Annotated in this window: 66 protein-coding genes and 2 pseudogenes; 46 read left to right on the top strand and 22 right to left on the bottom strand. The window is 61.7% G+C overall.

What is annotated here, in order from left to right; genetic code table 11:
• Nucleotides 1-1093, bottom strand: a 1093-nt coding sequence (locus PMI40_RS16690) for an acetate--CoA ligase family protein (protein ID WP_008117670.1), incomplete at its 3' end; no start/stop codon positions are given.
• 453 nt (nucleotides 1094-1546) lie between these two features.
• Between PMI40_RS16690 and PMI40_RS16685 the strand changes: the two genes are divergently transcribed.
• Complete coding sequence (locus PMI40_RS16685; RefSeq protein ID WP_008117667.1) at nucleotides 1547-3835, top strand: ABC transporter ATP-binding protein; 2289 nt, start codon at nucleotides 1547-1549, stop codon at nucleotides 3833-3835.
• A gap of 2 nt (nucleotides 3836-3837) precedes the next feature.
• A complete protein-coding gene (locus tag PMI40_RS16680; protein ID WP_008117665.1) occupies nucleotides 3838-4326 on the top strand; it encodes a DUF1854 domain-containing protein in 489 nt (162 codons plus the stop codon).
• A 42-nt stretch (nucleotides 4327-4368) separates the two neighbouring features.
• Here PMI40_RS16680 and PMI40_RS16675 read toward each other — a convergent pair whose 3' ends face one another.
• The 3 genes from PMI40_RS16675 to map all read right to left on the bottom strand — a co-directional run bounded on the left by PMI40_RS16675 (nucleotide 4369) and on the right by map (nucleotide 8687).
• Nucleotides 4369-5115, bottom strand: a complete 747-nt coding sequence (locus tag PMI40_RS16675; RefSeq protein ID WP_008117662.1) for a pseudouridine synthase — start codon at nucleotides 5113-5115, stop codon at nucleotides 4369-4371.
• An 85-nt stretch (nucleotides 5116-5200) separates the two neighbouring features.
• The gene (locus PMI40_RS16670) at nucleotides 5201-7753 is read right to left on the bottom strand and encodes a [protein-PII] uridylyltransferase (RefSeq protein ID WP_008117659.1); all 2553 of its coding nucleotides are present in this window, start codon (nucleotides 7751-7753) and stop codon (nucleotides 5201-5203) included.
• A 109-nt stretch (nucleotides 7754-7862) separates the two neighbouring features.
• Complete coding sequence (gene map, locus PMI40_RS16665) at nucleotides 7863-8687, bottom strand: type I methionyl aminopeptidase (protein ID WP_008117656.1); 825 nt, start codon at nucleotides 8685-8687, stop codon at nucleotides 7863-7865.
• A gap of 373 nt (nucleotides 8688-9060) precedes the next feature.
• Between map and rpsB the strand changes: the two genes are divergently transcribed.
• The 17 genes from rpsB (at nucleotide 9061) to PMI40_RS16580 (ending at nucleotide 25858) form a co-directional block, all read left to right on the top strand.
• A complete protein-coding gene (rpsB, locus tag PMI40_RS16660) occupies nucleotides 9061-9804 on the top strand; it encodes a 30S ribosomal protein S2 (protein ID WP_008117655.1) in 744 nt (247 codons plus the stop codon).
• Nucleotides 9805-9933: 129 nt separating this feature from the next.
• Nucleotides 9934-10821 (top strand): translation elongation factor Ts, encoded by an 888-nt coding sequence (tsf, locus tag PMI40_RS16655; protein ID WP_008117653.1) that lies wholly within the window; start codon nucleotides 9934-9936, stop codon nucleotides 10819-10821.
• Nucleotides 10822-11085: 264 nt separating this feature from the next.
• Nucleotides 11086-11802: a UMP kinase gene (gene pyrH, locus PMI40_RS16650; protein WP_008117651.1), complete on the top strand. Its 717-nt coding sequence runs from the start codon at nucleotides 11086-11088 to the stop codon at nucleotides 11800-11802.
• 151 nt (nucleotides 11803-11953) lie between these two features.
• Entirely contained in the window at nucleotides 11954-12514 is a 561-nt protein-coding gene (frr, locus tag PMI40_RS16645) for a ribosome recycling factor (RefSeq protein ID WP_008117648.1), read from the top strand.
• A 190-nt stretch (nucleotides 12515-12704) separates the two neighbouring features.
• Nucleotides 12705-13463 carry a polyprenyl diphosphate synthase gene (gene uppS, locus PMI40_RS16640; protein ID WP_081496479.1) on the top strand — a complete coding sequence of 253 codons (759 nt, stop codon included), beginning with the start codon at nucleotides 12705-12707 and terminating at the stop codon, nucleotides 13461-13463.
• The gene (locus PMI40_RS16635) at nucleotides 13463-14290 is read left to right on the top strand and encodes a phosphatidate cytidylyltransferase (protein ID WP_008117644.1); all 828 of its coding nucleotides are present in this window, start codon (nucleotides 13463-13465) and stop codon (nucleotides 14288-14290) included. The genes uppS and PMI40_RS16635 overlap by 1 nt, the downstream gene beginning before the upstream one ends.
• A gap of 29 nt (nucleotides 14291-14319) precedes the next feature.
• Entirely contained in the window at nucleotides 14320-15492 is a 1173-nt protein-coding gene (gene ispC / locus PMI40_RS16630; protein WP_008117642.1) for a 1-deoxy-D-xylulose-5-phosphate reductoisomerase, read from the top strand.
• Complete coding sequence (gene rseP, locus PMI40_RS16625) at nucleotides 15489-16880, top strand: RIP metalloprotease RseP (RefSeq protein WP_008117640.1); 1392 nt, start codon at nucleotides 15489-15491, stop codon at nucleotides 16878-16880. Before ispC ends, rseP begins: the two co-directional genes overlap by 4 nt.
• Before the next feature lie 238 nt (nucleotides 16881-17118).
• Nucleotides 17119-19494, top strand: a complete 2376-nt coding sequence (gene bamA / locus PMI40_RS16620) for an outer membrane protein assembly factor BamA (RefSeq protein ID WP_008117638.1) — start codon at nucleotides 17119-17121, stop codon at nucleotides 19492-19494.
• Nucleotides 19495-19635: 141 nt separating this feature from the next.
• Nucleotides 19636-20109, top strand: a complete 474-nt coding sequence (locus PMI40_RS16615) for an OmpH family outer membrane protein (protein WP_238540970.1) — start codon at nucleotides 19636-19638, stop codon at nucleotides 20107-20109.
• Between the two features lie 155 nt (nucleotides 20110-20264).
• A complete protein-coding gene (gene lpxD / locus PMI40_RS16610) occupies nucleotides 20265-21365 on the top strand; it encodes a UDP-3-O-(3-hydroxymyristoyl)glucosamine N-acyltransferase (RefSeq protein ID WP_008117635.1) in 1101 nt (366 codons plus the stop codon).
• On the top strand, nucleotides 21362-21826 hold the full coding sequence (gene fabZ, locus PMI40_RS16605; RefSeq protein WP_008117633.1) for a 3-hydroxyacyl-ACP dehydratase FabZ: 465 nt from the start codon (nucleotides 21362-21364) through the stop codon (nucleotides 21824-21826). The genes lpxD and fabZ overlap by 4 nt, the downstream gene beginning before the upstream one ends.
• A gap of 109 nt (nucleotides 21827-21935) precedes the next feature.
• Nucleotides 21936-22724, top strand: coding sequence for an acyl-ACP--UDP-N-acetylglucosamine O-acyltransferase (gene lpxA, locus PMI40_RS16600; RefSeq protein WP_008117631.1), 789 nt, complete (start codon nucleotides 21936-21938; stop codon nucleotides 22722-22724).
• Nucleotides 22708-23883, top strand: coding sequence for a lipid-A-disaccharide synthase (lpxB, locus tag PMI40_RS16595; RefSeq protein WP_008117629.1), 1176 nt, complete (start codon nucleotides 22708-22710; stop codon nucleotides 23881-23883). Before lpxA ends, lpxB begins: the two co-directional genes overlap by 17 nt.
• A gap of 19 nt (nucleotides 23884-23902) precedes the next feature.
• Entirely contained in the window at nucleotides 23903-24589 is a 687-nt protein-coding gene (gene rnhB, locus PMI40_RS16590; protein WP_008117627.1) for a ribonuclease HII, read from the top strand.
• Nucleotides 24586-25395 carry an RNA methyltransferase gene (locus PMI40_RS16585; protein WP_008117625.1) on the top strand — a complete coding sequence of 270 codons (810 nt, stop codon included), beginning with the start codon at nucleotides 24586-24588 and terminating at the stop codon, nucleotides 25393-25395. The genes rnhB and PMI40_RS16585 overlap by 4 nt, the downstream gene beginning before the upstream one ends.
• A gap of 1 nt (nucleotide 25396) precedes the next feature.
• Complete coding sequence (locus tag PMI40_RS16580) at nucleotides 25397-25858, top strand: DUF6314 family protein (protein ID WP_008117623.1); 462 nt, start codon at nucleotides 25397-25399, stop codon at nucleotides 25856-25858.
• On the opposite strand, the gene PMI40_RS16575 is transcribed toward PMI40_RS16580, so the two are convergent.
• Entirely contained in the window at nucleotides 25855-26709 is an 855-nt protein-coding gene (locus PMI40_RS16575; RefSeq protein WP_040502230.1) for a pyruvate, water dikinase regulatory protein, read from the bottom strand. The two genes, PMI40_RS16580 and PMI40_RS16575, sit on opposite strands and share 4 nt — an antisense overlap.
• A gap of 361 nt (nucleotides 26710-27070) precedes the next feature.
• Here PMI40_RS16575 and ppsA point away from each other — a divergent pair, with 361 nt between their 5' ends.
• The 3 genes from ppsA (at nucleotide 27071) to PMI40_RS16555 (ending at nucleotide 31132) form a co-directional block, all read left to right on the top strand.
• Nucleotides 27071-29428, top strand: a complete 2358-nt coding sequence (gene ppsA / locus PMI40_RS16565) for a phosphoenolpyruvate synthase (protein WP_040502226.1) — start codon at nucleotides 27071-27073, stop codon at nucleotides 29426-29428.
• A 185-nt stretch (nucleotides 29429-29613) separates the two neighbouring features.
• On the top strand, nucleotides 29614-30048 hold the full coding sequence (locus PMI40_RS16560) for an NfeD family protein (RefSeq protein ID WP_008117617.1): 435 nt from the start codon (nucleotides 29614-29616) through the stop codon (nucleotides 30046-30048).
• 169 nt (nucleotides 30049-30217) lie between these two features.
• Nucleotides 30218-31132 carry an SPFH domain-containing protein gene (locus tag PMI40_RS16555; protein WP_008117615.1) on the top strand — a complete coding sequence of 305 codons (915 nt, stop codon included), beginning with the start codon at nucleotides 30218-30220 and terminating at the stop codon, nucleotides 31130-31132.
• A gap of 6 nt (nucleotides 31133-31138) precedes the next feature.
• On the opposite strand, the gene PMI40_RS16550 is transcribed toward PMI40_RS16555, so the two are convergent.
• Together PMI40_RS16550 and PMI40_RS16545 are read right to left on the bottom strand one after the other, a co-directional pair.
• Nucleotides 31139-32548: an ATP-binding protein gene (locus PMI40_RS16550; protein WP_008117613.1), complete on the bottom strand. Its 1410-nt coding sequence runs from the start codon at nucleotides 32546-32548 to the stop codon at nucleotides 31139-31141.
• Nucleotide 32549: 1 nt separating this feature from the next.
• Nucleotides 32550-33239 carry a response regulator transcription factor gene (locus PMI40_RS16545; protein ID WP_008117603.1) on the bottom strand — a complete coding sequence of 230 codons (690 nt, stop codon included), beginning with the start codon at nucleotides 33237-33239 and terminating at the stop codon, nucleotides 32550-32552.
• A gap of 375 nt (nucleotides 33240-33614) precedes the next feature.
• Here PMI40_RS16545 and PMI40_RS16540 point away from each other — a divergent pair, with 375 nt between their 5' ends.
• Nucleotides 33615-34349, top strand: coding sequence for a hypothetical protein (locus PMI40_RS16540; protein ID WP_008117601.1), 735 nt, complete (start codon nucleotides 33615-33617; stop codon nucleotides 34347-34349).
• Between the two features lie 51 nt (nucleotides 34350-34400).
• Complete coding sequence (locus PMI40_RS16535) at nucleotides 34401-35984, top strand: tetratricopeptide repeat protein (RefSeq protein ID WP_040502225.1); 1584 nt, start codon at nucleotides 34401-34403, stop codon at nucleotides 35982-35984.
• 49 nt (nucleotides 35985-36033) lie between these two features.
• On the opposite strand, the gene smpB is transcribed toward PMI40_RS16535, so the two are convergent.
• A complete protein-coding gene (gene smpB / locus PMI40_RS16530) occupies nucleotides 36034-36483 on the bottom strand; it encodes an SsrA-binding protein SmpB (RefSeq protein WP_008117597.1) in 450 nt (149 codons plus the stop codon).
• Between the two features lie 67 nt (nucleotides 36484-36550).
• Between smpB and PMI40_RS16525 the strand changes: the two genes are divergently transcribed.
• From PMI40_RS16525 to guaA, 4 genes are all read left to right on the top strand, one after another.
• Nucleotides 36551-36982: a type II toxin-antitoxin system RatA family toxin gene (locus PMI40_RS16525; protein WP_008117595.1), complete on the top strand. Its 432-nt coding sequence runs from the start codon at nucleotides 36551-36553 to the stop codon at nucleotides 36980-36982.
• Nucleotides 36975-37280 carry an RnfH family protein gene (locus PMI40_RS16520; protein ID WP_008117593.1) on the top strand — a complete coding sequence of 102 codons (306 nt, stop codon included), beginning with the start codon at nucleotides 36975-36977 and terminating at the stop codon, nucleotides 37278-37280. The genes PMI40_RS16525 and PMI40_RS16520 overlap by 8 nt, the downstream gene beginning before the upstream one ends.
• Nucleotides 37281-37374: 94 nt before the next feature.
• Complete coding sequence (guaB, locus tag PMI40_RS16515) at nucleotides 37375-38835, top strand: IMP dehydrogenase (protein WP_008117591.1); 1461 nt, start codon at nucleotides 37375-37377, stop codon at nucleotides 38833-38835.
• 110 nt (nucleotides 38836-38945) lie between these two features.
• Nucleotides 38946-40538 carry a glutamine-hydrolyzing GMP synthase gene (guaA, locus tag PMI40_RS16510; RefSeq protein WP_008117575.1) on the top strand — a complete coding sequence of 531 codons (1593 nt, stop codon included), beginning with the start codon at nucleotides 38946-38948 and terminating at the stop codon, nucleotides 40536-40538.
• A gap of 271 nt (nucleotides 40539-40809) precedes the next feature.
• Here guaA and PMI40_RS16505 read toward each other — a convergent pair whose 3' ends face one another.
• From PMI40_RS16505 to tssJ, 6 genes are read right to left on the bottom strand one after another with little or no spacing between them, the layout of a single operon-like run.
• On the bottom strand, nucleotides 40810-41685 hold the full coding sequence (locus PMI40_RS16505; protein ID WP_238540969.1) for a hypothetical protein: 876 nt from the start codon (nucleotides 41683-41685) through the stop codon (nucleotides 40810-40812).
• Between the two features lie 15 nt (nucleotides 41686-41700).
• Nucleotides 41701-42702 (bottom strand): hypothetical protein, encoded by a 1002-nt coding sequence (locus PMI40_RS16500; RefSeq protein ID WP_008117570.1) that lies wholly within the window; start codon nucleotides 42700-42702, stop codon nucleotides 41701-41703.
• Between the two features lie 27 nt (nucleotides 42703-42729).
• Complete coding sequence (locus tag PMI40_RS16495) at nucleotides 42730-45606, bottom strand: type VI secretion system Vgr family protein (RefSeq protein WP_008117568.1); 2877 nt, start codon at nucleotides 45604-45606, stop codon at nucleotides 42730-42732.
• Between the two features lie 31 nt (nucleotides 45607-45637).
• Nucleotides 45638-46411 carry a type IVB secretion system protein IcmH/DotU gene (gene icmH, locus PMI40_RS16490; protein WP_369770849.1) on the bottom strand — a complete coding sequence of 258 codons (774 nt, stop codon included), beginning with the start codon at nucleotides 46409-46411 and terminating at the stop codon, nucleotides 45638-45640.
• A 2-nt stretch (nucleotides 46412-46413) separates the two neighbouring features.
• Nucleotides 46414-47760 (bottom strand): type VI secretion system baseplate subunit TssK, encoded by a 1347-nt coding sequence (tssK, locus tag PMI40_RS16485; protein ID WP_008117564.1) that lies wholly within the window; start codon nucleotides 47758-47760, stop codon nucleotides 46414-46416.
• Between the two features lie 55 nt (nucleotides 47761-47815).
• Entirely contained in the window at nucleotides 47816-48445 is a 630-nt protein-coding gene (gene tssJ / locus PMI40_RS16480) for a type VI secretion system lipoprotein TssJ (protein WP_040502224.1), read from the bottom strand.
• Between the two features lie 355 nt (nucleotides 48446-48800).
• On the opposite strand from tssJ, the gene PMI40_RS16475 reads away from it, so the two are divergent.
• The 16 genes and pseudogenes from PMI40_RS16475 (at nucleotide 48801) to PMI40_RS24420 (ending at nucleotide 70233) form a co-directional block, all read left to right on the top strand.
• Nucleotides 48801-49427, top strand: coding sequence for a hypothetical protein (locus PMI40_RS16475; RefSeq protein WP_008117560.1), 627 nt, complete (start codon nucleotides 48801-48803; stop codon nucleotides 49425-49427).
• An 86-nt stretch (nucleotides 49428-49513) separates the two neighbouring features.
• The gene (gene tssB, locus PMI40_RS16470) at nucleotides 49514-50014 is read left to right on the top strand and encodes a type VI secretion system contractile sheath small subunit (RefSeq protein WP_008117558.1); all 501 of its coding nucleotides are present in this window, start codon (nucleotides 49514-49516) and stop codon (nucleotides 50012-50014) included.
• 11 nt (nucleotides 50015-50025) lie between these two features.
• Nucleotides 50026-51519, top strand: a complete 1494-nt coding sequence (gene tssC / locus PMI40_RS16465) for a type VI secretion system contractile sheath large subunit (RefSeq protein WP_008117556.1) — start codon at nucleotides 50026-50028, stop codon at nucleotides 51517-51519.
• Nucleotides 51520-51551: 32 nt separating this feature from the next.
• On the top strand, nucleotides 51552-52043 hold the full coding sequence (locus PMI40_RS16460; protein ID WP_008117554.1) for a type VI secretion system tube protein Hcp: 492 nt from the start codon (nucleotides 51552-51554) through the stop codon (nucleotides 52041-52043).
• A 122-nt stretch (nucleotides 52044-52165) separates the two neighbouring features.
• Nucleotides 52166-52654: a type VI secretion system baseplate subunit TssE gene (tssE, locus tag PMI40_RS16455; RefSeq protein WP_008117553.1), complete on the top strand. Its 489-nt coding sequence runs from the start codon at nucleotides 52166-52168 to the stop codon at nucleotides 52652-52654.
• A complete protein-coding gene (gene tssF, locus PMI40_RS16450) occupies nucleotides 52655-54499 on the top strand; it encodes a type VI secretion system baseplate subunit TssF (RefSeq protein WP_008117544.1) in 1845 nt (614 codons plus the stop codon).
• Nucleotides 54463-55545: a type VI secretion system baseplate subunit TssG gene (gene tssG, locus PMI40_RS16445; protein ID WP_008117542.1), complete on the top strand. Its 1083-nt coding sequence runs from the start codon at nucleotides 54463-54465 to the stop codon at nucleotides 55543-55545. Before tssF ends, tssG begins: the two co-directional genes overlap by 37 nt.
• 63 nt (nucleotides 55546-55608) lie before the next feature.
• Nucleotides 55609-58278, top strand: a complete 2670-nt coding sequence (gene tssH, locus PMI40_RS16440) for a type VI secretion system ATPase TssH (protein ID WP_008117539.1) — start codon at nucleotides 55609-55611, stop codon at nucleotides 58276-58278.
• A gap of 73 nt (nucleotides 58279-58351) precedes the next feature.
• Complete coding sequence (locus PMI40_RS16435) at nucleotides 58352-61174, top strand: type VI secretion system Vgr family protein (RefSeq protein WP_008117537.1); 2823 nt, start codon at nucleotides 58352-58354, stop codon at nucleotides 61172-61174.
• A 42-nt stretch (nucleotides 61175-61216) separates the two neighbouring features.
• Nucleotides 61217-62155, top strand: coding sequence for a hypothetical protein (locus PMI40_RS16430; protein ID WP_008117535.1), 939 nt, complete (start codon nucleotides 61217-61219; stop codon nucleotides 62153-62155).
• A 41-nt stretch (nucleotides 62156-62196) separates the two neighbouring features.
• Nucleotides 62197-65427, top strand: a complete 3231-nt coding sequence (locus PMI40_RS16425) for a T6SS effector BTH_I2691 family protein (RefSeq protein ID WP_008117533.1) — start codon at nucleotides 62197-62199, stop codon at nucleotides 65425-65427.
• Nucleotides 65428-66345: a DUF6708 domain-containing protein gene (locus PMI40_RS16420; protein WP_008117531.1), complete on the top strand. Its 918-nt coding sequence runs from the start codon at nucleotides 65428-65430 to the stop codon at nucleotides 66343-66345.
• A 140-nt stretch (nucleotides 66346-66485) separates the two neighbouring features.
• Complete coding sequence (locus PMI40_RS24435) at nucleotides 66486-66641, top strand: hypothetical protein (RefSeq protein WP_008117529.1); 156 nt, start codon at nucleotides 66486-66488, stop codon at nucleotides 66639-66641.
• 551 nt (nucleotides 66642-67192) lie between these two features.
• Entirely contained in the window at nucleotides 67193-67786 is a 594-nt protein-coding gene (locus PMI40_RS24045; protein WP_238540968.1) for a DUF6708 domain-containing protein, read from the top strand.
• A gap of 446 nt (nucleotides 67787-68232) precedes the next feature.
• A pseudogene (locus tag PMI40_RS24615) lies at nucleotides 68233-69149 on the top strand (DUF6708 domain-containing protein).
• Nucleotides 69150-69399: 250 nt separating this feature from the next.
• Nucleotides 69400-70233, top strand: coding sequence for a DUF6708 domain-containing protein (locus PMI40_RS24420; RefSeq protein ID WP_238540966.1), 834 nt, complete (start codon nucleotides 69400-69402; stop codon nucleotides 70231-70233).
• Nucleotides 70234-70528: 295 nt separating this feature from the next.
• Here PMI40_RS24420 and PMI40_RS16400 read toward each other — a convergent pair whose 3' ends face one another.
• Nucleotides 70529-70768 carry a hypothetical protein gene (locus PMI40_RS16400; protein ID WP_008117520.1) on the bottom strand — a complete coding sequence of 80 codons (240 nt, stop codon included), beginning with the start codon at nucleotides 70766-70768 and terminating at the stop codon, nucleotides 70529-70531.
• A gap of 73 nt (nucleotides 70769-70841) precedes the next feature.
• Nucleotides 70842-71096 (bottom strand): hypothetical protein, encoded by a 255-nt coding sequence (locus PMI40_RS16395; RefSeq protein ID WP_040502223.1) that lies wholly within the window; start codon nucleotides 71094-71096, stop codon nucleotides 70842-70844.
• A gap of 298 nt (nucleotides 71097-71394) precedes the next feature.
• Here PMI40_RS16395 and tssA point away from each other — a divergent pair, with 298 nt between their 5' ends.
• Nucleotides 71395-72474, top strand: coding sequence for a type VI secretion system protein TssA (gene tssA / locus PMI40_RS16390; RefSeq protein ID WP_008117518.1), 1080 nt, complete (start codon nucleotides 71395-71397; stop codon nucleotides 72472-72474).
• An 89-nt stretch (nucleotides 72475-72563) separates the two neighbouring features.
• Here the strand turns inward: tssA and PMI40_RS16385 are convergent, their stop codons facing one another.
• The 6 genes from PMI40_RS16385 to PMI40_RS16360 form a co-directional block, all read right to left on the bottom strand.
• Nucleotides 72564-73346: an OmpA family protein gene (locus PMI40_RS16385; RefSeq protein ID WP_085944264.1), complete on the bottom strand. Its 783-nt coding sequence runs from the start codon at nucleotides 73344-73346 to the stop codon at nucleotides 72564-72566.
• A 24-nt stretch (nucleotides 73347-73370) separates the two neighbouring features.
• A complete protein-coding gene (gene tagF / locus PMI40_RS16380; RefSeq protein WP_008117516.1) occupies nucleotides 73371-74357 on the bottom strand; it encodes a type VI secretion system-associated protein TagF in 987 nt (328 codons plus the stop codon).
• Nucleotides 74354-78229, bottom strand: coding sequence for a type VI secretion system membrane subunit TssM (gene tssM / locus PMI40_RS16375; RefSeq protein WP_008117514.1), 3876 nt, complete (start codon nucleotides 78227-78229; stop codon nucleotides 74354-74356). Before tssM ends, tagF begins: the two co-directional genes overlap by 4 nt.
• A gap of 30 nt (nucleotides 78230-78259) precedes the next feature.
• The gene (locus PMI40_RS16370) at nucleotides 78260-79663 is read right to left on the bottom strand and encodes a hypothetical protein (protein ID WP_157221586.1); all 1404 of its coding nucleotides are present in this window, start codon (nucleotides 79661-79663) and stop codon (nucleotides 78260-78262) included.
• A 150-nt stretch (nucleotides 79664-79813) separates the two neighbouring features.
• Nucleotides 79814-80071: a PAAR domain-containing protein gene (locus PMI40_RS16365; protein ID WP_008117505.1), complete on the bottom strand. Its 258-nt coding sequence runs from the start codon at nucleotides 80069-80071 to the stop codon at nucleotides 79814-79816.
• Nucleotides 80072-80149: 78 nt separating this feature from the next.
• Nucleotides 80150-80989: a M15 family metallopeptidase gene (locus tag PMI40_RS16360; RefSeq protein ID WP_040502220.1), complete on the bottom strand. Its 840-nt coding sequence runs from the start codon at nucleotides 80987-80989 to the stop codon at nucleotides 80150-80152.
• A gap of 149 nt (nucleotides 80990-81138) precedes the next feature.
• Here PMI40_RS16360 and PMI40_RS24415 point away from each other — a divergent pair.
• Nucleotides 81139-81448 (top strand): annotated as a pseudogene (locus tag PMI40_RS24415) (hypothetical protein); the annotation flags it as partial.

Genomic DNA, 81448 nt, shown 5'->3' with positions numbered 1-81448 from the left:
GCACGGCAGCCGGTTCGCGTTCCAGCAGCACCGGATCCAGCAGGTGTTCCTCGAGCAGGCCGCGACGCGGGTCGCGGTTGAGCTCATCGAGCAGTTGCTGCACCGTCGACTGGCCGTCGCCGACGATGAAGATCGGCTCGCCACGGGCGGCCGCGGCGAGCTTGCCGCCGACGATCAGCAGCCGGTGCTCGAGTCCGCTGACATAGCGCTCGACCAGGACCCCGCTGCCTTCGTCGAGCGCGACCTTGTAGGCGGTCTCGATTTCCTCGCGGGTGTTGAGGTCGATGAACACCCCGCGGCCGTGGTTGGCGTCGCAGGGCTTGACCACCACCGGCAGGCCGATGTCCTCGGCGGCGTCCCAGGCGTCTTCTGGGCTGTCGACCAGGCGCCCTTCGGGCACCCGCAGGCCGCAGTTCTCGAGCAGGGTCTTGGTCAGGTCCTTGTCGCGCGAGATGCTCTCGGCGATGGCGCCGGTCTGGTCCGACTCGGCGGTCCAGATACGGCGCTGGCGGCAGCCATGGCCGAGCTGCACCAGATTGCCTTCGGACAGGCGGATGGTCGGGATGCGGCGTTCCTCGGCGGCATCGACGATGCAGGCGGTGCTGGGCCCCAGGCACAGCTTGTCGACCATGCCGCGCAGCTTCTCGAGCGCTGCCTCGACGTTGTAGGGGCGGTCCTCGATGGCGGCCATGACCAGGTCGCGGGCGGCGTACAGAGCCGCACGGGTGACCGTTTCATGGCGCGCGCGTACCACCACCTTGTATACCCCGCGCACATTGGTCTCGCGCGCCTTGCCGAAACCGCCCGGCAGGCCGGCCAGGTTCTGCAGCTCGAGCGTGACGTGTTCGAGGATGTGACCGGGCCAGGTGCCTTCGCGCAGGCGTTGCACGAAACCGCCGCGCACCTCGTAGCTGCAGCGATGCTCGATCAGCGTGGGCAGCCAGGTGGTCAGGCGGTCGGTGAAGCCGGGAATGGTGTTGGACGGGAAATCTTCCAGTTCGCCAATGTCGATCCACACCTCGAGCGCCGAACGGTAGGTCCAGATGTTGGGACCTTGCAAAGGCAGGAAACGCAGGAATTCAATGTTTTTCATAGCTTGAGGTGTGCCGATTGTTGCGTGTCGATTGGTCTTGTTGCCGCTAAGCCGGCGTTTCTATTATTGGTCGGACAGAATTATTCGGTCAGGATTCCGTCAGAATAACGCATGCTCCAGTAACGTGCCGGGCCGCATTTGGTTTACTGCAGTGAGCAAAAAGGCAAGTCAGCCCGCTTTGATGAAAAACGGCAACATTGTGGCAGAGCACCGGCTCCGCGTGCGCGGCCTGCCACAAAAAAAGTGGTGGTACACCAATTGCCTGTCTGTCGCGTTAAGTCCTCTGCGCTGTCCGCACTGACCGCTCTTGAACGGGGCATCCGGACGGCGCCGGCGCTGCGCTATAATCGCGCGCTGCTCGCAGTCGGTTGTCGGGGGGACGCCAGGCAGACCTGGCGCATCGACCATCTGTAGAAGTAATACCGCTCGCAACGGGCGCAACTCTGCCTTTAAATGACTACTGACACTATCTATTCCGCACAGTCCAGCCTGCCCGAACGCTGGAAGACGGAAACCCAGGCCCGCCTGGCCGCCGGCGAGAACATCGTCGCCTGGCTGGAGCTGGACCTCGATACCCAGCTGCACTTCAGGCCATCGCTGCTGGTGGCGACCGAAACGCGCCTGCTGGCCAACCGTCCGGGGGGAGCCGACGGCCAGCTCTGGCAGGAGTGGGACTACCGCGCCGACCTGTCGCTCAAGCACATCGACCATGCCGGGGTGGGCACGCTCGAATTGTGCGATACGCACGGCCGCCTGGCGCTCTGGCGCTATACCCTGGCACACAATCCGCAGTCGCTGCGCCTGATCAAGCTGTTCGAGCAGCAGCGCGACCTGGCTGCCTCCGGCATTACGCCCGACGACGAGGGCGGCGATCTCTGCCCGCAATGCAAGGCGCCGATTCCCGAGGGCCAGGAAAGCTGTGCCATTTGCCCGGAAGCCAAGGAAGCGCCGCCGTCGACCTGGGCGCTGTTTCGCCTGTCGCGCTTCGCCAAGCCCTACAAGGGCTCGCTGCTGCTGGGCTTCGTGCTGACGCTGGCCTCCACCGCCGCCACGCTGGTGCCGCCCTACATGACGATGCCGCTGATGGACAACGTGCTGATCCCGTTCCAGAACGGCGCGCCGATCAACGTCGGGCTGGCCACCAAGTACCTCAGCGGACTGCTGGCCGCCGCGCTGCTGGCCTGGGCGCTGGGCTGGGCGCGCACCTACATCCTGGCGCTGGTGTCGGAGCGCATCGGTGCCGACCTGCGCACCAGCACCTACGAGCACTTGCTGCGGCTGTCGCAGGAATACTTCGGCGGCAAGCGTACCGGCGACCTGATGGCCCGCATCGGCTCCGAAACCGACCGCATCTGCGTGTTCCTGTCGCTGCACCTGCTCGACTTCGCCATCGATGTGCTGATGATCATCATGACGGCGGCGATCCTGATCTCGATCAATCCCTGGCTGGCACTGGTGACGCTGCTGCCGCTGCCGTTCATCGCCTGGATGATCCACGTGGTGCGCGACCGCCTGCGGCATGGCTTCGAGAAGATCGACCGCATCTGGTCCGAGGTGACCAACGTGCTGGCCGACACCATCCCCGGCATCCGCGTGGTCAAGGCCTTCGCCCAGGAAAAGCGCGAAGTGGACCGCTTCCGCGAAGCCAATCGCCACAACCTGCTGGTCAACGACCGGGTCAACAAGATCTGGTCCTTGTTTACCCCGACGGTGACGCTGCTGACCGAGATCGGGCTGCTGGTGGTGTGGGTGTTCGGTATCTGGCAGGTCTCCGGCAACCAGATCACGGTCGGTGTGCTGACCGCCTTCCTGGCCTATATCAGCCGTTTCTACACCCGCCTGGATTCGATGAGTCGCATCGTGTCCGTGACGCAGAAGGCCGCTGCCGGTGCCAAGCGTATCTTCGACATCCTCGACCATGTATCGAGCGTGCCGGAGCCGGCCAACCCGGTGCATATCGAGAAAGTGCAGGGCGCCATCGAAGTGCGCAATATCGGCTTTCGCTACGGCAACCGGGCGGTGATCCGCAACATGAGCTTGAACATCGCGCCGGGCGAGATGATCGGCCTGGTCGGTCACAGCGGCTCCGGCAAGAGCACCATGGTCAACCTGATCTGCCGTTTCTACGATGTGTCCGAAGGCGCGATCCGGGTCGATGGCGTCGATATTCGTTCGCTGCCGATTTCGCAATATCGTCGCAACATCGGGCTGGTGCTGCAGGAGCCTTTCCTGTTCTTCGGCACGATCGCCGAGAACATCGCCTACGGCAAGCCGGAAGCGACCCGCGAGGAAATCGTCGCCGCCGCCCGTGCCGCGCATGCCCACGAATTCATCCTGCGCCTGCCGCAGGGCTACGATTCGCTGGTCGGCGAGCGCGGCCAGGCGCTGTCGGGCGGCGAGCGCCAGCGCATCTCGATTGCGCGCGCGCTGCTGATCGACCCGCGCATCCTGATCCTGGATGAAGCCACGTCATCGGTCGACACCACCACCGAGAAGGAAATCCAGAAGGCGCTGGACAACCTGGTCAAGGGCCGCACCACGATTGCCATCGCCCACCGCCTGTCGACGCTGCGCAAGGCCGATCGCCTGGTGGTGCTGGACCGCGGCCAGGTGGTGGAAGTGGGTAACCACGAAGAACTGATGGCGCGCGAAGGTCACTACTACAAGCTGTACCAGGCGCAGGCGCGCAATCCGGATGGCGAAGCCGAGGTCTCGGTCAGCCAGGCCGAGGGAGGGGTTTGAACATGAGCACTGATATCGGACAGGCGCTGCTGGCGCTGCGCCTGCGGCGTAACAACTTCGGGCGCCTGGTGCTGGTCGACGCCGACGGCGTGAGCCACGAGAACGTAATCCCGGTGCGGGCCTTCCCGATCGGGGCGCCCGATCATGGCATTTCCATCGTCAGCAGCGACGGCCATGAACTGGCCTGGATCGACCGTTTGCAGCAGGTCGGCGGGGAAGTGCGCAGCCTGATCGAGGAAGAACTGGCCAGCCGTGAATTCATGCCCGAGATCGTGCGCATCGACAGCGTCTCGACCTACGCCACGCCCAGCGACTGGACAGTGCAGACCAGCCGCGGTCGCACCACCTTCACGTTGCGGGGCGAGGAAGACATCCGGCGCCTGCCGCAATCGGCCTTGCTGGTGGCCGACAGCCACGGCATCCAGTTCCTGGTGCGCGACCTCAAGGCGCTGGACAAGCATAGCCGCAAGATACTGGACCGCTTCCTGTGATCCGCGATACGCCCTGGGTATCCCCGGGGCGAACGGCACCCCTCAAAAGGTTTCGTCGGGGCGCAGGTAGCGCCATTGCCCGGTCGGCAACTCGCCCAGCTTGACGCCGCCGATGCGCACCCGCTTCAGTCCCACCACCTTCAGGCCCACCATGTCGCACATGCGGCGGATCTGGCGTTTCTTGCCTTCGCGCAGCGTAAAGCTCAACTGGTCTTCGTTCTGCCACACCACCTTGGCCTGGCGCAGCGGCTTGCCATCCATGACCAGGCCGTGGTTGAGGCGCTTGAGATCATGCTCGGGCAGGCGGCCAGGCCGGGTGTACTGCACCCGCACCAGGTATTCCTTGTCGACCGACGAGTCCTCGCCGATCAGGTGCTTGGCGATGCGGCCGTCCTGGGTCAGCACCAGCAAGCCGACCGAGTCGATATCCAGGCGGCCGGCCGGCACCAGGCTGCGCAACTGGCGCGGGTGATATTGCATGTCGCAATCGTCCTCGCTCCAGCGCGACTCGGCGTTGACCAGGGTCACCGCCGGCTTGTAGCCGTCCTCGGCCTGGCCGCTGACGAAGCCCATCGGCTTATTGATCAGGATCGTCACGCGCTGCGCCTGTTCGGCGCTGGCCTGGCGCTCGACCGTCACCTTCTGGTGCGGCAATACCTTGCTGCCCAGCACCGAGACCACCACGCCATCGACGCGCACCCAGCCTTTTTCTATCCATTCGTCGGCTTCGCGGCGCGAGCAAAGGCCGAGTTCGGACATGCGTTTGGAGAGGCGGACGGGTTCGGTCATGGCTTGCCTTGCGTGAAACGGGTGTGAATGGGGATGGAAAAGGCCGGCTGCGACGCCGGCGCCCGGGATTGTAAATGTTAACGGCTCAGATGCGCAGTGTCTGCAGCAGATCGGTTTCGAGCATGATCTGGATGCGTGCCTGGGACAGGCCCGGCCCGTCGATCAGGAACACGTCCTCGACCCGCTCGCCCAGCGTCATCACCTTGGCGGTATGCAGGTTGATGCGGTACTTGGCCAGCACATTGGAAATCGAATAGAGCAGTCCGGCGCGGTCGTTGGCCGACACCGACAGCAGGTAGTACTGGCCGCGCTCGTCGGGCCGCAGGTCGACCGACGGATTGACCGGGAAGGTGCGCGACAGGCGCGACAATCGCGCCTTCGACGGCGGCGGCAGCCCGGTGCTCGACTGCAGCAGTTGCGCCAGTTCGTGCTCGATGAGGTTGATGATGTCGCGGTAGTTCTTGGCGAACACGGGCGCGTTGATCAGGAACGCGTCGAGCGCGTAGTTCTTCTGCGTGGTGTGGATCTTGGCATCGAAGATGCTGAAGTTCTTCTGGTCGAAATAGCTGCAGATGCGGGCAAACAGGTCTGGCTGGTCGGGCGTGTAGACGGCTACCTGCACGCCTTCGCCGATGGGGGCCAGGCGGCATCGCACCAGCGGCACGGCGCTGTCGATCTTGTCGTGGAAGCAGCGCGTCTGCCAGGCGATATCGGAGGCGTCGTGACGCAGGAAGTAGGCCACGTCGAGCTGCTTCCAGAACTGCACATGGGCGTCGGCCGGCAAGCCATACAGGCGCAAGGTCTTGATCGCTTCCTGCTGGGTGTTCTTCAGTTCGCGGTCGGCCGACGGCGCCTCGCCGCCCAGCGCCCGCAGGGTCATGCGATAGAGGTCTTCCAGCAGCTTGCCCTTCCAGGCGTTCCATACCTTGGGGCTGGTGCCGCGGATGTCGGCCACGGTCAGCAGGTAGAGCGCCGTCAGGTGGCGTTCGTCGCCGACCAGCCGGGCAAACTGGGCGATCACCTCGGGGTCCGACAGGTCCTGCTTCTGCGCCACGTGCGACATGGCCAAGTGGCGTTCGACCAGGAACACGATGAGCTCGGTGTTTTCTTCCGAGATGCCGTGCTGCTGGCAGAACTGGCGGGCATCGACCATGCCCAGGGTCGAGTGGTCGCCGCCGCGTCCCTTGGCGATGTCGTGGAACAGCGCAGCCACGTACAGGACCCACGGCTGGCCGAAGTTGGCCATCAACTGGCTGCAGAACGGATATTCGTGGGCATGCTCGCTCATGGTGAAGCGGCGCACGTTGCGCACCACCATCAGGATGTGCTGGTCGACCGTATAGACGTGGAACAGGTCATGCTGCATCTGGCCCACGATATGCCGGAAATTGGGCAGGTAGCGCCCCAGCACGCTGGAGGCGTTCATGCCGCGCAGGGCATGGATGATGCCGCGCTTGCCCTGCATGATCTGCATGAACAGGCGATGGTTCTCGGGGTTGTTGCGAAACGCGTTGTCGATCTTGAAGCGGGCATGCCACAGGGCGCGCATGGTGCGCGCCGAGAGGTCCTTGAGCTCGGGGTGCTGCGAGCGCACCAGGAACACCTCCAGCATGGCCGACGGCGTCTGCTCGAACACGTCGTCATGGGCGATGTCGACGAAGCCGTTGACTTCGTTGAAGCGGTCGTTGATGCGCTTGGGCACGATCTGCTGCGGAAACAGGTGGCCCTCGATGTTCTGCAGCAGGATGGTGTTGAGCTGCACCACCGCCTTGGCCGCCCAGTAATAGCGTTGCATCAGGTATTCGCTGGCGCGGCGGGTGTCGGTGGTCTTGAAGCCGAAGGTCTCGGCGATCGGGGTCTGGATATCGAACACCAGCCGGTCTTCGCGGCGCCCGGTATAGATGTGCAGGCGGATCCGGATGTCCTTGAAGGCGCGTTCCTTCTGGCGCAGCTGGCGCGCTTCGGTGGCGGTGAGCATGCCGTGCTCGGCCAGCCTGGTCCACGAATCGCCCAGTCCGGCCGCACGCGCCACCCACAGGATCACCTGCAGGTCGCGCAGGCCGCCCGGGCTTTCCTTGCAATTGGGTTCCAGGCTGTACGGGGTGTCTTCGTACTTGATGTGGCGCTGGCGCATTTCCAGGGTCTTGGCCTGGAAGAAGGCCAGCGGGTCGAGGGCCGCGTGGTAGCGCTCCTGCAATTGCTTGAACAGCACGCGGTTGCCGCAGACCAGCCGCGCTTCCAGCAGGCTGGTCTGGACCGTGATGTCGGCCGCCGATTCATCGATGCATTCGTCGATGGTGCGGATGCTGTGGCCGATCTCGAGCCCGATATCCCAGAACAGTTGCACCAGGGTCTCGAGTCTTTCCTTTTCCGCGGCATCGGGCGCGTGCGCCAGCAGCACCAGCACATCGACGTCGGAATGCGGAAACAGCTCGCCCCGTCCGTAGCCGCCCACCGCCACCAGCGCGGCGTCGGCCGGCATGTCCAGCGCCCGCCAGGCTTCGCCCAGCGCCTCGTCGACATTGCGCCGCAACTGGCTCAGCAGTTGCTCCGGCTTGTGGTTGGACTGGAACGTGTCGATGACCTGCTGGCGAGCCAGCTTGAGTCGTTTCTTGAGCGTGACGGCGAGGTTGGGCATCGGCGTGTAGAGGAGTGAAGGCAGCGGAGAGGGCGCGGCCGTATTAGCAGGTTTCATGCCCAGGCCCAGGCCCAGGTCGCGTGCCCCCGCACGACGGCCTGGGCCCGACTCAGGCGGCGATGCTCGCCGGCTGCGCAATGAAGGCCGGCGGCGCCGGCATGCCGGGCGACACCGTCAGGATCTCGTAGCCGGTCTCGGTGACCAGCACGGTATGTTCCCATTGCGCCGACAGGCTGCGGTCCTTGGTCTTGATGGTCCAGCCGTCGGGCATTTCCTTGATCTCGCGGCGACCGGCGTTGATCATCGGCTCGACCGTGAAGATCATGCCTGGCTGCAATACATCGAGGGTGCCGGGGCGGCCATAGTGCAAGACCTGCGGCTCCTCGTGGAACACCTGGCCGATGCCATGGCCGCAGAACTCGCGCACCACGCTGTAGCCGGCCTTCTCGGCATGCTGCTGGATGACGTGGCCGATGTCGCCCAGGTGGGCGCCCGGCCTGATCTTGCTGATGCCCAGCCACATGCATTCGTAGGTGATCTCGGTCAGGCGGCGCGCCAGGATCGACGGCGGGCCGACGAAGAACATGCGGCTGGTGTCGCCGTGGTAGCCGTTCTTGATGATGGTGACGTCGATATTGAGGGCGTCGCCGCTCTTGAGTACCTTGTCGCTGGGAATGCCATGGCAGATCACGTCGTTGATCGAGGTGCACACGGCCTTGGGGTAGGGCGTGTAGCCCGGCGGGCAGTAGTTGAGCGGAGCCGGGATGCTGTCCTGGACGTTGGTCATGTACTCGTGGCACAGGCGGTCGAGCTCGGCGGTGGTGACGCCCGGCTTGACAAACAGCGTGATGTAGTCGAGTACCTCCGCGGCCAGGCGACCGGCGATGCGCATGCCCTCGATGTCGGCCGCAGTCTTGATGATGATGTTACTCATGATTCAGTCGCAATTCGTTGTAGAACGTCAAAGCCGAATTATAGTCGAGACGCCCGCTGCGTGTCGGGCGCCATGCCGCACGCAGGCGGCGGATGCGCGACGACGGGCGTCGCCGCCGGATCGTTTCCGTCTTGTCATACCCCTTGAACAAAATGGTGCACTTGAGTACAATGCCGGGCTAACCTGAAATCGGGTTGGCGAGGTCAAGGCCGGATGCGGGTTGTTGCGCAAGCAACGGCGCGTGCAGGCAGGGCTCGGGAAGTACGCAGTATCCATAGAGCAACATCACTTGAAACGCGAATCCGTTCGCCAAAGGGTGTCCGGCCCATGCCGGATGACCGAGCGGATTCCAGACCAAACCCTGGAGAAATTCATGTCTGTCACAATGCGCGAAATGCTGGAAGCCGGTGTCCACTTCGGTCACCAAACCCGTTTCTGGAACCCAAAGATGGCACCGTTCATCTTCGGTCACCGCAACAAGATCCACATCGTCAACCTGGAAAAGACCCTGGGCCTGTTCCAGGAGGCGACCAAGTACGTTCGTCAACTGTCGTCCAACCGCGGCACCATCCTGTTCGTCGGCACCAAGCGCCAGGCACGTGAAATCCTGGCTGGCGAAGCCCAGCGCGCAGGCGTGCCTTTCGTCGACCAGCGCTGGCTGGGTGGCATGCTGACCAACTTCAAGACCATCAAGACCTCGATCAAGCGCCTGAAGGACATGGAAGCGTCGATCGAAGACGGTTCGGTCGAGAAGCTGTCGAAGAAGGAAGGCCTGCTGTTCCGTCGCGAACTGGAAAAGCTGCAGAAGTCCATCGGCGGCATCAAGGACATGGGCGGCATTCCTGACGCCATCTTCGTCATCGACGTCGGCTACCACAAGGGCGCCATCACCGAAGCCGCCAAGCTGGGCATCCCGGTCATCGGCGTGGTCGATACCAACCACTCGCCAGAAGGCGTGAACTACATCATCCCGGGTAACGACGACTCGGCCAAGGCCATCGCACTGTACGCACGCGGCATCGCCGATGCGGTCCTGGAAGGCCGTGCCAACGCCGTCAACGACGTGGTTGAAGCAGTCAAGGGCGACGAATTCGTCGAGGTCAGCGAGCAGGCATAATCTGCTTTTTCGCTGAGGCAGCACAAAAAGGGGTGACAGCGGAACACGCGGTGGCCCCTTTTTTTTGAGTCAATTTTCTAGTTTCACTCGCGTCGCCCGTGGCGGCGCGTCCCAGTCAGGAGAACGAATATGGCGGCAATTACTGCAGCAATGGTAGGCGAACTGCGCGCAAAGACCGATGCGCCGATGATGGAATGCAAGAAGGCACTGACCGAAGCCGACGGCGACATGGTCAAGGCCGAAGAGCTGCTGCGCGTCAAGCTGGGCAGCAAGGCCTCCAAGGCCTCCTCGCGCATCACCGCCGAAGGCGTGGTGGCAACCTACATCGCCGGCAACGTCGGCGCGCTGGTCGAAGTCAACTGTGAAACCGACTTCGTGACCAAGAACGATGAATTCATCGCGCTGGTCGACGCCGCCGCCAAGCTGGTGGTCGAGGCCAACCCGGCCGACCTGGCCGCGCTGGCAGCAGCCAAGCTGCCCGATGGTCGTACCCTGGAAGAAGTGCGTACCGAACTGATCGGCCGTATCGGCGAAAACATGTCGATCCGTCGCTTCCAGCGCTTCGAGACCTCGGCCAAGCTGGCGTCGTACCTGCACGGCACCCGCATCGGCGTGGTGGTCGAATTCGATGGTGCCGACGACCAGGTCGGCAAGGATGTGGCCATGCACATCGCCGCCATGAAGCCGGTGGCATTGTCGTCCGAGCAAGTTCCGGCCGACCTGATCGCCAAGGAGCGTTCGGTGGCAACCCTGAAGGCGGCCGAATCCGGCAAGCCAGCCGATATCGCCGCCAAGATGGTCGAAGGTTCGGTGCAGAAGTACCTCAAGGAAGTGTCCTTGTTCAACCAGGCTTTCGTGAAGAACGACAAGCAAAGCGTCGAACAGATGCTCAAGGCGACCAACTCGAACGTGAAGGCATTTGTCATGTACGTGGTCGGCGAAGGCATCGAGAAGAAGCAGGATGACTTTGCTGCCGAAGTGGCAGCGCAGGTGGCTGCGGCAAAGCAGGCACAGTAAGCGTGACAAGAAAGCGGGCCGAGAGGCCCGTTTTTTTAAGCCCGTCTCCGGAACTTTCGAGCTGGGCCGCATCTATCGTCAGGGCTTGTCCGATCCACTCGGTCAGGCAATGACTGACGATGCGAACGAAGTCGTTTGGCGCAGCAGTACAATCAAGCAAGTGTCCGCTGGTTTTTCGCGGCGAACCGCGCCGTTCGCCATCGCGAGCTATCCCAAGCGGGCCATTCAAAGCATTTCAAATCGGATAGAACACGGAGCCCTGCAATGACAACACCTGCCTATAAGCGCGTACTCCTCAAACTCTCCGGCGAAGCACTGATGGGCGACGACGCCTACGGTATCAATCGCGCGACCATCGAACGCATGGTCGCGGATGTGGCAGAAATCAGTAATCTGGGTATCGAGCTGGCCATCGTCATCGGTGGCGGCAACATCTTCCGTGGCGTTGCCCCTGGCGCCCAGGGCATGGATCGCGCCACGGCCGACTACATGGGCATGCTGGCCACTGTCATGAATTCGCTGGCACTGGCCGACGCCATGCGCCAGGCCGGCCTGACCGCTCGCGTGATGTCGGCCATCGGCATCGAACAGGTGGTCGAGCCCTACGTCCGCCCCAAGGCGCTGCAATACCTCGAAGAAGGCAAGGTCGTGGTGTTTGCCGCCGGTACCGGCAACCCTTTCTTCACCACCGATACCGCAGCGGCATTGCGCGGTTCGGAGATCGGTGCCCAGATCGTGCTCAAGGCCACCAAGGTCGACGGCGTCTATACCGCCGATCCCAAGAAGGATCCGACCGCCACCCGTTATTCGTCGATCTCGTTCGACGAGGCCATTTCCAAGCACCTGCAAGTGATGGATGCGACCGCCTTTGCGCTGTGTCGCGATCAGAAGCTGCCGATCAAGGTGTTTTCGATCGTCAAGCCCGGTGCCTTGAAGCGCGTCGTGATGGGCGAGGACGAAGGGACCCTGGTCCACGTCTGAGCCTGATCGGGATTGGCAGGTGACGCCGGCCCCGTGATCGGGGCGTCAGGCGTTACAATGCGCCGGCCATGTCGGCATTTTTCGTTTGCATCTGCGTTCCGGTCGCCGGAATCGAAGATGAGTTTCTACCGCATCAAGTTAGGAGAGCAGCATGAGTGTCGCTGACGTCAAGAAAAATAGTGAACAGAAAATGAGCAAGTCGATCGACCAGCTCAAGGCCAACCTGGCCAAGGTGCGCACCGGTCGCGCCCACACCGGCCTGCTGGACCAGGTCACGGTCGATTACTACGGTAGCAGCACCGGGCTGTCGCAGGTGGCCAACCTGACCCTGATCGACGCTCGTACCATCGGCGTGCAGCCGTACGAGAAGAAAATGGTGGCGGTCATCGAGAAGGCCATTCGCGAGGCCGACCTGGGCCTGAACCCGGCCACCCATGGCGAGCTGATTCGCGTGCCGATGCCGGCGCTGACCGAAGAACGTCGCAAGGAAATGGTCAAGCTGGTCAAGAACGAGGCCGAAGACGCCAAGATCGCGGTGCGCAACATCCGTCGCGACGGCAACGAGGCCTTGAAGAAGCTGGTCAAGGACAAGGTCGCATCGGAAGACGACGAGCGTCGCGGCCAGGACGACATCCAGAAGCTGACCGACAGGTTCGTCGCCGAGATCGACAAGCTGGTCGGCGAAAAGGAAAAGGAAGTGATGACGGTGTGACGTCGTCGCAGGTTCCGGGCCGGCAAGGGTGGGGCGCTCATGCCCGCGGCCTGCCGTCCCATCCGCAGGGCGCGCGTCTGCCGGTGGTTTGCCGTTTGTGCAGATGGTTTGTCAAAGCGTCCGCGGCCCGCTACCATGGCGTGACATATGCCATCCTGGCACCAGGGCAATAAGGCACTAAATAATATTCATGAAGCATCAAAGCTCAACTCTTGCGGTTCCGGACATATCCGCGGTTCCGCGTCATGTTGCCATCATCATGGACGGCAACGGACGTTGGGCAACCAAGCGTTTCCTGCCGCGCGTGGCCGGCCATGCCAAGGGCGTGGACGCCGTGCGCGAGATCGTCGAGGCCTGCGCCGTGCGCGGCGTGGAGTTCCTGACCCTGTTTGCGTTCAGTTCCGAGAACTGGCGCCGCCCGGCCGATGAAGTGTCGGTGCTGATGCGGCTGTTCATGACGGTACTCGAGCGCGAGGTGGGCAAGATGGCAGTCAACGGGATTCGCCTGAGGATCGTCGGCGACATGAGCCGTTTCGATCCCAAGCTGCAGGAGATGGCCGTGCGGGCCGAGGCGCAAACGGCCGGCAACTCGCGCCTGACCCTGACGGTCTGCGCCAACTACGGCGGCCGCTGGGACGTCATGCAGGCGGTCGGCAAGATGATCCGTGCCAACCCGGGCGCCAGCGACTTCTCCGAGGCAGAGCTGGCTCCTTACCTGGCCATGGCCTATGCGCCCGAGCCGGACCTGTTCATCCGCACCGGCGGCGAGCAGCGAATCTCCAACTTCCTGTTGTGGCAACTGGCGTACAGCGAACTGTACTTCACCGACACCTTCTGGCCCGACTTCGACGCGCGCGCGCTGGACCTGGCCATTGCCTCCTATCAACAACGCGAGCGCCGCTTCGGGCGCACCAGTGCCCAGGTACTGGACCAGAAAAAGGCTTCCTGATGCTCAAGACGCGTGTCATCACGGCGTTGATCCTGCTGGCGATCCTGTTGCCTATCCTGTATTTCGATTTCTTCCCGGCATTCGCCATGGCGGTGCTGGTGTTCTTCGCCGCCAGCGCCTGGGAGTGCTTCAGGCTGTTCAAGAGCCCGCGCCCGGCGGTGTGGGCGGTGTTATGGACGCTGGTGTTCGCGGTGATCCTGTTCTACAGCGGCATGCCCAGCGTGCGCTCGCTCTACATGCTGTGCGTGGCACTGTGGGTGATCCGTTTCGTGCCCGGCCTGCGGTTCGGGTTGCCGCCGTTCGAGGCTTTTTCGAACCGCCTGCTCAACGGCAGCTACATGGTGGCGATCCTGGGTTGCTTCGTGGCCATCGTCGATCTGTTCCACCGTGCGCCGCTGTACCTGCTGTCGGTCATGGCGGTGGTCTGGGTGGCCGATATCGGTGCCTATTTCGCCGGCAAGGGCTTCGGCCGCCACAAGCTGGCGCCCAGCATTTCGCCTGGCAAGTCCTGGGAAGGCGCCGTCGGCGGCTGGCTTGCGGTGCTGGTCATCTCGGCTGCGGTGGCGATGTCGATCGGGCTGGGCGAGACCTTCCAGTATCGGCTGTTCGAGCGCTGGGGCTGGCTGGGCTTCGTGGCCGCGCTCACCGTGATGGCCGCCGCCAGCGTGGTGGGCGACCTGTTCGAATCGCAACTCAAGCGTCGTGCCGGCATGAAGGACAGCAGCAACCTGCTGCCTGGCCACGGCGGCGTGCTCGATCGCATCGATGCGCTCATCCCGGTGCTGCCGCTGGCGGCGCTGATCGACCTGTGGCTGGCGGCGCCTTGAGCGACGCCGGCCGGCCAACCGGAATTTCCATGCAGTCCATCAGTATTCTCGGATCCACCGGGTCCATCGGTGTTTCCACGCTGGACGTGATTGCACGTCATCCCGAGCGTTATCGCGTTCATGCACTGAGTGCCCATACGCGGGTGGCCGAGCTGGCCGCCCAGTGCGAGCGTTTCCGACCCGAGGTCGCGGTGGTCGGCGGTGCCGCCGCCGCCGTCGAGCTGTCGCGGTTGCTGGCGGGCAAGGGCCTGCGCACCGAGGTCGCCCATGGTGCCCAGGCGCTGTGTGCCATTGCCGCCGCCGACGGCTGCGACATGGTGATGGCGGCCATCGTCGGCGCTGCCGGCCTGGCCTCGACCCTGGCGGCGGCACGCGCCGGCAAGAAGATCCTGCTGGCCAACAAGGAAGCGTTGGTCATCTCGGGCCAGTTGCTGATGGACGCGGTGGCCGCGCATGGCGCCACGCTGCTGCCGATCGACAGCGAGCATAACGCCATCTTCCAGTGCCTGCCGGCAACCTATTCGCGCGCCCTGGCGCCACATGGGGTCGAGAAGATCATGTTGACCGCCTCCGGCGGTCCCTTCCTGCTGCGCGATGTCGATACGCTGCATGCGGTCACGGTGGAAGAGGCCGTCGCCCATCCGAAGTGGGTCATGGGCCGCAAGATATCGGTCGACTCCGCGACCATGATGAACAAGGGCCTGGAAGTGATCGAGGCGCACTGGCTGTTCGGCGCCCCGGCCGATCGCATCGAGGTAGTGATCCACCCGCAAAGCGTGATCCATTCGATGGTCTCGTACGCCGACGGCTCGGTGCTGGCGCAAATGGGCAACCCCGACATGCGCACGCCGATCGCCCATGCGCTGGCCTGGCCCGAGCGGATCGCCTCGGGCGTGGCGCCGCTGGACCTGGCGCAGGTGGCGCAACTGTGCTTCACGCGGCCCGACATGCGCCGCTTCCCGTGCCTGGAACTGGCGTATGATGCCTTGCGCGCCGGCGGTACCCAGGCCGCGGTGCTCAATGCCGCCAACGAAGTGGCGGTGCAGGCCTTCCTCGACCGCAGGATCGGGTTCAGGATGATCGATCAATTGAATCAACGGGTCATGGATGCGCTGCCCAACCAGGCCGCGACCGACATCGACACGCTGCTCGGGCAGGATGCGGCAGCGCGCGCCCGTGCCGAAGCCTTCATCACCCAATGACATTGCTGCATACCCTGTTGGCCTTCTTCGTCGCGCTCGGCACACTGGTGGTGGTGCACGAGCTGGGCCATTACCTCGTGGCGCGGTGGTGCGGCGTGAAGGTATTGCGTTTCTCGGTCGGCATGGGACGGGTCGTCTGGTCGCGCCGGTTCGGCCGCGACCAGACCGAATGGGCGCTGTCGATCCTGCCGCTGGGCGGCTACGTCAAGATGCTCGATGCGCGCGAGCAAGACCTGGGCGAGCTGCCCGAGGCCGATCTCAAGCGCGAATTCACCCGGCAATCGGTCTGGCGCCGTATCGCCATCGTGGCCGCCGGCCCGATCGCCAATTTCCTGCTGGCCATCCTGCTGTTCGCCGGGCTCTACATACATGGCGTGCCGGAGCCGGTGCCCACGCTGCGCGCGGCGCCCAGCCAGAGCGTGGCGGCCCAGGCCGGGCTGCGCTCGGGCGACCGCATCGTCGCCATCAACGGCGAACCGGTCCAGGTCTGGTCCGAGGTGCGCTGGAAGCTGATGCAGCTGGTGCTGGAAAACGGCGGTGGAGGCAATGGCGTCCAGCGTGCGGCGCGGCTCGATGTCGCGCGCGCCGAGCCCGGCCGCGCCGACAAGTCGGTCGCATCGGTGAGCCTGCCGTTGTCGACCGTCTCGAGCAACGACCTGGAGGGCGACTTCCTGACGCAGCTGGGCCTGGCGCTGGCGCGTCCGCCCGCGGTCTTGGGCAAGATCATGGACGGTCCCGCCAAGCAGGCCGGCCTGCGTACCGGCGACCTTGTGCAGCGTATCGATGGCGTGGCGGTGCAGGACGGCCTGGCGTTCGTCGAGAAGGTGCGCGAATCGGCGGGCAGGTCGCTGGCGTTGCAGGGCCTGCGCGATGGACAGCCGTTCGCGCTGGTGGTCACACCCGAGAGCGTCGACGACAGTGCCAGCGGCAAGCAAATCGGACGCATCAAGGTCGAGGTGCCGCTGGCGCCCGAGATGGCCGTGGTGGGCGATGGCCCGCTGGATGCGCTGGCCAAGGGCGCGCGGCGCACCTGGGATACCAGCGTCATGACCATCAAGATGATCGGCAAGATGATCGTCGGCCAGGTCTCGTTGAAGAACATCACCGGACCCATCACGATTGCCGACTATGCCGGCCAGACTGCACGCGTGGGACTGGTCAGCTACCTCAGCTTCCTGGCCTTCATCAGCATCAGCCTGGGCGTGATGAATCTCTTGCCGATCCCGGTTCTAGATGGCGGTCATTTGCTGTATTATGCGCTGGAGATTTTGACAGGGCGGCCCGTTTCCGAGCGGTTTGGGGAAATCGCTCAGCGCGCCGGCCTGGGAATATTGATGGCGTTGATGTTGGTGGCAGCTTTCAACGACATCGTGCGCCTGATGCTTTGAAGGCGCTGTAAAGGCATGTTGGAACCCGTTTTGGGTGAAACAGATTTTCAGGATAGATCCGGCCTGATGGCACGTTGCACCCACCCCGGTGGAGCGCGCCAAACCGGATTTTTTACCATTTGCCGGCCGACCCCGATGGCAGTTGTTAAGCAATTGGCAATGGATTGCGATCCGTTTTCAATTGCTTACCAGTATCTTGTCAGGCAGTGCCAGCGAACACACTGTTGATGAACGATAGATGAAATTACACCCTGCGCAATACCCCATCCCGACCATCTCGCGCCGCCTGATCGCCGCTGCCGCCTTTGCCCTGTGCTCCAGCCAGGCGATGGCGGTGCAGCCGTTCGTGGTCAAGGACATCCGCGTCGAAGGCATCCAGCGTACCGAAGCCGGCACCGTGTTCAGCTACCTGCCAGTGCGCGTGGGCGACACCTTCACCGATGAAAAGGGCACCGCCGCCATCAAGGCGCTGTACGCCACCGGGTTCTTCCGTGACGTGCGCATCGAGTCCGAAGGCGAGGTGCTGGTGGTGCAGGTGGTCGAACGCCCGGCCATCGCCAGCGTCGACTTCTCCGGCATCAAGGAATTCGACAAGGAACAACTGGGCAAGGCGCTCAAGGAAATCGGCGTGGCCGAGTCGCGCATCTTCGACCGTTCCCAGGTCGACCGCGCCGAGCAGGAACTGAAGCGCCAGTACCTGTCGCGCGGCCTGTATGGCGCCAAGGTGGCCACCACCGTCACGCCGATCGAACGCAATCGCGTGGCCATTACCTTCAACGTCGACGAAGGCGAGGTCTCGCGCATCAAGCAGATCAACTTCGTGGGCAACAAGGTGTTCTCCGACAGCACCCTGCGCGACCAGATCAAGCTGACCACGCCGGGCTGGTTTACCTGGTACACCAAGGCCGACCAGTACTCGAAGGAAAAACTGCAGGGCGACATCGAGACGCTGCGCTCGTACTACCTGGACCGCGGCTACCTCGAGATGCAGGTGGAGTCGACCCAGGTGTCGATCACGCCCGACAAGAAAGACATCTACATCACGGTCAACATCAAGGAAGGCGAGAAGTACACCGTCTCCGGCATCAAGCTCGAGGGTGAGATGTTCGGCCTCGACCAGGAGCTGGCCGGCCTGCTGCAGTTGAAGCAGGGCGATACCTATTCGGGTTCCAAGCTTACCGAAAGCACCAAGAAGATCGGCGAGCGCCTGGGCAATTTCGGCTACGCCTTCGCCAACGTCAACGCCAACCCCAATGTCGATCGCGACAAGAAGGAAGTCGCCTTCACCATCATGATCGACCCGGGCAAGCGGGTCTACGTGCGTCACGTCAACATCGCCGGCAACACCAAGACGCGCGACGAAGTGATCCGCCGCGAGTTCCGCCAGTTCGAGGATTCGTGGTACGACGGCGAGAAGATCAAGCTCTCGCGCGACCGCGTCGACCGCCTGGGTTACTTCAAGGAAGTCAACATCGACACGCCCGAAGTGCCCGGTTCGACCGACCAGGTCGACGTCAACATGCGGGTCGAGGAAAAACCGACCGGCAACATCATGCTGGGCGCCGGCTTCTCGCAGTCCGACAAGTTGAGCCTGACCGGTTCGATCTCGCAGGAAAACGCCTTCGGCAGCGGCAACACGGTCGGTATCGACGTCAACACCAGTTCGCGTTATCGCACGGTGTCGGTGTCGACCACCAACCCGTACTTCACCGATGACGGCATCAGCCGCACCTACGAAGTTTACCTGCGTACCATCCGTCCCTCGACCTACGCCACTGGTGACTACCGGGTCAAGACCCTGGGCGGCAGCGTCAAGTTCGGCGTGCCGTTCTCGGAACTGGATCGTGTGTTCTTCGGTATCGGCATCGAAAGCACCGACGTCAGCACCGACACCACCAGCCCGACGCTGTATCGCCAATACGTGCGCGACTTCGGCAGCAAGGGCGCCGCGGGGTGCGACGTCACATCGCTGACCAACGATTGCGGCATCGGCAGCGCCCGCACCACCAGCATCCCGCTGACGGTGGCGTGGCAGCGTGACGGTCGTGACAGCGCCCTGGTGCCCACCAGCGGCCAGTTCATGCGCGCCAACCTCGAATTGTCGACCCTGGGCACGTTGAAGTATTACCGTGCCAGCTACCAGCACCAATACTTCAAGCCCATGTTCAGCAAGGCCGTGACGCTGGCATTGAATGGCGAACTGGATTATGGTCGTGGTTTCGGCGGCAAGCCTTACCCGGTCTTCAAGAACTACTATGCCGGTGGTATCGGTACCGTGCGCGGCTACGAAGCCTCGTCGCTGGGTAGCCTCAAGGACCAGTACGGCGACTCAATGGGCGGCGCCTCGCGCCTGTATGCCAACGCCGAGTTACAATTCCCGTTCCCGGGTTCGGGTCAGGACCGTACCTTGCGCTGGTTCACCTTCGTCGACGGCGGCAACGTCTTCGCCGATCGTGAAAACATCAAGTTCAACGACCTGCGCTATTCGACCGGTATCGGTATCAGCTGGGTATCGCCGATCGGCCCGCTCAAGCTGAGCTACGGCAAGCCGTTGAACCTGAAGACCGGCGACAAGTCACAGAGCTTCCAGTTCCAGTTGGGTACCGGTTTCTGATCGTACCCGGAGATGGTCCGGCGCCGTGCGCCGGATGTCACGTGTGATGCACCACCCGCATTGGCGGGCAACATTGAATTTTGTTCGGAGACTACCTTGAAGTTCATTTCCAAATCGTTCCTGTCCCTGCAGACCGTCGTGATGGCAGCCTGCCTGTTGAGTTTCTCGCCTGCGCACGCGCAGCAATCGACCAAGATCGCGTTCGTCAGCACCGAGCGTATCTTCCGCGAAGCAGTGCCGGCCAAGGCGGCCCAGACCAAGCTCGAGCAGGAATTCGCCAAGCGCGACCGCGACCTGCAAGACCTGGCCGCACGCCTGAAGGCGCAGTCCGACAAGCTCGACAAGGATTCGTCGGTGCTGTCCGATTCGGATCGCGCCAAGCGCCAGCGCGACCTGTCCGACCTCGACAAGGAATTCCAGCGCAAGCAGCGCGAGTTCCGTGAAGACCTGAACCAGCGTCGCAACGAAGAGCTGGCCGTGGTGCTGGAACGCACCAACAAGGTCATCCGCCAGATCGCCGAAGCCGAGAAATACGACATCGTGTTCCAGGAAGCGGTGTACGCCAGCAAGAATATCGACATCACCGACAAGGTGCTCAAGGAACTGGCGAAGTAATCGCAGTTGACGATGCGGGCGCGAGGACTTGAACGTCCCGCGCCCGCATCGTCGCTTTCGGGGCCGTCATCGCGGGCTTGTCCGCCATGGCGGCACATGCATATCTGGCGCGGTCGAAGCGGCCGCGCCAGGCTTTTGAACATGGAAAGGCCGAGATGAGTATTCGACTGGCACAATTGGTCGAGCGCCTGGGCGGGCAACTGAAGGGTGACGGGCAGGTCGCCGTGCGCGGCATCGCGCCCCTGGATGCTGCCGGCAGCACCGAGATCACCTTTCTTTCCAATCCCCGGTTCCGGGCCCAGGCCGAGCAGACGCAGGCCGCCGCGCTGATCCTGTCCGAGGCCGACGACGCGCAAGTGCAGGGCTATGCCGGCGCGCGCATCGTGACGGCGAACCCGTACGCCTATTTTGCCCGCGCCGCGCAATGGTTCGAGCAGCTCGCCGCGCCCGAAGTCGCGCCCGGCATCCATCCCAGCGCCTGGGTCGACCCGCTGGCGCAGGTTGCGGCCAGTGCCGTGATCGGTCCGCACGTGGTGATCGAGGCGGGCGCGGTCATCGGCGAGCGGGCCCGCATCGATGCCGGCAGTTTCGTGGGACGCGGGGCGCGGGTTGGCGACGACACCCATTTCCACGCACGCGCCACCTTGCACCATGGCTGCGAGATCGGCGCCGGCGGCATCGTCCATTCGGGCGCCGTGATCGGCGCCGATGGTTTCGGTTTTGCCAACGAGGCCGGCCAATGGATCAAGATTCCACAGGTCGGCCGGGTGATGATCGGCGCCGACGTCGAGATCGGCGCCAATACCACCATTGATCGCGGGGCACTGGCCGATACCGTGATCGAAGAGGGCGTCAAGCTCGATAACCAGATCCAGATCGCCCATAACTGCCATATCGGCGCCCACACCGCCATCGCCGCATGTGCCGGCATCGCCGGCAGCGCCAGGATCGGCAAGTATTGCTCCATCGGCGGCGCGGCCATGATCCACGGCCACATCACCATTGCCGACCGGGTCCATGTCTCGGCCGGCACGCTGGCATTGCGGTCGATCCTGGAGCCGGGCCAGTACACCGGTTTCTATCCCATCGCCGAGCATCGCGAATGGGAAAAATCTGCCGCCCTGGTGCGCAATCTGGGCTCAATGCGTGAGAAAATCCGGGCGTTGGAAAAAACGCTCAAGACGTTAAACAAGGCCGACCAGGCCGCGCCGCATGACGTGGCGTCGGCGGCGCCACAGAATCAAGAAGATAAATGAACACCCTCGACATCAACCAAATCAAAGAGTACCTGCCACACCGCTATCCACTGCTGCTGGTCGATCGCGTGCTGGACTGGGAAAGCGGCAAGTCGATCACCGCGCTCAAGAACGTGACCGTCAATGAAGAATTCTTCAATGGCCACTTCCCGCACAAGCCGGTGATGCCGGGCGTGCTGATGATCGAGGCGCTGGCGCAGACGGCTGCGCTGCTGTCGTTCCTTACCGAAGGTCGCAAGCCGGACGAAAACACCGTGGTCTACTTCCTGGGTATCGACAACGCACGCTTCAAGCGTCCGGTCGAGCCGGGCGACCAGCTGAAGATGAAGGTCGAGATCACCCGTTGCAAGCGCGGCATCTGGCAGTATCGCGCCGAAGCCAGCGTGGACGGGCAACTGGCCGTCGAAGGCGACCTGATGTGCACCATGCGCAGCGCCGCCGACGCCAGCCAGAAGGCCTGAGCGCGGGACCCGACATCGCATTGACCAGGCCCGGCCAGGGATCGACACCGATCCGGCCGGGCCTTGTACCTTCAACTCCCACTTTCGAACTCCCAGCCAGGCCAAGGATATGACCAGGATCCATCCCACCGCAGTGATCGCCCCCGGCGCGCAGCTCGATTCGTCCGTCGAGGTCGGCCCCTATGCCGTGATCGGTGCCGATGTGCGCATCGACGCCGGCACCCGCATCGGGCCGCACGTGGTCATCGAAGGCCACACCACCATCGGTCGCGACAACCAGATCTTCCAGTTCGGTTCCATCGGCGCCGCGCCGCAGGACAAGAAGTACGCCGACGAGCCCACCCGGCTCGAGATCGGCGACCGCAACAGCATCCGCGAATTCGTTACGTTCAATCGCGGCACCGTGCAGGATGGCGGCGTCACCCGCATCGGCAACGGCAACTGGATCATGGCCTACGTCCATGTGGCCCACGACTGCCAGTTGGGCAATGACATCATCCTGGCCAACAATGCCACCCTGGCCGGCCATGTGCACCTGGGCGACCATGTGTTCCTGGGCGGCTTCACCACGGTGCACCAGTTCTGCCGCATCGGCGCGCATGCGATGACCGCTTTCACCGCCGCCGTCAGCCAGGATGTGCCACCGTTCGTGACCGCCGCCGGCAACCGCGCGGTGCCGGCCGGCATCAACAGCGAAGGCCTCAAGCGGCGCGGCTTCAGCAGCGAGCAGATCATGGAGATCAAGCGCGCCTACAAGGTGATCTATCGCTCCAGCCTGCCGCTGGAGCAAGCGCGACAGGAACTCGAACGCATGGAGCAGCAGTCGACTACGGGCGCCATGCACCTGCGCGTGCTGCGCGAATTCGTCGCATCGTCGTCCCGTGGCATCATCCGCTGACGACGCCCGCCAGCTGTCCATCGCACTGGTGGCCGGCGAGAGCTCGGGCGATGTGCTCGGCGAGCGGCTTCTGGCAGGCTTGCGCCAGCGCGTGCCTGATGCGCGCCTGCACGGCATCGGCGGGCCGCAGATGAGTACCCATGGTTTCGTCAGCGACGAGCCGATGGACCGGCTGACGGTGCGAGGGTTGTTCGAGGTCATTCCCAAGTACCGCGAGCTCAAGGGGATCCAGGACGCGCTGCGCGACCGCCTGTTGCGGCAGCGCCCGGACGTCTTCGTCGGGATCGACTATCCCGGCTTCAACCTGGGCCTGGAAGAGCAGCTGCGGCGTGCCGGGATTCCGACGGTACATTACATCGGTCCGCAGATCTGGGCCTGGCGCGGCGGTCGCATCAAGAAGATCAAGCGCGCCGTGTCGCACATGCTGGTGATCTTCCCCTTCGAAGAGGCGATCTACCGCCAGGCCGGCGTGCCGGTCACCTATGTCGGCCACCCGCTGGCCGAAGTGATCCCGATGACGCCCGATGTGGCGGGCGCACGCGCGCGCCTGGGGGTGGATGGGCCGGGGCGGGTGGTGGCGATCCTGCCCGGCAGCCGCATGAGCGAGCTCAAGCTCAACGGCGACGGTTTCCTGGCGGCAGCCCGATTGCTGCGCCAGCGTGATCCGCAACTGCAGTTCGTCGCCCCGATGGCCGGCGAGCGCCAGCTGCAGGCGTTCGCCCAGCAGATCGCCCAGGGCCGCTACGACGACCTCGCCATCAAGCTCATCGCCGGCCAGTCGCACAGCGCCATGGAAGCGGCCGACGCGGTGCTGGTGGCCTCCGGCACGGCCTCGCTGGAGGTGGCGTTGTACAAGAAACCGATGGTAATCTCGTACAAGGTCATGTGGGCCTCGTACCAGATCATGCGGCACATGGCCTACCAGCCATGGGTAGGCTTGCCCAATATCCTGGCACGGGAATTCCTGGTGCCGGAACTGCTGCAGCACGATGCGACGCCGCAGGCATTGGCCGACGCCATGTGGCACCAGCTCGAAGACCATGGCCACCAGCAATTGCTGGTGCGTCGTTTTACCGAAATGCACCATGCGCTGCTGCGCGACAGCAGCCGCGCCGCCGCCGCCGCCGTGGCCGACGTCATCGGCCGCCGCGCGCGCTAGCATCAACGAAGGAAGATCCATGCCCCGCATCAAGACCGGCCAGCCGCCACCACCCCAGACCCTGTCGCTGTTCGATTACGCCGGAGAAGTCATCTGCGGCGTGGACGAGGCCGGGCGCGGGCCGCTGGCCGGCCCGGTGTTCGCGGCGGCGGTGATCCTCGACCCGCAGCGTCCGATTGACGGCCTGCGCGACTCCAAGAAGCTGTCCGAGGCGTCCCGCGACAGCCTGGCATTGCACATCAAGCGCCATTCGCTGGCCTGGGCGATCGCCTCCTGCACCGAGCAGGAGATCGACCAGCTCAACATCCTGCAGGCCAGCATGCTGGCCATGCGCCGCGCCGTGGAAAGCCTGGCCACCATGCCCACGCTGGCGTTGATCGACGGCAACCGGTGCCCCGTGATGACGATACGCTCCGAGGCCATCGTCAAGGGCGACGACAAGGTACCGGCCATCTCGGCCGCATCGATCCTGGCCAAGACCGCGCGCGATGCGGCACTGATGGTGCTGCACGACAGCTACCCGCACTACGGTTTTGACCGCCACAAGGGTTACCCGACACCGCTGCACCTGGAGCGTCTCAAGCTGCACGGCGTGTCGCCGGTGCATCGCCGCTCGTATGCACCGGTCAAGGCGCTGCTGGGCCAGCCCGGGATGATGCTGGGCCAGCCCGAGGTGATGCTGGGCCAGCCCGGGGTGCCGCGATGAGCGAGCCTGCTTCGTCCCGGCTGCTGACGTCCAAGGACAATCCGCGCTTCAAGCAACTGCGGCAACTCGCCGACAGTGCCCAGGCGCGGCGCCGCGCCGGGCTGGCGCTGCTCGATGGCGTGCACCTGGCGCAAGCCTGGTTGCAGCATCGTGGCGCGGCCCAGCTGTGCGTGGTGGACCAGGCGGCCCAGGCGCATCCCGAACTGGCGCCTATCCTGGCGCGCTGCGAGGCGCTGCGCACACCCTGCCTGGTATTGGCCAGCGCCCTGTATCGCGCGCTGAGCCAGGTCGAGAACGGGGTCGGCCTGTTGCTGGTGGTGCCCACGCCGGTATTGCCGGCGCCGGCGCTGCTGCAAGGCTCGGCGGTGCTGCTCGATGGTTTGCAGGACCCGGGCAATTTCGGTTCGGTCCTGCGCAGCGCCGCGGCGGCCGGCATCGGCCAGGTATTCTGCGCCGCGGGCACCACCGCAGCCTGGTCGCCCAAGGTCTTGCGCGCCGGCATGGGTGCCCATTTCGTGCTCGATATCCACGAGAACGTGGACCTGGCCGCGCTGTGCGCCGCCAGCGCGGTGCCGGTGCTGGCCACCAGTTCGCATGCCGCGCAGACGATCTACCAGTGCGACCTGTCGCAACCGGTGGCCTGGCTGTTCGGGCATGAAGGGCAGGGCGTGTCGGCCCCGCTCATGGCCTTGGCCACGCAAGAGGTGGTGATCCCGCACCTGGGCCAGATCGAGTCGCTCAATGTAGCGGCCGCCGCCGCCGTTTGCTTCTTCGAGCAGGTGCGCCAGCGCACCGTCGAGTACTGACATGGGCATCCCCGGCGACAATCTCGCGCTGCAAGACTTCTTCAGCGGTGCCTGGATCTTCGACAGGTCGATATGGGGTGCCGACGAGACGGTGCAGGCGCAGGCGTCCGGGGCATGCGAATTCAGCCGGCTCGCGCCCGACCTGCTGCGCTATCGCGAGCATGGCACGCTGCACATGGCGCAGGGGCGGCCGATCGCCTTCACCCGCCTGTTCGATTATCGTTTCGATGCCCACGGCGTGATGGTGTCGTTCGCCGATGGCGAGCGCGCCGGCCAGCCTTACCAGCATTACGTGCTGGACGGCAACCGGCTGGCGCCGGCGGCACAGCACCTGTGCGGCGCCGATTGCTATACCGCCAGTTATCTGCTGGAGGCGGCCGGCCAGTTCCAGCAGCAGACCTGGATCCGCGGGCCGCACAAGCATACGCGCCTGCTCACCACCTACCGGCGCGCCGGGAGCTAGCGCGTCTCGGGTTTGAGTTCCTGCAGGATGGTGGCGGCGATCTCCTCGATCGACTTGGCCGTCGACGACATCCAGCGTATCCCTTCGCGACGCATCATGTTCTCGGCTTCATTGATCTCGTAGCGGCAGTTCTCGAGCGCGGCATACTTGCTGCCCGGGCGCCGTTCGTTGCGCACCTCGGCCAGGCGTTCGGGGGCGATGGTCAAGCCGAAGATCTTCTTCTTGTACATGGCCAGGCCACCGGGCAGCTTGTCGCGTTCGAAGTCGTCCGGGATCAGCGGATAGTTGGCCGCCTTGATGCCGAACTGCATCGCCAGGTACAGGCTGGTGGGGGTCTTGCCCGAGCGCGACACGCCCACCAGGATGACATCGGCTTCCGACAGGTTCTTGTTGGACTGGCCATCGTCATGCGCCAGCGAAAAATTGATCGCCTCGATGCGGGTGCGGTATTCCTCCGAATCGGCGGTGTTGTGGCTGCGGCCGATGGTGTGGGTCGACTTGATCTCCAATTCCTGCTCGAGCGGCTCGACGAAGGTCTGGAACAGGTCCATGTGCATCGCCTTGGCCTGGCGGATGACCGACGACAACTCGGACTTGACCAGGGTCGAGAACACGATCGGCAGCTTGCCGTCGACCTGGAACGCATCGTTGATCTTGCGCGTGGCTTCATGCGCCTTGTCGATGGTGTCGATGAACGGCAGGCGCACCTGCTTGAAACGCAGCTCGAACTGGCTCAGCACCGAATGCCCGAGGGTCTCGGCAGTGATGCCGGTACCGTCGGAGACGAAGAAGACCGTGCGGTTGGCCGCCAGCATGGGGGCTGTGCGCGGAAGAGGCATGGGGTCGAGCATGATGTTGTCGCCAGTCAATATAAAAAAAGGAAGGTGCAATAACCAAAAATGATTTCACGCGGTACAATGCCCAGCAACTGATCGAGCAGCCCAACCACGATGACCCTGAACCGCTTGCGCAATCTGGCCGACCTTGTAGTGATGTTTGCATTGGCAAACGTCCTCGGCGGCTGCGCGCGTGTTGCGGACCTGGTGATGTCGCTGGGCTCGGCTCCGATGCCGGCACCGTCGCAGAATAACAAAAATCAACAGACGCATGCTGCGCCCGCGAAGATTTCTTATCATCAAGTTAGGGGTAGTCATGTCCAACGCAGTCCATACCCAGGGGGCAGTATACGTAGCTCCCTTTGAATCCCTTCGCATGACGGACGTCGAGTCCGTCGGTGGCAAAAACGCTTCGCTGGGTGAGATGATCAGCCAGCTGGCCAGCGCCGGTGTGCGCGTGCCGGGCGGTTTTGCCACGACTGCGCAAGCTTTCCGTGATTTCCTCGAGCATAGCGCCGACGGTGGCCCGACCCTGGCCCAGCGTATCGCCACGCGCCTGGAAAAACTGGATATCGATGATGTGCGCGCACTGGCCCAGGCCGGCGCCGAGATCCGTCAATGGATCATCGACACGCCGTTCCAGCCGCGCCTGAACGACGAGATTCACGCCTTCTACGAAAAACTGGTGGCAGACTCCACCAGCGAGATGTCGTTCGCCGTGCGTTCGTCGGCCACCGCCGAAGACTTGCCCGACGCCTCCTTCGCCGGCCAGCAGGAAACCTTCCTCAACGTGGTCGGCATCGACAACGTGCTCGAAGCGATGAAGCACGTGTTCGCCTCGCTGTACAACGACCGCGCGATCTCCTATCGCGTGCACAAGGGCTTCACGCACGCCGAAGTGGCCTTGTCGGCAGGCGTGCAGCGCATGGTGCGTTCCGACGTCGGCGCCGCCGGTGTGATGTTTACGATCGACACCGAATCCGGTTTCAAGGACGTGGTGTTCATCACGTCCAGCTATGGCCTGGGCGAAACCGTGGTGCAGGGCGCCGTCAACCCGGACGAATACTACGTGCACAAGCCCATGCTGGAACTGGGCAAGCAGCCGGTGATCCGTCGCAACCTGGGTTCCAAGCTGCTGAAGATGGAATTCACCGGTGAAGCCAAGGCCGGCCGCTCGGTCAAGACCGTGGACGTGCCGGTCGAGCTGCGCAACCGGTATTCGCTGGACGACGCCGAAGTGGTCGAGCTGGCCAAGTACGCCACCATCATCGAGAAGCACTACGGTCGTCCGATGGACATCGAGTGGGGCAAGGACGGCCGCGACGGCAAGCTGTATATCCTGCAGGCGCGTCCCGAAACGGTGAAGTCGCAACAGAAGGCGACCGACGCCCAGCAGCGCTTCAAGCTCAAGGGCTCGGGCACGGTGCTGGCCACCGGCCGCGCCATCGGCCAGAAGATCGGTGCCGGCCCGGTGCGCGTCATCAGCGACCCGGCCGAGATGGAACGGGTGCAACCGGGCGACGTGCTGGTGGCCGACATGACCGATCCCAACTGGGAACCGGTGATGAAACGCGCCTCGGCCATCGTCACCAACCGTGGCGGCCGTACCTGTCACGCGGCCATCATCGCCCGTGAACTGGGCGTGCCGGCCGTGGTCGGTTGCGGCGATGCCACCGACGTGCTCAAGGATGGCACCCTGGTGACCGTGTCCTGCGCCGAGGGCGACGAAGGCAAGATCTATGACGGCCTGCTCGAGACCGAGGTGACCGAAGTGGCGCGTGGCGAACTGCCGCCGATCCCGTTGAAGGTGATGATGAACGTGGGCAACCCGCAACTGGCCTTCGACTTCCAGTCGATTCCCAATGGCGGTGTTGGCCTGGCGCGCCTGGAATTCATCATCAACAACAATATCGGCGTGCACCCGCGCGCGATCCTGGAATATCCGAACATCGACAACGACCTGAAGAAGGCGGTCGAGTCGGTGGCCCGGGGTCACGCCTCGCCCAAGGCGTTCTACGTCGACAAGCTGGCCGAAGGCATCGCCACCATCGCCGCCGCGTTCTGGCCCAAGCCGGTCATCGTGCGCCTGTCCGACTTCAAGTCCAATGAGTACAAGAAGCTCATCGGTGGTTCGCGCTACGAGCCGGACGAAGAAAACCCGATGCTGGGCTTCCGTGGCGCGGCGCGTTACCTGGCCGATGACTTCGCCGAAGCATTCCAGATGGAATGCCTGGCCTTGAAGCGCGTGCGCGAGGAAATGGGCCTGACCAATGTCGAGATCATGGTGCCGTTCGTGCGCACGCTGGGCCAGGCCGAGAAGGTCATCGGCCTGCTGGGCAAGTATGGCTTGAAGCGCGGCGAGAACGGCCTGCGCGTGATCATGATGTGCGAAGTGCCATCCAACGCGATCCTGGCCGAGCAGTTCCTGGAGCACTTCGACGGCTTCTCGATCGGCTCCAACGACCTGACCCAGCTGACGCTGGGCCTGGACCGCGATTCCGGCATGGAACTGCTGGCCGCCGATTTCGACGAGCGCGACCCGGCGATCCAGGCCTTGCTGACCAAGGTGATCAATACCTGCCGCGAAAAGGGCAAGTACGTGGGCATCTGCGGACAGGGTCCTTCGGACCATCCGGACTTCGCCGTGTGGCTCATGGAGCAGGGTATCGAGTCGATCTCGCTCAACCCCGACACCGTGATCGATACCTGGCAGAACCTGGCCAAGCAGAAGTGATGGAGCATCGACGCGGCCGGCGGTAAAGGCCGGCTGGCGATACACCGGGAAGGCGCGCACGGAAATGTGCGCGCCTTTTTTCTTGGCGACGCCGGTTGTGCGTTAGACTACGCGCAGCTTGCCGGCAAGAAAGGCGCCTGTTGGCTACTGTTCGATCCTTTTCTACGTCTTTAACGGGTTCTTCCATGAGCGACTGGTCCATCTGGTTCGTGCTGGCCGGGGTGCTGATTGCCGCCGAACTGTTCTCGGGTACCTTCTACCTGCTGATGATTGCGCTCGGGCTGGTCGCGGGCGGCGGACTGGCGCTGGGTGGCGCGCTGCTCGAATGGCAGTTGCTGGCCGCCGCTGCAGTGGGCGTGGCCGCCGTGCTGGGGTTGCGTCGCAGTCGATTCGGCCGCCTGCGACGGGGGCGCGCCAATGACGATCCGAACCAATTGCTCGACATCGGCCAGACGCTCGAGGTGCCGGCCTGGCGGCAGCACGGCAGCACGCATGTGGCGCGCGTACCGTACCGGGGCGCGTTGTGGGATGTCGAACTCGAAGCCGGGCATGCGCCTGTGCCCGGCGCCTGCATCATCCGCGAAATACGCGGCAGTCGCCTCATCGTCGCCCCGCGCTGAACGCATCGAGCGAGCCGGTGCGGCGGGCCGCACCTGGCGTATTCGACGTATTCGACACATTCGATGCATTCGATGCATTGAGCGTAGCAAGCACATCAAGTACATCAAGTACATCAAGCGCTGGCGGTGCCGGCGCTACCGGTTCATCACCCAACCCGAGGAGATCCCCATGCTGGGAAGCGTAACCCTGGTCATTTTCTTCATTGCCATCGTGTTCGTCGTGCAGACGGTCAAGGTGGTCCCGCAACAGCACGCCTGGGTGGTCGAACGCCTGGGCAAGTACCATGCGACGCTAGGGCCCGGCCTCAATATCGTGGTGCCGTTCATCGATCGCGTGGCCTACAAGCACATCCTCAAGGAGATCCCGCTCGACGTGCCGCCCCAGGTCTGCATCACCCGCGACAACACGCAGTTGCAGGTCGATGGCATCCTGTATTTCCAGATCACCGACCCGATGCGCGCATCCTACGGTTCGTCGAACTATATCGCCGCCATCACGCAACTGGCGCAGACCACGCTGCGTTCGGTGATCGGCAAGATGGAACTGGACAAGACCTTCGAGGAGCGTGACCACATCAATACCGCCATCGTCAGCGCCATCGACGAATCGGCCGAGAATTGGGGCGTCAAGGTGTTGCGCTACGAGATCAAGGACCTGACCCCGCCCAAGGAAATCCTGCACGCGATGCAGGCACAGATCACCGCCGAGCGCGAAAAGCGGGCATTGATCGCCGCCTCCGAGGGCCGCAAGCAAGAGCAGATCAATATCGCCACCGGCCAGCGCGAGGCCGCCATCGCCAAGTCCGAAGGCGAGAAGCAGGCCTCGATCAACCGTGCCCAGGGCGAGGCGGCGGCGATCCTGTCGATTGCCGAGGCCAGCGCCGAGGCGATCCGCAAGACGGCCGCGGCGATCCAGGCGCCGGGCGGCACCGACGCCGTCAACCTCAAGGTGGCCGAGCAATACGTCAACGCCTTCGGTGAGCTGGCAAAGACCAATAATACCTTGATCGTGCCGGCCAACCTGTCCGACATGAGCGGCCTGATCGCCACCGCGCTGCAAGTGGTCAAGACGCAGTCCAGATAGCCGGCGTCAGGCGTCCAGCGCCTGGCCCGGCGCTGGCTTCTCGGGCATGAAGGGCAGGGTGATGTCGACCTGCAGGCCGCCGTCCTGGCGGTTGGTAGCCCGGATCGCGCCGTGGTGCGCCTCGATGATGCGACGCGCGATCGACAGCCCCAGCCCATGGCCGGCGCTGTTGCTGCGGGTGCGGCTGCTGCGGAAGAACAGTTCGAAGATCTGGTCCAGTTCGTCCTCTGGCACGCCCGGGCCGCGGTCCAGGATCGACAGGTGCAGCAGGTGCTCGGCGTAGTCGACCTGGGCGGTGATCTGCACGGTGGTGTCGGCGGCGGTGTGCTTGATGGCATTGCGCAGCACGTTCTCGATGGCGCGATAGAGCAGCTCCGGATTGCCCTTGATCTCCACCGGGCATTCGACCCGGCCATCGATGTGGCGGCCATTGGCTTGCGCTTCGAATTCGGCGTCGGCGACCATGTCGGCCAGCAAGGCCTCGATCGGGATGTCTTCTTCCATCGAGCCCGGCACATTGGCTTCCAGCCGCGACAGCGTCAGCAATTCACCCACCAGGCTGTCCATGCGCATGCTCTCGCGCTCGATGCGTTCCAGCGTCAGTTCCAGTTTGTCGCGGTCCTGCACCCGCGCCAGGCCGATGGCCACCTGCAGCCGTGCAATCGGCGAGCGCAGCTCGTGCGAGACATCGTGCAGCAGCCGGCGCTGGCTTTCCATCAAGACCCGCAGCTTGGCCGTCATGGCGTCGAAATCGCGGCCAAGGTCGGCCAGCTCGTCGCTGCGCGAGCTCATCACCGGTTCCAGTTCGAGGTCGAGGTTGCCCGATGCGGCCTGGGCAAAGGCATTCTTGAGATGGCGGATGGGGTGCGAGAAATACCAGGCCAGCAGCAGTGCGAAGACCAGGCTGGCCACCAGCGCCACCGCGATCGGCATGCTGGGGAAGAACATCGGCGGCGGCGGACCGCGATCGCGCATGCGCGGGTCGCGCCCGCCGCGATTGCCGAATTCGTCCGGGGGCGCCGGAATGAACAGCAGGTAGCTATGACCGTTGGCTGCCTTGACCAATTCCACCACATGCCGCTGGCGTGTCGACGACAGCAGGGCGCGCGCCTCTTCGACCAGCTTGGTCGGCACCTCGCGCCCCATCAGGTCGACCATGTTCTCGTCGACCGCATACAGCTTGAGGCGATGTTCATGGCCTTCGTTGATCAGGCTGCGCAGGGCTTCGGTGCCGCCGAACTGCAGCGTGGCGGCAGCCGAGCGGATCATGAAGCTGGCCGGAGGGCTCAGGTCGATCTCGGACGAGCGATTGTTGCGTTCCAGGTTCTCGATCCAGAACAGCACGCCCACGCCGACGGTGGCGGTGATCTGGGCGATCGCGATGAAGAAGAAGAACTTCCAGAATAACCGACCCACGTCACTCCTTGATGAACTGGTAGCCCAGGCGATAGACGGTCTGGATGCAGCTCTTGTCGCTGCCCAGGGCGGCGATCTTCTGGCGGATGCTCGACAGGTGGACGTCGATGTTGCGGTCGAAGCGCGCCAGCGGACGCCCCAGGCCCTGTTCCGACAGGTGCTGCTTGCTGACCGGCTTGCCGGCGTTGCGCGCCAGCACCTCGAGCAGGTTGAATTCGCTGCTGGTCAGTTCCAGCGGGCGGCCCCCCCAGGTGGCGCGACGTTGCTCGGGCCACATCGACAGCGCACCCACGGCCAGTGGCGAATAGGGCGATTGTTCGGTGTTCTCGGCCGAGGCGCGACGCAGGATGGCGCGGATGCGCGCGGCGATCTCGCGCGGCGTGCACGGCTTGGGCACGTAGTCGTCGGCGCCCAGTTCCAGGCCGATGATGCGGTCGGTATCGTCGCCCTTGGCGGTCAGCATCACCACCGGCATGGTGCTCTTGGCGCGGATGCGACGCAGGGTGTCGACGCCGTTCAGGCGCGGCATCATGACGTCCAGCACGGCGATGGCATATTGGCCGGTGAGTGCTTCGGCGGCGCCGGCTTCGCCATCGTAGGCGACCTTGACTTCGAATTTTTCCTGCTCGAGGTATTCCTTGAGCATGTCGACCAGTTCCACATCGTCGTCGATCAATAATACTTTTGACATTGCTGCATTCCATTTGGGTTGTCCTGCATGAACGCCGCAGGGCCGGGCAGCCGCTAATATGCCGTAAAAGGTTTTGCAGAGGTGTTTCAGAGCGTCTTTACAATTGCATCTTTACATTCATTTACCCGCGCCGGGGAAACAATTCCTGATCGTGTTGCTCGCTTCTTGCGATCTTGTCTGGAAGTAATTGCCTGGCCGTATGCGAGCCAGCGCATCGTGAACGCAGTCGCTTTTCACCGATTGACAAAACTTTACCTGCTTTTGCTCGATAGGGGGCAGTCGCGTGCGCGAGCCTGAACGATACTGCGTTCCGGGAGCGCGCGCATTGCCTGCAATGCCGCCTGTAGGGATCAAGACCAAGGGGAATAACACATCATGTCCATCGGCAGCCTGTCCGGCAGTACCAGCAATGTCACCCTGGCCAGCTTGATGAGCCTGGGCAGCACGTCCAGTGCCTCCAGCGCCAGTCTGCGCGCCGACGCGCCGCCACCGCCGCCACCGCCGCCACCCCATGGCGGCGGGCTGCTGGGCGCGCTCAAGGACCTGCTGGGGGCGCTGGGCATCGACATCGACGACAACAGCATCAGCGCCGTCAGCTCGGCCGACGCCGCCAGCGCCAGCACGGTGGCCAGTAGTGCCTCGAACGCCGGTACCACGGTCTCGGTGGCGGTCAATGTCACCGATTCCAGGCTCGACAGCTTCTTGCAACAACTGCTGGCTGCATTGCATGCCCAGGGGGGTGGCGGGCAGGGCAGCGATGCGAGCGACGAGGATGCCGACGACAGCGGCACGGCCAGCACGACCACCGGCGTCGGTATCGCGACCGCCACTTCGTACGCCCCGTCCGGGCTGCCGCCGCCACATGGCGGCCTGGGAGGCGACCTCGACAGTCTCATCGCATCGTTGTCGGGTGCCGGCCAGGACGATAGCGACGACAGCGACGGCACCGACGACAGCGACTCGACCCTGGATTCGCTCAAGAGCAGCTTTTCCAGGCTGACCGGTGGCACCGGCGACGGTAGTTCTTCGCTGGGCAGCTTCCTGCAGGCGCTCAAGGACAAGCTGGCCGCTGGTCGACCCAGTGGCAACCTGATCGATACCACCGCCTAGCCGGTGCCGGCGCCCGGCCCGGCGCGCGGTAGCTATGCTAACCTGCGCGCCATGATCGACCACGACCCCGCCACGCTTGGCCAATTGATGGAATTCATGTGCAGCGCCATTGCCATCAATGGCGCCGGCCAGCCTGCGCAGGCCATTGCGTTGCTGGACCAGGCACTGGCGCTGGCGCCCGCGTTCCTGCCGATACACATGCAACGGGCCGATCTATTGCTGCAGGCCGGCAATGCCGCCGCTGCGGTGCATGCGTACCGGCACTGCCTGGCCATTGCGCCCACCTTCGACGAGGCGCGCCAACCCTACCGACAGGCACTGCTGGCGTTGGTCGCGCAATGCGAGGCAGCGCTGGCCACGGGCGTGTTCACTGCCAGTACCACCATGCAATTGGCATCGGCCCACCTGGCGCTGGACCAGCCACTGCCGGCGCTGGCCAGCATCGACCTGCTGCTGGCGGCGCAACCGGACGACTTTTCGGCGCGGGCGTTGCGCGCCGACATCCTGCTGCGCCTGAACCGGCACGAAGAAGCGCTGGCCTGCTACCAGGGTTTCGTGGGTGGCGACGCCAGCGACGAACAGCAGGTATTGCTGGCCTATAACAGCGCCACCATCCTGCGCCAGATGGGTCGCTTCGACCACGCCCTGGCGCAGTTCGAGCACGCACTGCAACGGCGCCCGTCGTTTGCGCAGGCGCGCGTCGGACGTGCCCACCTGCACCTGTTGCAGGGTGACTTCGTGGCGGGCTGGGAAGGGCACGAAGCCCGCCACGAGATCGAGGAATTGGCCCGCGCCCGGCCCCACAGCACCCAGCCGCCGTGGCGGCCTGGCCAGGATGTGCGCGGACTTGACGTGCTCTTGTGGGCCGAGCAAGGGCAGGGCGACACCTTGCAGTTCGCGCGTTACATCGGCGTGGTGGCAGCGAGGGCGGCCCGCACCACCATCTGCTGCCCACCCGCCATGGCATCGTTGCTGGCCATGTCGTTTCCAACCTGCGAGTTCGTGAGCGACGACAAGCGCCTGCCGCCGCATGACCTCATGGCATCGCTGCTGTCGCTGCCGCAGCTGTTGGGCCTGCCCGACCCGGCGGCCGCGCCACCGCCGCCCTACCTGGTCGCCGACCCGGCGCGCAGGTGCCATTGGCGCTCGTCCGGCGCACAGCGGATGCGGATCGGCATCACCTGGGCCGGCCGTCAATACGCCACCATCCACCACACCCGCGATATCCCGCTGTCGGCGCTGTTGCCGCTGTTCGACTTGGCGATCGATTTTGTCGCCCTGCAGCCGGATATCCCCGCCACCGACACCGAGGCGCTGGCCACCCTCGAACAGGGCCGCCAGCCAGGGCGCCTGCAGCGGGTGCCGCTGGCAGACTGGGCCGATACCGCGGCGCTGGTGGCCGAACTCGATGCCGTCATCAGCGTCGACAGCGCGGTGGCGCACCTGGCGGGTGCCCTGGCGCGACCGGGGTGGCTGCTGCTGCGGTTGGAAGGGGAATGGCGCTGGGGCCTGGCGCCTCGGGCCACGGCCTGGTATCCCTCACTGCAATTGGTGCGTCAACAAGTGCGCGGGCAGTGGGACGAGCCGGTCAAGCAGGTGCGCCACGCTTGCGCGGCGCTGTTGGCCGCGCAATGAAAAACGGCTGCCGGTAGGGCAGCCGCGGGTCAAGCGTGGCGGGTACGGCTCAACGGCGGTGCTGCTTCATGGCCGCCTGGATTTCACGCTGGCCGTCACGGGCTCGCTCGGTTTCGCGCTTGTCGTGTTGCTTCTTGCCCTTGGCCAGGCCGATATCGCACTTCACGCGCCCCTTCGAGTAGTGCAGGTTCAGCGGCACCAGCGTGTAACCGGAGCGTTCCACCTTGCCGATCAGCTTGCTGATCTCGCCGGCGTTGAGCAGCAGCTTGCGGGTGCGGGTGGTCTCGGGGTGGACGTGGGTCGAGGTGCTGGTGAGGGCGCTGATGTGAGCGCCGAACAGGAACACCTCGCCGCTGCGCACGATCACATAGGCTTCCTTGAGCTGCACGCGCCCGGCGCGGATCGATTTGACCTCCCAACCTTGCAAGACGATGCCGGCTTCGAATCGCTCCTCGATGAAGTAATCGAAAAAGGCTTTTTTGTTGTCAACTATGCTCATCTAAGTAAAACTCGTCTCGTCGGTTTAAAATTGCTGCTTTGCGATTTTATCAAACGGACCACCCTAGATGGCAGTCGTACATAAAACCGTCCTCATCGGCTACAGCGCGCAACAGATGTTCAATCTGGTGGACCGGGTCGAGGATTATCCCGAATTCCTGCCCTGGTGTGGTGGGATCGAAGTCAGCGAGCGCAGCGAAAACACGTTGACCGCCAAGCTCAAGATCAATTATCACGGCCTGAAGCAATCGTTCAGCACCCAGAATACCAATGAACCGCCCAATCGCATGACCATGCGCCTGGTCGAGGGGCCCTTCAAGCATTTCGAAGGGCGTTGGCATTTCAAGGAGCTGCGCCCCGACGCCTGCAAGATCGAGTTCGACATGGAATACGAATTTTCCAATCGCCTGCTCGAAGGTGTCATCGGCCCGGTCTTCAGCATGATCGCCAACAGCTTCGTCGATTCGTTCTGCAAGCGCGCCGAGCAGATATATGGCTGACCTGTCGCTTTTGCAAGTGCAGCTCTGCTATGCCGCGCCCGACCTGCAGCTGCTGCAGCCGTTGCAGGTGGCGCCCGGTTGCACCATCGGCCAGGCCATCGTCGACAGCGGCCTGCTGCGCCAGCATCCTGGCATCGACCTGACTGCCTGCAAGGTCGGCATCTACGGCAAGCTCAAGTCGCTCGACACGGTACTGCGCGCGCAAGACCGCATCGAGATCTACCGTCCGTTGATTGCCGACCCGATGGAATCGCGTCGGCGACGGGTAGTGCGCAAGGAGCGCGGCCAGCCCGGCTGATGCGTTTGCCACAGTGCGCAGATGAAACGCGACAGTCGCGAGACGCGGATACAAGTTTTCTGTATAATTCGCTTTTGCGCCTATAGGAAACACTATGCGTCTTCTCCAAAAAGCACTCACATTCGATGACGTGCTGCTCGTCCCGGCCTTCTCGGACATCCTCCCCAAAGACACCACCCTGACCACGCGCCTGACGCGCAAGATCACGTTGAACATTCCGCTCGTCTCGGCGGCCATGGATACCGTGACCGAGGCGCGGCTGGCCATTGCCATGGCGCAAGAGGGCGGTATCGGCATCATCCACAAGAACCTGACACCGCGGGAACAGGCGCGCGAAGTGGCCAAGGTCAAGCGTTTCGAATCCGGCGTGGTGCGTGACCCGATCACCATTCCTCCCACCATGAAGATCCGCGACGTCATCGCGCTGTCCAAGCAGCATGGCATCAGCGGCTTTCCGGTGGTCGAGGGCAAGAGCCTGGTCGGCATCATCACCAACCGCGACCTGCGCTTCGAAGAAGAGCTCGACGCCGAAGTGCGCGCCAAGATGACCCCGCGCGACAAGCTGGTCTATGTCAAGGAAGGCGCCGATCCCGAGGAAGCCAAGCGCCTGATGAACAAGCATCGCCTGGAACGCGTGATGGTGGTCGACGACGCCTTCGAGCTGCGCGGCCTGATCACCGTCAAGGATATCCAGAAGTCGACCGAACACCCGTTTGCCTGCAAGGACGAACACGGCAAGCTGCGCGTAGGCGCCGCCGTCGGTGTCGGCCCGGACAACGACGAGCGCATCGAACTGCTGGTGGCCGCTGGCGTCGACGTGCTGGTGGTCGATACCGCCCACGGCCATTCGTCGGGCGTGCTCAATCGCGTCAAGTGGGTCAAGACCCGTTACCCGCATGTCGAAGTGATCGGCGGCAACATCGCTACCGCAGCCGCGGCCCGGGCGCTGGTCGAGCACGGCGCCGACGCGGTCAAGGTCGGCATCGGTCCTGGCTCGATCTGCACCACCCGTATCGTCGCCGGCGTCGGCGTGCCGCAGATCTCGGCCATCGCCAACGTGGCCGAAGCCCTCAAGGGCAGCGGCGTGCCGGTGATCGCCGATGGCGGCATCCGATTCTCGGGCGACGTTGCCAAGGCGCTGGCCGCCGGTGCCTCGAGCGTGATGATGGGCAGCATGTTTGCCGGCACCGAAGAAGCGCCGGGCGAGGTCGTGCTGTACCAGGGGCGCAGCTACAAGTCGTATCGCGGCATGGGTTCGCTGGGTGCGATGGCCGACGGCTCGGCCGACCGTTACTTCCAGGATGGCGAGAACACCACCGACAAGTTCGTGCCGGAAGGCATCGAAGGGCGGGTTGCCTACAAGGGCAGCGTGGTGGCGATCCTGTATCAGCTGGTCGGTGGCGTGCGCTCCTCGATGGGTTACTGCGGTTGCGGTTCCATCGACGACTTCCGCGATCGTGCCGAGTTTGTCGAGATCACCTCGGCCGGCATGCGCGAGTCGCACGTGCATGATGTGCAGATCACCAAGGAAGCACCGAACTACCGCGCCGAGTAAGCCTCGGCACGGCCGCAGCCCGACCCGCCGCAGGTGTTGCACGCGGTGGTCGGGCTGTTGATTTTTTTACAGTAGAGCCACTTCTTCATCAACGCAGCCATCCAGACGCCATGTCCACGCATTCGCACTCGAAAATCCTGATCCTCGACTTCGGTTCCCAGGTCACCCAGCTCATCGCCCGTCGCGTGCGCGACGCCGGCGTGTTTTCCGAGGTTTTCCCGTATGACGTGAACGACGACTTCGTGCGCGCCTATGGTGCGTCCGGCATCATCCTGTCGGGCGGCCCCAACAGTGTCACCGAAGGCGACACGCCACGCGTGCCGCAGGCCGTCTTCGAGCTGGGCGTGCCAGTGCTGGGCATCTGCTACGGCATGCAGGCCATGGCGCTGCAACTGGGCGGCAAGGTCGAGATCGGCCACCTGCGCGAGTTCGGCTACGCCGAGGTGCGCGCCCATGGCCACACGGCGCTGCTGGAAAACATCAGCGACTTCACCAACGCCCATGGTCACGGCATGCTGAAGGTCTGGATGAGCCATGGCGACAAGGTCGACGAGATGCCGGCCGGCTTCAAGCTGATGGCATCCACCGGCAATTGCCCGATCGCCGGCATGGCCGACGAAGACCGTCGTTTCTACGGTGTGCAGTTCCACCCCGAGGTAACGCATACGGTGCAGGGCAAGGCCTTGCTGTCGCGCTTCGTGCACGAGATCTGCGGTTGCAAGTCCGATTGGAACATGCCCGACTACATCACCGAGGCGGTCGAATCCATTCGCCAGCAGGTCGGTAGCGACGAAGTCATCCTGGGCCTGTCGGGCGGTGTCGACAGCAGCGTGGCGGCAGCCTTGATCCATCGCGCCATCGGCGACCAGCTGACCTGCGTGTTCGTCGACCACGGCCTGTTGCGCCTGGACGAAGGCAAGATGGTCATGGAGATGTTCGGCAAGAACCTGGGCGTGAAGGTGATCCACATCGACGCCACGGCGCAGTTCATGGGCCACCTGGCCGGCGTGACCGACCCCGAGGCCAAGCGCAAGATCATCGGCCGCGAGTTTGTCGAAGTGTTCCAGGTCGAGGCGGGCAAGTTGAAGGGCGCCAAGTGGCTGGCGCAGGGCACGATCTATCCCGACGTGATCGAAAGCGCCGGCAAGGGCAAGAAGGGCGCCCACACCATCAAGAGCCACCACAATGTCGGTGGCTTGCCCGAGACGCTCAACCTGAAGCTGCTGGAGCCGCTGCGCGAACTGTTCAAGGACGAAGTGCGCGAATTGGGCGTGGCCCTGGGCCTGCCACCGGAGATGGTGTATCGCCACCCATTCCCGGGCCCGGGCCTGGGCGTGCGCATCCTGGGTGAAGTCAAGAAGGAATACGCCGACTTGCTGCGTCGCGCCGACGCCATCTTCATCGAAGAGCTGCGCAACACCAAGGACGAAGACGGCCAGAGCTGGTACGAAAAGACCAGCCAGGCGTTTGCCGTGTTCCTGCCGGTGAAGTCGGTGGGCGTGATGGGCGACGGCCGCACCTACGAATACGTGGTGGCCTTGCGCGCGGTGCAGACGCAGGACTTCATGACGGCGCACTGGGCGCACCTGCCGCACGAGTTGCTGGGCCGGGTGTCGAACCGCATCATCAACGAAGTGCGCGGCCTGAACCGGGTGGTCTATGACATCTCGGGCAAGCCACCGGCGACGATCGAGTGGGAGTGACCGGATAAGTCGATATGCAAAGGGCGCCGATGGCGCCCTTTTTCCAATGGTGCTTCAGTGCCGGAAATCATAAGTTTTTTCATCCACGAAGCAATCCGGTCCTCGGCCTGCCCAGGCGCAACCATGTCCTGCCGGAGCGCTCGGCCATGCTTATCCGCTACTTAGTCGATCACTTGCGTGTCTTTTCCGGGCACGGCGCACCGGTCATTACAGTTCGGTCATTCTTGGGATTCAACGAGAACACCGTGCAGCGGATCTTCCAGTTTTCGTATCAGGGCATCGGCGTATCTTGGTAGCTTTCATCGATCGAGATACGGCTGATCTTCAGCTGTTCTTCTTTTTTCAGGCGAGCCGCGTGCATCTTTGCCAGTTGTTGTGGCAATTCGGCTTTCCAGGCAGCTCTTTTCTCGGGGCCGACCATCGCGCGCAACCGCTCGTTTTCTGACACAAGGGTGTATTCGACAAAATAGGCGCCGGGTTGCTTGGGATCGGACCGACTCAGGTCGCGGGTAAGACTGATATCCAGATACGCCTTATCTGCATGGAGTCGCCAGGTTGTCCGGCTCGGCAAGCCCATCCACTGTTCCAGGCTGAGCTCATAGTCCGGATCAAGGCCGTACACAGCCAGGCCATTGCGCATGTAGTTGATTGCATCTATTGCCTTGAGCCTCGGCTCACTGGGGGATATCCATCTAGACCATCCAGCGTTTCGAAGACCGCGCAGGATATTGAAGAATTTTCGACGCGCCTCATCATGGCCGATGAGATCGTCATCGCTCACGCCTGCGTTGATCTTCCAATCTAAAATATGTTCATCCGGGAAATTCGGATCATCACTACCCGTTACGCTAAGTGCGGAGCCGATAGCAAAAGAATGCGATCCTTGTTCAACCTTGACGGTGCCCGGGGCGTCGGTTTTCCATTCGACAGAATAAAAATTGACGCCGGGAGGGCGTGGCGTGTGCTTGAATTCTCCAGGGTTGCTCTTTTTTAGTTCATCTGCCGATTCATTGATTTTTATTGAGATACTTTTGGTCATTTCAGAAATGGCTCCAGATTCGCTCTTGCTGCATGCGGCGAGGACTAGCAGCACCGACATGCAAAATGAAAGCGTAATAAAAATATTTATTCGTAAGCGTTTAAACATATAGGCTGCGCGCCATCAGAATGGTGGGATGCCCATCGGGGCCGGGATATTTTCTGACTGGTCCATCTCTACCCACCCAGCCATGGCGTTAATTTGTTCTTCCATATACGGAGCCTGCCGCTGCATCAGGTCGTGAAATATATTTGCTGCTTTCGTGATCCACTCCATACGGCTCTTGAAATTTTCGAGGATGGTTGTGCTCGGAGCGACGGACTTCTTCTGCTCATCCTTTGCATCACATGCGCTGGAGAACGCCAGGCGGAGTTCGGGTGATGCCATATTGATCAGTGGTAGTCGTTGCACTTTGACCCATCGTGAGAAGGATGGGTCATCGTAAATCAGGGGCTGAAGGATAACGCCTTGTTCATGGTTTGCAATAGCCAACAAGTGCTGTAGCTGTAGTGCTCGTTTTGTAGTGGGGTCATCATTTTCCTCAATTTGCTTGACCAGAGAAAACCCCTCGACAATATACCCATGCTCATGCATGTTCTTGATCTTCCCCAGTGCCTCATCCTTCCAAGGATAGCTGGCGACCTGGTCCTTGACCGGCTTGATATAGGCCGAGGCATCCCGGCATGAAACGCACTGGTCGAAACTGCTGCGAAACCGTGTGTAATACCAATGCCACCCGCTGATGTCGTAGAACAGCCAGAGGTTGCCCTTGGCCAGCCCCTTGAACACCGGGTCGATAATGGGAACCCGCAGGTCGTCCAGTGAGCACGCCACCGTCTTGCTGGCAAATGCGCCCAGGGCCATCCAGTAGAATCGCCCCTTCTTGGACGCGTCGCCGTACTGTTCCGTCTCCAGATAGAAGCGGGCATAGGTTGCCGATATACGGCGCGCGCGATCGCTGTAGACCGGGATGATGGAGCCCTCGTTGCGCCCGTGCAGCTTGCACAGCCGCTTGGTGCTCATCTGCTGGATCATCGACCACATCAGGTTGCAGTCGCAATGCAATTCCTTGCTCGATCGGTCCACCGTATTGGTCTGCGACTGGATCTTGTCGGGAGCACCCATTTATTATTTCCTTTTAATTGCCGGACCTCAGCCCTGGGGCGGCACGACCTTGAACCATTCCATGGCGAACTCCACACCCTCGCTGGCTTCGGTGGACACCCGCTCGGAGAAGCCGTCCTTGGCGGTCGATGCCAATACATCGCCGGCCGAACTCTTGATCTTGTAGGGGATATCGGGCAGGGCGACGCCGTTGGGGTCCTTCACCACGAATGCCTCGTCGTAGAGCTTGTACTTGGTGTCGGGCAGCGCCAGCAAATCCGGCGACGCGCTGGCACCCCCGGAAAACGCATGCGTCCCGCCCTTGACCGAAAACGTGCCAGGGCAAGCGAACGTGATGTTGCCGCCCTCCAGCGTCACCGATGATTGCCCGGCCTGCAGCACGATCTTCTGGCTGGCCTTGATCTCGATGCTGTCGTTGACGCTCTTGACCAGCACATCCTGGTCGGCCAGGATTTCAAGCGTGTCGGTGTGCGCCTGCAACGAGACCGGGCCGTTGCCTGCGAACGCCTGTATCCCGCCCTCATGCGCGTACAGGCTGGCGGCCTTGCCGGCCACCGCGCTTACCGTGTCGCCCGCACTCCAATGCACGTCGCCCTGGCTGGTCCAGTGGAGGTGCTCGCCCGCATAGAGCAGCGTGGAGGCCGCGCTGGCCCAGTTGATATTGGCAGGGGACTCCATCAATACCGTAGCCTTGGCGAATTTTTCGACCGGCTGGCTGGCGTCGGGATCACGCGAGCCATCGGCGGTCTTCATCGCGTCCTGGCCATTGACGCTGGCGGGATGCTTGCCTTGGTCATCGGGATCGATCGCAGAGATGAACGATTTCTTGGCATCGAATGCGTCGGCGCTATGCAGCGCCTGCTGCTGCGCCGCCGATTCTCCGACCGTGTGCGCCAGTTGGCGTGCGCCCTTGAGTTGAGCGATCGCTTCGGCGCTGTCCATCTGGGTGCTGGTGACGCTGGGGCCATTGGCCGGGCGCGCAGTCGACGAGATCAGCAAGCCTTCGGCGCCGCGCACCACGCCCCAGGCGTCGCTGCGCAACTCGAAGCCTTGTCCTCGATAGCCGCCCCGTTCGGCGCTGGCTTCGGCCTGGTCGACCAGGTGACCGAGGTTCAACTGCGACTTGCCGGTGCTGGATGCCAGCCGCATGCGCAGTTGCGATTGGGTGTCGTCGACTACCCATTGGTTATAGCCATCGCCGTCGTGGGCCTTGCTATGCCAGCCGGAAATGGTTCCCGCATGGTTCACGCCCGAATCGGCACCTGCCGAAAATGGCGGCGTGTCGGTGCCGTTATAGAGCTGGCCTACCACCACGGGACGGTCGATGTCGCCCTCGATGAAGTCGACCAGTACTTCGCTGCCTACCCGTGGCGTGAATTGGGTGCCCCAGTTGGCGCCGGACTGCGCCTCGGCCACTCGAACCCACGTGCCGGAAGAGTCCGAGCCAGGGGCGTTGCCCTCGCTGTCATCGAGATTGCCGGTGTCGCGCAAGCCCCCCGGGTTCGGATTCTTGCCGCGCTGCCAGTGAAATTGCAGCTTCACGCGATGATTGCGATCGGTGGTGACCGTGGCATCTTGCAACCCGGTGACCAGCGCCGTCTGGGTGCCGCGTGCGGTCGGCTTGACGCGATGCGTGATGGCGACCGGTACGATCGGAACGCTGTCGCGCACGACCACGAACCGGTTGCGATAAGTCCCCGGTTGCAACTCGTCACCGGCCTGCGCGCCGTCCGGCTTGTTGCCGAAGAGGGAAGCAGTGGCAGCGGCAAGGGAGCTGATGATGCCGGCAATGTTGGCACCAAGGTTATTACGTGCTTCATGGCTCACACGCAATACCTTGAACGTGTTATTGCCCTCGCGATAGCGCTCGTGCTGGGTCAGCGCGAATTGCGAACCAGCGCTCAGTTGACGTACCGAGCCGCCGCCTTCGAATCGCTTGTTCTCCATTTCCAGCGCCTGCAGCATCAATTGCGCATGGCGGGCAGCCGCCTCCTGGTCCGTGAAATCCTGCTGGCCGGTGCCGTCAAAGATGGGCAGGGAGGGCAGCTCGCCGGCGTCGAGAGCGGAAGCCTCTTCCGAGGACGGCGCCGACAATTTTTCCGGATGCCAGCTGGCCAATGCCACCCCGTTGGGGCGCACCGCGCGCGCAGCGCTGAAGTCGGTGATCCCATCGGTGGCTTCCATTGCCGACACACGATGAAAGCGGATGCTTTCGTAGCCGCCTGGCATGGCCGGCGCCTTGGCATCGCGATCGAAGATGACCATCTTGTGCCGTGCGTGCGACTGGCCCTGGCCCGGTTCGCTGCCAGCGTCGTCCTGCTCGTGTTCGAACCTGAAACTCAATCCCTCGCTGGCCAGGATGCGTTGCAGAAAATCCAGGTTTGTTTCGCGATATTGGGTGCAGATATCGCGCTTGGTCAGTTGCTGGGTTACCTCAAGCGCGAAATTGGCCTGGGGGTATTCCTTGAGTAAGGCGCCGGCGATGTCAGTGACAGTCATGTCCTGGAACAGGTAACTGTCCCGGCGCAGTGCAAGAAATGCCAGGAACGACTCCATGCGCAGCCGGTAGCGGGCTACGCCACCATCGGCGCCCAGCCAGGAGGCCTGCGTGCAATAGCCATGCCAGCTGCGATTCGAACCATCAGCCTGGAGCAGGCGCAGCGTGATCTCGGCGCCGATGAATTGCTTCAGGTCGAGGTCTGTCGAAACGGACAGCGCATCGATATCGAAGGCAAAATTGTCGTTGATACCCTCGTCGCCGTGAAACCGCTCCACGACCAGCGAATCCGGCAGGCCGGACTGCTGTGCGGTCGATAGCGTGACCAGGCGTGCGTTTTGTGAAAGACCGGTACCGAATAACTCGGACATTGCGGCCGTGGCGGAGGCGGGTAGCGACAGGTTCATCAGGGTTTCACCTTCGACGGGGCAGCCATCATCACGGCAAGGTGATGGTCAGGTTGGCGGTGCGCGGGGCCAGCTTGACGATGTCGGTGTAGCCGGCCAGGCCGTTCTCGGTGGCGCCGGTGAGCATCCAGTTCAGTCCCAGGTAGGCGAACAGCGCAATCAATGCAAACAAGGAAGCCACTGCCCACAACGGAACATCGTTGCGCAGCTTGTTGATGATGGCATCGGGACGCGCCCAGTGCGGCGCGAAGCCGGCGCTCTTGCCCTTCAGATGGGCGATCTCGTCACCCAGTCGGGCGGTGAGGTAATTGAGCTTCTCCGGGCCTTCCAACGCATATTTGCCCTGGAACCCAAGCAAGAGACACATGTGGAATACCTCCAGCGCCTGCACGTGTGCGTTGCCCTTGACCCGCAGGTCCTCGAGCTGCTTGAAGAAATTTTCTCCGGCCAATTGGTCACCGAACATGGTCAGTTGCAGCGGTCGCCTTTCCCAGGCGTCCCGAATGCCGAAGGTGGAGCGCAGGATGATTTCGTCGACCGATGCGCAGAAGGCATATTTGGCGGCATAGACATCTTCGGGCGAGACATCGAGCTTCTTTGCATTACGCTCCACATCGCCAAGGAATTTCTGCATCTTGACCGAGAACGAAGCCTCGTCCAGCGGAGCGCTACCGCTCTTGAGCATGAACAGGGCATAGAAACCGTCGTACATCAGATCGAGCAGCGAGTGCGCATTGATCGGGGCGCTGGCGACATACGATGGCGGGGGTTGGTCCTGGTCGAGCAGGGAAGGGGCAGAAGTCATGTTCATTGTGTCACCGCCAGAAGTTCGAGCTTGAGATCGCGAATGCCGGATGGAGCATAGATGCAGATCGACTGCGCCTGCAACATGCGCTCGTACATCGCGCCCTTGTTCTCAAGCGCGAAGTAATACGTATCGGGACGAACCGGCAATGCGGCAGGCACCTGCGGCGAGTGCACCAGTTTCACGCCCGGCAGCGCCGCCAGCACGAATTTCTCGACGTCCTCCGGCGCGCCGATCTTCAGCCGCAGGGGCACCACCTCGACCAGTTCGATGGCGGGCAGGTCGGCATTGACGGCCAGGTAGAAATTGGTCTTGTCGTCGATCTTCCCCGAGTCGAGCATGCCGAGGTGATAGGACGGCTTGGTTTCGGTCAGGGCAATGGCAAAGTAGCGCGACGAGATGACCGTATCGAGCAGCTCGCGGATGATGCCATCGAGCTTGGCAAATGACGGGCCCGGGTCACGATGGTCATAGGCAGGCAGGTCCGCCAGCGAAAAGTTCTTGGAAAAAGTCATCAGCGATCCACCCAGGTTGAGCAACTGTTCATACAGTCGCTCCGGATGCAGCAGCGGATTGTTTAGATAGTGGGAAAGGTTGGCGTAGGCGGTGCTGGAGGTATGCAATAGCCAGAACGAAGTGATATCGCCAGAGCGGAACTCGACCACATTCTTGCTCGGCTCCCGGTGATGGCCGTACAAGGCGCTGACCTTTGCCTGCAAAGCGTCCATCAACCTGCGAAGGCGTAAGAACAGCAGTGGCGAAGCGTTGATCGAAAGGCTCGGTGCCACGAACGCGGGATCCAGCTCGAAGCCCGCCGAAGAGGCGCGACGCAGCCGAGCCACGGGGATGCAGACCAGAGAATCGCGTGGTTCGTTTTCGGAGACGATACGCACCGCTTTTTTCAGGTACGCCATTTCGGCTTTTGCGGCATCGGTAAACAGGTCCGCAGTCTCGATGTTGTCTTGCAGGTAACGCGTGGAGTGATTGCCGCCGGCAGCGGGGGCGAAGTTGCCGCCAAAGCTCTTGAGGGCCGGCAGGGCGGCATAGAAAGTGACCGTTTGCTGGGCCAGCGGAATATCGGCAAGCTCAACAGGGTCGGGCAGGTCGTCGCTGTCGGGCGCCTTGTAGATCTCACCGTCCTGGAAGATTGCCGACAATTCAAGGATGCGCAACGTATTATTGTTAAGTGCATCGACATCGATCTGGAGCGAGCCCACGCCCCAGCCATACGGATTCAGGGCAGATGCAGTCTGGTGCAGGCGGGTCTCGTGGTAGTGGTCCTGTCTCTGGAAATGTTGCGGGCGCAGGAACAGGCCTTCGCCCCAGAGGACTTTATTAGAGTGTTTCAATTGTCTTGCCCCGTTTTGTTAGTTGATATAGCTGCATCTAATTGTTGTTTGATTTTCAACGACACTGCACTGGTGCCAACATCAGGTTCTTTTCCAGCGGCTTGCCTTGCGTATCCACCGCAGCGGCACCCGCGCCGATCGTCAGGGAACATGACTGCAAGCCGACGAGAATACCGTTCTTCTCGGAATCGTCGGCCTTGAAGGTCGCCCTCCAGCGCTGCGGGTCAGGGCTCACAAATAGCGCCACAACGCCGATATACCCGGCTTCGTACGTAACTTTTTCGGAGATTTCGTAGCGTTGGCCCGGAACCAGGGTGACTTCCTTTACCTCGAGAAGATCTGCTCCGAGGGCCTCTTTTTCCTTCTGGGCGTTCAGGAATGTGTCATATGACGCTTGCTGGAAACTAATGTTCTGCCGGAGCTTATATATTTTAACCACCAGAGCCAGTGCACGTCGCTGGCTATCCTGGTTCAATGCCTTGCTTGCATGCAACTTTATGGGCACCGTGCGTGGCTGCTTCATCGCATCGGGCACCTCTGGCGTATCCGGTTTCTTCAGTCCTAGCGCCTCCAGCGTGGACTTTCCGACGGAAGCTACCGCGGATGCGGCACCGACCGCTGCACAACCTGAAATCATGACAACTACAATTGATGTTAATAGAAAGCCAATTAAATTATTTTTCACCTCAACCCCAGCTGTATCTACCTTGTTTTAGCCCTGGATCAGGACTCGAATTTTTTTAATAAGTTTTTACACTTCAAGGAACTGCACCTACGGATGCTGGTCTATGCGATACGTTTGGGCAACATAAAGTTCAAGTTACAAAAATTATTAACTCGGGGAGAACCCTGACAGTCGCGATTGGAGCACATCGCCGCCAAAAAGTGCGCTCGGGTACGTATTTTTCCTGGCTAATACATTTAGTTTTCTCATTGTTAAAAAGATAAGTCAGTCTGCGGTAGAGGCTGTCTTTAACCTATGCATGCACGTCCCTCACGTGTGTGTGGATTTAATACATGCAAAAAAGGAGCAACTCGGTATGCGCGTCAGCAAAATAAAAACAGGCTTGATCATTCCAGCGTTGATGTTGGCGGTACTCAGTGGGTGCGCAAGTCAGGCGCCGCAGCCCAAGCCGGAAGAAGAGGCCAAGAACACGCTGGAAAGCGGGGTTGCCCAAGCCAACACCGCCCAGGCGGAAGGCAAGTCGGATGAGGCAGTCACGGTGCTCAAGGCAGTGGCAACCCGTTATCCTGCTGACAAGACTCCATGGTTGCGCATTGCGCAGATCCGCTTCGATGCCGGTGACTACAGCGATGCGATCGTCAATGCACAGGAGGCGCTCAAGCGCGATCCCGCCGACAAGGTGGCCACCAGCATCATTACCGTCAGCGGTCTGCGCCTGGCGACCAAGTCCCTGAACGATCTGCGCACCCAGAATGCGCTGAACGGATCGGTCAAGACAGAAGCCCAGGACCTGACCAAGATGCTGCGTGAAAACCTTGGCGAGACCACACTGGTGCCCCCTCCCAAGCCTGCACCGGTAGCGAAGACGCGTTCGCGCAATCAGCGCAAGGCTGCGCCCGCCGCGACGACTTCGGGCGACGCCGCAGGCGGCGCGACCAGCACTGGTGGCAGTGGCCCCAATCCCTTTGGCAATCTCAAATAAGCCAGGGAGTGGGCTTTCGAGCCTGCTTTTATCCGGCCTCTTCCTAACGGAAGTGGCCGCGTAACTTAAACCGAAGCGGAGTAGTCATGGCAAAAAGAGAAAGCATCCAGAAGAAACTTCAGAAGGTCCGGCCACCTCGGGTCCAGATGACCTATGACGTCGAGATTGGCGATGCAATCGAGAAGAAAGAGCTGGCCTTCGTCACCGGCGTGGTCGGTGACTTTGGCGGCAATTCGGAAGTGCCTCAGCCGCGGCTGAAAGAACGCAAGTTCGTCAATATCGACCCCGACAACTTTGATGAAGTCATGAAGGGGATCGAGCCACGCGCTGTCTATCGGGTGGCCAACGAGCTGTCCGACAAGGGTGGAGAATTCGCGGTCGAGCTCAAATTCCGGTCGATGGATGATTTTCGTCCAGAATCGGTCGTGCAGCAGGTCGAGCCGTTGCGCAAGCTGCTCGAGGCGCGCACCAAGCTGGCTGACCTGCGTAACAAGATCGCGGGCAACGACAAGCTCGAAGACATCCTCAGCGACGTACTCAACAGTACCGAGAAACTGCAGGAACTCAGCAAGCAAACCTCCAAATAACAGAGATCGCCATGTCCGCTCAACTCAATCCAGAAGCTGTAGGCGCGGTTGCTGCCGATGCGCCCGGCGCTAGCCTGCTCGACGATATCGTCGAGCAGAGCAAGGTCGCCAAGTCCACTTCCGAGCATGCACGTGCCAAGGACCTGATTTCCGAATTGGTCAATCAGGTCATGGATGGCACGGTGGTCGTCTCCGACAACCTGTCTGCCACCATCGATGCCCGCATTGCCGAACTGGATCGCCTGGTGTCGGCGCAGGTGAGCGCCATCATGCATGCGCCCGAGTTCCAGAAACTGGAAGGCAGCTGGACCGGCCTGAATTATCTGGTCAGGAACACCACCGTTGGAGAGAATCAGAAAATCAAGATTCTCAATGCCACCAAGAAGGAACTGGTCAAGGATTTCAACTCCGCGCTCGAGTTCGACCAGAGCGCCATGTTCAAGAAGGTCTACGAAGAGGAATTCGGCACCTTCGGCGGCGCGCCTTTCGGCGCTCTGCTGGGCGACTTCGAAATTACCCGCCAGCCGGAAGACATGTATTTCATCGAGCAGATGTCGCGCATCGCCGCAGCATCGCATGCGCCATTCATCTCGGCCGCATCGCCGGAGCTGTTCGGCCTGGAAACGTATTCCGATCTCGGCAAGCCGCGCGACCTCTCCAAGGTGTTCGACACGGTCGAATACGCCAAGTGGAAGTCGTTCCGCGAATCCGAGGATTCGCGCTATGTCGGCCTGACCTTGCCGCGGTTCCTGGGGCGCCTGCCTTACAACCCGAAGGATGGCACCACCGTCGAAGGCTTCAACTTCGTCGAGGATGTCGATGGCAGCGACCACTCTAAATATCTCTGGTGCAATGCCGCGTACGCTTTCGGTACCAAGCTGACGAAGGCCTTCGAGGATTTCGGATGGTGCGCTGCCATCCGGGGCGTCGAAGGCGGAGGACTGGTCGAAGACTTGCCCACGCATACCTTCAAGACCGACGAAGGCGAAGTGGCGCTCAAGTGCCCGACCGAAATCGCCATCACCGATCGCCGCGAAAAAGAGCTCTCCGATCTCGGCTTCATTTCGCTGGTCCACTGCAAGAACACGGACTATGCCGCGTTCTTCGGCGCCCAGTCGGCCCAAAAGCCCAAGAAATACAACACCGATGCCGCCAATGCCAATGCAGTGCTGTCTTCCCAGCTGCAATACATCTTCGCTGTATCGCGTATCGCGCATTACATGAAGTCCATGATGCGCGACAAGATCGGCAGCTTTGCCGCCGCATCGAATGTGGAAGATTTTCTCAATCGCTGGATCGCCCAATACGTGCTGTTGGATGACAACGCCACGCAGGAAGCCAAGGCGCAGTTTCCGCTGCGGGAGGCCTCCGTACAAGTGTCGGAAGTGCCGGGACGGCCAGGCGTTTATCGCGCCGTGTCGTTCCTGCGTCCGCATTTTCAGCTGGATGAGTTGTCTGTGTCGCTGCGCCTGGTGGCGGAGTTGCCGCAGGCAAGCAAGTCCTGACTTTCACTCCCTCACTCTTCACAGGATAAGTTATGGCAATTGACGTCTATCTGCAAATTGACGGTATCAAAGGCGAATCGACCGATGACCTTCACAAGGACTGGATCGAATGCAAGACCGTCGACTGGGAAGTCCTGCAGCCAAAATCTGCGACGGCTTCCACCGCCGGCGGCCATACCGCCGAGCGTTGCGAGCACACCGATATTCTGATCACCAAGGTGGCCGACCTCTCGTCGCCGCTGCTGCTGCAGAATTCGTCCTCGGGCAAGACCATTCCCAAGGCCAAGCTGGAGTTCATGCGAGCCGACGGCAAGGGCGAGCGCGTTCGCTATTTCGAGATCGAATTGACCAATGTGCTCATCAGCAGCGTGTCGCCATCGATCAAGGCCGGCGAGATCCTGGGCGAGACCGTTGGCCTGAAGTATTCCACGGTCAAGTGGAAGTACACACAGCAGAAGAAGGACGGCGGTACCGCGGGTAACACCTCGGGTGGCTGGGACCTGTCGACCAACAAGGTCATCTAAGGCATTCGACTGGCATGGACATTAGTCGTGTACGTGCCAGTCGCGTCCATCTGCGCCCGAACGCCGGCGCACGATGAAGAACCGCATCAAACGCGCAAATCAATAACAATCGGATAAGGCATATGAAAGGCTTCGCCCCCAGCCTGTTTGATCGCCTGATGAACGATAGCGCAAGGTCAGCCGCCAATCCCGTCATCAGTCGCCTGTCGATAGAAGAACTTAAGGATACCGTAGCACGCGACCTGGAGGCGATGCTCAACACGCGCGCGGTCATCCCCGAGGATCTGCTCAAGAATTTCCCCGAATGCGGAAAATCCATTGTGGCCTACGGGTTGAACGATTTCGCCGGCATGAGCCTGGCCAGCATCGATGATCGCAATGCCATCTGCCGTTCGCTGGAAGGGGCCATCGCCCGCCACGAGCCTCGTCTGCGTAATGTGCGCGCTACGCTCGAGATACGCGAAGGCGCCATCAACCGGCTTAATTTTGCCATCAGCGCCTTGCTGGTGGTCAATGCTGCGCGCGAGGCAGTCAGCTTCGACGCCGTGTTGCAGCCGTCGACGTTGCAGTACTCGATCAGCAAGACGCGTCCGACGCGCATAGGAATCTAAATGCAAGAGCTGCTGCCCTATTACGAGCGCGAGTTGAGTTTCCTGCGTCGCTATTCGCGGGAGTTTTCCGAGCGCTACCCGAAGATCGCAGGCGGCCTGCTGATGTCGGGCGAGGTCTGTGAAGACCCGCACATCGAGCGCATGATCCAGTCGTATGCATTGCTCAACGCGCGGGTGTCGAAGCGTCTCGACGACGACTATCCCGAGTTCACGGAAGCGCTGTTCGAAGTGCTCTATCCGCATTACCTGCGTCCGTTCCCGTCCTGCTCGATCGCCCGCATGGATTACTCGGCGTCGGCTTCGCAGCTCACCACTGCCGGCAAGATCGCGCGTGGTACGCCATTGTCGACGCGCCAGGTCAAGGGCGTGACCTGCAAATTCCAGACTGTCTACGACGTGACCGTGGCGCCGATCCGCATGGCCAGCGCCAGTTTTTCGCCCATCATTGCGGCGCCCGAGGCGGTGGTGCTGCCGACGTCGGTCACCTCGTCCTTGTCGCTCACCATCGAGGTCGCGTCGGACCAGGTGACGCTGGCCCAATTGGGCTTGGGCGCGTTGCGTGTCTTCATCGATGGCGAAGCGTCGTTTTGCGCCGCATTACGCGACAGCCTGTTCATGCGCACCGTTTCGGCCTGGGTCGAGATCCCTCGCAGTGGACGCTGGACCGCACTGCGCCAGCCGCCGCTGTCGGAAGTGGGCTTCGCCGAGGAAGACGCGTTGATCGAATTCCCTGCGCGTTCGCATCCGGCCTACCGCTTGTTGACCGAGTATTTTTCGTTTCCCGAGAAATTCAATTTCTTTGATGTCGACATAGCGTCGATACTGGCAGCGCTGCCTGCCGGCGCCAAGAGTTTTACCTTGCACCTGGGCATGTCCGGTCTCAGGGCCGATTCGCACATCGCGCGTCAACTTGGTGCAACCACCGCCGATAACCTGCTGCTGGGTTGCACGCCGGTCATCAACCTTTTTCGCCAGCGTGGCGATCCGATCCGGATCACGCATGCCGGCGCTTACTATCCGGTCGTCGCGGATTCCCGTCGCGCATTCGGTTACGAAGTCTATTCGATCGATTCCGTGCAATTGGTAAGGCAGACGCCTCAGGGCGAGTCGGTGACCGAATTCCGGCCGTTCTACTCATTGCGCCATGGCCAGTCGCCGCAGCGCGAAGGCCATTACTGGGCCTATCGTCGCGATGAACTGGTGGCCTTGAAGAGCCCCGGTTACGAGACCGAGATATCGATCGTCGACATCGATTTCGATCCGGCGCATGTCGAGACCGATACCTTGAGTATCGAATTGACGTGCACCAATCGCGACTTGCCGGCCCTGTTGACCTATGGTTTGCAGGGCGGCGACCTGCAGCTCGAAGGCGGCGGCGTGGTGCGCTCGGTGGCGTTGCTGCGCAAGCCGACATTGCCGGCCCGGTTCGAGCGGGGACGTGGCGCCCACTGGCGACTCATTTCACATCTTTCGCTCAATCACCTGTCGCTGGTGCGTGCCGGATTGGCGGCATTCCAGGAAATGCTGACCCTGTACGACCTGTCGAATTCGCCGATTTCGCAACGCCAGATCGGCGCCATTGCCGCACTCGATCACAAGGCGGCCACTGCCTGGTTGCCCGGCAAGCCCTTTGCCAGCCTGGTGCGCGGTATCGAAGTCAAGCTGACGCTGGATGAAGAAGGCTTTGTCGGCAGCGGGTTGCACGCGTTTGCCGGCGTGATCGATCGTTTCATGGGGCTGTACGTGCAGGCCAACAGCTTTACGCAGTTGAGCGTGTACTCGAAAAGAACAGGGGAGGAGTTGTTGAAATGCAAGCCACGCAGCGGAGATTTGAGCCTAGCGTAATCGAGCGCCTGTTCGCTGCGCCGCACCGCTTCCAGTTCTTCCAGGCGGTGCGCATGATCGAGCTTTGGTTCAAGCGTAATGGCGTCCCGCCCGAGCGTGCGGTAAGCGATTTCCTGCGCTTTGCCAATCGTACCGTGCTCGGCTTCCCGGCCAGTGAAATCGAGCATATCGACACCTGGCCGCCGCAAGCCCAGGGCTCGGTGGCCGACATGGGACGCGCCTTGCGTAGCGGCGAACTGAAATATGTGAGGTTGACGCCGACGTTCATGGGTTTCCTGGGCGGCAGCGGGTCGATGCCGGCGCATTACACCGAACGCATTGCCCGCCATCAGGCCGAACAGCGCGACGAAGGGCCGAGGGCCTTTCTCGACGCGTTTTCAACCCGTTCGCTGGGCCTGTTCTACCAGGCATGGAGCAAGTACCGTCTGGCCTTCCAATACGAAGCAGGACGCCGCGACAAGTTCTTGCCATTGCTGATGTCGCTGGCGGGACTGGGTTTTCCATCGTTGCGCGAGCGCTTGCTGCAAGCCGATGGTCGTGGCATACACGACGAGTCGCTGGGGCATTTTGCGGGTGCCTTGCGCCAGCGCCCGGCGTCGGCCTTCTACATGCAGCGCGTGCTGGGCGACTATTTTTCCGTGCCATTGCAGGTCGAGCAATTCGTCGGCAGCTGGTATGACGTGCCGCGCGAACACCAGACCGCATTGGGCGCAACCAATTCGTCGCTGGGCAGCGCCATGGCCGGTGCCCGTGTCTGGCAACGCGACCTGCGCATGCGGTTGCGCATCGGACCGCTGCCCATGGCCGATTTCGAGCAGTTTCTGCCCGGCGCGGCGGGATCGCAAGCGCTCTCGCGCATGCTGGGCATGTTCACCGGCTCGGCGCTCGAATACGAGATCCAGTTGGTGCTTCGCGCCGAAGACGTGCGCGGCGTCGATCTGAGCGCACAGCGCAGCGGGGGCCGGCTGGGATGGGACAGTTTCGTCGCCACGCGCGCCCAGACGCAGGACCGGGCCGATATCTGCTACGAGATAAAGCTGCATTGAGTTACCAGGTGGGGTGGCCTCGGCCACCACGACATTCGACATCATCAAGGAAAACAACAAGATATGGGCATCAATCTGAAATCGCTGATCAGCAAGCTCAATGACACGTCGCGCATCGCCACCGAGCGCGCCGCCAGCTTGTGCATGTCGCGCGGCCAATACGAGGTCGACCTGGAACACCTGTTCCTGGCGTTGCTGGAGACGCCGCAATCGGACTTCAGCCTGATCGCTCGCCGTAGCGGCATCAGCATCGACAGCCTGCAAGCCGATCTGGAAAACGAAATAAGCCGTTTCAAGAATGGCAATACGCGCACCCCTGTGTTGTCGCCGCACCTGCAGACATTGTTCGAGCATGGCTGGCTGATCGCCTCGCTGGATGGCCAAAACCCAAGCGTGCGCAGCGGTCATCTGTTGTTGGCGTTGCTGACCCAGCCCGATCTGGCGCAACTGGCCTATCGCGGCTCCAAGCTGTTCACCAAGTTCAAGCTGGATGAACTCAAGCATGACCTGGCCAAGCTCAGCGAGGGATCGGTCGAGGCGACTGGCGCTTCTCACCAGCAGGACGCGGACGCAGCCGGCGACGGCGGCGACCCCGTAGGCGAGCTGCGCCCGGGCGGCGCGGGCAAGACACCTGCGCTGGACCAATACACCACCAACCTGACCCAGCGCGCACGCGATGGCAAGATCGATCCGGTGATCGGTCGCGATGCCGAGATCCGTCAGGCGATCGATATCCTGCTGCGCCGTCGCCAGAATAACCCGATCCTCACCGGCGAGGCCGGCGTGGGCAAGACGGCCGTGGTGGAAGGCCTGGCGTTGCGCATTGCCGAAGGCGACGTTCCGGAAGCGTTGGCGGCCGTCGAGATCCATACGCTCGACATGGGGCTGCTGCAGGCCGGCGCCAGCGTCAAGGGGGAGTTCGAGAACCGGCTCAAGAACGTCATCGATGAAGTGCGCAAGAGCCCGCACGCCATCATCCTGTTCATCGACGAGGCGCACACGATGATCGGCGCCGGTGGCCAGGCCGGGCAGAACGACGCGGCCAACCTGCTCAAGCCGGCATTGGCGCGTGGCGAACTGCGCACCATTGCCGCCACGACCTGGAGCGAGTACAAGAAATACTTCGAGAAGGATGCAGCGCTGGCGCGGCGTTTCCAGGTCATCAAGGTAGAGGAACCGAGCGAAGAAGTCGCGTGCGCCATGCTGCGGGCGATGGCGCCGTTGATGGAGCGGCATTTCGGCGTGCGGGTCTATGACGACGCGATCGTCGAAGCGGTGCGCCTGTCGCACCGTTATATCAGCGGCCGCCAGCTGCCGGACAAGGCCATCAGCGTGCTCGACACCGCGTGCGCCAAGGTCGCATTGGGCCAGAATGCCACTCCTGCATTGCTGGAAGGGGTGACGCGTCGCCTGCAGCGCCTGGATGCCGAAATTGCCGCGCTCGAGCGCGAAGCCGCCAGCGGTTCGGCGCACCAGCAGCGTATCGCCGAGTTGCAGGCCGCCCACCAGGCCGCCAGCGCCGAGCGCGAGCAGCTCAGCGCGCGCTGGGATGTCGAACGCGGTCTGAACGAACAGATCCAGAAAGCCCGTGCGGCGCTCGAGCAAGCCCACCAGAACCGCACCGGCACCGACGACGCCGACCGTGCCCGGGCCGAATTGAAACAGTTGTTCGAGCAGTTGAAGTCGCATCAGGGCGAGACCCCGATGGTGCCGGTGCAGGTCGATGGTCATGTGGTGGCCGAGATCGTGGCCGGCTGGACCGGTATCCCGCTGGGCAAGATGGTCAAGGATGAAATCAAGACCGTGCTCGGTCTGGATGCCGTGCTCAAGGAACGGGTGCTGGGCCAGCCGCATGCGATGGCGGCAGTGGCGCAACGGGTTCGCACGTCGCGCGCCAACCTGGACGATCCGAGCAAGCCCAAGGGCGTGTTCCTGTTCGTCGGGCCCTCCGGCGTGGGCAAGACCGAGACTGCGCTGGCGCTGGCCGACGCCCTGTACGGCGGCGAACGCAAGCTGATCACCATCAACATGAGCGAATACCAGGAGGCGCATAGCGTGTCGGGCCTCAAAGGCTCGCCCCCCGGTTATGTCGGCTATGGCGAAGGCGGCGTGCTGACCGAGGCGGTGCGGCGCAATCCCTACAGCGTGGTACTGCTCGACGAGGTCGAAAAAGCCCACCCGGATGTGCTGGAGCTGTTCTTCCAGGTGTTCGACAAGGGCGTCATGGATGATGGCGAAGGGCGCGAGATCGATTTCAAGAACACCATCATCATCCTGACCAGCAACGTCGCCTCGTCGCAGATGATGCAAGCCTGCCTCAACAAGCCGGCCGACGAACTGCCGACACCGGACGAGCTGGACCAGCTGATTCGCCCGCAATTGGTCAAGGCGTTCAAGCCCGCGTTTCTGGGCCGCCTGAAGGTGATTCCGTATTACCCGATCGCCGACGATGTGCTGGTGGAGATCATCAACCTGAAGCTGGCGCGCATCGGCAAGCGTATAGCGACCAATCACAAGGCCGAATTCACGCACGACAAGGCGCTGGTCGAGGCGGTGCTGGCGCGCTGCACCGAAGTCGACTCAGGGGCGCGCAATGTCGATAACATCCTCAACGGCAGCTTGCTGCCGGAGATCGCCGAGAGTGTGCTGGCGCGCATGGCCGAGGGCAGCGCCATCAGCCGCATCAAGGTTTCCGCCAGCAAGAAGGGCGATTTCAAGTACACCATCCAGTAAGCGAGGACCCGATGACCCGGCCCAGCACCATTGACGTCGATATTGCGCCCAGGATGACCACAAGGGGGCGGCGATGAGCTTCGATATCGCATCCATGCTGGGCGCGTGGAACCAGTCGAGCCGCGTCATGCGGCTGTTTACTACGCTGGACGCCGAGTATGGTCCCGATGCGTTGATGGCCGAGGCGCTGCAGGCGGTAGAGGGCGTCGGCCCAGTGGAGGACGTCGCCGATATCGACCATTCCATGGCGGGCTATCGCCTGCAACTGGCGTGCCTCAGCCTGAACGCGGATATCTCGCTGCGCAAGCTGGTGGGACAGCCAGCCTTGCTGGAACTCGATACCGATGGCCAGCCACGCCATTTTCATGGAATCGTCACCGACTGCCGCATCGCAGGCGCCAACGGCGGCATGGCGCGCTACCGGCTGACGATAGAGCCCTGGTTGTCGTTCCTGCGGTACCGGCGGGACAGTGCGATCTACCAGGATATGACAGTGCCGGAGATCGTCGAATCGGTGTTTCGCGACTATCAGGGGCAGGGCAAGTTGCAGCCGCAATGGCGGTTCGATCTGCAGGATCCCGAGGTCTATGCCAGGCGCAGCCTGACGACGCAATACCAGGAGAGCGACCTCGATTTCGTCACGCGCCTGCTGGCCGAAGAAGGCATGTTCTACTACATCGAGCACCAGGGCGATAGCAGCAGCGCCAGCCGGGGCACGCATACCGTGGTGATCGCCGACCATAACGGCAGCTTCAAGCGCAACCCGCGCAGTGACGTCGCTTTCTCGAAGGTCGGGGCGGTGATCGCGCAAGACAATATCGACCACTGGCGCAGCGTGCGCCGCTGGCAGACCAATTCGGTCGAGATCCTGACCTGGGACTACCGCCAGGCAGCGGTGCGCGAAGCTGCGGCCAGCGGCAATGCCGACAATGCCAGCGACCAGCTGGTGCTGGCCAGTCGTGATGCGCCCGGTGTGTACGCCAACGAAAACCGGCAACAGGCAGAGCGCCAGGCCGCCAACCAGATGCAGGCCATCGAGGCCCGCAACAAGATCTTCACCGGCGCCGGTACCGTGCGTGCATTCGCCGCCGGCACCAGCTTCACCTTGAGCGGTCACGTCGATCATCACGGCACCGACAACGACCATTTCGTCCTGTTGCGCGTGGTGCATCAGGCACATAACAACCTGGCCGCCGATCTGGGCGGCCAGGTCGCCAGGCTGCTGGGAAGCGTCAGCTTCGATGAAGACAAGTCCGGGGCCGGCCGCTTGCGGGAGGCAGCATTGCAGGTGGGCGAAGGCGATGCCCGTGCCGTCTACCGCAATCGCTTCGATGCCATCCGCAGCAAGATCGCCTATCGACCGTTGCTGGTCGATGGCGATGGCGTGCAACTGCACCCCAAGCCCCTGGCGCACGGCCAGCAGAGCGCCATTGTGGTCGGCATCGATGGCCAGCCGGTGCATACCGACCGCGACAATCGTATTCGGGTGCAATTCCATTGGCAACGCGGAGAGCGCAGCCACAGCGGCTTGCAGTCGCCGACGCCGCAAGGGCATGCCGGCGCCCCAGCCAACGAAAAAGCCGGCACCTGGGTGCGCGTGCTGGCCGGTATGGCGCCCACCGCGGGCGCCAACTGGGGCGGCCAGGCGGTACCGAGGGTCGGGCAGGAAGTGCTGATCGATTTCATCGAGGGCGATATCGATCGTCCGGTGGTCATCGGTACCCTCTATAACGGCCAGGGCCAGAAAAACGCCCAGGGCAACCAGGCCGGGCAGGGCGCGGGCGCGGGCGCGGCGACCGGCAACGCCCCGGCGTGGTTCCCGGGCGACGCCGCAGGCCACAATCATGCCGCGGTACTGACCGGCATCAAGACCCAGGCGCTGGGTGCCAGTGCCAGCGGTGGCGGCGCCTACAACCAGTTGGTGTTCGACGATACGCCGGGTCAATCGCGCGTGGCGCTGCACCAGCATGCCAATGCCCACGACGGCAGCAGCGAATTGAACCTGGGCCAGCTACGCCAGCAGACCGACAATCAGCGGCTTGCCGCCACCGGCACCGGTTTCGAGCTCAAGACGCAATACAGCGCGGCACTACGTGCCGGCCGCGGCCTGCTGGTCTCGACCGACAAGGATGCCGGCGCCCAGCTGGAAGTGCGCCGTGCACTGGCACAACTGGAGCAGGGCGGCGAGCGTCAGCGGCGGCTGGCCGAGACTGCGCAAAAGCACAATGCCAAGCTGGACGGCGAAGGCGAAGCCGCCAAGCTGCCCGCGGTGGAGTCGCTTGCCGATGCTGCCGAAGTGATCAAGGCTACCGATAGCGCATCGACCGGTAACGGCGCGCAGGATGGCAGCGCGGCGACCGCATTCAATGCGCCGCAATTGCAGCTGTCGAGCCCGTCGGGCATTGCCGCTGTCACGCCGGCCAGCGCCATCCTGGCTGCCGGCGTGACCAGCAGCATCAGTGCCGGGCGTGCCATCAACCAGGTAGCGCAAGGCAATCTGCACCACCTTGCCAAGACCGGCATCAGCCTGTTTACCTATGGCCAGGCCAGCGACGCGAGCAAGCCCAACCAGGAGGCCGGCATCGCCATGCATGCCGCTTCCGGCAGGGTCAGCCTGCAGAGCCAGGCCGGCCAGATGCTGCTGACGGCGGCCAAGGCATTGACCGTGGCCAGCGTGGGCAAGGATGTCAGCATCGTCGGCAAGCAGCACGTGTTGCTGACCGCGCAGGGAGCCTGGCTGAAGCTGGAAGGTGGCAACATCGAGGTGCACGGCCCCGGGGCCATGGAATTCAAGGCCAGCGCCAAGGAGCTGACCGGCCCGCAGGGCAGCAGTGCCAGCGTGGCCATGCCGGCGCCGGGGCCGCTGGCCGATTGCGAATACAAGACTGGCGCGTGACGCCGGCCCCACGGCCCCGGCCGCACTGAAAGGAAGGCAACAATGAGCACCTCGCAACTCCATGAGCAGATCCGTGCAGCATTGTTCCAGCTGCGCGAGGTCAATCCGACCAGCCATGTCCATCTGCTGCTGGACGGCAACCACCCATGCCACGTCGATGATGCGCTGCATCCGTCGCAATTGGCCCGGCGCGAGATCGCCTGCACCCCGGTGACGATCAAGCGCGCCGACTTTGCCCACGATCCGCAGATCTGCCCGAGCCTGGTCACGTTGTTTTCACCGGGCGACCGTGGCTATCCCGACGAGTTGCTGCTGGACCAGAGTATCGCCTATGCCCAGGCCCACCACGCCAGCGTCAACGGCACGGATGTCTGTGGATGGCTGTTGTCGGAGCGTTGCGCCGAGGAGCTCGCGCCCCACCTGGCCCACGCCTGCGAACTGTTCGACCTGACCCTCGGCAAGCGCCGGGTGCTGCCGCTGTTCGAGCCGCACCGCCTGGCGCTGGCCGCCGATGCCGGCAAGGACGGCTTCATGCGGCGCTGGCTAGGGCCGGTCAGCCACTGGCTGTGGGTCGATCTCAATGGCGCCTTGCGCAGCGTGACGGCGCACGACCTGGCCGAGGATGGGCAAGGCAGGCAGCATCTCGATGAAAACGATTGGAAAGCCCAGCGCCGGGTCGACGAAGCAAAGGTCGTCCTGCTGGCGCTGGCCGATGCGCAGCGGATGGTGCCGGTCAAGCCCGAGATCGCCATCGACCGGGCCTTGCAGCGGGCCATCGATGAAGGCTTGCAGCGCACCGAAGACCTGGTGTTCTTTGCGCTGAACGATTTTTCGATCGGATCCGGCTGGGCCGGGCATCCGGCCGCATTGCGCGCGATTGCCCAGGCGCAGGCCGGGCCGCAGACCTTGAGCGAACTGATCAGCGCGTTGAATGACGCCACGCTTGATGAAATCGCCGCCTATCGCGTCGACGCGAGCTGACGCCGCACGACGCCACACTGCACTAGTATCTGGAGAACCACATGGGCACCGACGCCACCAAGATCAAGCCGTCCACCGGCGCCGCCACCCTGCGCGGCAATGCCGATAGCGCCCAGAAGAGCGCGCTCGGTTCGGACGGCAAATGCACCTTTTGCCAGCGCAGCGGCTACCCGATCCTGCCATTGCGCTATGCCGTCAAACCGGGTTATGTGACCAACCTGGGCACATCGTTGCAATCGCTGCCGCAGATGGAAAAGTTCGTCGCCCAGGCATTGCAGGGCAACCGCTACACGCTGCGCGTGTTGCGCCAGGGTTTCGTGCATGTCTACCTGGGCGTGAAGGGGCATTGGCAGACCTATGTGGTGACCGAAGACGGCTACCTGCGCCTGTTGAAGAACCCGGACGATCCCGACGCCAAGACCGAGCGCCCGCTGACCGAGGCGTGCAAGCGCGATGGCCATAACATTCCTGCCAGCTTCATCAACATTCCCGAACGATACAAGAAGGTCTGGATCGGTTTTTCCGATATCGCCTGGCGCAAGCCGGTGAGGGACGCCTTCGAGGCCAAGCCCGACGCCCGCATGCAACTGGTCGACTGCACCAAGCTGGCGACCAACCCCGCTGCCGAGAAGAATGCCGTCGAGTTGACCGACAATTGCGCCGGGCTGCACAACGTGACCGAGGAATACGCCACCGACGACGCCGAGTACAAGCAGCGCCTGACCTATACGGCAAAGGTGTTGTCAGCAGAAAAGACGGTGGAAGAGAAATTCCTGTGGGAGAGCCTGCACGGCAACTACCCGCGCGCCGGGCAGCTTGCCGCGCTGGGTGGCCACGTCAAGGCGTACCAGCAGAAGACCGCCAAGCAATTCGGCACGGCGCGCAAGATGGCAGCCATTGCCTTGTTCGACCCGGTGGGCATGGTGCAGGAGCTCAATGCAGCGCGCCTGCACTTCATCCAGGCGCGCCAGAACTATACCGACAAGGTAATGCGGCCGCTGATCGTCTCGAAGTCGATCCTGGGCCTGAAGGATTACTTCGAGAAGACCGCGCTGGCCGTGCGGACGATGGACGAGAAGAAGAAGAACCAGCCCGACGTGCAGACCGAGACCATCGGTTATACCGATCCGATGCTGGGCGTGGGCGGCGTCGGCACCACGATCACTACCACCCGCAAGGAGCGCGCCAAGCAAGACGCCGACGCCGCCTGGAAAAAGATCGCCGAACGCTACAGCGAACCGAACCGCGCTGCCTTCGACAAGCACTACGAAGCAGCGATGAAACTGTTCTACGAGCAGATCGAGATGCAGGCGCACGACTGGTCGCTGTGGGCAAAGGACAGTGCGTGGACCAACCATTTCAAGGACTATCGCACCAGTTTCGGCAGCGACTATCGCCGGCTGGTGGAAGTCTACGCGCTGGCGCTGGCCGGTGGCGCCGGCGAAGACAAGTATTCGCAAGCGGTATGGCAGACCTGGTTGACGGCCAAGGTGGGCGACCCGAACACGCCGATCTATCCGGCGCTGTTCGGTAACCGCAAGGACATCATGGACTACCTGGTGCCGGCCGATGGCGAGTTGAACAAGGGCGACAAGCTGTACGACACGGCCAAGAACCTGGTGGCGTCGGAGGAAGGCGAAGAGGTCAAGAAGAAGGTCAAGGAATTCATCGGCACGGCGAAGGATAGCCTGTCGCAGGTGTTGCTGGCCATTTCAGGGTCGGTGGGGCGCCTCGAGGCCAGGATCACTGCCCAGGCCGGCGTGATCGCTCACCGCGCCACCCAGGCCGCGCTGACCTTGTACAACGATGTCGAACCGATTTTCATCAAGGTGCAGATGACGGTGCGCGAGTACCAGCGGCTGCTGTCCGACCTGGCGTTCCAGGTCGGCGGCAAGGTCAAGAAGGAAGTCGGCTCGCTGGTGCTTGCCGGGGCCATGAGCATCAATAACCCCAGGGTGCGCGACGCGCTCATCGAAGTCACCATCTGGACCTTCGAAAAGGCGGCAACGGTCAAGGCGATGCTGGACAAGGCGATGAAGGACGGTGCGGCTGCCGTGCGCAGCGTCGCGCGCTCGGTGGCGGTATCGAGCGTCATCATCAGCCATACGGTGGTCCAGGAGCTGGGCGGGTTAGGCCGGCGTATCGAAATGAACATGCAGCAGGCCAAGGAATTCGCGCGCGACGTGATGAGCAAGAGCCTGCGCATTGGCGGTCAACTGCAGGAACCGCTGCTGGCTGGCGGCGCCATCATCTTCCAGGCCTGGGCGTTCAAGTCGTCGATTAAAGACATTAAAGAGAAGCTTGGAGCAGAAGGTCAGGAAGCACAATTGTCATTGCTGTCGGCAGGATTAGGTGTGGTGGCCGCCACCACCGAGACTATTGGTGCGCTGTTCAAAGTGGTGAGCAAGGAAGCGTTGGGCAAGATACTGATCAAGGTGGCTGGCTTCATTGGTGCGGCTTCGGGAATGGTTGACTCGATCCAGGCAGCATTCGCCGCCCGCCGGGCTGGCTCCCACGGTGACACAGACGCTCGTAACGCCTATTACGCCGCCAGCCTGCTGTTCGGTTTGAGTGCTGTCGTCAGTGGCTATGCCGTGGCGATTGGCTCCAGCGCGCTGCTAGGACCGATTGGCATCGCGCTCGTTCTGGTAGGGCTGGGGATTGCTGCTATTTGGTATGCGATGAACGCTGAATCGTCTCAGGCCGAGATGTGGGCAGACAGATGCTATTTCGGCGTCAACCGCAACGAAAAGGGAAAATGGAGTGACGCAGAGTTTCCCACTGAGGTGGCCGAATTGAACTCCATCATCGCCGGCCTGCGTGTGGAAGTAGGCCCGCGCAGTTTTATTACCCGCAAATGGGGCGGTCTGGTCGATTTCGATGGCCATTCCGACGATAATGTCAGAATGAAGATCAGCTTCGGCATGTTCGACGAGAAGAAGTCGGCCTATCAGTGGACCTGGTACGCCAAGCACAAGAAGTTCGGAAATGTGCTGCTTTCTAGTGGAAAATACGGGATAGCTCCATGGGGGCTGGCCAACGTGGCAACTAGGTCGCTCCACAACGGCGACATCAAGGAACTGCCTAGCATCGACTTATACCAGCCAACTCTGGCGTTCGACGACAAGGGTAACGTCGCGGCTGCGGTGCAGCAGGGATATGCAAGTTTGAATACTGGTGAATTTGAAGAGACCAGTTTGCAGATTAATTACTGGCCAGACAGTGAGGACCCATCTTGCCTTACAGGAGTGGCCGTTAGCGAGGAGTTGTGAATGAGTAGCGACCAATCCCGTTTCGACCCGCCCAACCGGCACTGGTACGAGGATCTCCCCGAAAGCCGGACCGCCTTTGGACCCGATATCGATTCTCCGACCCTGGGCGACGAGATCAATGCGGTTAATGAGACGTACCTTGAGATGTCGCGTGTCGGCAATGTGATCCGCGGGGGATTGCTAATGACGGGGACCGTGGGACTACTCTTTTTCATCTGGATGATGATGGTCCTGATACGTGCTGGTATTGGGCCGAATGCAGCGTTGATTTTCCCTATCATTAGCTGGAGCGTGATCGCCATCGGCACGACTTTCTCGGTATCCTGTATCGTGTTGGACTGTAGTATCCCACGCGACATGCCAGTGCGATTCGATCGCAGCGATTCCAAGGTGTATGTCTATGACTACCCGGTGCGTCTGATGCCGTTCCCCCCACGCCGAGCGCAAATGAAGACATTTTCCTGGCATGACGTCGAGGCCGAGATCACCAAGCAATCCGGCTATAACGGCAAAGCCTACGTGACCCGCTATGCACTGGTACTGGTGATCTGCAAGCCTGGCACCAACGAGGTGATTGATCGTTTGACTCTGAAGGGCAACGACGTGACCTTGCGTGGCCTGCAAGCTATGTGGAACTATATCCGGCGCTACATGATCGAGGGGGTGGTCAATCTGCCGCCAGCGCAACCGCGTGTCCGGGGCATATCGCTACGCCGCAGCGTGTTCACCTATATGCCTTATTTTGATCCGTCAGTGGAAGGCACCCATTTCCGCGACCGGATGGGTGTGATTGACTGGCTATTAGCATTGTTGATGATGTGGTTTTTCTGGATCTGGCTGCCCATGGGCCTCTGCCATTACATTGCGATGAAGTGCGCTCCCGAGCCTCAATGGCCTGCCGAAATGGATGCTCGTTGAATTTATCAGAGCACTTTGGATGAGGACCTTCGCTTCGACTTCGAAAACGAACCTATCCTGCCTTCCATCTTGCCGCCGTGAGTAGCCGCATCTAGGCCTGCCAGCAAAAAACGGCCAAGCAATTCGGCACCGCGCGTAAGATGGATGCGGTGGCGTTGGCCGACCCGGCGGGCATGGTGCAGGAACTCAACGCAGCGCGCCTGCACTTCATCCAGGCGCGCCAGAACTGCGCCGACAAGGTGATGCGCCCGCTGATCATCTCAAAGTCGATTCTGGGCCTGAAGGAGCGTGCCTAGCAAGACGCCGACGTCGCCTGGAAAAAGATCGCCGAACGCTACAGCGAACCGAATCGCGCTGCCTTCGACAAGCACTACGAAGCAGCGATGAAACTGTTCTACGAGCAGATCGAGATGCAGGAGCACGACTGGTCGCTATTAAACCAAATAGCCTCCGCGAAAGTCGGGGCGGTTCAATAGTGAAGATACTTCTCGTCTTTCTGGAACCTTAATTAGTGAGGATCTTTGATGGAAAATAGGGGCTCACGCTTCAGTACAAAGACGTCTTTTTGGTATGAAAATTTACCTGGCCGATTAACGCAGATAGACCAAGGTAAAAATTCTGTGTACTTAGCCGAAGACCTTAATGAAATTAATGAAAGGTACCTTGAGGTATCTCGTACCTCGAGTGTGCTTCGGGGCGGATTTTTCTCATGGGATCGATAGTACTAGTTTTGCTTTGTTCTTTTTTTTCCTTAACACGAGAGATTTTTTTAACATCGCCGAGATCTCCGTTCGTTATTTTCGTCTTACTGGTCATGCAAGCATCGTTGCTTTTTTTTGCGATATTCATGATCTGGCTTGACTGTCATATACCGCGGGACCTCCCGGTTCGTTTTGATCGAAAAGAAAAAAAAGTCATTGTCTATGATTTCAGTCTCAGCTTGAATCCGTTCGTCCAGCGCCGCAGCGCTATCAAGATATTTGACTGGGGAGTTATCGAAGCCGATCTGACGAAGCAAGCAGGTTTTAACGGTAAGGCGTACATGGTGCGTTACGCATTGGTGTTGGTAGTCTGCAAGCCTGGGACACCCGAAGTTGTTGACCGGATCACACTTAAAGGTAACGACATGACGATCAAGGGGTTACAGGCGATGTGGGCTTATGTTCGTCGCTATATGTCCGAAGGAACGGCCAATCTGCCGACCGAGAAACCGCGCCTGCAAAGTATTTCGTTTCGTCGCAGTTTTTTTACCTACATGCCGTACTTCGATCCCTCAGCCGAAGGCGCCGACTATCGCAGTCGCATGCAGGCCATTGACGTGATCCTTGCATTTTTCATGATGTGGCTGTTCTGGGTCTGGCTGCCGATGGGGTTGTGTCATTACATAGCGATGAAGTGTGCGCCCGAGCCAAAATGGCCTGCGGAAATTGAGACTTTCTAAGTTTATCGGTCGCTTGGATTGAGTATCGGATGAACGGTCCTACGTCGACCTTGAAGAACGAGGCTATTCGACCGGCGCGATAGCTGTGCCCAGCGAAGGAATGTTGATGACATGTACCATGGTCTGCTTCTCTCCAATTAAGTTGCACTGGCACGAGTACTTGCCGGATGCGCAGCGCATGTTGGTAAGACCGTTAAATGGCCAACATTGAAAGATGATGTCAACGTAATCACACCGTAAAAAAAAACGACATATCCGAATGGCCAATTGTTGATCAGTACCCCGACGCCGGTATTCGACGGAAAAGGCATTGCCGCCGCAGCGATCCAGCAGGCCTATGCGAACATCGATCCGGATGTTTTGAGCCGGCAAGTCTGAAGTCAATTAACGGTCAGATAGCATTGATGGCACTTGTTTGACCGGAGCGTTATAGATGAGGAAATTTGATGAAGAATAATAAAACGCGTTTTTCCATCGTTAATCCGCATTGGTTCGCAGACCTCGTTGAGCAACAGGCGCCAATTGGTCAACTGGTCGAATCTCCGACGTTGGAAGATGATGTCATTTCGGTCGATCATCACTATCTGGAAATTTCCCGGGCTGGCAATATCCTTCGTGGGGGGCTGTTTCTCGGTGGCTTGGTCATTGCCGCATTGTTGTGCTGGTCGATTCCTATGCTTTTGCGTGTAACAGACGAACCCGACGATGAGATTTTTTTTACAGTGGTCAATTGGATACTGCTGGCGGCAGTAATGTCGTTTTCGTTATTCCTTGTATATCTGGACTGCCGTATTCCACGCGATACACCAGTGCGTTTCGAACGCGAAACTGGGAAGGTATACGCTTACGAATATCCGGTCGGACCCAATCCTTTGGCACGACGAGTGGCAAAGATAAAGACCTACGATGGCAAAATGTACAGGCGGAACTGACGCGGCAGGCCGGCTTTACCGGAAAAGCGTACATGGTGCGCTATGGTCTGGTACTGGTGATTTGCCAACCCGGTACAAATGAAGTGGTTGATCGTATCATCTTGAAATCGAATGATATGACCGTCAATGGACTGATTGCGTTGTGGGATTACGTACGCAGTTACATGGTGCATGGTTTGACCAGCGTGCCAGTGGTAACCTCGCGTTCGCAAAAGCTCTCATTGGTAAATAGCCTTTTCATCTACATGTCCTATCTGAATCCGACGTCAGAGGGTTCGCATTTCCGTGGGCGCATGCAGCCTGTTGACCTGATCATGGTCCTGCTCACTATATGGTTTTTCTGGATCTGGTTACCGATGGGACTCTGTCATTACATCGCGATGAAGTTCGCCCCCGAGCCTCGTTGGCCAGCTCAAATGGATGTTCATTAGGTATATCGGAATACTGTGGATGAGGCGGTGTACTTCAAATATTGAATATCGATGGCTCCTGATCGATATGGATAAAAGTAATCACTCTATAAAGCGCAATGACCGGTCTGATTCAATTTGAACTGCCACTAACGACTATATCGACTCGCTCCCATGAAACAACGCTTCAATGTACCCAGTCCCCACTGGTATCAGAATCTGCCAGATCGTGACGAACCTCTTGGCGGAGAGGAAGAAATAGCCCCTCTCTATGAAAGATATCAACCAGATAAATGATCAATTTCTTGAGTTGTCGCGGGCCTCGACCTTGTTGCGTGGAGGGCTATTATTGATTACAGCGCCAATGGTGGTTTTCTTCGCGTTTCAGATGCCGGCGATTGCGAAAAATTCATTCGATGCGGCAGTCCCGATATTTTTGTCCATTGTCCTATGGCTATCGATCATTCTTTTTTTTGTTTTTGGTATTTTCCTTAGCTGGCTGGATTGTAATATCCCACGCGACCTGCCAGTGCGGTTTTATCGTCAAGCCAGGAAAATCGTCGTCTACGATTACAGCCTGAGTTTGAATCCTTTTGCGCGGCGGCGCGTGGTTGTGAAGACTTTTGATTGGGACAACGTCTACGCGGAGCTGTCGAAGCAGGCCGGTTACAACGGCAAGGTCTATATGGTCCGATATGCGCTGATACTCTTGTTCTGTAAGGCAGGAACGAACGAGGTCGTGGATCGGATCACCCTCAAGGGCAACGACATGACGATCAAAGGCTTGCAGTGGATGTGGGCATATGTCCGATGCTACATGGCGCAAGGGCAGTTACACCTGCCAAAGGAACATCCCACGCCGAAAACGATTTCTTTGCGACGCAGCTTTTTTACCTATATGCCCTATTTCGATCCGTCGATGGATGGCAATGAGTATCGCAGTCGAATGGAGCCTATCGACGTCATCCTCGCCTTCGTGATGATGTGGTTTTTCTGGATTTGGTTGCCCATGGGCCTATGCCATTACATAGCGATGAAGTGTGCGCCCGAGCCGAAATGGCCTGCGGAAATTGATCTTCCGGACGGTAGCAACCCTTGGGGTTAGGGTGGCTGAATGGAGGTTCGCGAGCAAATTTAATGTTAAATAACCAATAGCGTTTCAGCGTCCCTAATCCCGACTGGTACGAAGATCTTGCTGCCAATTGAACGCTCAACAGAGTATTTCTTTCCGACGCAGTCTGTTTACCTACATGCCATATTGTCACGATGTGGTTCTTCTGGATCTGGCTGCCCATGGGCCTATGCCATTACATCGCGATGAAGTGCGCGCCCGAACCTCAATGGCCAGCAGGGCTTGCCTCGCCCGCTGTGGATGTTGGATGACGTAACCGGTGCAGTTACTACAGAGAGTCCTGGACCAGCGCGAGCCACTCTTCAAAGGAGGCGGCTGGCCAGTGGTTTCCCTGTTTCAGGAATTTGCGCTCATCATAGGGTGATGGGGTGCCGCCAAACCAGTTCAGCCAAAGCCAGCCGCCATCTGGTGTCGGCGAGTGCGTCAGCGGAACATCGAATTCCTTGATGATAAAAACGGTACCCGGTTGGAAATCCTTGAGCGCTGGCGGTTTCATTTTCTTCTTCATGAGGAGCGGCTGCTTTCCAGTTCTGGTTTTGATCGCGAAGCGATTTGTTCTGCTGTCAGGCTATCGACGACTGTCATTTCGATGTGCTCTGCAAAAACGAAATGTCGCGAACGGTATCGGTCAACTTGATGAAGTCACCCACCTGTTCAGATGGGAGCGGATCGATGCCGGGATATTCCTGCTTCAGAAATTCTTCTGTTTCTTCAATCGACCAGGGGCCGAGCGACGCCTTATAGTCGGGATACTCGTGCTGGATTTCATGCCAGGAGTCGTATCGTTTCTTCGACAGGAACATTCCTGATACCGTGTAGATGATATGCAGCTTCATAGGCGTGATCTTAAGCGTTAATCGGCGCGGGCGCATGGCGGATTTCTTGAAATGTGGCGCTGGTTCAGGCGGTTTTTCTTGGCAGGCCGGATACGACCGTCCACGATAAAATCCCGATGTATTCGCAGGAAAATAATTCCACAAGGCTTGAGAACGCTTGCCATACTACCCGGTCCAATTGCGTCCAAGCACCGTTCACCTGGCAAGCCCGAGCCGGCTCGGGCTTGATCAAAAGACAAAGAATGGGATCATCGTGAAACTGCCCAGCCTGAAATCCTTGTTAGGGGGAAAAACCACCATGTCCGCCATCGACCAGATGTTGAGTCCAGTCAGTGACTCGCTAGCCTGCGGTGAAGACCTGTCCTTCACGCCCGAGCTCGATGCCGTCTCGGAAGCACGTCGCTTCGACGATCCCACGCTGGACCAGGGCGAATGGGTCACCGATATCAAGGAAGCCGATTGGGGCTTTGTAGAAGCCCAGTGCGCCAGCCTGATCCGGTCGCGCAGCAAGGACCTGCGACTGGCCGTCTGGTATACAGAAGCGTCGGCCAAGACCCGTGGCTTCGGCGGGCTCGGGGACGGTTTCTCCCTGATTGCCGGTTTGTTCGATCACTATTGGGATGGCTTGTACCCGCAGTCCGAAGACGGCGATCATGATCGTCGCGTCGGCAACCTGACCTGGTTGCTCTCGCGTTCGGTGCAGCTGATTCGCGAAATTCCGTTGACAGAAGGGCGCGGCAGCGCCTTCTCGATGATCGACTTCGAAGGTGCGCGCAGTCGTGCCGCCAATGCCGAACGCAATGGCTCCGACGGCAATCACGCCGACGATGGTGTCAAGCTGGCCGTGATGGAGGCGGCACGCAAGCGCAGTTCGCACGCGTTTTATCAGGCGCTGATGGCAGATGCCCAGTATTGCGCCCAGGCGCTCGACCAGATGGAAAAATCGGTAGACGCGCGTCTTGGCGCCGATGGTCCGGGTTTTTCAGCGGCCCGCGATGCCCTGGCCATGGCCAGGGCCACCATCGATCGCTTTGCCGCCGACACCGGCTTGCGCACGTCGGCCGCCAATGAAGCGGCGGTGCAGGCCGACCAGCAAGTGGCGAACGCGCCAGTGGCCGACGCTACGCCGCCGGCAGGCCACGTCAACGTTGCCAATGGCCCCATTCGTACGCGAGCCGAAGCGATTGCCCAATTGCGCGCCGTCGCGGAATTCTTCCGTCGCACCGAACCGCACAGTCCGGTGGCCCATCTGGCCGACAAGGCCGCGCATTGGGGCGAACTGCCGCTGCACGCCTGGCTCAAGACCGTCATCAAGGATAACGCCGCACTGTCGCACGTAGAGGAACTGCTCGGCCTGCAGCCGCCGCCACAGGAATAAGCGTCTCGAACCATCTGCCGCCAGCAACGAAAAACGGAACCGATGCAACGCACGGTTCCGTTTTTTTCAATGCTTGTGACGACGGGCGCTTACTTGGCGATGCGGAATTCGATGCGTCGATTCTTGGCGCGTCCTTCTGCCGTGTTATTGGAAGCCACCGGCCGGTCAGGGCCCTGGCCCGAGGTGCTGAGCATGCTGTCATCCACGCCCTTGACACCCAGGTAAGCCTTGACGGCATCGGCACGCGCCAGCGATAGCGAGATATTGCTGGCGCGCAGCCCTTCGTTGTCGGTGTTGCCGATGATCTCGACATGCCGGCCCTTCAGCTTGAGCATCGCCGCGGCGATCTCATCCAGGATGCGCTTGCCTTCCGGCGTGAGCGTGGCCTGCCCGCTTTCGAATGCCACCACCCGGTTGGCCAGCGCGTTGTCGAGCAAGCCCTGTTCCGATGCCGATACGCGCAAGCCGTTGTTGACCGTGTACGACGAATTGAGGCTGCTGGCCATGTCGCTGGCGATCTGCTGGCGCTGCGCTTCGTTGGACACCTCGCCGGTAATGCTCACGGCGGTGCCGTCTATCTTCAGCTGACCTCGGCTGATTGCCTTGAGATTGGGCGAGATCAGCTTCTGTACGTGGTTGTTCCAGTTTGCCGGTAGCACGACCTGGCCGACGGCGATCTGGTCTACCACCCGATCGGGCCCATAGACCTCACGCAGTCGCGCCAGCGCGGCAGCCTTGCTGGCTTCATCGGGGACGGTGCCGGTAACCAGCACCTGGCCCGGCGTCGGGGTGGCGACGGGCGGCGCCGCATTCTGGGCAAACGCCGTGGCGCAGGCGAGGGCGGTCGCGCCCATCAGGGCGACGCGACGCATGGAAAAGAGGGAGGGGTTCAAGGTTCAGGCTCCGATGAAAGCTTCGCGAAACGAATCGTGGGCAGACTTCAACGACAGGTCGGGATGGGCCAGATAACTCGATAGTTTCTGGATGCCGTAGTCGCCGCCCACGTGTTCTTCTATCCAGTCGGCCTCGTCGAAGGCGATGTTGTGCTCGGCGCCGGCCTGGGTGTCGACCACCGAATACAGGGTGCGCGGCGACGCGCCCGAAAAGCCCAGGATCATGCATGGCTGTTCACCCAGTCGCGTGATGAACAAGGCCAGCTCGAAGTCGGCGCGTGCCAGGAACGGGGTAATCAGCTGCATCCAGAAACTGGCCACCATGCTGCGATACATCGGGTCGCGCGGCAGCGGCAGGATCAGGTTCTTGTCCAGCCGGCTGGAGGTGCTGGCCATCACCGGTTGCAACAACAGGCCCAGCGCCAGCAGCAACTGGCGCGGCGTGCCCTTGAAACCGGCCTGGGCCAGCATGGTGTCGAGCGCGCCCAGCGTCTGCAGCTCCATGAAATCGGCAAACGCGGCGCTGTAGCCGGCGCTGTTGATATCGAGCTCCAGCGTGGTAGAGGCCAGCGTCTGCAGCGGTGTTGCCGGATCGGGCGCGGCGAGTACGTTGGTGGTCAGCGCTTCCAGGCGCCCCCACAGGCGGGACAGGATCAACGGGCTGTTGCTGACGAAGGCCACCGGATCGTCGACGTCAATGGCGCTCATCGACAGGAACGGAAAGCGTCGTTGCGATTGGTCGCTGCTGGCGCGCAGGTGACCGGCAATCGCCCGTCGGCTGCGTGGTCCCATGACAGCGAAGTGCAGCGGCTGGATGCCGTCGTAGATCAGTTTCCAGCGCGGATCGCGCGAGAGCATTTCCATGGTCTGCGCCAGCCAGTTGTCCAGCAGCGTGATCAAGGCGGCGTTGTCGGTTGCCTTGATGAAGTCGCCGCGCGACGGGATCTTGCCAAAATAGCCGACCTTGATGGGGGTGCCATTTGCACTCATTGCGTAACCCCTGTTGTTGGTTGGATCTGTGGTTGAACCGCCGGCGCGCCCGGAGGTGGGACTGCGGCCGGCGCTGACGCTGGCGCAGGTGTCGGCACCGGTGCGGGCGAGGGGGCAGTCGCCGGCGCCGCGGCAGACCCGCCGGCGATGGTCTCGGGCAGCTTCAGGCCGCGCAAGCCGGCGGTGCCGCGGGCCGTGCCGGTGCCGCTGCCGGATACCTCGGCGCTACTGATGATCTTCAGGTTGACCATCACGGTGACGCCCTCGGTGGTCCAGCTCAACTCGAACGCGCCGTTATCCTTGCGCTTGCGCTGGGCCGTGTTGATCAATCGTTCCAGACCGAAACGGCCCGGCTGGTTGGCCACTTCGATGGTACGACCGTCGTAGGTGACGGCGGTCACCTTGGCGCCGGGCGCACCTGCGGGATTGGGCCAGATGAAGTTGGTCCATTGCGCCTGGGTATTGCGATAGCGCAGCTGCTGGCCATCGATTTCCACCGTGTATTCGAGCGCGCCCGGGGCCGGCAGCGGCTGGATCTGGAACACGGTCTGGGCCTCTGCAGGGGCGCCGCCACCGCCACCGCCGCCGGCACTGCCCGGGGTGCTGACCCAGTCGGCGAAACTGGTGGTGATCACGGGCGAGAGCGTGATGCCCATGTCGGCCCACTTGCGCGGCGACAGCGTATCGCCGCGACGTACCACCAGCGGGCCCATCGACGTCGTGACGAACTTGGAGATAGCGCCGCTTTCGCCGAACACGGTGGCAATTTCGCCGCCGTTGGCCTCGATCTTGGAGTTGGCCGAGAACGGGTACTTGGCCGCCAGGTTGCTCTGGAACGGTTCATACACCTGGGCGCGCCAGATCTTGTTGACTTCGCCTTCGGTCGGCCGCACCAGGGCGTTGAAGCCCTGGACCAGCGGACGCACCAGCAGCGGGCGCAGCACGGTCTTCTGCTGGTCGTTGAGGCCGGGCAGCATTTCTTCGTCGACGAACTTGAGCGAGTCGGACAATTCGGAGCCATTGCCTTCCAGCGTCTGTTGCATCAGCTGCTTGGCGCCGGGACCGGTGTCGCCCTGGTTCTTGATGGTATTGAAGCGGGTGCGCAGCTTAGACAGGTTGTCCATGTAGCGGCGCATCAGTGAGGTGTCCTTGTCCTTGCTCACCACCAGTCGCGCCACGCCGGCAAACTCGCGTCCCACCGGACCCATCGGGATGGCACTGGTGCCGTCTGCATTGAGCTGGGTCGGCACCGGCGCCGGCGAGCGACGCAGGATGGTTTCCTTGAACCATCCCATGAAGCCCTTGCGCGCGTTGGCCAGGCCGGCGTCCACCAGGGATGGGTTATCCCATGACGTCTCGTCGTAGACCGTATTGACCACCTTGTTCAGGGGGGAGGTCAGCGGGTCGCCGATACGATTCATGGCCGTGGTGGCATCGTCCAGGTTGCGCAATTCGGCAATGCTCACGCCTTGCAGGAATTTCTGCCATTCGCGGGCGTACTCGGTCTTGTATTGTGTCACCAATGCCTTCTGGATCTGTTCCGGACTGCCTTCCAGGGTCAAGTCATCCTTGGCGGAAGTCTTGAGCACCCAGTCCGCGCTTTGCAGTTCCTTGTTGGCGGCTTCCTTGAATGCGTCCTGCACGAATTTGTCCCAGGCGTCGCGGGTGAAGGTGCCGGCAATCGCATAGCTGCCCACCACCAGGTCCTTGTCCTTCTCGCCGACGATGCGTGCCACCGTCATCGACGCGAAGCGGGTCGCCGCGCGCGCCTTGACGTCGGCATACACGCGCTCGCGCGCCGGCATGCCGCGCACCACGCGACGCAGGTTTTCACGGGTCTGGTCGACCAGCGTCAGCTTATTGTCGACGGTCGGCCAGGAAGGATCGTTGATCTGCTCCAGCGAGAAACTGATGAGTCGCTCGGCACTGCGAATCATCTGTTCGCGTGGCATCGTGCCGCGATTGGTCTCGAGCCAGCCGCGCCAGAAGCGTGTGATCTGGTCGTTCAGATGGCTCGATTCGACGCGCGACTTGTCGGCCAGCATCAGGTAGGTCTTGAGGGCGTTATAGGCGTCTTCGACACTGGTGGCCGAGCTGTCCTTGTAGGTGCGCAACGCATTGGTGGGCTGCGCGCCGTTGTCGGCGGTGGGCGTGCCGCTTTGCGGCGGCTTGGCCATCGGTTCCAGCCGGGCGGCATTGGCGTTGACTTCGTTGAGATAGTTCTCGACGTTGGCCGCCACCGGCTTGACCATGATTTCCTTGATGCCGGCAAAATACTCTTCACGCAGCTTGCGTTCGAGCAGGTCGCCCTGGTAAAGGCCCAACCCGACCGAGATGGGACGGCTGGCACGATAGCGGTCGAGTTGTTCGATGCGGTCCTGCAGGATCTCCAGCGCTTCGAATCGGGATTGCAGGTCGAGGCGCCTTTCCTGGAGCTTGACGGCCTTGTCCATGTCGGCCTGGACATTGGCTGTCAGCTGCTTGTTGCCCAGGTACGACCAGCTCCAGCCGCCCAGCAGGACGCCCAGGATCGCAATGGCCGCGAAGAACGTGGCGTAGCGCATGCGGGTCTTGTTGCGGCTGGTGTACTGGGCGACCAGTTGCTTGTCGGCGAAGATCACCTGCTTGAACAGATTGTGCAGGAAGAAACCATGCTGCGAGAAGATCTCGCGCTGCGGCTTATGCTCCAGCGCCAGCCCGAAGCGGTCGGCGATACGCTGCGTCGATGCGCTTACGGTAGCGCCTTCCTGCAACGCGCTGGTGAAGTAGAAACCGCGAAACACCGGCTTGAACTGAAAAGGATTCTCCTCGAACAAGGTCGCCACGAACGAGCGCAGCACCCCCTTGATGGACGAGAATTCGAGCGGGAAGGTCAGCACCCCGGGCGCCAGGTTTTCGCCGCGCTTGACCGACATGTTGGCCAGGCTCATCTCCTTGAGGCCGTCGTACAATTCGTCGAAGCGGTCATCGAAGAAGCCCACGACTTCCTGGCCGCTGCGCTTGCGGTCGTAGGCCAGCGTGGCACCCCAAACCCGGTCGCGCTCGCCGCGTTCCGTGTCGAGGAAGAATTCGTTGAAACCGGTAATCAGGTCGGCCTTGGTGAAGACCACATAGACGGGCGCGAACACTTCCAGTTTCTCGGTCAGCTCCTGCACGCGCTGGCGCAGGTTCTTGGCCAGGTTGATGGCGAATTCGGGACGGTTGCCGGTCAGTTCGGCGATGCTCACGGCAATGATGATGCCGTTGATCGGCGCCTGCTTGCGATACCGTTTGAGCAGGCCCAGGAAGCTGAACCATTCGCTGCGGTCTTCTTCGTAGACCGAATAGCGGCCCGCAGTGTCGAGCAGGATGCCGTCGGTGGTGAAGAACCAGTCGCAGTTACGGGTGCCGCCTACGCCATGGACGATCTTGCCGCCCTTGTCGGCAAATGGAAACTGCAGGCCCGAGTTGGCGATCGCGGTGCTTTTCCCGGCCGCCGGATTGCCGATCACCATGTACCAAGGCAGTTCATAGAGCGCGGCGGCGCCCGACTTCTGGCCGAGCTTGGAGGTCTTGATGGTGTTGATCGCTTCGAGCATGCGCGTGCGCAAGGCCGCAACCTCTTCTCTTTGGGCGCCGTCGCTGCTGGTCGCCGACTTGCCGGCTTGCTGTTCGAGCACATCGCCCAGCTTGCTGGAAGCGCGCCTGATCTTCCATCGCTTGAAAAGCCAGAATCCGAGCCAGATCAACAAGGCTGCGCCCAGGATGACGGCAGCCCACGTCAGTGCGACTTCCAGCGTATCGGCGCCGACAAAGAGAAACACCGCCAGCGCGGCAAAGCCGATGATGACGAGGGTGCGCGTGTCGCTTAGAAAATTCCAGATTCGATGCATGGTGGGGGCGATTCGTGACAGAAGTTATTTTTATGCGGTCGCAGTTGCGGCCGCCATCGCTTGTGTGGACTGCTCGGATTGCTCGGGTTCGACAACAGGCTTGCTGAGGATGACGGCGGCGCGCTCGAGCGCGTCATCATTGCTTGCCACCAGCGACGGCTGGCCGTCCTTTGCGGTCTTGGCGTGCGCCAAGGCCAGCGCCGTCAGTACGGTGGCGGCGCCGGCCCAACCGCAATCGGCGGCGACCTTGATGCATTGACTGCCAAGATCGAGCTCGGGAAGCAGGGCGTAACCCAATTTCAGGGTTTCTTCGGTGCGGCTGCCGCGGTGGTCGCCATCGGTCGCCAGCAAGCCGATTCGAGCGGCGTCGATGCCGGCATCGCGCAGCGCGGTCTCGGCCAGCGTCGACAGCAGGTCGCCGTCGACGCGACCGGGCAGGTCTGCCGATTTATCCCTGCGGCCGAGGCTGGCGCGGTGCAACTGCACCGTGTCTTCCGCGCTCAAGGCAACGAGCTGTCCGGCATCGGCAAGAATGAACCCGACCGCTGCTTCGCCTGGGGTCTGTCCGACATTGCGCGAGCCGTGCAGCAGTCGGCCCTGGTCTTGCCAATGCTCAACCGTGCCGTGGCCCAGGTTCGACTCGGCTGCGATCGCCATCGCGAGATACGGCCCTGGCTGGGGCGTCTGCGCGGTGCGGCTGGTCGCGATCAGTCGGTCCAGGTGCAGCAACGGATGCGCGTTTTCGCCGACTGCCGGCACTACCGTGATCTTCTCCGCGGGCCACCCCTGCTGCACCACCAGGCCGGCCAGCCATTGCGCTGCCTCCAGGCGTTGCGCGGCCTGCCATGACCCGGGCAGCAACGGCATCAAATGCAGTTGCGGCAGCGGTATTTCTTCCTTGCGGTGCGCAGGCGCGTCGATATAGGAGGCCAAAGCCGAATGCAAGGTGAGGCGATCGCCCAGTTCGCGCGCGATATCGGCCGCCAGGGCGAGGGTGCGGTATTGCTCTTGGTCAAGCACCACCGTGGCTGCTGTTTCGGGATGATCCGGCTGGCGATCGCGCCAGGCATGGAAGTCGTCCAGCGCCGCTTGCGGATCGATCTGCGCCACCCGGCCGGCCAATATCGGGAAGCCATCGCTATCGGTCAACTCGGGATCGAGTTCAAGACGCAACTCGTGCGCCTGCATCTGTTCGAGCAACGTGCCGGCATCGCTGCCATGAGGGGTGCGCAGCGCGCAGGCGGCAACCGATAGCGTCCACCTGCGCTCGGGATGTTGGGCTGGAACCGCCGGGGATGCAATGGCGGCCGACTGGGCCTGGGCCGCCGCGGTGGCTGCTGCTGCAGCTGCCGCCGCCATCGAGCCACGGATCTTGCGGATGGCCCAGATGGCCAGCAGGAAACCGACCGGCAATACCAGCAAATAGAGAATCACGTCTGTACCGTCCGGCATATGGTTCGAGCCGGACCAATAGACGATGCACATCGCCCAGGTAATCGCGAAAACAGCGCAGGTCAGCAAGCCGCGCTTTATCCATGTTCCCATCAGCAGTCGCCTTTTATTGTTATATGGCCAACGTCTTCGTTATACCTTGGTGGTGGCTTGACTTGCGATCAACACCGCCCCGCACGAGGCCTTGTCGCCGTCGCGGGCAACCGGCGCCCCGTCCACCAAGGTGGTGGAGTCGCCACTGGCGATGCTATTGCTGCCATGGATCGGGCAACTGACCTTGTCGCCGACACGCGCGACCCGTTTGCCGCCTACCAGGGTCTGCGCCGACCCTTCGAGCACGGAGCCGCCGTGCGAGGTCTTGTCTCCGAGGATGATGACCGGTTGACTCATTGCCTTCCCCTTAATCTATATTTCGATGTGGTCGGCGACCGCCGGGTGTGCAGCACCCAGTCGTCGCCATCACAAATGTTATTTTTTCATTACGCCAGCCATCCGATACTCGGTATGTCCGAAATCCATCATTTTCCAGCGCCCGCCCCAGGTCAGTCCGACCGATTCAGCCACTTCTCCATAGAGGCGATAACCTTCCATGGCCCAGGGATCTTTTTCGCTGATGACCAGCTTGCCGTTTCTCACGAATGCGCAGTCGGCGGCCAGGCCGTACTGGTGGTAGCTCTGGAAAGCGCCTGCGTTGGTGACGTTGCTGCCCATCTTGGCCAGAAGATCCTGCCGCTCGGGGCTGCGATACCCCTCTATCAGCGCCATCTCATAGCCGTGCTTTTCTTTCATGATCTTGAATACCAGCAGCAAGCGCTGCGCATATTCAGGATTGAGCAATTGCCAGTTACGACTCGCATCAGCCAGCATGGGCCTGACCTGTACCACTTCCTTGGTGAGAAACATGTCAGGCGGCAACGGAGGCGGTGGTACGAGTTGCTCGCCCTTTAAAAGTTCCGCCACTTGGGTATTGGCAACCCGGTCGCTGTCGACATATCCCTGCAGCATATTCTTGCCACTTAATAAATAGGCAATAAATGCCGGCCCGACCAGGACAAAGACGACCAAAGCTGCAATCAGGTAATTTTTTCGGAGATATCCAATGGATGTCGACAGGGAACTATGAATTCCCGATGCTGTCCCTGCAAACACTTCATTACGGCTTGTGTTCCACCTTGACCATCTGTTCTTGAAGCTGGAGATTCTCGTATTAATAAAATGCAGCGTTACCTCCCTTCCTGAAGGAAATAACAACAGCCACATGGCAAAGCATGTAATTAATAAATAGAACGCAATTGCGAGAAACAACACGACATCCCCTTTTTTATAGGCAGGCAGTGAATCTACATAGTGTAGAGGCCCGTCGCCAGGTTTTAGTCAAAGCCGAATTGCTTTTGATAACAATTTAATAATAATTAGCCAACATCTTGTTAGTTGGATAATAAAACAGGAGTACGGACTTGCAGCCCCCGAAACAAGAAAAACCCGCATCGACACGCCCGAGCCTGATGTCTGCATCGGACACATCCCGCCCGGAGGAAGTTCGCATCCTCAATTCGATTTCAGAGGGCAAGCAGCATGCCCGCACCGCAGCGGCCGGATCGCCAAGAAAGCCGAAGCGGACAATAGCGTTGGTCGTCGGGCTGCTCTTTTTATTGGGCATCGGCGTAGCGGCGCTTTACGCGGGTTCGACCTCTCGCGAGTCCGCAACCGCGGCGACCGAGACCAAGCCGGTACCGCCGCTGGCATCGGCGGCACCGGCTGCCGCAC

This window comes from Herbaspirillum sp. YR522, from assembly GCF_000282575.1.
GTDB lineage: Bacteria > Pseudomonadota > Gammaproteobacteria > Burkholderiales > Burkholderiaceae_D > Herbaspirillum.
This window is presented reverse-complemented; position numbering and strand designations above follow the sequence as displayed.

Coding starts and splice junctions, on each gene's coding strand:
- PMI40_RS16685 (WP_008117667.1), top strand. CDS start 1,547: ATGACTACTGACACTATCTATTCCGCACAGTCCAGCCTGCCCGAACGC.
- PMI40_RS16680 (WP_008117665.1), top strand. CDS start 3,838: ATGAGCACTGATATCGGACAGGCGCTGCTGGCGCTGCGCCTGCGGCGT.
- PMI40_RS16675 (WP_008117662.1), bottom strand. CDS start 5,115: ATGACCGAACCCGTCCGCCTCTCCAAACGCATGTCCGAACTCGGCCTT.
- PMI40_RS16670 (WP_008117659.1), bottom strand. CDS start 7,753: ATGCCCAACCTCGCCGTCACGCTCAAGAAACGACTCAAGCTGGCTCGC.
- map (WP_008117656.1), bottom strand. CDS start 8,687: ATGAGTAACATCATCATCAAGACTGCGGCCGACATCGAGGGCATGCGC.
- rpsB (WP_008117655.1), top strand. CDS start 9,061: ATGTCTGTCACAATGCGCGAAATGCTGGAAGCCGGTGTCCACTTCGGT.
- tsf (WP_008117653.1), top strand. CDS start 9,934: ATGGCGGCAATTACTGCAGCAATGGTAGGCGAACTGCGCGCAAAGACC.
- pyrH (WP_008117651.1), top strand. CDS start 11,086: ATGACAACACCTGCCTATAAGCGCGTACTCCTCAAACTCTCCGGCGAA.
- frr (WP_008117648.1), top strand. CDS start 11,954: ATGAGTGTCGCTGACGTCAAGAAAAATAGTGAACAGAAAATGAGCAAG.
- uppS (WP_081496479.1), top strand. CDS start 12,705: ATGAAGCATCAAAGCTCAACTCTTGCGGTTCCGGACATATCCGCGGTT.
- PMI40_RS16635 (WP_008117644.1), top strand. CDS start 13,463: ATGCTCAAGACGCGTGTCATCACGGCGTTGATCCTGCTGGCGATCCTG.
- ispC (WP_008117642.1), top strand. CDS start 14,320: ATGCAGTCCATCAGTATTCTCGGATCCACCGGGTCCATCGGTGTTTCC.
- rseP (WP_008117640.1), top strand. CDS start 15,489: ATGACATTGCTGCATACCCTGTTGGCCTTCTTCGTCGCGCTCGGCACA.
- bamA (WP_008117638.1), top strand. CDS start 17,119: ATGAAATTACACCCTGCGCAATACCCCATCCCGACCATCTCGCGCCGC.
- PMI40_RS16615 (WP_238540970.1), top strand. CDS start 19,636: ATGGCAGCCTGCCTGTTGAGTTTCTCGCCTGCGCACGCGCAGCAATCG.
- lpxD (WP_008117635.1), top strand. CDS start 20,265: ATGAGTATTCGACTGGCACAATTGGTCGAGCGCCTGGGCGGGCAACTG.
- fabZ (WP_008117633.1), top strand. CDS start 21,362: ATGAACACCCTCGACATCAACCAAATCAAAGAGTACCTGCCACACCGC.
- lpxA (WP_008117631.1), top strand. CDS start 21,936: ATGACCAGGATCCATCCCACCGCAGTGATCGCCCCCGGCGCGCAGCTC.
- rnhB (WP_008117627.1), top strand. CDS start 23,903: ATGCCCCGCATCAAGACCGGCCAGCCGCCACCACCCCAGACCCTGTCG.
- PMI40_RS16585 (WP_008117625.1), top strand. CDS start 24,586: ATGAGCGAGCCTGCTTCGTCCCGGCTGCTGACGTCCAAGGACAATCCG.
- PMI40_RS16580 (WP_008117623.1), top strand. CDS start 25,397: ATGGGCATCCCCGGCGACAATCTCGCGCTGCAAGACTTCTTCAGCGGT.
- PMI40_RS16575 (WP_040502230.1), bottom strand. CDS start 26,709: ATGCTCGACCCCATGCCTCTTCCGCGCACAGCCCCCATGCTGGCGGCC.
- ppsA (WP_040502226.1), top strand. CDS start 27,071: ATGACGGACGTCGAGTCCGTCGGTGGCAAAAACGCTTCGCTGGGTGAG.
- PMI40_RS16560 (WP_008117617.1), top strand. CDS start 29,614: ATGAGCGACTGGTCCATCTGGTTCGTGCTGGCCGGGGTGCTGATTGCC.
- PMI40_RS16555 (WP_008117615.1), top strand. CDS start 30,218: ATGCTGGGAAGCGTAACCCTGGTCATTTTCTTCATTGCCATCGTGTTC.
- PMI40_RS16545 (WP_008117603.1), bottom strand. CDS start 33,239: ATGTCAAAAGTATTATTGATCGACGACGATGTGGAACTGGTCGACATG.
- PMI40_RS16540 (WP_008117601.1), top strand. CDS start 33,615: ATGTCCATCGGCAGCCTGTCCGGCAGTACCAGCAATGTCACCCTGGCC.
- PMI40_RS16535 (WP_040502225.1), top strand. CDS start 34,401: ATGATCGACCACGACCCCGCCACGCTTGGCCAATTGATGGAATTCATG.
- smpB (WP_008117597.1), bottom strand. CDS start 36,483: ATGAGCATAGTTGACAACAAAAAAGCCTTTTTCGATTACTTCATCGAG.
- PMI40_RS16525 (WP_008117595.1), top strand. CDS start 36,551: ATGGCAGTCGTACATAAAACCGTCCTCATCGGCTACAGCGCGCAACAG.
- PMI40_RS16520 (WP_008117593.1), top strand. CDS start 36,975: ATGGCTGACCTGTCGCTTTTGCAAGTGCAGCTCTGCTATGCCGCGCCC.
- guaB (WP_008117591.1), top strand. CDS start 37,375: ATGCGTCTTCTCCAAAAAGCACTCACATTCGATGACGTGCTGCTCGTC.
- guaA (WP_008117575.1), top strand. CDS start 38,946: ATGTCCACGCATTCGCACTCGAAAATCCTGATCCTCGACTTCGGTTCC.
- PMI40_RS16505 (WP_238540969.1), bottom strand. CDS start 41,685: ATGTTTAAACGCTTACGAATAAATATTTTTATTACGCTTTCATTTTGC.
- PMI40_RS16500 (WP_008117570.1), bottom strand. CDS start 42,702: ATGGGTGCTCCCGACAAGATCCAGTCGCAGACCAATACGGTGGACCGA.
- PMI40_RS16495 (WP_008117568.1), bottom strand. CDS start 45,606: ATGAACCTGTCGCTACCCGCCTCCGCCACGGCCGCAATGTCCGAGTTA.
- icmH (WP_369770849.1), bottom strand. CDS start 46,411: ATGACTTCTGCCCCTTCCCTGCTCGACCAGGACCAACCCCCGCCATCG.
- PMI40_RS16475 (WP_008117560.1), top strand. CDS start 48,801: ATGCGCGTCAGCAAAATAAAAACAGGCTTGATCATTCCAGCGTTGATG.
- tssB (WP_008117558.1), top strand. CDS start 49,514: ATGGCAAAAAGAGAAAGCATCCAGAAGAAACTTCAGAAGGTCCGGCCA.
- tssC (WP_008117556.1), top strand. CDS start 50,026: ATGTCCGCTCAACTCAATCCAGAAGCTGTAGGCGCGGTTGCTGCCGAT.
- PMI40_RS16460 (WP_008117554.1), top strand. CDS start 51,552: ATGGCAATTGACGTCTATCTGCAAATTGACGGTATCAAAGGCGAATCG.
- tssE (WP_008117553.1), top strand. CDS start 52,166: ATGAAAGGCTTCGCCCCCAGCCTGTTTGATCGCCTGATGAACGATAGC.
- tssF (WP_008117544.1), top strand. CDS start 52,655: ATGCAAGAGCTGCTGCCCTATTACGAGCGCGAGTTGAGTTTCCTGCGT.
- tssG (WP_008117542.1), top strand. CDS start 54,463: ATGCAAGCCACGCAGCGGAGATTTGAGCCTAGCGTAATCGAGCGCCTG.
- tssH (WP_008117539.1), top strand. CDS start 55,609: ATGGGCATCAATCTGAAATCGCTGATCAGCAAGCTCAATGACACGTCG.
- PMI40_RS16435 (WP_008117537.1), top strand. CDS start 58,352: ATGAGCTTCGATATCGCATCCATGCTGGGCGCGTGGAACCAGTCGAGC.
- PMI40_RS16430 (WP_008117535.1), top strand. CDS start 61,217: ATGAGCACCTCGCAACTCCATGAGCAGATCCGTGCAGCATTGTTCCAG.
- PMI40_RS16425 (WP_008117533.1), top strand. CDS start 62,197: ATGGGCACCGACGCCACCAAGATCAAGCCGTCCACCGGCGCCGCCACC.
- PMI40_RS16420 (WP_008117531.1), top strand. CDS start 65,428: ATGAGTAGCGACCAATCCCGTTTCGACCCGCCCAACCGGCACTGGTAC.
- PMI40_RS24435 (WP_008117529.1), top strand. CDS start 66,486: ATGGATGCGGTGGCGTTGGCCGACCCGGCGGGCATGGTGCAGGAACTC.
- PMI40_RS24045 (WP_238540968.1), top strand. CDS start 67,193: ATGATCTGGCTTGACTGTCATATACCGCGGGACCTCCCGGTTCGTTTT.
- PMI40_RS24420 (WP_238540966.1), top strand. CDS start 69,400: ATGAAAGATATCAACCAGATAAATGATCAATTTCTTGAGTTGTCGCGG.
- PMI40_RS16400 (WP_008117520.1), bottom strand. CDS start 70,768: ATGAAGAAGAAAATGAAACCGCCAGCGCTCAAGGATTTCCAACCGGGT.
- PMI40_RS16395 (WP_040502223.1), bottom strand. CDS start 71,096: ATGAAGCTGCATATCATCTACACGGTATCAGGAATGTTCCTGTCGAAG.
- tssA (WP_008117518.1), top strand. CDS start 71,395: ATGTCCGCCATCGACCAGATGTTGAGTCCAGTCAGTGACTCGCTAGCC.
- PMI40_RS16385 (WP_085944264.1), bottom strand. CDS start 73,346: ATGCGTCGCGTCGCCCTGATGGGCGCGACCGCCCTCGCCTGCGCCACG.
- tagF (WP_008117516.1), bottom strand. CDS start 74,357: ATGAGTGCAAATGGCACCCCCATCAAGGTCGGCTATTTTGGCAAGATC.
- tssM (WP_008117514.1), bottom strand. CDS start 78,229: ATGCATCGAATCTGGAATTTTCTAAGCGACACGCGCACCCTCGTCATC.
- PMI40_RS16365 (WP_008117505.1), bottom strand. CDS start 80,071: ATGAGTCAACCGGTCATCATCCTCGGAGACAAGACCTCGCACGGCGGC.